Origin of the sequence: Brevibacterium sp. 2SA, assembly GCF_005502845.1 — a bacterium.
In the GTDB taxonomy this organism is placed as follows: domain Bacteria; phylum Actinomycetota; class Actinomycetes; order Actinomycetales; family Brevibacteriaceae; genus Brevibacterium.
In genome coordinates this window covers 1-115,343 of record NZ_SCMW01000001.1, presented here as the reverse complement: position 1 = coordinate 115,343, position 115,343 = coordinate 1, and the positions used below count along the sequence as shown (strand labels likewise).

102 protein-coding genes and 4 tRNA genes (1 of these 106 running past the window's edge) are annotated in these 115,343 nt (G+C 68.9%); 15 read left to right on the top strand and 91 right to left on the bottom strand.

Going from position 1 to position 115,343, the window contains the following annotated elements:
• The 42 genes from trpB to aspS all read right to left on the bottom strand — a co-directional run.
• Positions 1–417 carry the 5' portion of a tryptophan synthase subunit beta gene (trpB, locus tag FFS20_RS00530; protein WP_137823986.1) on the bottom strand. Its footprint begins 798 nt before the window's first position, so the window shows 417 of its 1,215 coding nt (coding positions 1–417); it begins with the start codon at positions 415–417; its stop codon lies beyond the left edge, outside the window.
• A 69-nt stretch (positions 418–486) separates the two neighbouring features.
• The gene (gene trpC / locus FFS20_RS00525; protein ID WP_137823985.1) at positions 487–1,296 is read right to left on the bottom strand and encodes an indole-3-glycerol phosphate synthase TrpC; all 810 of its coding nucleotides are present in this window, start codon (positions 1,294–1,296) and stop codon (positions 487–489) included.
• Positions 1,293–1,562 carry an HGxxPAAW family protein gene (locus tag FFS20_RS00520; RefSeq protein WP_137823984.1) on the bottom strand — a complete coding sequence of 90 codons (270 nt, stop codon included), beginning with the start codon at positions 1,560–1,562 and terminating at the stop codon, positions 1,293–1,295. The genes trpC and FFS20_RS00520 overlap by 4 nt, the downstream gene beginning before the upstream one ends.
• A 231-nt stretch (positions 1,563–1,793) precedes the next feature.
• The gene (locus FFS20_RS00515; protein ID WP_181365627.1) at positions 1,794–2,459 is read right to left on the bottom strand and encodes a Trp biosynthesis-associated membrane protein; all 666 of its coding nucleotides are present in this window, start codon (positions 2,457–2,459) and stop codon (positions 1,794–1,796) included.
• Positions 2,456–3,994: an anthranilate synthase component I gene (gene trpE / locus FFS20_RS00510; protein WP_137823983.1), complete on the bottom strand. Its 1,539-nt coding sequence runs from the start codon at positions 3,992–3,994 to the stop codon at positions 2,456–2,458. Before trpE ends, FFS20_RS00515 begins: the two co-directional genes overlap by 4 nt.
• The gene (hisI, locus tag FFS20_RS00505; RefSeq protein ID WP_137823982.1) at positions 3,975–4,343 is read right to left on the bottom strand and encodes a phosphoribosyl-AMP cyclohydrolase; all 369 of its coding nucleotides are present in this window, start codon (positions 4,341–4,343) and stop codon (positions 3,975–3,977) included. The genes trpE and hisI overlap by 20 nt, the downstream gene beginning before the upstream one ends.
• Positions 4,340–5,104 carry an imidazole glycerol phosphate synthase subunit HisF gene (gene hisF, locus FFS20_RS00500; protein ID WP_137823981.1) on the bottom strand — a complete coding sequence of 255 codons (765 nt, stop codon included), beginning with the start codon at positions 5,102–5,104 and terminating at the stop codon, positions 4,340–4,342. Before hisF ends, hisI begins: the two co-directional genes overlap by 4 nt.
• Positions 5,105–5,122: 18 nt before the next feature.
• A complete protein-coding gene (locus FFS20_RS00495; protein ID WP_137823980.1) occupies positions 5,123–6,625 on the bottom strand; it encodes a carboxyl transferase domain-containing protein in 1,503 nt (500 codons plus the stop codon).
• A 4-nt stretch (positions 6,626–6,629) separates the two neighbouring features.
• On the bottom strand, positions 6,630–7,865 hold the full coding sequence (locus FFS20_RS00490) for a CoA transferase (RefSeq protein WP_137823979.1): 1,236 nt from the start codon (positions 7,863–7,865) through the stop codon (positions 6,630–6,632).
• Between the two features lie 2 nt (positions 7,866–7,867).
• Positions 7,868–8,329 (bottom strand): PH domain-containing protein, encoded by a 462-nt coding sequence (locus FFS20_RS00485; protein WP_137823978.1) that lies wholly within the window; start codon positions 8,327–8,329, stop codon positions 7,868–7,870.
• Positions 8,310–9,149 carry an ATP phosphoribosyltransferase gene (hisG, locus tag FFS20_RS00480; protein WP_137823977.1) on the bottom strand — a complete coding sequence of 280 codons (840 nt, stop codon included), beginning with the start codon at positions 9,147–9,149 and terminating at the stop codon, positions 8,310–8,312. Before hisG ends, FFS20_RS00485 begins: the two co-directional genes overlap by 20 nt.
• Before the next feature lie 28 nt (positions 9,150–9,177).
• Positions 9,178–9,441 (bottom strand): phosphoribosyl-ATP diphosphatase, encoded by a 264-nt coding sequence (locus tag FFS20_RS00475; protein WP_137823976.1) that lies wholly within the window; start codon positions 9,439–9,441, stop codon positions 9,178–9,180.
• A gap of 45 nt (positions 9,442–9,486) precedes the next feature.
• Positions 9,487–10,164, bottom strand: a complete 678-nt coding sequence (locus tag FFS20_RS00470; RefSeq protein ID WP_137823975.1) for a nicotinamide mononucleotide transporter family protein — start codon at positions 10,162–10,164, stop codon at positions 9,487–9,489.
• Positions 10,165–10,188: 24 nt separating this feature from the next.
• Entirely contained in the window at positions 10,189–10,851 is a 663-nt protein-coding gene (gene rpe / locus FFS20_RS00465) for a ribulose-phosphate 3-epimerase (protein ID WP_137823974.1), read from the bottom strand.
• A gap of 1 nt (position 10,852) precedes the next feature.
• Complete coding sequence (locus tag FFS20_RS00460; RefSeq protein ID WP_137823973.1) at positions 10,853–12,226, bottom strand: transcription antitermination factor NusB; 1,374 nt, start codon at positions 12,224–12,226, stop codon at positions 10,853–10,855.
• 1 nt (position 12,227) lies between these two features.
• Positions 12,228–13,319 carry a methionyl-tRNA formyltransferase gene (locus tag FFS20_RS00455; protein WP_212743265.1) on the bottom strand — a complete coding sequence of 364 codons (1,092 nt, stop codon included), beginning with the start codon at positions 13,317–13,319 and terminating at the stop codon, positions 12,228–12,230.
• Positions 13,320–13,350: 31 nt separating this feature from the next.
• A complete protein-coding gene (locus tag FFS20_RS00450; protein WP_137823972.1) occupies positions 13,351–15,450 on the bottom strand; it encodes a primosomal protein N' in 2,100 nt (699 codons plus the stop codon).
• A gap of 2 nt (positions 15,451–15,452) precedes the next feature.
• On the bottom strand, positions 15,453–16,655 hold the full coding sequence (gene metK, locus FFS20_RS00445) for a methionine adenosyltransferase (RefSeq protein WP_137823971.1): 1,203 nt from the start codon (positions 16,653–16,655) through the stop codon (positions 15,453–15,455).
• Complete coding sequence (gene coaBC / locus FFS20_RS00440) at positions 16,652–17,938, bottom strand: bifunctional phosphopantothenoylcysteine decarboxylase/phosphopantothenate--cysteine ligase CoaBC (protein ID WP_137823970.1); 1,287 nt, start codon at positions 17,936–17,938, stop codon at positions 16,652–16,654. Before coaBC ends, metK begins: the two co-directional genes overlap by 4 nt.
• Positions 17,935–18,282: a DNA-directed RNA polymerase subunit omega gene (rpoZ, locus tag FFS20_RS00435; RefSeq protein ID WP_137823969.1), complete on the bottom strand. Its 348-nt coding sequence runs from the start codon at positions 18,280–18,282 to the stop codon at positions 17,935–17,937. The genes coaBC and rpoZ overlap by 4 nt, the downstream gene beginning before the upstream one ends.
• Positions 18,283–18,846, bottom strand: coding sequence for a guanylate kinase (gmk, locus tag FFS20_RS00430; RefSeq protein WP_137823968.1), 564 nt, complete (start codon positions 18,844–18,846; stop codon positions 18,283–18,285).
• A gap of 18 nt (positions 18,847–18,864) precedes the next feature.
• Positions 18,865–19,176 (bottom strand): integration host factor, actinobacterial type, encoded by a 312-nt coding sequence (gene mihF / locus FFS20_RS00425; protein ID WP_137823967.1) that lies wholly within the window; start codon positions 19,174–19,176, stop codon positions 18,865–18,867.
• A 175-nt stretch (positions 19,177–19,351) separates the two neighbouring features.
• The gene (gene pyrF, locus FFS20_RS00420) at positions 19,352–20,215 is read right to left on the bottom strand and encodes an orotidine-5'-phosphate decarboxylase (protein WP_137823966.1); all 864 of its coding nucleotides are present in this window, start codon (positions 20,213–20,215) and stop codon (positions 19,352–19,354) included.
• A complete protein-coding gene (gene carB / locus FFS20_RS00415) occupies positions 20,215–23,490 on the bottom strand; it encodes a carbamoyl-phosphate synthase large subunit (protein ID WP_137823965.1) in 3,276 nt (1,091 codons plus the stop codon). Before carB ends, pyrF begins: the two co-directional genes overlap by 1 nt.
• Positions 23,491–23,499: 9 nt before the next feature.
• Entirely contained in the window at positions 23,500–24,639 is a 1,140-nt protein-coding gene (carA, locus tag FFS20_RS00410; RefSeq protein WP_137823964.1) for a glutamine-hydrolyzing carbamoyl-phosphate synthase small subunit, read from the bottom strand.
• Positions 24,636–25,130 carry a hypothetical protein gene (locus tag FFS20_RS00405; protein WP_137823963.1) on the bottom strand — a complete coding sequence of 165 codons (495 nt, stop codon included), beginning with the start codon at positions 25,128–25,130 and terminating at the stop codon, positions 24,636–24,638. The genes carA and FFS20_RS00405 overlap by 4 nt, the downstream gene beginning before the upstream one ends.
• Positions 25,115–26,425, bottom strand: a complete 1,311-nt coding sequence (locus tag FFS20_RS00400) for a dihydroorotase (protein ID WP_137823962.1) — start codon at positions 26,423–26,425, stop codon at positions 25,115–25,117. The genes FFS20_RS00405 and FFS20_RS00400 overlap by 16 nt, the downstream gene beginning before the upstream one ends.
• On the bottom strand, positions 26,418–27,398 hold the full coding sequence (locus tag FFS20_RS00395; protein WP_137823961.1) for an aspartate carbamoyltransferase catalytic subunit: 981 nt from the start codon (positions 27,396–27,398) through the stop codon (positions 26,418–26,420). The genes FFS20_RS00400 and FFS20_RS00395 overlap by 8 nt, the downstream gene beginning before the upstream one ends.
• A complete protein-coding gene (gene pyrR, locus FFS20_RS00390; RefSeq protein ID WP_137823960.1) occupies positions 27,395–27,946 on the bottom strand; it encodes a bifunctional pyr operon transcriptional regulator/uracil phosphoribosyltransferase PyrR in 552 nt (183 codons plus the stop codon). Before pyrR ends, FFS20_RS00395 begins: the two co-directional genes overlap by 4 nt.
• 121 nt (positions 27,947–28,067) lie before the next feature.
• Positions 28,068–28,475: a transcription antitermination factor NusB gene (gene nusB / locus FFS20_RS00385; RefSeq protein WP_137823959.1), complete on the bottom strand. Its 408-nt coding sequence runs from the start codon at positions 28,473–28,475 to the stop codon at positions 28,068–28,070.
• Entirely contained in the window at positions 28,476–29,036 is a 561-nt protein-coding gene (efp, locus tag FFS20_RS00380) for an elongation factor P (RefSeq protein ID WP_137823958.1), read from the bottom strand.
• Positions 29,037–29,165: 129 nt separating this feature from the next.
• Positions 29,166–30,278 (bottom strand): 3-dehydroquinate synthase, encoded by a 1,113-nt coding sequence (gene aroB / locus FFS20_RS00375; RefSeq protein ID WP_137823957.1) that lies wholly within the window; start codon positions 30,276–30,278, stop codon positions 29,166–29,168.
• Positions 30,275–30,898 (bottom strand): shikimate kinase, encoded by a 624-nt coding sequence (locus tag FFS20_RS00370; RefSeq protein ID WP_137823956.1) that lies wholly within the window; start codon positions 30,896–30,898, stop codon positions 30,275–30,277. Before FFS20_RS00370 ends, aroB begins: the two co-directional genes overlap by 4 nt.
• The gene (gene aroC, locus FFS20_RS00365) at positions 30,895–32,094 is read right to left on the bottom strand and encodes a chorismate synthase (RefSeq protein ID WP_137823955.1); all 1,200 of its coding nucleotides are present in this window, start codon (positions 32,092–32,094) and stop codon (positions 30,895–30,897) included. The genes FFS20_RS00370 and aroC overlap by 4 nt, the downstream gene beginning before the upstream one ends.
• A 10-nt stretch (positions 32,095–32,104) precedes the next feature.
• Positions 32,105–32,875: an A24 family peptidase gene (locus FFS20_RS00360; RefSeq protein WP_137823954.1), complete on the bottom strand. Its 771-nt coding sequence runs from the start codon at positions 32,873–32,875 to the stop codon at positions 32,105–32,107.
• 12 nt (positions 32,876–32,887) lie between these two features.
• Positions 32,888–33,778, bottom strand: a complete 891-nt coding sequence (locus tag FFS20_RS18450; protein WP_137823953.1) for a shikimate dehydrogenase — start codon at positions 33,776–33,778, stop codon at positions 32,888–32,890.
• Positions 33,754–34,881, bottom strand: coding sequence for an endolytic transglycosylase MltG (gene mltG, locus FFS20_RS00350; RefSeq protein WP_137823952.1), 1,128 nt, complete (start codon positions 34,879–34,881; stop codon positions 33,754–33,756). The genes FFS20_RS18450 and mltG overlap by 25 nt, the downstream gene beginning before the upstream one ends.
• 3 nt (positions 34,882–34,884) lie before the next feature.
• The gene (gene ruvX, locus FFS20_RS00345) at positions 34,885–35,349 is read right to left on the bottom strand and encodes a Holliday junction resolvase RuvX (RefSeq protein ID WP_137823951.1); all 465 of its coding nucleotides are present in this window, start codon (positions 35,347–35,349) and stop codon (positions 34,885–34,887) included.
• Entirely contained in the window at positions 35,346–38,000 is a 2,655-nt protein-coding gene (gene alaS, locus FFS20_RS00340; RefSeq protein WP_137823950.1) for an alanine--tRNA ligase, read from the bottom strand. The genes ruvX and alaS overlap by 4 nt, the downstream gene beginning before the upstream one ends.
• Before the next feature lie 167 nt (positions 38,001–38,167).
• Positions 38,168–38,767, bottom strand: coding sequence for a 30S ribosomal protein S4 (gene rpsD, locus FFS20_RS00335; protein ID WP_137824111.1), 600 nt, complete (start codon positions 38,765–38,767; stop codon positions 38,168–38,170).
• 246 nt (positions 38,768–39,013) lie between these two features.
• The gene (locus FFS20_RS00330; RefSeq protein WP_137824110.1) at positions 39,014–40,483 is read right to left on the bottom strand and encodes a replication-associated recombination protein A; all 1,470 of its coding nucleotides are present in this window, start codon (positions 40,481–40,483) and stop codon (positions 39,014–39,016) included.
• 165 nt (positions 40,484–40,648) lie between these two features.
• Positions 40,649–42,430, bottom strand: coding sequence for an aspartate--tRNA ligase (gene aspS, locus FFS20_RS00325; RefSeq protein ID WP_137823949.1), 1,782 nt, complete (start codon positions 42,428–42,430; stop codon positions 40,649–40,651).
• Positions 42,431–42,531: 101 nt separating this feature from the next.
• Between aspS and FFS20_RS00320 the strand changes: the two genes are divergently transcribed.
• Positions 42,532–42,867, top strand: coding sequence for a metalloregulator ArsR/SmtB family transcription factor (locus FFS20_RS00320; RefSeq protein ID WP_137823948.1), 336 nt, complete (start codon positions 42,532–42,534; stop codon positions 42,865–42,867).
• 51 nt (positions 42,868–42,918) lie between these two features.
• Here FFS20_RS00320 and hisS read toward each other — a convergent pair whose 3' ends face one another.
• Complete coding sequence (hisS, locus tag FFS20_RS00315) at positions 42,919–44,253, bottom strand: histidine--tRNA ligase (protein WP_137823947.1); 1,335 nt, start codon at positions 44,251–44,253, stop codon at positions 42,919–42,921.
• A 99-nt stretch (positions 44,254–44,352) separates the two neighbouring features.
• Positions 44,353–45,000: an MBL fold metallo-hydrolase gene (locus FFS20_RS00310; RefSeq protein ID WP_137823946.1), complete on the bottom strand. Its 648-nt coding sequence runs from the start codon at positions 44,998–45,000 to the stop codon at positions 44,353–44,355.
• 107 nt (positions 45,001–45,107) lie between these two features.
• On the opposite strand from FFS20_RS00310, the gene FFS20_RS00305 reads away from it, so the two are divergent.
• Together FFS20_RS00305 and FFS20_RS00300 are read left to right on the top strand one after the other, a co-directional pair.
• On the top strand, positions 45,108–46,460 hold the full coding sequence (locus FFS20_RS00305) for a DUF349 domain-containing protein (protein WP_137823945.1): 1,353 nt from the start codon (positions 45,108–45,110) through the stop codon (positions 46,458–46,460).
• A 120-nt stretch (positions 46,461–46,580) separates the two neighbouring features.
• Positions 46,581–47,183, top strand: coding sequence for a hypothetical protein (locus FFS20_RS00300; RefSeq protein ID WP_181365626.1), 603 nt, complete (start codon positions 46,581–46,583; stop codon positions 47,181–47,183).
• Here FFS20_RS00300 and FFS20_RS00295 read toward each other — a convergent pair.
• The 15 genes from FFS20_RS00295 to FFS20_RS00225 all read right to left on the bottom strand — a co-directional run bounded on the left by FFS20_RS00295 (position 47,162) and on the right by FFS20_RS00225 (position 66,393).
• Positions 47,162–49,459 (bottom strand): bifunctional (p)ppGpp synthetase/guanosine-3',5'-bis(diphosphate) 3'-pyrophosphohydrolase, encoded by a 2,298-nt coding sequence (locus tag FFS20_RS00295; RefSeq protein ID WP_137823944.1) that lies wholly within the window; start codon positions 49,457–49,459, stop codon positions 47,162–47,164. The genes FFS20_RS00300 and FFS20_RS00295 overlap by 22 nt on opposite strands.
• A 41-nt stretch (positions 49,460–49,500) precedes the next feature.
• On the bottom strand, positions 49,501–50,517 hold the full coding sequence (gene secF, locus FFS20_RS00290; RefSeq protein WP_137823943.1) for a protein translocase subunit SecF: 1,017 nt from the start codon (positions 50,515–50,517) through the stop codon (positions 49,501–49,503).
• A complete protein-coding gene (gene secD / locus FFS20_RS00285) occupies positions 50,514–52,787 on the bottom strand; it encodes a protein translocase subunit SecD (protein ID WP_137823942.1) in 2,274 nt (757 codons plus the stop codon). Before secD ends, secF begins: the two co-directional genes overlap by 4 nt.
• A gap of 80 nt (positions 52,788–52,867) precedes the next feature.
• Positions 52,868–53,548 (bottom strand): preprotein translocase subunit YajC, encoded by a 681-nt coding sequence (gene yajC, locus FFS20_RS18180; protein WP_249356333.1) that lies wholly within the window; start codon positions 53,546–53,548, stop codon positions 52,868–52,870.
• A gap of 81 nt (positions 53,549–53,629) precedes the next feature.
• Positions 53,630–54,703, bottom strand: coding sequence for a Holliday junction branch migration DNA helicase RuvB (gene ruvB, locus FFS20_RS00275; protein ID WP_249356330.1), 1,074 nt, complete (start codon positions 54,701–54,703; stop codon positions 53,630–53,632).
• Positions 54,700–55,296: a Holliday junction branch migration protein RuvA gene (gene ruvA, locus FFS20_RS00270; protein ID WP_137823941.1), complete on the bottom strand. Its 597-nt coding sequence runs from the start codon at positions 55,294–55,296 to the stop codon at positions 54,700–54,702. Before ruvA ends, ruvB begins: the two co-directional genes overlap by 4 nt.
• 113 nt (positions 55,297–55,409) lie before the next feature.
• Positions 55,410–57,482: an HNH endonuclease signature motif containing protein gene (locus FFS20_RS00265; RefSeq protein ID WP_171006927.1), complete on the bottom strand. Its 2,073-nt coding sequence runs from the start codon at positions 57,480–57,482 to the stop codon at positions 55,410–55,412.
• A 651-nt stretch (positions 57,483–58,133) separates the two neighbouring features.
• Positions 58,134–58,730 carry a crossover junction endodeoxyribonuclease RuvC gene (gene ruvC, locus FFS20_RS00260; RefSeq protein WP_137823939.1) on the bottom strand — a complete coding sequence of 199 codons (597 nt, stop codon included), beginning with the start codon at positions 58,728–58,730 and terminating at the stop codon, positions 58,134–58,136.
• Complete coding sequence (locus FFS20_RS00255) at positions 58,730–59,482, bottom strand: YebC/PmpR family DNA-binding transcriptional regulator (protein ID WP_137823938.1); 753 nt, start codon at positions 59,480–59,482, stop codon at positions 58,730–58,732. Before FFS20_RS00255 ends, ruvC begins: the two co-directional genes overlap by 1 nt.
• A gap of 307 nt (positions 59,483–59,789) precedes the next feature.
• Positions 59,790–60,269: an NUDIX domain-containing protein gene (locus FFS20_RS00250; protein ID WP_137823937.1), complete on the bottom strand. Its 480-nt coding sequence runs from the start codon at positions 60,267–60,269 to the stop codon at positions 59,790–59,792.
• The gene (gene pgsA, locus FFS20_RS00245) at positions 60,256–60,876 is read right to left on the bottom strand and encodes a phosphatidylinositol phosphate synthase (RefSeq protein WP_137823936.1); all 621 of its coding nucleotides are present in this window, start codon (positions 60,874–60,876) and stop codon (positions 60,256–60,258) included. Before pgsA ends, FFS20_RS00250 begins: the two co-directional genes overlap by 14 nt.
• Before the next feature lie 4 nt (positions 60,877–60,880).
• Entirely contained in the window at positions 60,881–62,947 is a 2,067-nt protein-coding gene (locus tag FFS20_RS00240; RefSeq protein ID WP_137823935.1) for a prolyl oligopeptidase family serine peptidase, read from the bottom strand.
• Complete coding sequence (locus FFS20_RS00235; RefSeq protein ID WP_249356370.1) at positions 62,944–63,492, bottom strand: HIT domain-containing protein; 549 nt, start codon at positions 63,490–63,492, stop codon at positions 62,944–62,946. The genes FFS20_RS00240 and FFS20_RS00235 overlap by 4 nt, the downstream gene beginning before the upstream one ends.
• Before the next feature lie 74 nt (positions 63,493–63,566).
• On the bottom strand, positions 63,567–65,573 hold the full coding sequence (gene thrS / locus FFS20_RS00230; protein ID WP_137823933.1) for a threonine--tRNA ligase: 2,007 nt from the start codon (positions 65,571–65,573) through the stop codon (positions 63,567–63,569).
• Positions 65,574–65,817: 244 nt separating this feature from the next.
• Positions 65,818–66,393 (bottom strand): DUF4352 domain-containing protein, encoded by a 576-nt coding sequence (locus FFS20_RS00225; RefSeq protein WP_137823932.1) that lies wholly within the window; start codon positions 66,391–66,393, stop codon positions 65,818–65,820.
• Between FFS20_RS00225 and FFS20_RS00220 the strand changes: the two genes are divergently transcribed.
• Positions 66,380–66,619, top strand: a complete 240-nt coding sequence (locus tag FFS20_RS00220) for a hypothetical protein (protein WP_137823931.1) — start codon at positions 66,380–66,382, stop codon at positions 66,617–66,619. The genes FFS20_RS00225 and FFS20_RS00220 overlap by 14 nt on opposite strands.
• Positions 66,620–67,447: 828 nt before the next feature.
• Here FFS20_RS00220 and FFS20_RS00215 read toward each other — a convergent pair.
• The 4 genes from FFS20_RS00215 to FFS20_RS00200 all read right to left on the bottom strand — a co-directional run bounded on the left by FFS20_RS00215 (position 67,448) and on the right by FFS20_RS00200 (position 67,833).
• A tRNA-Val gene (locus tag FFS20_RS00215) sits at positions 67,448–67,519 on the bottom strand.
• 38 nt (positions 67,520–67,557) lie between these two features.
• Positions 67,558–67,629 (bottom strand) — tRNA-Val (locus tag FFS20_RS00210).
• 34 nt (positions 67,630–67,663) lie between these two features.
• Positions 67,664–67,734: transfer RNA gene (locus FFS20_RS00205), tRNA-Cys, on the bottom strand.
• A gap of 26 nt (positions 67,735–67,760) precedes the next feature.
• Positions 67,761–67,833 (bottom strand) — tRNA-Gly (locus tag FFS20_RS00200).
• A gap of 134 nt (positions 67,834–67,967) precedes the next feature.
• Between FFS20_RS00200 and FFS20_RS00195 the strand changes: the two genes are divergently transcribed.
• Positions 67,968–68,447, top strand: a complete 480-nt coding sequence (locus FFS20_RS00195) for a TIGR02611 family protein (protein WP_249356327.1) — start codon at positions 67,968–67,970, stop codon at positions 68,445–68,447.
• A 27-nt stretch (positions 68,448–68,474) separates the two neighbouring features.
• Here the strand turns inward: FFS20_RS00195 and zapE are convergent, their stop codons facing one another.
• From zapE to hrcA, 8 genes are all read right to left on the bottom strand, one after another.
• A complete protein-coding gene (gene zapE / locus FFS20_RS00190; protein WP_137823929.1) occupies positions 68,475–69,500 on the bottom strand; it encodes a cell division protein ZapE in 1,026 nt (341 codons plus the stop codon).
• 48 nt (positions 69,501–69,548) lie between these two features.
• Positions 69,549–70,484 (bottom strand): GTPase Era, encoded by a 936-nt coding sequence (era, locus tag FFS20_RS00185; protein WP_137823928.1) that lies wholly within the window; start codon positions 70,482–70,484, stop codon positions 69,549–69,551.
• Position 70,485: 1 nt separating this feature from the next.
• On the bottom strand, positions 70,486–71,739 hold the full coding sequence (locus FFS20_RS00180; RefSeq protein ID WP_137823927.1) for a hemolysin family protein: 1,254 nt from the start codon (positions 71,737–71,739) through the stop codon (positions 70,486–70,488).
• Positions 71,740–71,743: 4 nt separating this feature from the next.
• Complete coding sequence (gene ybeY / locus FFS20_RS00175) at positions 71,744–72,232, bottom strand: rRNA maturation RNase YbeY (protein ID WP_137823926.1); 489 nt, start codon at positions 72,230–72,232, stop codon at positions 71,744–71,746.
• Positions 72,229–73,170 (bottom strand): PhoH family protein, encoded by a 942-nt coding sequence (locus FFS20_RS00170; protein ID WP_232623612.1) that lies wholly within the window; start codon positions 73,168–73,170, stop codon positions 72,229–72,231. Before FFS20_RS00170 ends, ybeY begins: the two co-directional genes overlap by 4 nt.
• 117 nt (positions 73,171–73,287) lie before the next feature.
• Entirely contained in the window at positions 73,288–74,064 is a 777-nt protein-coding gene (locus FFS20_RS00165; protein ID WP_137823924.1) for a 16S rRNA (uracil(1498)-N(3))-methyltransferase, read from the bottom strand.
• Positions 74,061–75,173, bottom strand: a complete 1,113-nt coding sequence (gene dnaJ / locus FFS20_RS00160; RefSeq protein ID WP_137823923.1) for a molecular chaperone DnaJ — start codon at positions 75,171–75,173, stop codon at positions 74,061–74,063. Before dnaJ ends, FFS20_RS00165 begins: the two co-directional genes overlap by 4 nt.
• Positions 75,174–75,245: 72 nt before the next feature.
• On the bottom strand, positions 75,246–76,298 hold the full coding sequence (gene hrcA / locus FFS20_RS00155) for a heat-inducible transcriptional repressor HrcA (protein ID WP_137823922.1): 1,053 nt from the start codon (positions 76,296–76,298) through the stop codon (positions 75,246–75,248).
• 180 nt (positions 76,299–76,478) lie between these two features.
• On the opposite strand from hrcA, the gene FFS20_RS00150 reads away from it, so the two are divergent.
• Together FFS20_RS00150 and FFS20_RS00145 are read left to right on the top strand one after the other, a co-directional pair.
• On the top strand, positions 76,479–77,336 hold the full coding sequence (locus tag FFS20_RS00150) for a DUF3097 domain-containing protein (RefSeq protein ID WP_181365625.1): 858 nt from the start codon (positions 76,479–76,481) through the stop codon (positions 77,334–77,336).
• A gap of 217 nt (positions 77,337–77,553) precedes the next feature.
• Entirely contained in the window at positions 77,554–78,351 is a 798-nt protein-coding gene (locus tag FFS20_RS00145) for a DUF4870 domain-containing protein (protein ID WP_137823921.1), read from the top strand.
• A gap of 102 nt (positions 78,352–78,453) precedes the next feature.
• Here FFS20_RS00145 and FFS20_RS00140 read toward each other — a convergent pair whose 3' ends face one another.
• The 3 genes from FFS20_RS00140 to lepA all read right to left on the bottom strand — a co-directional run bounded on the left by FFS20_RS00140 (position 78,454) and on the right by lepA (position 82,604).
• The gene (locus FFS20_RS00140; RefSeq protein WP_140954950.1) at positions 78,454–79,137 is read right to left on the bottom strand and encodes a hypothetical protein; all 684 of its coding nucleotides are present in this window, start codon (positions 79,135–79,137) and stop codon (positions 78,454–78,456) included.
• Between the two features lie 368 nt (positions 79,138–79,505).
• Positions 79,506–80,735, bottom strand: coding sequence for a radical SAM family heme chaperone HemW (hemW, locus tag FFS20_RS00135; RefSeq protein ID WP_137823919.1), 1,230 nt, complete (start codon positions 80,733–80,735; stop codon positions 79,506–79,508).
• Entirely contained in the window at positions 80,736–82,604 is a 1,869-nt protein-coding gene (gene lepA / locus FFS20_RS00130) for a translation elongation factor 4 (RefSeq protein ID WP_232623613.1), read from the bottom strand.
• A gap of 209 nt (positions 82,605–82,813) precedes the next feature.
• Here lepA and FFS20_RS00125 point away from each other — a divergent pair, with 209 nt between their 5' ends.
• The 3 genes from FFS20_RS00125 (at position 82,814) to rpsT (ending at position 84,824) form a co-directional block, all read left to right on the top strand.
• Complete coding sequence (locus tag FFS20_RS00125; protein ID WP_137823917.1) at positions 82,814–83,593, top strand: endonuclease/exonuclease/phosphatase family protein; 780 nt, start codon at positions 82,814–82,816, stop codon at positions 83,591–83,593.
• Between the two features lie 186 nt (positions 83,594–83,779).
• Positions 83,780–84,388, top strand: a complete 609-nt coding sequence (locus FFS20_RS00120; RefSeq protein WP_137823916.1) for a type II toxin-antitoxin system PemK/MazF family toxin — start codon at positions 83,780–83,782, stop codon at positions 84,386–84,388.
• A gap of 175 nt (positions 84,389–84,563) precedes the next feature.
• A complete protein-coding gene (rpsT, locus tag FFS20_RS00115; RefSeq protein WP_137823915.1) occupies positions 84,564–84,824 on the top strand; it encodes a 30S ribosomal protein S20 in 261 nt (86 codons plus the stop codon).
• A 145-nt stretch (positions 84,825–84,969) separates the two neighbouring features.
• On the opposite strand, the gene holA is transcribed toward rpsT, so the two are convergent.
• From holA to FFS20_RS00090, 5 genes are all read right to left on the bottom strand, one after another.
• Entirely contained in the window at positions 84,970–85,953 is a 984-nt protein-coding gene (gene holA, locus FFS20_RS00110) for a DNA polymerase III subunit delta (RefSeq protein WP_137823914.1), read from the bottom strand.
• Between the two features lie 9 nt (positions 85,954–85,962).
• Positions 85,963–88,236: a ComEC/Rec2 family competence protein gene (locus FFS20_RS00105; protein ID WP_249356325.1), complete on the bottom strand. Its 2,274-nt coding sequence runs from the start codon at positions 88,234–88,236 to the stop codon at positions 85,963–85,965.
• Positions 88,237–88,534: 298 nt separating this feature from the next.
• Positions 88,535–89,416 carry a ComEA family DNA-binding protein gene (locus FFS20_RS00100; RefSeq protein ID WP_137823913.1) on the bottom strand — a complete coding sequence of 294 codons (882 nt, stop codon included), beginning with the start codon at positions 89,414–89,416 and terminating at the stop codon, positions 88,535–88,537.
• Between the two features lie 897 nt (positions 89,417–90,313).
• Positions 90,314–91,189 carry a DegV family protein gene (locus tag FFS20_RS00095; RefSeq protein WP_137823912.1) on the bottom strand — a complete coding sequence of 292 codons (876 nt, stop codon included), beginning with the start codon at positions 91,187–91,189 and terminating at the stop codon, positions 90,314–90,316.
• On the bottom strand, positions 91,186–92,493 hold the full coding sequence (locus FFS20_RS00090; protein WP_137823911.1) for a UDP-glucose/GDP-mannose dehydrogenase family protein: 1,308 nt from the start codon (positions 92,491–92,493) through the stop codon (positions 91,186–91,188). The genes FFS20_RS00095 and FFS20_RS00090 overlap by 4 nt, the downstream gene beginning before the upstream one ends.
• Before the next feature lie 106 nt (positions 92,494–92,599).
• On the opposite strand from FFS20_RS00090, the gene FFS20_RS00085 reads away from it, so the two are divergent.
• Entirely contained in the window at positions 92,600–93,295 is a 696-nt protein-coding gene (locus tag FFS20_RS00085) for a hypothetical protein (RefSeq protein WP_137823910.1), read from the top strand.
• A gap of 25 nt (positions 93,296–93,320) precedes the next feature.
• Here FFS20_RS00085 and nadE read toward each other — a convergent pair whose 3' ends face one another.
• Both nadE and leuS read right to left on the bottom strand, forming a co-directional pair.
• Positions 93,321–94,157 (bottom strand): ammonia-dependent NAD(+) synthetase, encoded by an 837-nt coding sequence (nadE, locus tag FFS20_RS00080; RefSeq protein WP_171006926.1) that lies wholly within the window; start codon positions 94,155–94,157, stop codon positions 93,321–93,323.
• A 48-nt stretch (positions 94,158–94,205) separates the two neighbouring features.
• Positions 94,206–97,154, bottom strand: coding sequence for a leucine--tRNA ligase (gene leuS / locus FFS20_RS00075; RefSeq protein ID WP_137823909.1), 2,949 nt, complete (start codon positions 97,152–97,154; stop codon positions 94,206–94,208).
• A 195-nt stretch (positions 97,155–97,349) separates the two neighbouring features.
• Here leuS and FFS20_RS00070 point away from each other — a divergent pair, with 195 nt between their 5' ends.
• A complete protein-coding gene (locus FFS20_RS00070) occupies positions 97,350–99,158 on the top strand; it encodes a long-chain fatty acid--CoA ligase (RefSeq protein ID WP_249356320.1) in 1,809 nt (602 codons plus the stop codon).
• A 131-nt stretch (positions 99,159–99,289) separates the two neighbouring features.
• Positions 99,290–100,351 carry a glutathione S-transferase C-terminal domain-containing protein gene (locus FFS20_RS00065; RefSeq protein WP_137823908.1) on the top strand — a complete coding sequence of 354 codons (1,062 nt, stop codon included), beginning with the start codon at positions 99,290–99,292 and terminating at the stop codon, positions 100,349–100,351.
• A gap of 76 nt (positions 100,352–100,427) precedes the next feature.
• On the opposite strand, the gene FFS20_RS00060 is transcribed toward FFS20_RS00065, so the two are convergent.
• Positions 100,428–101,165: a DedA family protein gene (locus FFS20_RS00060; RefSeq protein ID WP_137823907.1), complete on the bottom strand. Its 738-nt coding sequence runs from the start codon at positions 101,163–101,165 to the stop codon at positions 100,428–100,430.
• Between the two features lie 69 nt (positions 101,166–101,234).
• On the opposite strand from FFS20_RS00060, the gene FFS20_RS00055 reads away from it, so the two are divergent.
• Together FFS20_RS00055 and FFS20_RS00050 are read left to right on the top strand one after the other, a co-directional pair.
• Positions 101,235–102,308 (top strand): YhjD/YihY/BrkB family envelope integrity protein, encoded by a 1,074-nt coding sequence (locus FFS20_RS00055; protein WP_249356318.1) that lies wholly within the window; start codon positions 101,235–101,237, stop codon positions 102,306–102,308.
• Positions 102,309–102,353: 45 nt separating this feature from the next.
• Positions 102,354–103,793 (top strand): glyceraldehyde-3-phosphate dehydrogenase, encoded by a 1,440-nt coding sequence (locus FFS20_RS00050; protein ID WP_137823906.1) that lies wholly within the window; start codon positions 102,354–102,356, stop codon positions 103,791–103,793.
• A 111-nt stretch (positions 103,794–103,904) separates the two neighbouring features.
• Here FFS20_RS00050 and FFS20_RS00045 read toward each other — a convergent pair whose 3' ends face one another.
• From FFS20_RS00045 to FFS20_RS00005, 9 genes are all read right to left on the bottom strand, one after another.
• A complete protein-coding gene (locus FFS20_RS00045; RefSeq protein WP_137823905.1) occupies positions 103,905–104,501 on the bottom strand; it encodes a hypothetical protein in 597 nt (198 codons plus the stop codon).
• Positions 104,498–105,463, bottom strand: coding sequence for a D-2-hydroxyacid dehydrogenase (locus tag FFS20_RS00040; RefSeq protein WP_137823904.1), 966 nt, complete (start codon positions 105,461–105,463; stop codon positions 104,498–104,500). The genes FFS20_RS00045 and FFS20_RS00040 overlap by 4 nt, the downstream gene beginning before the upstream one ends.
• Entirely contained in the window at positions 105,405–107,246 is a 1,842-nt protein-coding gene (locus tag FFS20_RS00035) for an MDR family MFS transporter (protein ID WP_283202115.1), read from the bottom strand. Before FFS20_RS00035 ends, FFS20_RS00040 begins: the two co-directional genes overlap by 59 nt.
• A 4-nt stretch (positions 107,247–107,250) precedes the next feature.
• Positions 107,251–107,889, bottom strand: a complete 639-nt coding sequence (locus tag FFS20_RS00030) for a TetR/AcrR family transcriptional regulator (protein ID WP_137823902.1) — start codon at positions 107,887–107,889, stop codon at positions 107,251–107,253.
• Positions 107,890–107,993: 104 nt separating this feature from the next.
• Positions 107,994–110,048, bottom strand: a complete 2,055-nt coding sequence (gene dnaG / locus FFS20_RS00025) for a DNA primase (protein WP_137823901.1) — start codon at positions 110,046–110,048, stop codon at positions 107,994–107,996.
• Positions 110,049–110,051: 3 nt separating this feature from the next.
• On the bottom strand, positions 110,052–111,359 hold the full coding sequence (locus FFS20_RS00020) for a deoxyguanosinetriphosphate triphosphohydrolase (protein ID WP_171006925.1): 1,308 nt from the start codon (positions 111,357–111,359) through the stop codon (positions 110,052–110,054).
• Positions 111,360–111,361: 2 nt separating this feature from the next.
• Positions 111,362–112,546 carry a tRNA dihydrouridine synthase DusB gene (gene dusB, locus FFS20_RS00015; RefSeq protein WP_137823900.1) on the bottom strand — a complete coding sequence of 395 codons (1,185 nt, stop codon included), beginning with the start codon at positions 112,544–112,546 and terminating at the stop codon, positions 111,362–111,364.
• A 175-nt stretch (positions 112,547–112,721) separates the two neighbouring features.
• Positions 112,722–114,383, bottom strand: a complete 1,662-nt coding sequence (locus tag FFS20_RS00010; protein ID WP_137823899.1) for an ATP-binding cassette domain-containing protein — start codon at positions 114,381–114,383, stop codon at positions 112,722–112,724.
• Positions 114,384–114,598: 215 nt separating this feature from the next.
• Positions 114,599–115,147, bottom strand: coding sequence for an XRE family transcriptional regulator (locus tag FFS20_RS00005; RefSeq protein WP_137823898.1), 549 nt, complete (start codon positions 115,145–115,147; stop codon positions 114,599–114,601).
• Positions 115,148–115,343: the final 196 nt, after the last annotated feature.

Sequence of the window (115,343 nt, the reverse complement as noted above, 5' to 3'; positions counted from 1 at the left end):
GCCCATGTAGACCTCGCACTCCATGTCGAGGAGGGCGGCGGCGGTCGCCGTGGCGACCCCGTGCTGGCCGGCCCCGGTCTCGGCGATGAGCCGGGTCTTGCCCATCCGCTTGGCGAGCAGGGCCTGACCGAGGGCGTTGTTGATCTTGTGGCTGCCCGTGTGGTTGAGGTCCTCCCGCTTGAGGAAGATGCGGGCACCGCCGCAGTGGGCGGAGAACCGCTTGGCCTCGGTGAGCAGGCTCGGGCGCCCGATGTAGGACACCTGCAGCTCGTGCAGCTCGGCCCCGAACTCCGGATCGACCTGGGACTTCCGCCAGGTCTCCTCGATCTCATCGAGGGCCGGGATGAGGGCTTCGGGAATGAACCTGCCGCCGAAGGCACCGAAGTACGGTCCGGTCTCCTGGCTGGTCTCGGTCATGGTGCGTCCTTTGCGGTTCGTGGTGCGTCCGGCACCGAGGCGGCCGGGCCGTCTCGGGCGCCGTGCGGGTCAGCGGCTGGGGTGGGTCGTCCGGGGTGTCCGGGCGGCCCGACCGGCGGCGGTGAAGGCGGCGACGGCCGCGGCGGGATCGCCGTCGCGGACGAGGGCTTCGCCGACGAGGGCGACGTCGGCTCCGTCCCGTGCGTAGTCCTCGATGTCGGTCACCGAGGCGACTCCGGACTCGGCGACGAGCGTGGCCTCGGCCGGGGCGAGGGCCGATAGCGGCGCGAATCGTCCCGTGTCGACGCTGAGGTCCTTGAGGTTGCGGGTGTTGACGCCGATGAGGCGGGCGCCGATGTCGATCGCGGTGGCGAGTTCGGCTTCGCTGTGGGTCTCGACGAGCGCGGTCATCCCGAGGGAGGCGGCGAGGTCGTGGAACTCCCGCAGCTGGGCGGGGCTGAGGGCGGCGACGATGAGGAGGACGAGGTCGGCGCCGTGGGCGCGGGCCTCGTGGAACTGGTACTCGTCGACCATGAAGTCCTTGCGGAGGACGGGCAGGTCGACGGCCGCACGGACCGCGTCGAGGTCGGCGAGGCTGCCGGAGAACCGACGGCCCTCGGTGAGCACGCTGATCGCCCGAGCGCCGCCGGCGGCGTAGAGGCCGGCGAGCGTGCCCGGATCGGGGATCGTCGCGAGGTCCCCGCGGGAGGGCGAACGGCGCTTGACCTCGGCGATGACCCCGAAGTCGGCGCTGAGGTCGAAGGGGCGGACCGCCGGTGCGGCCGCCGCCGCATCGCGCAGGGCCGCCAGCGGGACCTCGCGCCGCCGAGCGGCGAGGTCCTCGGTCACCCCGGTGACGATGTCGTCGAGGACGGTCATGTGCGCTTCGGCTTGTTTCCCAGTCCGACGGCGCGCAGGATGATGCCGACGATGAGGCCGAGAACGGTGACGCCGCCGCCGATGTAGGTGATCATCGGGGCATGGATCGTGAAGCCCACGCAGCCGATCGAGAGTCCGATGAGCATGATGATGACGCCGGTCCACCCGGCGACGGAGTTGCCGTGACCGGGATCGGCGATCGCAGCGTAGTCGATCGTGGACTTATCGAGATCGGTGGCACCCGAGCGGGCGACTGATTGCGACATGGTGCTCCTTATGCTGACGTGCACGTGATGGGTCTATTGTGTCATGTCCGAGGGGGTGAGTTCGCATCGACGCGACCGGCGGGCCAGGGTCGGGGCAGGATCGTCATGTCCGAGGTGGTGAGTTCGCATCGACGCGACCGGCGGGCCAGGGTCGGGGCAGGATCGTCATGTCCGAGGTGGTGAGTTCGCCTCGGCGCGAGCGGCGAGACGTGGCAGACGCCACACGCAACCTCAGCGGCGGCTCGTCGGGCCCTCGTCGCTGCGCGGGGACTCATCCTCCGCCGTCTCCGCGGCCTGCGCATCCGCCGCCTCCGCCTCCGCGGTCTGCGCGTCCACTGACTCCGCGTCCTGCTCGTCCGCGGATTCCGCGTCCGCCGCCTCGGCGCCGGTCCCCTCGCGTCCGGTCTCCACCTCGTCCCCACGGGAGAGCGCATCCCACGTCGCGGCCGAGTCGAACTCGCCGCCGGCGCCCTCGGCGCTGCGGGCGTACCGGTTCGACCCCGTCCAGGCCCGGGAGGCGTAGGCGACCCAGCCGATGACGACGACGCCGACGACGGCGGCGAGCAGCGCGACGATCGGCCATGAGGTCGCCCCGGGGGCACCGATCGCGGTGATCGCGCTCACCCCGTAGCCGAGTGCCGCGAGCTCCGCGAGACCGAAGATGACGAACCGGCCGATGCGCCCGAACATCGCCGAGAGCAGCCCGCACACGGCGATGATCGCCACGCATGCGGTGGCCACGGGCGAGGCCTGCGTCGTCTCGGCCTGACCGGGCATCGCGACCCCCGCGGGACCGAGAGTCTCGCTGCTCGCGCCCGCCTGCCATGTGGCCAGGGTGATCGCCCACATGCCGGCGGCGACGACGAGGACGAGGAGGACTCCGCGGGATTTCGTCATCGTGCTCCTTCCGTCAGGCGCTGGACCCGACCGGCGGCTGCGGCGGCCGCGAGCACCGCGGCCGCCTTGGTCTCCGACTCACGATACTCCGTCTCCGGTTCGGAGTCGGCGACGATCCCGCCGCCGGCGAAGACGCTCATCACTCCCCGCGCGAGCACCCCGGTGCGGATGGCGATCGCGAGATCGAGGTCACCGGTGAACGAGAGGTAGCCGACGACTCCCCCGTAGAGTCCGCGCCCGACGACTTCGAGCTCGTCGATGATCTTCAGGGCCCGCGGCTTCGGCGCCCCGGAGAGGGTGCCGGCGGGAAACGTCGCCCGCAGCACGTCGATGCCGTCGTGGCCCTCGGCGACCTCGCCACGCACGGTCGAGGAGATGTGCATGATGTGGCTGAAGCGCTCGATGTCCATGAAGGTGCTGACGTCGACCGTGCCCGCGGTGCAGACCTTCGCGAGGTCGTTGCGGGCGAGGTCGACGAGCATGAGGTGTTCGGCGCGCTCCTTCTCATCGCGGAGCAGCTCCCGGGCGAGCCGGTCGTCGTCCTCCGGGGTCGCGCCGCGGGGACGCGACCCGGCGATGGGGTGGGTGACGACGGTGCCGGAGCGGACCGTGACGAGAGCCTCGGGCGAGGAGCCGATGATGCTCACCGGCTGCCCGTCGGCGTCGTGGAGGCCCAGCAGGTACATGAACGGCGAGGGATTGGAGTGCCGGAGCATGCGGTAGACCATGAGCGGGTCGGCGTCGCAGTCGGTGTCGAAGCGCTGGCCGAGGACGACCTGGAAGATCTCCCCGTCGACGATGTCCTGCTTCGCGCGCGCGACACCGGCGAGGTATTCCTCCCGGGGTGTGCGGGTGCGCACCTGCGGTGTCGCGGGGCCGGGGACGACCGCCTCGGCGAGGGCGGGACGGGACAGCCGGGCGAGCATCGCCTCGATCCGCGCCACCCCGGAGGCGTAGGCCTCGTCGATGCCGGTGTCGGCCCCGTTGACGTTGACGACGTTGGCGACGAGGGTGAGCGTGCCCGAGTAGTGGTCGTAGACGGCGATGTCGCCGGGGATCATCAGCTGCACGGTCGGCAGGCGGTGCTCGTCGGGATTGGCGGGCCCGAGCTTCTCGAACTCCCGGATGATGTCCCACCCGAAGTACCCGACGAGGCTCGAGACCATCGGCGGGAGATCGCTCGTGTCGATCTTCAGCAGCTCGAGGGTCGCCGAGACCGCGTCGAGGACGCTGCCGGTCTCGGGCACCCCGACCGGCGGAGTGCCGGTCCAGGTGAAGCCCTCGGGAGTGGTGATCAGCGTCGCCACGGGGGCGGAGCCGATGAACGAATAGCGCGCCCAGGCCCCGGCCTCGGCGGATTCGAAGAGGAACGACCCGGGACCGCCGTCGGTGAGCTTCCGGTAGAGGCTCAGAGGCGTGTCGGTGTCGGCGAGGACCTCGGTGTGGACGGGCACGAGCCGGTGGTCGGCGCCGGCGGCGCGGAACTCGGTGAGGCTCGGGCGGATGGTCAGCGGCTCAGTCGTGCGCGTCGTCACTGATCGTCCTTCCGGTGAAGCAGGTTGCGGTCAGCGTGTGGCAGGCCGGACCGGTCTGGTCGACGGTCATGAGGAGGGCGTCGGCGTCGCAGTCGAGGGCGAGCGAGCGCAGCGCCTGGGTGTTGCCCGACGTCTCCCCCTTGACCCAGTGCTCCTGCCGGGACCGCGACCAGTAGACGGCACGGCGTTCGGTCAGCGTCCGCTCGACGGCGGTGCGGTCCATCCACGCGAGCATGAGGACATCGCGCGTCGTCGCCTCCTGGACGACGACGGGGATGAGGCCGCCGGGCCCGAAGCTGATGATCTCGCGCCAGTTCTCCGGCGTCGCGTCGATCTGCTGCTGACTCATCGGACATCGAACCCTTCTGCGCGCAGTGCGTCCTTGACCTCGGCGATGGTGAGCGTCCCGAAGTGGAACACGCTCGCGGCGAGCAGGGCATCGGCCCCGGCCCGCACGGCGGGGGCGAAGTGCTCGACCTTCCCGGCGCCGCCGGAGGCGATGAGCGGGACGCCCACGGCCTCGCGGGCGGCGGCGATGAGTTCGAGGTCGAAGCCCTCACGGGTGCCGTCGGCGTCGATCGAGTTGAGCAGGATCTCCCCCACCCCCCGGTCGGCGGCCTCGCGGATCCAGTCGATCGCGCAGCGGCCCGTGCCCTCGCGCCCGCCGCGGACGGTGACCTCGAAGCCCGACGGGGTCGTCGTGTCCCGGGTGCGCCGGGCGTCGAGGGAGAGGACGAGCACCTGGTTGCCGAAGTGCCGGGAGATGTCGCTGATGAGCTGCGGGTCGACCACCGCTGAGGTGTTGACGGAGATCTTGTCGGCGCCGTCGCGCAGGAGGCGGTCGACGTCGTCGACGCTGCGCACTCCCCCGCCGACGGTGAGCGGGATGAACACCTGTTCGGCACTGGCCCGGACGACGTCGTGGACGGTCTCCCGGTTGCCGCTGCTCGCGGTGACGTCGAGGAACGTCAGCTCGTCGGCCCCGGACTCGCCGTAGACGCGTGCGAGTTCGACCGGGTCTCCGGCGTCCCGGAGGTCGGCGAAGCGCACGCCTTTGACGACGCGTCCCTCATCGACGTCGAGGCACGGGATGACTCTCACGGCAACCATGGTTCTCTTCTCTCTTCGCTAGATCCCGAGCGCGCGGTAGCGCTCCATGCGGCGGGCCAGACGGCGCTGCGACTGGGCCCGCATGAGCTCGATGAGCTCGAATTCGAGGGTCTGTCCGACCCGGGCGACGAAGTCGAGGGGTTCGTCGCTGGCATCGGGATGTTCGGCGATGATCCGGTCGACGACTCCTGTGGCGAGCAGCTGGGGAGCGTGGACGCCCTGGCTCTGCGCCATCTGCGGGGCGAAGTCGGTCGTCCGGTGGACGATCGCCGAAGCGCCCTCGGGCGGCAGCGGGGAGAGCCACCCGTTCTCGGCGCTGAGCACCCGGTCGGCGGGGATGAGCGCAAGCGCCCCGCCGCCCGAGCCCTCCCCGAGGATGAGGGAGACGGTGGGCGCGTCGAGGTTGGCGAGTTCGGCGAGCGAGCGCGCGATCTCTCCGGCCATCCCGCCCTCCTCGGCGGATTGGGACAGGGCGGCGCCGGGGGTGTCGATGACGGTGACGAGCGGCAGGTCGAGCTCCCTGGCCAGCCGCATGCCGCGGCGGGCCTCCCGCAGCGCTGCCGGACCGAGCGGTGCCCGCGAGTCCTGCCGGAAGCGGTCCTGGCCGAGGACGATGCACGGGGCGGAGCCGAACTTCGCGAGCGCGAGCAGCAACCCGGGATCCTTCTCGCCCTCACCGGTGCCGTTGAGCGGGAGCACCGTGTTCGCCGCGGTGCGCAGGAGATCGCGCACCCCGGGACGTTCGGGACGGCGGGACCGGGTGATCGCCGCCCACGCATCGGATTCGGGGTCGGTCGTCTCCGGGCGGGTGTCCGGGTCGGGCACGCGCGGGGGCACCTCCTTGGCGCCCATGAGGACGTCGAGGACCCGGGAGACCGTCGTCTGGATCCGCTCGGGACCGATGACGGCGTCGATGATCCCGTGCTTGTGGAGGTTCTCCCCGGTCTGCACACCCTCGGGGAACGCCTCGCCGTAGAGGGCTTCGAAGACGCGGGGGCCGAGGAAGCCGATGAGGGATCCGGGTTCGGCGACGGTGACATGGCCCATCGAGCCCCACGAGGCGAACACGCCGCCGGTCGTGGGGTGGCGGAGGTAGACGAGGTAGGGCAGACCGGCCCGGCGGTGGGCGACGACGGCGTTCGTGATCTTGACCATCGAGAGGAACGCGACGGTGCCTTCCTGCATCCGGGTGCCCCCGGAGGCGGGACCGGCGAGCAGCGGCAGGCCCTCGAGCGTGGCCCTCTCGATCGCGTCGACGAGCCGCTGGGCGGCGGCGACGCCGATCGATCCGGCGAGGAACCGGAACTCTCCGGCGACGACGGCGACCCGCCGGCCGCCGATCGTGCCTTCCCCGGTGATGATCGCCTCGTCGACCCCGGACTTCTCGCGGGCCGCGGCGAGTTCGGCCGCGTAGGCCTCGGAGATGCCGCCGGCAGGGGTGATGGGGGCCTCGTCCCAGGAGACGAACGACCCCTCATCGACGACGATGTCGACGAGTTCGTGCGCATTCAGCCTCGCCATCGTCTCACTCCTCGTCCGCAGTCGCCGAGGCGGTCGCCGGCTCACCGGTCAGCCAGGCCGCGATCGCCTCGGCGTCCTCATCGAGCAGCGGCGGGGCGTCGTGGGACGTCTTCGTCGTCTCGACCTCGCCGTCGGCTCCCGTGTCGAAGAATCGCAGCGGGGGTCCGGGCAGGTCGATGTCGCCGAGCACCGGGTGGTCGACGGAGACCTTGAGTCCCTGGCTCAGCGCCTGCTCCCAGTCGTAGACCTCGGCGAGGGTGCGCACCGTGCCGGCGGGGATGCCCGCGGCGCTGAGCTTCTCGAGCAGCTGCGCGGACGTGAAGTCGGCGAAGCGGGATTCGATGAGGGCGATGACGGCCGGACGGTTGGCCACGCGCTCGGCGTTGTCGGCCATTCCCGGGGTGGCCGGGTCGATGTCGAAGGCCGCGGCGAACTTCTGCCAGAGGCTCTCGTTGCCCACGGAGATCTGCACGGCCCCGTCCTGGGAGGCGAAGAGGCCGTACGGGGACAGCGACGGGTGGTGGTTGCCGCCGGGCTGCGGGTTCTCCCCGGCCACGGTGGCCCGGGTTCCCTGGAACGCGTGGACGCCGACCATGCCGGCGATGAGCGAGGTGCGCACGATCTTCCCGCGTCCGGTGCGCTCGCGCTCCAGCAGGGCGGCGAGAACCCCGTAGGAGCCGTAGATGCCGGCGAGGAGGTCGGCGATCGGCACGCCCACCCGCTGCATGTCCTCCGGCCCGGACCCGGTCAGGGACATCAGCCCGGCTTCGCCCTGGGCGATCTGGTCGTAGCCGGCCCGGGCGGCCTCCGGCCCGTCGTGGCCGAAGCCGGTGATCGAGAGGATGACGAGGCGCGGGTTGATCTCCAGGCACGTGGCCGGGGAGAACCCGAGGCGGTCGAGGACCCCGGTGCGGAAGTTCTCGATGAGGACGTCAGCACGGGCGATGAGCGCCCGCAGCGTGTCCTTGCCGGTCTCGGATTTGAGGTCGAGGGCGATCGACTCCTTGTTCCGGTTCGCCGAGAGGAAGTACGTCGCCTGCGGGTCGTCGGCGGGACCGACGAAGGGCGGCCCCCACGAGCGGGAGTCATCGCCGCGGCCGGGGTTCTCGACCTTGATGACCCGGGCGCCGAGGTCGCCGAACATCATTCCCGCGTGCGGTCCCGCGAGCGCGCGGGAGAGGTCGATGACGGTGTAGCCGCTCAGCGGCCCCTCACCTGTGGCCGGTGCGTCGTCGAACATGCCTAGTCCTCCTCATATGTGGTCCATGTGGTCACGAGCTTACGCAGTCGGGCGACCTCGTCGTACGCGCGGGGGCCGTCGGCGTGCTGGATGGCCATGACCGCGCACGTCGAGCCGTCGGCGAGGTCGAGGATCGCCCACGGGTCGTCGCCGTACGTCGAGAACGTCACCCCGAGGATCTGGCCCCAGCCGAAGCGGCGTGTGCGCACGATGTTGCGCACCGTCAGCCCCGCCTCGTCGGGACGGGCCTCGATGCTGCCGACCCGCAGGAGCGCTGCGGAGAAGAGGACGCCGAGGAGGTTCATCCACACGACGTCGAACCACGTCCACGGCCGCCAGTCGACGACGAGGAGGGCGACGGAGAGCACCGCGAAGCCGACGAAGACGACGCCCGCGCCGACGAAGCCGAGCGCGCGGACCCGCCGGGGCCGGAAGACGGCGAACTCAGATGCGGCAGGCGCCAATGGTCGTCACCAGGATCGCACGCGCACCGACCGCGTAGAGGCGGTCCATGACGTTGTTCACGGACTTCGCCTCGACCATGACCCGCACGGCCACCCAGCCGGTCTCCTGCAGCGGGGAGACCGTCGGCGATTCGAGCCCCGGGGTCAGACTGATCGCCTCGGGCACGAGGCGCTCTTCGATGTTGTAGTCGACGAGCACGTACTGGCGGGCGACCATGACGGATTCGAGGCGGCGCTTGAGCACCTCGATCGAGGCGTCGGCGCCGTCGCGCTGGACGAGGACTGCCTCGGACTCGAGCATCGGCTCCCCGAAGGTCTCGAGGCCCGCCGCCCGCAGGGTGCTGCCGGTCTCGACGACGTCGGCGACGGCATCGGCGACGCCGAGCTGGATCGAGACCTCGATGGCGCCGTCGAGCTGGACCGTCTCAGCCGTGATGCCCCTGGCGTCGAGGTCGGTCTGAACGAGGTGCGGGAAGCTCGTGGCGATCCGCTTGCCGGCGAGCTCGGCGACGCTGGAGTAGCGGCCGCGCTCCCCGGCGTAGAAGAAGCGGGAGTTCCCGAAGCCGAGGCCGATGACCTCTTGGGCCGTCGCCTGGGATTCGAGGAGGAGGTCGCGGCCGGTGATCCCGGCATCGAGGATTCCGGAGCCGACGTAGACGGCGATGTCGCGGGGGCGCAGGTAGAAGAACTCGACCCCGTTCGTCTCGTCGCGGTGGACGAGGGTCTTCGATCCGCGCCGGGTCGAGTACCCGGCTTCGCTGAGCATGTCGGTGGCGGCTTCGGACAGGATGCCCTTGTTGGGCACGGCTACACGCAGCATGGCGTCCTTTGCGAGGAGGAGAGGAAGGTCACAGGTGGGCGTTGACGTCGTCGAGGCTTAAGTCCTTGGCGATCATGAGCACCTGGAGATGGTAGAGCAGCTGGGAGATCTCCGCGGCGAGGTCGTCCTGCGTCTCGTACTCCGCGGCCATCCACACCTCGGCGGCCTCCTCGACGATCTTCTTCCCGATCGCATGGACTCCCGCGTCGAGTTCGGCGACGGTCTTCGATCCGGCGGGCCGGTCGAGGGACTTGGCGAGGAGTTCAGCGTAGAGAGAGTCGAAGGTCTTCACGTGATCCAGGGTAGACCATCGCCGCTGCGTGCCCTGACCGGGGTCTCAGGTCCCGGACGCGGCATCGGGGCCGCGGGTGATGTCGGTCGCACCGGTGTGCGGGGCGGAGATCGTCTGCTTCGAGCGCTTCGACCAGTCGAGGAAGCCGATGACGACCATGACGAGGAAGATGAGGTAGACGGCGCCGGAGAAGACGAGTCCCCCGGCCACGGCCAGCGGGATGCCGACGAGGTCGACGGCGAGCCAGACGAACCAGAACTCGACGATCGCCCGTCCCTGGGCGTACATCGCCACGAGGGAGCCGATGAAGATGTAGGCGTCCGGGTAGGGGTTCCACGACCAGCCGCCGACGGAGAGGATGTACCCGAAGACGGCGGTGCCGATGACGAGGGCGGCGATGAGCCCGATCCGCTCCTTCCACGTCGCCCACCGGACGACGACCTCCCCCTTCGCTTCCCGCGACTTCCGCCACTGCGTCCATCCCCACACGGCGGCGACGATGATGACGACCTGGCGGGAGGCGTTGCCGCCGAGGCCGGCCGAGAGCGACGCGGAGAAGAGGAGGATCGATCCGAGGATCTGCACCGGCCAGGAGAGGATGTTGCGCCTAAGGGCGAGGACGACGGTGGCCAGCGCGCAGATGTTGCCGAAGAGATCCGAGTACGGCACGGGTTTGCCGAGAAGCTCGAAGGCCGGGGTGTTGAGCCAGGTGAGGAATTCCATGATGTGCCTCGGATCGCAGGTCGGTCAGTGGGTGTGGGCGGCGGCGAGGCTGCGGAGCTCGGCGATCGCGGCGCCCGCATCCTCGGCGCTGTAGACGGCGGATCCGGCGACGAGGACGTCGGCGCCGGCGTCGACGACGCGCTCGACCGTCGCGGCGGAGACTCCGCCGTCGACCTGCAGCCTGATCTCGAGTCCGGAGGCGGAGATCGCCTCCCGGGTGCGGGCGATCTTCGGCAGGCACACGTCGAGGAACTTCTGCCCGCCGAAGCCGGGTTCGACGGTCATGATGAGGATCTGGTCGAATTCGGGCAGGAGGTCGATGTAGGGCTCGATCGGGGTCGCGGGCTTGAGCGCGAGGCTCGCCTTCGCCCCCAGCCGGCGCAGCTCCCTGGCCAGCCGCACGGGAGCCGCGGCCGCCTCGGCGTGGAAGGTCACCGAGGCGCACCCGAGCTCGGCATACACGGGCGCGTTGCGGTCGGCATCGGCGATCATGAGGTGCGCGTCGAGCGGGATCGGGCTGATCGCCTGGATCCGCTCGACGACGGGAGGCCCGAAGGTGAGATTGGGCACGAAGTGGTTGTCCATGACGTCGATGTGGGCCATGTCCGCCGTCGCGATCTTCGCAAGCTCCCCGCGGAGGTCGGAGAAGTCGGAGGAGAGGATGCTCGGGTTGATCTCGATCGCCATATCAGTTCGCCTTCTTCAGCAGGGCCAGGAACATTCCGTCGGTGTCGTGGACGTGGGGCCACAGCTGCGCGAAGCGGCCGTCGCCGCGGCTGACCGAGGCGAAGGAGTCGGCCTCGGCGCCGGTGACGGCGGCGAGCACGGCCGGGGTGTCGAGGATCTCGACGTCGTCGCCGGTCTCCTTCCGCCGCCGGCGGAGGACGTCGTCGACGACGAGGACGGTCTCCGCATAGTGGGGTGAGCACGTCGAGTACGCGACGACGCCGCCGGGTGCCGCCGCGTCGAGGGCGGCGGTGAGGATCTCCCGTTGGAGCGCGGCCAGGGCGTTGACGTCGTCGGGGCTGCGCCGGTAGCGGGCCTCCGGCCGGCGCCGCAGCGCTCCGAGGCCGGTGCAGGGGACATCGACGAGGATCTTCGCGTACGGGCCCTCGGCGTCCCGGGCGTCGGCGACGCCGACGGTGACGTTCTCAAGGGCCTGGGTCGAGGTCTCGACGAGGGACGCCCGGTGCGGGCTCGAGTCGAAGGCGTCGAGGGTCTCCCCCGCGGTGCGGGCACGGGCGGCGAGGACGGCGGCCTTCCCGCCGGGGCCCGCGCAGAGGTCGGCCCACGTCCCGTCCGGGGCGGCCGCCTCGGCGAGTGCCAGGGCAACGAGGGCCGAGCCTTCGTCCTGGACCCGGGCGAGACCGTCGGCGACGGCGGGGATGTCCTTGGGTACGGCCGTCTCGAGGTGGACGCCGAGCGGGGAGAGCGGAGTCGGGGTGCCGGGCAGGTCGCTGCGGTCGAGCAGTCCCGGCAGGGCGGTGACAGCGACCTGGGCCGGGGTGTTGTCGGCGGTGAGCAGCGCGTCGAGTTCGCCGGCGTCGCGGCCGTGGCCCTTGAGCGCCTGGGTGAGCGCGCGGACGATCCATTCGGGGTGGGAGCTGGCGATCGCCTGCCGGGCGGTCTCCGAGCGCCCCTGCCCGATCCGGTCGAGCCAGGTCTGCCGGTCGGCTTCGGAGACACGCCGCAGCACTGCGTTGACGAAGCCCGCGGTCTTCGGGGCCGCGTATTTGACGACACCGACGGTCTCGGACAGCGCGGCGTGGTCGGGCACGCGCATCGCGAGGATCTGGTGGGCGCCCATCCGCATCGCCGCGAGCGGCTCGGGGTCGATCTGCGTCACCGGCCGCCCGGCGGCGTGCGCGATGACGGCGTCGTAGAACTCCTGTCCGCGCAGGGTGCCGTACGTGAGTTCGGTGGCGAACGCGGCGTCCGGGGGGCTCAAGTGCGTGCGCGCGATCTTCGCCGGCAGCAGGAGGTTCGCGTACGCGTCCTTCGTGTCGACGTCGGTGAGCACCTCCCACGCGAGCCGGCGGGGCAGGTTGGGCTTCGCGGCCATCTCAGGCCTCCTTGCTCGTCGTGGCGCGGCCGGCATCGGTCGATGCGTCGGCGTCGGTCGGTACGGCGGCGTCGGCCGGTGCGTCGGCGGCGACGGCGTCGATGCGGACGTCACCGTGTCCGCGCAGGTAGTCGGCGGCGACGGCGTCGATGCGGACGTCACCGTGTCCGCGCAGGTAGTCGGCGGCGCTCATGCGGGGTTTGCCGAAGGGCTGGATCTCACTCACCTGCAGCCAGCCGTCCCCGACCCCGAGCACGGCGGCTCCGTCGCGGGCGGTGAGCAGGCCGATATCCGCCGAGGCGGTCGGGGCCTGGGTCCCGGCGGCATCGCCCCCCACCGGGGCGAGGCCGAAGAGCTTCGTCCGCTTCCCGTCGACCGTCACCCACGGTCCCGGGGCGGGGCTGACCCCGCGGGAGCGGGCGATGACCTCGGCAGCGGGACGGGTGAGGTCGAGGTGGGCGTCGGCGGCGGTGATCTTCTCGGCATGGCTCGGCTGGGAGCCTGTGGCGATGAGCGCGTCCTGCGAGGTGAAGACCGCGGTGCCGGCGGCGAGATCGTCGAACGCGGCGACGAGTTCGCCGGCCCCGACCTCGGCGTAGGCGGCCAGTGCTGCGGCGGCGTCGGGCTGATCGAGCGGCAGGGTGCGGGTGCGCACGACATCACCGGTGTCCATGCCGGTGTCGATGCGGAAGACGCTCACCCCGCTCGTCGTCTCCCCCGCGATGAGCGCGCGCTGGACGGGGGCGGCCCCGCGGTGGGCGGGCAGGAGCGAGAAGTGGAGGTTGAACCAGCCGAGTCGCGCCGTCGACAGCGCCGCCGGTCCGGCGATGGCGCCGTAGGCGACGACGGCGACGGCATCGGCCCCGATCTCCCGCAGCTGCCCGATGACGTCCCCGCGCAGACGGTCGGCTTCGATGACGGGCAGTCCGAGTTCGAGCGCCCGGGCCTTGACGGGTGAGGGGGTGAGGACGCGCTTGCGGCCGACCGGGGCGTCGGGACGGGTGAGCACCGCGCGGACCGTGTGGGCGGAGGCGACGAGCGCCTCGAGCGCGGGAACGGCGACCTCCGGGGTGCCGGCGAAGACGATATCCACAGAAAGTGATTGTACGTCGTGGGGACCCGGCTCAGAGCGACCGGGGATCGTCGATGCGCACCCGCACCTGCGGCAGCTTCTTCGCCGACCGCGCCGCCGTCGTCTCGGCCAGGCGCGTGCCGATGTGGGGGCCGGCGGCGATCGGGAAGGCGGCGACGACGCGCTGGCCGTCCTCGTCGTCGTCGCGGATGAGTTCGGTGAGCTCCGGGACCGCGGCGAGCACGGCGTCGATCTCGGTGCCGGGACCGGTGAGTTCGACGATTCGGCGGTACGGCGGGAACCCGAGTTCGCGGCGGTCGGCCAGCGATCGCGTCATCGTCACGGCGGGGTCGAAGGTCGTCAGCGCCCCGCGGATCGTCTCATCGGCATCACCGAGGTAGACGACTCCCCCGTCGGTGCGCGACCGGACGAGGGAGGCCGCCCGCATCCGCCGCCGCACCCCTTCGTCGCTCGCTCGCATCCACGGGCCCGGCCACAGGGTGTCGAGGAGGATCCCTGCGGCGTAGCCGCCGATCGCGTAGGGTTCGGCCCCGGTCGTCGCGACGACGACGCGGGGGGCGAAGTCGAGGGCGACGGGGATGTCGTCGCCCCCGGATTCGACGATCTCGATGCCCGGCAGCGCCTTCGTCAGCTCCTCGACGGTGCGGGTGCGTCCGCGCACGATCGAGCGCACCTGGTGGGAGTGGCAGCGCGCGCACGTGAAGGTCTCCGAGTGGTAGCCGCACGTCCGGCAGGCGAAGGGGCCGACCTCGGACTGGGTCGACAGCGGAGATTCGCACACCGGGCAGCGGGCCGTCTCCTGGCACCGTGCGCACGCGAACACCGGGTAGTAGCCGCCGCGGGGGACCTGAACGAGGACAGGACCGGGTGTGCTCCCGTCCCGGGGCTTCAGCGCCGAGCGCATGATGTCCCACGCCCGGGTGGGGATCCGCTGCCACGCGAAGGGGTCGCGCTCCTCGTCGGGGACGATGACGAGCGGTGAGGAGCTGCGGCGGGCCGCGGCGGCGGGGCTGATGTCGCGCAGCCACCCGATCTCGACGAGTCGCTCGACCTCGGCGCTGCGGTCGGTCGAGGCGAAGAGCAGGCCGGTCTCCTCGAGGTTCGACCGGAGCAGGCTGACCTCCCGCGCGTGCGGGTAGGGGGCGTGCTGGTCGAGGTAGTTCTGGTTGGCGTCGTCGAGGCAGATGATGACGCCGAGGTCAGTAAGCGGGGCGAAGGCGGCGGCGCGGGTGCCGATGATCAGCCGGGTGTCGCCGAGGAGGCCGCGCAGCCACGCCGCCCACCGCTGCTCCGGTGACTGGTCGGCGTGGAGGGCGGTGTACTCGGTGATCTCTCCACCGCGGGCGATCTCGGCGTCGAGCGCTGCCGAGAGCACCGCGATCTCCCGGTGGTCGGGGACGAGCCAGAGCACAGCGGCCCCCCGGGCCAGAGCGGCCTGCGCGGCACGCAGTCCTGCGGTGATCCACCCGAGGCCGGGGGTGGTGCCGGGAGTGAAGGTGAGCGCGAGGCGCGCACGGTCGGACCCGGCGGCACCGGGATCGCCGTCGGTCACCTCGGTGCCGGCCTCGATGACCCACTCGCCGAGCGCGTCGACGACCGGGGTCTCCTCGGGGGCGTCCTCGTCCGCTCCGGGCTCGTCTCGGCTGCGCCCGTCCCGGCCGGGCCCGCCTCCCGCGGACTTCCCGGCGGTCTGCGCCGTCTGCCGCTCCTCGATCGCGTGGAGCACGGCCTTCTCCGCGCGGGCGTGGCGCGGTGGGATCGCAAGCCGGAGCACATCGGGCAGGGTGCCCGCGTAACGGGTGGCGACGGCCTCGCAGAGTTCGAGGAAGGATGGGGTGAGCACGGGCAGCGGGCTCGTGATCCGTTCGATGACGGCGAGCGGACCGATGTGGTCGCTCTCGTCCGCGCGTTCGAGGATGAACCCGTCACGGAGCCGGCCGGCGAACTTCACGCGCACCCGCACCCCCGGCTGCGCCGCCTCGGCGAGCTTCTCCGGGACGGCGTAGTCGAAGGCGCGCGCGAGATGCGGGACCGGATGGTCGACGAGGACGCGGGCGACGGGCGCGTCCGGGGCGAGCGGCACCTGCCCCACAGCGGTGGTGCCGGTCGCGATGGGAAGGGGCTCGTCCACTCTCAGTGCGCGGACACGGCGCGCAGCAGGTCGTCGGCGCGGTCGGTCCTCTCCCACGTGAAGTCGGGCAGCTCACGACCGAAGTGACCGTAGGTCGAGGTCTGCGAGTAGATCGGGCGGAGCAGGTCGAGTTCGCGGATGATCATCGCCGGGCGCAGGTCGAAGACCTCGCGGATGGCCTTGGTGATCGCTGCGGGATCGACCTTCTCGGTGCCGAAGGTCTCGACGTAGAGGCCCATCGGGTCGACCCTGCCGATCGCGTAGGAGACCTGGACCTCGGCGCGGTCGGCCAGTCCCGCGGCGACGATGTTCTTCGCCACCCAGCGCATCGCGTAGGCGGCCGAGCGGTCGACCTTCGAGGGGTCCTTGCCGGAGAACGCGCCGCCGCCGTGGCGGGAGAAGCCGCCGTAGGTGTCGACGATGATCTTGCGTCCCGTCAGTCCCGCATCGCCCATCGGGCCGCCGGTGACGAAGGGTCCGGCGGGGTTGATGTGGATCTTCTCATTGCCGCGGTCGAGTCCCGAGGCCTCGGCGATGGGGCCGACGACGAATTCCTTGATGTCGGCCTGGAGCTGGTCCTGGGAGACGTCGGCGGCATGCTGGGTGGAGACGACGATGTTCTCGAGCGAGACCGCGGTGTCCCCGTCGTAGCCGATCGTCAGCTGGGTCTTGCCGTCGGGGCGGAGGTAGGACAGCTCCCCGGACTTGCGGACGGCGCTGAGCTTCTCGGCCATCCGGGAGGCGAGGTGGATGGGCAGGGGCATGAGGACATCGGTCGCATTGTCGGCGTAGCCGAACATCAGCCCCTGGTCGCCGGCGCCCAGCGACGAGCCGTGGTCGGTCTCGAGCGCCTCGCGGAAGTCGAGCGGGTTCGTCACCCCGGAGTGGATGTCGAGGGACTGGCTGCCGATCGAGACCGACACACCGCACGAATGACCGTCGAAGCCGGTGTCTGAGGAGTCGTAGCCGATCCCGGTGATGAGGCTGCGGACGATGCCGGCGACATCGGCGTACGCGTCGGTGTTGACCTCACCGGCGACGTGGACGAGTCCGGTCGTCACCATCGTCTCGACGGCGACCTTCGCGTTCGGATCCTTGGAGAGGAGGTCGTCGAGCACGGCGTCGCTGATCTGATCGCAGATCTTGTCGGGGTGGCCTTCGGTGACGGATTCGGAGGAGAAGTAGCGCAGTTCGGATGTACTCACGGCGTCGATTCTACTGGGGTGATGCGGCGGGCGATTTCGGCAACGACCTTTTGCGCAACATCGTCCTTCGTGCCCGCCAGCGTCGCCGCGTCGACGACGTCGGAAGCGCCGTCCCCGGCGGCGAGGATGACGACCTCGGTGACATCGTGGCCGAAGGCGCGGTCGGCGGAGACGTCGTTGAAGACGAGGAGGTCGGCACCCTTGCGGCGGAACTTCGCCTCCGCGTACTCGTGTGCGGAGTGGGCGGCGTCGCCGGTCTCGGCGGCGAAGCCGACGATGAACTGGCCGGGCCGGCGGTCGGCGACGAGCCCGGCGAGGACGTCGGGGTTCTGGACGAGTTCGATGCTCATCCCCTCGTCCCCGGACTTCTTGAGCTTCGCATCGGCGAGCCGGGCCGGCCGGAAGTCGGCGACGGCGGCGGCCATGATGATGATGTCCGCGTGCTCGGCGGCTGTGGCCATCGCGGCCTGGAGGTCAAGCGTCGACTCGATCGGGGTCACGGTGATGCCGGCGGGCAGGTCGGCCAGCAGTCCGGAGTCGACGTGGGCGGCGACGAGTTCGACCCGGGCGCCGGCGGCGAACGCGGCGCGGGCCAGGGCGATGCCCTGCTTGCCCGAGGAGCGGTTGCCGAGGAATCGGACGGGGTCGAGCGCCTCCCGGGTGCCCCCGGCGCTGACGACGACGCGCTTGCCGCTCAGGGAGCCCGCGGAATCGGTGCGGTCCGTGCCGGACCCGGCAGTGCCGGTCTCAGTCGTGCCTCCTTCGGCGGCGGCGAGGGCGAAGGCGACGATCTCCTCGGGTTCGGGCAGGCGTCCGGGCCCGGAATCGGGTCCGGTGAGGCGGCCGACAGCGGGGTCGAGGACGTGCACCCCGCGCTCGCGCAGCGTCGCGATGTTCGCGACCGTCGCAGGGTTGTGCCACATCTCCGTGTGCATCGCAGGCGCGACGACGATCGGCGCCGTCGTCGTGAGCACCGAGGCGGTGAGCAGGTCGTCGGCGAGGCCGGCGGCGATCTTCGCGATCGTGTTCGCCGTGGCCGGGGCGACGATGAGGAGCTCTGCCTCATGGCCGATGCGCACATGGTTGACCTTGTCGACCTCGTCGAAGACGTCGGTGGTCACCGGCTGTCCCGACAGCGCTTCGAAGGTCGGGGCGCCGACGAACTTCAGGGCGTCAGCGGTGGGCACGACCGTGACGGTGTGCCCGAGCTCCCGGAGGCGCCGGATGACGTGCGCCGATTTGTAGGCGGCGATCCCACCGGCGACTCCGAGGACGATTCTCACTGGTCGCTGAAGTCGATCGCGCCGTCGGTGCTCACGGGCGCCTCGGTGGTCTCCTCGACGGTCGGCGTCGCGAAGTCGGCTTCGCTGATCTCACGGGAGACGATCTTGCCCTCGTTGATCTCGCGCAGGGCGATCGACAGGGGCTTCTCGTGGGGTTCCGGGGTGACGAGCGGTCCGACGTTCTCGAGCAGACCCTCCTGCAGCTGTGCGTAGTAGGAGTTGATCTGGCGCGCACGCTGAGCGGCGACGGACACGAGTTCGTACTTCGAGCCGGTGACGGTGAGGAGTTCGTCGATCGGCGGATTGGTGATGCCTTCGGGCTGAGCAGGCAAGGGGTGTCCCATCTAATCGAGTGTGGATATACCCATCAATTGTATGAGTTCTTCTGCCGCAGTGCGAACACTGTCGTTGACGATGGTGACGTCGAACTCGGATTCCGCGGCGAGTTCGGCCCGCGCGGTGGTCAGCCGCCTGGCCTGCTCCTCGGCGCTTTCGGTGCCGCGCCCGGTGAGCCGGCAGACGAGTTCGTCCCAGGTCGGCGGGGCGAGGAAGACGAAGAGGGCGTCGGGCATCTTCGCCTTGACCTGGCGCGCCCCCTGCAGGTCGATCTCGAGCAGGGAGGGGATGCCGTCGGCGAGGTGCTGCCGCACGGGACCCGACGGGGTGCCGTAGCGGTGTCGGCCGTGGACGACGGCGTACTCGAGCATCTCGTCGCGGGAGATGAGTCCGTCGAACTCGTCGTCGGAGACGAAGTGATAATGAACACCGTCGATCTCACCGGGGCGTCGCGGCCGCGTCGTCGCCGACACCGAGAACCAGATCTCGGGGTGGTGCTGTCTGATATAGGAGCTGATGGTGCCTTTTCCGACCGCGGTGGGTCCCGCGAGAACGGTGAGTCGAGTGTTCACAGATCTAAAGTGTCACACTCAGGAGTATTTCTCCAACAGGGCGTTCTTCTGGTGCACGCCGAGGCCCTTGATGCGCCGCGATGAGGCGATCCCGACCTCTTCCATCGCCGCTTCGGCCCGGCGATCGCCCACTCCGGGCAGCGACCGGAGGAGGTCGAGCACGCGCATCTTCGCGAGTGCTTCGTCCTTCCCTGCCTTCTTGAGCACTGCCGCAAGATCGGTCTCGCCGCTCTTGAGGGCCGACTTCACCTCGGCGCGCACCTGTCGAGCCTTGAACGCTTTGTCAAGAGCGGCCGAACGCTGTTGCGGGGTCAATGGTTCGAGTGCCACATTATCTCCTCTGTCACCATGAACGGGCAGGTAGGGAAGTTGCTTCAGTCTAAAACACAAACCATGACAACCGACACAGCGCAGGGAAGAAAATCCGCGCCCCGGCCCAGCCGTGCGGCAGGGCAGGGGCGCGTGCGGAGCCGATCAGCCTCCGGGCGGATTCCGGCGGGCGCCGTCAGGCGGGTGCCGTGAGCGACGCGTTGAGGCTGCGGGCCGCCTCGGCGAGACCGGTCGGTCCGGCGGCGAGCACGGCGCGGGAGACGGCGACGACGACCTGGTGGCGCGCGAGCGCCGCTGCCCCGAAGACGTCGAGGAGTTCGTCCCGGCCGGCCCCCTGCGCCCCGACGCCGGGGGTGAGGAGCGGTCCCCCGCAGGCGCTCGGATCGAAGCCGAGGTCCCGCGCGGCCGACCCGATCGTCGCCCCGACGACGAGGCCGAAGGGGCCGAGCTCACCCGCTCCCCCGGTGAGCTCCGCGTTGCGGGCGGCGACGGCGGCGGCCACGGACCCCGCGACGGAGTCGCCGAAGTCGGGGACGCCTGAACCGGTGCGGGCGTGCTGGATGTCCGCGCCCTCCGGGTTCGAGGTGAGCGCGAGGACGAAGAGGCCCCGATCGTGGGCGGCGGCGAGGTCGAACGCGGCGGCCAGGGCACCGACGCCGAGGTAGGGCGAGACCGTGATGGCGTCGGCGGACAGGGGTGAGTCGGGCAGCAGATGGGCCTCGGCGTAGCCGGCCATCGTCGAGCCGATGTCCCCGCGCTTGACGTCGAGGATCGTCAGCAGCCCCTGCTCCCGGCACGCCGCGACGGTGTCCTCGAGGGCGGCGACACCGGCGGAGCCGAAGCGCTCGAAGAACGCGGCCTGCGGTTTGACCGCGGCGACCGTCCCCGCGAGCGCCTCAACGGTGCGCAGCCCGAACTCCCGGACGCCGGCGGCGCTGCGCGGCAGCCCCCACGCCTCCAGGAGATGGTCGTGGGGGTCGATGCCCACGCACACGGGACCGTGCGCGGCCATCGCCGCGGTGAGCCGGGTGGAGAACATCACGCGCTCCAGTCCTGGAGGCTGCGCACGCCGAAGGTCTTGTCGCGGACGACGTGGAGCGAGGTCACGGCGGCGGCGAACTCGGCGATCGTCGTGATGAGCGGCACCGAGTTCGCGGTCGCCGCGGCACGGATCTCGTAGCCGTCGGCGCGCTCCTGGCGGCCCGAGGGCACGTTGATGACCATGTCGATCGTCCCAGCGGCGAGGTAGTCGAGGACCGTGCGGTCCTCGGCGTCGGCCTCGAAGTGCTTGTGGACCTGCGAGGTCGCGATGCCGTAGCGGGAGAGCACGGCGGCCGTGCCCGTCGTCGCGACGACGTCGAAGCCGAGGTCGACGAGCTCCTTGACCGGCAGCACCATGGCCCGCTTGTCGCGGTCGGCGACGGAGACGAAGACCGTGCCCGAGGTGGGCAGTTTGATCGAGGCGCCGAGCTGGCCCTTGGCGAACGCGGTCGGGAAATCGTGGTCGATGCCCATGACCTCGCCGGTCGAGCGCATCTCGGGGCCGAGGATCGAATCGACGACCTTGCCCTCGACGGTCCGGAACCGACGGAACGGCAGCACGGCCTCCTTGACGGCGATCGGGTGCTCGAGCGGCAGGGTCGAGCCGTCGCCGGTCTCCGGCAGGAGATCGCCGCGCAGGTCGGCGATGGTCCGGCCCACGGCGATGAGCGCGGCGGCCTTCGCCAGCTGCGTCGACGTCGCCTTCGAGACGAACGGCACGGTGCGCGAGGCGCGCGGGTTGGCTTCGATGACGTAGAGGACGTCGGCGGTGATGGCGAACTGGATGTTGAGCAGGCCGCGGACGCTCACGCCTTCGGCGATCGCCCGGGTGGCCTGCCGGACGCGGTCGAGGACATCCTCGCCGAGGGTGAGCGAGGGCAGCACGCACGCGGAGTCGCCGGAGTGGATGCCGGCCTCCTCGATGTGCTCCATGATGCCGCCGATGAAGATGTCCTCACCGTCGTAGAGGGCGTCGACGTCGATCTCAATGGCGTCCTCGAGGAACCGGTCGACGAGGACGGGCCGGTCGACGGAGACCTCCGTGGCGGTGGCCATGTAGTCGAGCAGCTGCGTGCGGTCGTAGACGATCTGCATGCCGCGGCCGCCGAGGACGTAGGAGGGGCGCACGAGCACGGGGTAGCCGATCTCCGCGGCGATCGCGGCGGCCTGGGCGGCGGTGACGGCGGTGCCGTGCTTGGGCGCGGTCAGCCCCGCCCGGTCGAGGACGGCGCCGAACTCGCCGCGGTCCTCGGCGAGGTCGATCGCCTCGGGCTGGGTGCCGAGCACCGGCACGCCCGCCGCCTTGAGCTGGTCGGCGAGTCCGAGCGGAGTCTGCCCGCCGAGGGTGCACACGACGCCGGCGACGGGGCCGGCGGCGAGTTCCGCGTGGTAGACCTCCATGACGTCTTCGAATGTCAGCGGTTCGAAGTAGAGGCGGTCGGCGGTGTCGTAGTCGGTCGAGACGGTCTCGGGGTTGCAGTTGACCATGACGGTCTCGAAGCCTGCCTCCCCGATCGCCATCGTCGCGTGGACGCACGAGTAGTCGAATTCGATGCCCTGACCGATCCGGTTCGGGCCCGACCCGAGGATGAGGACGGCGGGACGCTCCCGCGGGGCGACCTCGGTCTCGGCGTCGTAGCTCGAGTAGTGGTACGGGGTGTGGGCTTCGAACTCTCCCGCGCACGTGTCGACGGTCTTGAAGACGGGGCGGATGCGCAGGGCGTGGCGGATGCCGGTGACGACCTCGGTGGTGAGGCTGCGCAGGCCGGCGATCTGCTCGTCGGAGAACCCGTGGTTCTTCGCGACCCTGAGCACTTCGGCGTCGAGCTCGTCGGCGTCGGCGATGAACTGCGCGACCTCGTTGATGAGCTCGATCTGGTCGAGGAACCACGGGTCGATCCCGCAGGCCTCGTGGACCTCCGCATTGGTCAGGCCCGCGGCGAGCCCGCGCTGGACGGAGTGGATGCGATCGGCGGTGGGGTGGGCGATCCGCTCGAGGAGGGCCTCGCGCACCTCGTCGTCGCTGATGTCGGGCAGGTCCGACCAGTCGAACGAGGAGTCCTTCTGCTCCATCGAGCGCATCGCCTTCTGCAGGGCGGTCGTGAAGTTGCGGCCCAGCGCCATGACCTCGCCGACGGATTTCATCGTCGTCGTCAGGGTCGGGTCGGCGGCAGGGAACTTCTCGAAGGTGAAGCGCGGGATCTTGACGACGACGTAGTCGAGCGTCGGCTCGAAGCTCGCCGGGGTGACCTTCGTGATGTCGTTGGGGATCTCGTCGAGCGAGTAGCCGACGGCGAGTTTGGCCGCCATCTTCGCGATCGGGAAGCCTGTGGCCTTCGACGCCAGCGCCGAGGACCGGGAGACCCGCGGGTTCATCTCGATGACGACGATGCGCCCGGTGGCCGGGTCGACGGCGAACTGGATGTTGCAGCCGCCGGTGTCGACGCCGACGGCGCGGATGATGTCGATGCCGATGTCGCGCATCGTCTGGTATTCGCGGTCGGTCAGCGTCAGCGACGGGGCGACGGTGATCGAGTCACCGGTGTGGACGCCGACGGGGTCGACGTTCTCGATCGAGCACACGACGACGACGTTGTCCTTGTGGTCGCGCATGAGCTCGAGCTCGTACTCCTTCCAGCCGAGGATCGACTCCTCGAGGAGGACCTCGGTCGTCAGCGAGTCCGAGAGCCCGGCGCCGGCGATGCGGCGCAGGTCGGTCTCGTCGTAGGCCATGCCCGACCCGAGGCCGCCCATCGTGAAGGAGGGACGGACGACGAGCGGGTAGCCGAGCTCTTCGGCCCCGGCGAGTGCCTCGTCGAGGGTGTGGCAGATGACGGAGCGGGCCACCTCGGCGCCGCATTCCTCGACGATGTCCTTGAACTTCTGGCGGTCCTCGCCGCGCTGGATCGCGTCGACGTCGGCGCCGATGAGCTCGACGCCGTACTTCTCGAGCGTACCGGCGTCGTGGAGGGCGATCGCGGCGTTGAGCGCGGTCTGTCCGCCGAGGGTCGGCAGGAGGGCGTCGGGGCGCTCCTTGGCGATGATCGACTCAATGATGTCGGGGTCGATCGGTTCGACGTAGGTGGCGTCGGCGACGTCGGGGTCGGTCATGATCGTCGCGGGGTTCGAGTTGATGAGGATGACGCGCAGGCCCTCGGACCGGAGCACGCGGCACGCCTGGGTGCCGGAGTAGTCGAACTCGCAGGCCTGTCCGATGACGATGGGACCGGAGCCGATGACGAGGACGGATTCGATATCGCTTCTCAGTGGCATGGGGTCTCCTTAGGCGCGGGCGGACATGAGGTCGACGAACCGATCGAACAGGTAGCTCGAATCGTGGGGCCCGGCCGCTGCCTCGGGGTGGAATTGGACGGAGAACGCGGGGATGTCGAGGCACTGGAGTCCCTCGACGACGTCGTCGTTGAGGCACACGTGGGACACGGCGACGCGGCCGAAGGCCGGGTCGGCCGGAGCCGTGGTCTCCCCCTCGAGCGGGGCGTCGACGGCGAAGCCGTGGTTCTGGGCGGTGATCTCGACCTTCTCGGTCGTCCGGTCGATGACGGGGACGTTGATGCCGCGGTGGCCGAAGGGCAGCTTGAACGTGCCGAAGCCCAGGGCCCGGCCGAGCAGCTGGTTGCCGAAGCAGATGCCGAAGAACGGGATCCGCGCGGTCAGCACCTGCCGCAGCAGCGTGACCTGGTCGTCGGCGGTCGCGGGATCGCCGGGGCCGTTGGAGAAGAACACGCCGTCGACGCCGAGGGCCTCGATCTCGGCGAACGTCACCGAGGCGGGCAGGACGTGGACGTCGATGCCGCGTTCGGCCAGGCGCTGCGGGGTCATCGCCTTGATGCCGAGGTCGACGGCGGCGACGCTGAACTTCGCCTGACCGACAGCGGGCACGAACTCCGGTGCGGAGACGCTGACCTCCTCGGCGAGCCGGGCTCCGGCCATCCGCGGGGTCTCGAGCACGGTCTGAAGCATGACGGTCGGGTCGAGCTCCGCGGCGGGACCGGAGAAGATCCCCATCCGCATCGCGCCCTTGTCCCGCAGGTGGAGGGTGAGCGCCCGGGTGTCGACGTCGCTGATGCCGACGATGCCATCGGACTTCAACCGCTGTTCGAGGTCGCCCTCGCTGCGCCAGTTCGACGAGACGCGGGAGGCGTCTCGGACGACGTAGCCGGCGGCCCAGAAGCGGCGGGACTCGTCGTCGGCGGCGTTGACACCGGTGTTGCCGATGTGGGGTGCGGTCTGGATGATGATCTGCCGGTGGTAGGACGGATCGGTCAGGGTCTCCTGGTAGCCGGACATCGCGGTGACGAACACCGCTTCGCCGACGGTCTGGCCGATCGCGCCGTAGGCGGATCCGGTGAATGTGCGGCCGTCTTCGAGCATGAGGACGGCGGGAGTGGTGGACAGTCTCATGGTGCCTCTACGATCATCTCTCTGATGCGGTTGACGGTGGGCGCGGTGTCGGCGGAGTACCGGGCGCGGAAGCCCGTGTCGACGAGGGTCTCCCCGAGCCTCCAGGTGATGCGGACGATGCCGCCGCGTTCGACGAACTTCCCGATCATCCCCGAGGTGGTGTCGACGGAGACGATGTCGGAGCGTGGGATGATGAAGTCCTCCCGCCCGGCGAGGTCCATGATCACCCCGGCGTCGGTGACGACGAGCTCTCCGCTGGTGCGGATGCCGAGCCCGTGGACGGCGACGCGGTCGAGCGGGTTGCCGGCCGTCGTCGTCGAGACGTACGAACCGGCCACGGGGTCGGCGATCGGGGTGATGCCGAGGCCGGGCTTGACGGGGGCGGCGACGTCGGTCTGTCGGCTCTTGCGCCGCGACCAGCCCCAGGTCAGTGCCAGGAGGATGAGGAGGAGGATGCCTGCGATGATGAGGACGCTCACTGTTCGGTCCATGACGCTCCTGCCGGATGGGGGGTGGTGAGTTCGCCGTCTGCGAGCACGCGGTGCCCGTAGAAGAACGTGTCGGTGATCGCGGTGGCGACCTCGAGACCGGCGAAGGGATTGTTCCTGCCCTTCGTCGCGTGGTCGGCCGGGACGATCGTGTGCGGGGCGTTCGGGTCGATGAGCACGAGGTTCGCGCTCGCGCCCGTCTCGAGGCTGCCGTGGCCGGTGGCGCCGGTGATCCGGGCCGGTGCCTGGGACATCACCCGGGCGATGTCGCCGAAGTCGAAGTCGTAGTCGCGCATCGCCTCGACGACGATGGGCAGGGCGGTCTCCATGCCGACCATGCCCATGGCCGCGGCCGACCATTCGCTGCACTTGTGTTCGGCGGTGTGCGGGGCGTGGTCGGTGCCGATGACGTCGATCGTGCCGTCGGCCAGCGCCTCCCGCAGGGCTGTGACGTCGCGCTGCGTGCGCAGCGGCGGGTTGACCTTGTAGACGGGGTCGAAGGTGCGCACGAGTTCGTCGGTGAGCATGAGGTGATGCGGCGTGACCTCGGCGGTGACCTGGACTCCGCGGGACTTCGCCCAGCGGACGGTGTCGACGCTGCCGGCGGTGGAGACGTGGCAGATGTGGAGGCGGGAGCCGACGTGTTCGGCGAGCAGCACGTCGCGGGCGATGATCGACTCCTCGGCGACCGCCGGCCAGCCGGGCAGGCCGAGTTCGGCCGAGACCACGCCCTCGTTCATCTGCGCGCCCTCGGTGAGCCGGGGCTCCTGCGCGTGCTGGGCGATGACGCCGTCGAAGGTCTTGACGTATTCGAGGGCCCGGCGCATGAGCAGCGGATCGGAGACGCAGATCCCGTCGTCGGAGAAGATCCGCACACGAGCCTCCGAGCGGGCCATCGCGCCGAGTTCGGCGAGCTGCCTGCCCTCGAGTCCGATGGTCACGGCGCCGATGGGCACGACCTCGGTGAAGCCGGCGCTGCGGCCCAGCCGGTGGACCTGTTCGACGACGCCGGCGGTGTCGGCCACGGGGGCGGTGTTCGCCATCGCGTGGACGCACGTGTACCCGCCGGCGGCGGCGGACCGGGAGCCGGTGAGCACCGTCTCCGCGTCCTCCTTGCCGGGTTCGCGCAGGTGGGTGTGCATGTCGACGAGGCCGGGCAGGGCGATGAGCCCGGTGGCGTCGATGACCTCGGGATCGGGCCCGAGGAGCTCGGGGTCGACGAACGCGCCCTCGGAGATCGCGATGTCGGCTGGGCCGCGGCCGAGCACGTCGGCGCCTGTGATGAGGTAGTCAGTCAATGGTCTCCTCCTGACCGGTCAGCAGGCGGTAGAGCACCGCCATGCGCACGCTCACACCGTTCTCGACCTGGTCGAGGACGAGGGCGCGGGGTGAGTCCGCGGCGGCCGCGGAGATCTCGAAGCCCCGGTTCATCGGTCCGGGGTGCATGATGAAGGCGGATTCCGGCAGAGCCCGCAGGCGGGCCTCGCTCAGTCCCCACAGGCGCGCGTACTCGCGGGCGTTGGGGAAGAACGACTCGTGCATCCGCTCGTGCTGGACGCGCAGCATCATCACCGCGTCGAAGTCCTGGCCGGCGATCGCCTCGTCGAGGTCGTAGTGGATCGTCACCGGCCACGTCTCCGCGCCCCACGGCAGGAGCGTGGGCGGGGCGATGAGGTGGACATCGGCACCGAGGCGGTCGAGCAGGTGGACGTTCGACCGGGCCACCCGGGAGTGGAGGATGTCGCCGACGATCGCCACGGTGGCGCCGTCGAGGCCCTTCCCGCGGGGTCCGTCCTTGACCGCCCCCGAGGCGGGGAAGCCGCCGAGCGCCCGGCGCAGGGTGAAGGCGTCGAGCAGGGCCTGCGTGGGATGTTCGTGGGTGCCGTCCCCGGCGTTGACGACGGGGACGTCGATCCAGCCGGTGTCGGCGAGGCGCTGCGCGGTGCCGGCGGCGGAGTGGCGCACGACGATCGCGTCGGCGCCCATCGCGGAGATCGTCTGGACGGTGTCCTGGAGGCTCTCGCCCTTCGACACCGAGGATCCCTTCGCAGAGAAGTTGAGGACGTCGGCGGACAGGCGCTTCGCGGCGGCTTCGAAGGAGAGCCGGGTGCGGGTCGAGTCCTCGAAGAAGAGGTTGACGACGGTGCGGCCGCGCAGCACGGGCAGCTTCTTCACCTCGCGCTGCCCGACCTGGGCCATCTCCTCGGCGATGTCGAGGATCGCGACGGCGTCCTCGCGGGTCAGCGACGCGGTGTCGAGGAGATGCTTCATTCGCGGCCTCCGGAGATCGTCACGGCGTCGGTTCCGTCGATCTCGGCGAGCGAGACGTTGACGCGTTCGCTGCTCGAGGTGGGGAGGTTCTTGCCGACGTGGTCGGCGCGGATCGGCAGGTCCCGGTGGCCGCGGTCGACGAGGACGGCCAGGCGCACCTTGGCGGGGCGACCGAGGTCGGAGAGCGCGTCGAGGGCGGCCCGGATCGTCCGGCCCGAGAAGAGGACGTCGTCGACGAGGACGACGGTGGTCCCGTCGATGCCCTCTCCGGGGATGTCGGTGGGGGCCGGTGCCCGGTAGGCGTTCGAGCGCAGGTCATCGCGGTACATCGTGACGTCGAGGCTGCCGACGAGTCCCGGAGCACCCTGCGGACGGTCGGAGATGTCGGCGATGAGCTCACCGAGGCGCGTGGCCAGGGGGACTCCGCGGCGGGGAATGCCGAGGAGGACGAGATCGTCGGTGCCTTTGTTGCCTTCGATGATCTCGTGGGCGATGCGGGTCATCGCCCGCCGCATGTCTGCGGCATCGAGCACTGTTCGCTCAGTCATATCTGCCCTTCTCCGCCTCTCGGGACGGTGGTTAAAGGAGCGTGGTGTGCTCAGTCTAGCGCGCGCCGGCGCCGGCCTGAGCGGTGGGTCCGCTGCGCCCGGCGGATGCGGGCGCAGCGACTCACGTCAGCGTCGGTTTGACGTCGAGGATGCGCGAGAGCAGACCCGAGACGAAGCCCGGGGAGTCGTCGGTCGAGAACTGCTTCGCGAGCATCTTCGCCTCGTCGATCGCTGCGGTGTCGGGAACCTCGTCGTTGAAGAGGATCTCCCACGTGCCGATCTCGAGCAGCGCCCGGTCGACGGCCGGCATCCGGTCGATCGTCCAGCCCTCCGAGTAGGTGGAGATGATCTCGTCGATCTCCTCGCGGTGGGACTTCACGCCGTCGACGATCTCGACGGCGTAGGCCTTCATCGGGTAGTCGGGGTCGTTCGACCGCATGGCCACGACCTCGTCGATGTCGAGTCCCCGCTGTCCTGCTTCGAAGAGGAGCTCGAGGGCCCGGCGTCGGGCCCGGGTGCGTGCTCCCACTTACTTGACGCGGCCGAGGTAGTCACCCGTGCGGGTGTCGACCTTGATCTTCGTGCCCTCTTCGAGGAAGAGCGGAACCTGGATCTCGTAGCCGGTCTCCAGGGTCGCAGGCTTCGATCCGCCGGTCGAGCGGTCGCCCTGGAGGCCCGGCTCGGTGTGGGAGATCGTCAGCTCGACGGAGGCCGGGAGTTCGACCGACAGCGGGGTGCCGTCGTGGAAGGAGACCTGGAGCTCCTGGTTCTCGAGCATGTAGTTCGCGGCATCGGCGACAAGGCTCGCGGGGATGGTCACCTGGTCGTAGTCCTTGGCGTCCATGAAGACGTAGTCGGAGCCGTCGTGGTAGAGGTACTGCATGTCGCGGCGGTCGACGTTGGCAGTCTCGACCTTCGTGCCGGCGTTGAACGTCTTGTCGATGATCTTGCCGGAGATCACGTGCTTGAGCTTGGTGCGGACGAACGCCGGACCCTTGCCGGGCTTGACGTGCTGGAACTCCAGCACCTGCCACAGCTGGTTGTCGAGGTTGAGCACGAGTCCGTTCTTCAGGTCGTTCGTTGTCGCCACTAATCCGTCCTTCTTCACATCATGCCCCGTACGATGCGGTCGCGTCAGGGGGCGGCGGTTTCGCCAATGAGCGATTCTATCAAGCCCGCACTGTCACTGTCATACGCGCGCAGGGAGCGCGCCCGCCGCTTATGCGCCGGGCCCGAGCAGCCTGCGCGGGGAGTCCTCGCCGATCTCCTGGTACGCGGTGTGGAGGAGGGAGACGTCGGGGATCTCGACGGTCGCGGGCTGGCCGATATCGGTCAGCAGCACCATGCGCAGCATCGACCCGCGGGCCTTCTTGTCCCGCTTCATCGTGTCGAGCAGCTGCGGCCACACGTCGGCACGGTACCCGGTGGGCAGGCCGAGCTTGGTGAGCAGCTCGCGGTGGAGGTCGACGACCTCGGCGGGGAGGTTCTTCACCATCGCCGCGACCTCGGCGGCGAAGACCATGCCGACGGACACGGCCGCGCCGTGGCGCCACTGGTAGCGCTCCTTGTGCTCGATCGCGTGCCCCAGCGTGTGGCCGTAGTTGAGGATCTCGCGGCGCCCGGCCTCCGTGAAGTCGTCGGCGACGACCTCGGCCTTCACGGCGATCGCCCGTTCGATGAGTTCGCGGAGCACGGGCCCGTCGACGTCGGCGATCTCCTCCTTCGTGTGGTCGCGGAGGAGGTCGAGGATGACGGGGTCGGCGATGAAGCCGGCCTTGACGACCTCGGCGAGCCCGGTGAAGAGCTCGTTCTCCGGCAGGGTGGACAGCGTGTCGAGGTCGACGAGGACGCCGGCGGGGGCGTGGAAGGAGCCGACGAGGTTCTTGCCCTCGGCCGTGTTGATCCCGGTCTTCCCGCCGATCGCGGCGTCGACCATGCCGAGGACGGTCGTGGGGATGTGGATGACGCGGATGCCGCGCAGCCACGTCGCGGCGACGAACCCGCCGAGGTCGCTCACCGCTCCCCCGCCGACGGTGACGATCGCGTCGGTGCGGGTGAAGTCGGACTGCCCGAGCACCTGCCAGCAGAAGGCGGCGACCTGAATGTGCTTGGCCTCCTCGGCGTCGGGGATCTCCGCGACGATCGCGTCGAGTCCCGTCGCGCCGAGGTCGTCGCGCACCGCCTCACCCGTCGTGCGCAGGGCGCGGGGGTGGATGACGAGGACCTTCTCGACCTGGGGGCCCAGGAGGTCGGGCAGCTGCCCGAGCAGTCCCTGACCGACGAGCACCGGGTAGCGGCCTCCGGCGTCGACATCGATGGTGGTCACGGTCATGGGGTCTCCTTGGTCTGCTGGTACTTCGCGTAGTCCTCGGCCCGCTGGAGGCCGGTGAGGACGTCGACGATGCGGTTGACGACGGTCGAGGGCGGTGAGTTCGAGGCGTGGACGCGGAACGTCGCCACCTGCTGGTAGAGGGGTTCGCGTTCGGCGACGAGGGCGAGCCAGTTCTCCACCGGGGAGCCCGCCCCGCGCAGCAGCGGCCGGTGCGGGGCGTTGAGCCGCGGGGCCACGGTCTCGGTGTCGATGTCGATGTGGACGACCTTGATCGCGGGGTGGAGCAGCTGCGCGCGGGTCCCGGAGTTGAGGATCGCTCCCCCGCCGAGGGAGACGATCCCGGGGCGGTCGAGGAGCCGGCGCAGCGCCCGGCGCACGACTTCGCGTTCGAGACGGCGGAAGTGGTCCTCACCGCGTTCGACGAAGATGTCGGCGATGACGCCGTGGCGGTCGACGATGTTCGCGTCGGTGTCCGTCAGGGGCAGGCCCAGCCGGTCGGCGAGGAGGCGGCCGATCGTCGACTTCCCCGCCGCCGGCGGCCCGGTGAGCACGATGCGCGAGTGCGCGGCGGGCACCGGTTCGAGCGGTGGAACGGGTTTCGGAAGCGGGTGCTCGGTCATCGTCCGATGCGCAGGTTCTCCGGGATGGCGGCGAGGTAGCCCTCCAGGTTCCGCTTCGTCTCGGCCACGGAGTCGCCGCCGAACTTCTCGACGACCGCCTCGGCGAGGACGAGGGCGACCATCGCCTCGGCGACGACGCCGGCGGCGGGCACGGCGCAGACATCCGAGCGCTGGTGGTTGGCCTTCGCCGGCTCCCCGGTGACGACGTCGACGGTCGACAGGGCGCGGGGCACAGTGGCGATCGGCTTCATCGCCGCGCGCACCCGCAGCGGCTCACCCGTCGACATGCCGCCCTCGGTGCCGCCGGCGCGGTTGCTCGCCCGGTGGTAGCCGGAGGCGCCGACGAGGATCTCGTCGTGGGCGGCCGACCCGGGTCGGGCGGCGGTGAGGAAGCCGTCGCCGACTTCGACGCCCTTGATCGCCTGGACGCCCATGAGGGCGCCGGCGAGGCGGGAGTCGAGGCGGCGGTCCCAGTGGACGTGGGATCCGAGGCCCGGCGGGAGGTCGTAGGCGAGGACCTCGACGACTCCGCCGAGGGTGTCCCCGGCCTTCTTCGCCGCGTCGATCTCCGCGACCATCCGGGTCGAGAGTGCCGGATCGAAGCTGCGGACGGGATCGCCGTCGAGGGTGTCGACGTCACTGGCGCGCGGCAGCGGGGCGTCGGCACCGGGGGCGTTCTCGACACCGCCGATCGCCACCGTGTGGGAGACGAGGGTGATGCCGAGTTCGCCGAGGAACTTCGCGGCCACGGTGCCGAGGGCCACGCGCATCGCCGTCTCCCGGGCCGAGGCGCGTTCGAGGACGGGGCGGGCTTCGTCGAAGCCGTACTTCTGCATGCCGACGATGTCGGCGTGGCCGGGCCGCGGACGGGTGAGCGGGGCGTTGCGGGCCTGGCCGTCGAGGTCGGACTCGTCGATGGCGTCGGCGCTCATCACCGTCTCCCATTTGGGCCATTCGGTGTTGCCGACCTCGATCGCCACCGGCGAACCGAGGGTCTTGGCATGGCGGACGCCGCCGAGGATCCGGACCTCGTCGGCCTCGAACTTCATGCGCGCGCCCCGACCGTAGCCGAGCCTGCGCCTGGCGAGATTGACGCGGATGTCGTCCCTGGTGATGGGGATGTGGGCGGGCAGCCCCTCAATGATCCCGATCAGCGCTTCGCCGTGGGATTCGCCTGCAGTCAGCCATCTCAACATTCCACCGATTCTACAAAACGAACGGTGCGCCCACCGACCCCAGCCACAGACCGGACAGCATCGCGGGACCGAACGGGATCGTCGTCGCCCTCAGGTCGTGGGCGCGCAGGCCCGCGATGAGCGCCCAGGCGCCGGCGATGAGCACGCTGAGCAGGAGGACGACGAGCGGGGCCCACGGGGAGAAGAGCCCGGACACCCCGGCGACGACGAATGCGAGCTTGACGTCGCCGAGTCCCATCGTCGGCTTCCGCACGAGACGTCCGACGAGGTGGATGGCGCCGAAGAGGAGGATGCCGACGACCGCACCGAGGAGGGCGAACCACCACAGCGTCGAGTTCCCGATGAGGATGCCGGTGATGAAGGCGGCGCCGAGGCCGACGATGAGCGGGTAGACGATCCGGTCGGGCAGGCGGCGGATCTGCAGGTCGGTGACGAACAGGACGGGTGTGACGGCCGCCCCGGCGCCGAGGCTGAGGCTCGTCAGCGCGAAGTCGATCCACGTGGGGTGGGGTGGGGTGAGCGTCGTGCCGCTGCCCGGTGCGTGGGCGGTCCATTCCGGTGGGTGGGGAATCGCCTGGTCGATGGGAAAGAGCGCAGCGGCGACCGCGGCGAGGAGAACGGCCGCGGTGATGAGGAGGCTCGGCCGGAAGGCGCGGGAGCCGGTGAGCGCGGCGAAATCGGCGTCGTCGGCGAGCCAGCGGGCGGGAGTGGCGACGAGGAGGGCGGCGAGGCCGCCGGCGATGACCGCGGTGAGGGCGATGAAGAGCAGGTGCGTCCCCATGTGCGATCCCGGTCAGGCCCTCGCGGCCGCGCCGTGCATCGCCTGGGCCACCGTCATCAGCTGCGCCGCGGTGAGCGGAGTGCCGGCGGCCGCGGCGAAGAAGAGGGCGAACTGGGCGACGGCCTGCTCGACGAGCATCGCGATGCCCGGGACCGGTGTGAAGCCGTGGGCGGCGGCGTCGCGCAGCAGCGTCGAGTCAGCGGCGTAGGCGACGTCGAGGGCGACCCCCGGACCGGCGGGCCAGGTCAGCGCGGGGGCCGCCTCGGCGGGAAGGGTCGAGACGACGATCGCCGAGGGCGCGATCGTCGTCAGCGGTCCGGTGCCCGCGCGCATCCCCAGCCGGTCGGCCAGCTCGAGGACGGCGGCGGCCCGGGCGGGGCTGCGGACGAGGATGTCGACCTCGGTGACGCCGAGGCGGTGGCACGCGAGCAGGGCCGACCGGGCGGTGGCCCCGGCCCCGAGGATCGTCGCCCGCCCGGATCCGGCCGCCCGCCCGCTCCCGACCGCCTCGGTGTCGGCGAGGACGGGGGTGAGCGCGCGGACGATGCCGTCGACGTCGGTGTTCGCCACCGTCGTCGCGGCCTCGGCACGGACGAGGGTGTTCGCGACCCCGGTCTCCTCCGCGGTGTCGTCGAGGACCCAGTCGCGCTCCCGAGCGAGTTCGACGAGGCGCTCCTTGAGCGGCATCGTCAGGGAGAACCCGGTGTGGTCGGGGTGGGCGTCGAGGAAGGCGGTGAGGTCGTCGGCGCCGATCTCGGCGCGCTCGTAGCTGCTGTCGGTGAGACCGAGCGCGGCGAACGCCGCGGCGTGGAGTGCCGGTGACTGCGAGTGCGCGATCGGGCGTCCGAGGACGGCGGCGCGGATGGGCGCGCCCGCCGCTATCCCCCGTTCTCCCGCAGCCATGCGCGGTACTCCTCGACGTTCTTCTGGTGGTCGGCATACGTGTCGGCGAACTTCGTCTCGCCGGTGTCGGGGTTGACGGCGACGAAGAACTGCCAGGAACCGTCGGCCGGGTTGAGGGCCGCGTCGACGGCTCCGGCGCTCGGGGAGTTGATCGGTCCCGGGGGCAGGCCCTTGGCCTTGTACGTGTTGTAGGGACTGTCGGAGCTGCGCTCCTCGGCCGTCGTCGTGAGGTCGGCGCGGGCACCGAAGATGTAGGCGACGGTCGCATCGGACTGGAGGAGCTGACCGGTCTGCGACTGATCGGAGATCCGATTGAGGAAGACGCGGGCGACCTTCTTCCGCGTCTCCTCGTCACCCGGCGATTCGATCTCGACGAGGCTGGCGAGAGTGAGGACGCGGTTGGCGTCGGCGTTGTCGATGCCGGCGGTGTCGAGTTCGAGCTTGGTCTTGTCGACCATCTCCTGGACGATCATCTCCGCGGTCTTGCCCGCCCCCACCTCGTAGGTGGCCGGGTAGAGGTAGCCTTCGAGGCTCGGGGCCTCGACGTCGAGGTCGTAGTCTGCGGGCTTCTTGTCGTCGATGGCCTTGTCGACCTCTTCGGCCTTCATGCCCGATTCGATCATCGTCGCCTTGATCTGCTCGATCTTCCGGCCCTCGGCGATCGTCATCGTCGGCGGTTTGATCGGATTGATGAACGCGTCGACGGCGGCCGCCGAACTCATCTGCTCGCGCATGACGACGGGGCCGGCCTGGATCGTGAGGTTGCGGCGTTCGACCTCTTTGAGGAAGGGCTTGGAGTCCTTGATGACGCCCTCTTCGACGAGCTGGTTGGCCACCGACCGCGCCGAGGCGCCCGGTGGGATCTCGAGGGAGACCTCGGTCGTGCCGTTGCCCTCGTAGTCGGAGCCGCCGCCGAAGAGGTCGTCGACGACGCCCCCGGCTGCGCGCAACCCGAAGAAGCCGCCGAGGCCGAAGACGAGGACGCAGACGACGACGATGACCGTCGTGCGCCGCTTGCGCATCATCCGCCGCCGCTTCTTCGCTTTGATCTCGGACCGGGACAGTCCTTCGTCGTCCGAGAACTCACCGGGGAACGGAATCATTGCTCACTCTCCTGTGTGGGGCAGCTCGCGGCCTGCGGGCATGCCCGTGTTGCGTTCGGATTCGAGCGCATTCTGCAGAATGATGACCGCCGCCTGGGCGTCGACGATCTCCCGGCGCTGGCGGGAGTTCTTTCCCGCTGCGGCCAGGGCGCTGTGGGCTTCGACGGTGCTGAAGCGTTCGTCGACGAGGCGGATGGGCACCCCGGCGTCGATCTTCACCGCGAAGTCGAGGGCGGCGTCGGCGGCCGCCCGCGCGGTGCCGTCGAGGGACTTGGGATCCCCGACGAGGAGTTCGATGGGCTCGTATTCGGCGATGATCTCCCGCAGCTGGCGCAGCGCCGCCGGTTCGTCGGTGCGGCGGACCACGGTCAGCGGAGTCGCGAGGATGCCCTCGGGGTCGCAGGCGGCGACCCCGATGCGCACCGAGCCGATGTCGAGACCCAGTCGGCGCCCCCTCCGGAGTGTCACGTGAGCTCCGCCTTGACCGCGCTGATCGCCGCGGGGATCTGTGCGGGGTCGCTGCCGCCGCCCTGCGCGAGGTCGGGCTTGCCGCCGCCTCCGCCGCCGAGCGTCGAGCTCGCCAGCGACACGAGCTTGCCGGCCTGGTTGCCGGCCTGGCGTGCCGCCTCGGTGGTGGCGATGACGACGACGGGCTTGCCGCCGGAGACGCCGATGCCGAGGACGACGGCGGAGCGGTCGGAGACGCGGGCGCGCAGGTCGGTGACGATCGTGCGGACGTCCCCGCCGTTGGCGACCTCACCGAGGTCGGCGACGACGAAGAGGGTCTGCCCGACCGTTTCGGCGCCCTCGAGGAAGCGGCCGGCCTGGGCGAGCAGCTGCTGCGAGTGGAGGCGGGCGATCTCCTTCTCCGCGTCCCGGAGCCTGACCATGAGCTCGGAGACCCGGTCCTTGACGTCGGTGCCGGGGACCTTGAGCATCTCGGACAGGGAGGACACGATCGTGCGCTCGGCGGCCAGGGAGCGGAAGGCGTCCATGCCGACGGCGGCTTCGATGCGGCGCACCCCGGAGCCGACGGAGGCCTCGGAGAGCACGGAGATCGGTCCGACCTCCGCCGAGGCGGCCACGTGCGTGCCGCCGCACAGCTCACGGGAGAACGGTCCGCCGATGTCGACGACGCGGACGATGTTCGGGTACTTCTCGCCGAAGAGGGCCATCGCCCCGGAGCGCTTGGCCTCCTCGAACGGGAGGTACTCGGTGCCGACGTCGTAGTTCGAGCGCACGGCGAGGTTCGCGACGTCTTCGATCTCGTCGCGCATCTGCGCGCTCGGGGCCTCCGGGAAGGAGTAGTCGAAGCGCATGTAACCGGGCTGGTTCATCGACCCGGCCTGGACGGCGTGGGTGCCGAGGATCTCCCGCAGCGCGGCGTGGACGAGGTGGGTGGCCGTATGGGCCTGGGAGCCCTGGAAGCGGTGCTCGTGGTCCACCTCGGCGAGGACGTCGGCGCCGACGGGGATCTCCCCGTCGATGACCTCGATGCGGTGGGCGGCGAGTCCCTTGAGCGGGTTCTGGACGTCGAGGACGCGGGCGGTGAAGCCGTCGCCCTTGATGAGGCCGACGTCGGCGCGCTGGCCGCCGGATTCGGCATAGAACGGAGTGAGGTCGAGGACGAGGTCGCCGGTCTGTCCGGTGGTGAGCACGTCCTGGGCCTGACCGTCGACGACGATGCCGCGGATCCGGGAGTCGGCTTCGAGCGCGTCGTAGCCGACGAATTCGCTCTGCCCCTCGTCGAGCAGCGCGGAGTAGGCGGTGAGGTCGGTGTGGCCGCCGCCCTTCTTCGCCTTCGCGTCGGCCTTCGCACGGGTGCGCTGTTCGGCCATGAGGGAGCGGAAGCCCTCCTCGTCGACGCTGACACCGTGTTCGGCGGCCATTTCGAGGGTGAGGTCGATCGGGAAGCCGTGGGTGTCGTGGAGGGTGAAGGCGACGTCTCCGCTGATCGTCTTGTCGGAGCCGTCGAGCTTCTCGTACGCGGTCTCGAAGAGCTGGGTGCCCGATTCGAGGGTGCGCAGGAACGCCTTCTCCTCGGCGTAGGCGATGCGCGAGATCCGGTCGAAGTCGGTCTCGAGCTCCGGATAGGAGTGCTTCATCGCGTTCATCGACACGGGCAGGAGGGAGGGCATGACCTCGGTGGTGACGCCGAGCAGTCGCATGGCCCGCACGGCCCGGCGGATGAGGCGGCGGAGGATGTAGCCGCGGCCCTCGTTGCCGGGGCGCACGCCGTCGCCGATGATCATCAGGGCGGAGCGGACGTGGTCGGCGACGACGCGCATCTGCACGTCGGAGTGGTGGTCGGCGCCGTACTCGTGGCCGGACAGCCGGCTCGCCTCGGCGATGACGGGGAAGACCTCGTCGATCTCGTACATGTTCTCGACGTCCTGGAGGAGGAACGCGACGCGTTCGAGCCCCATGCCGGTGTCGATGTTCTTCGCGGGCAGTTCGCCGGCGATGTCGAAGTCGACCTTCGAGCGGACCTCGGAGAGCTCGAACTCCATGAACACGAGGTTCCAGATCTCGATGTAGCGGTCCTCGTCGGCTTCGGGTCCGCCTTCGGCACCGTAGGCGGCACCGCGGTCGAAGTAGATCTCCGAGCAGTAGCCGCCGGGTCCGGGCTGTCCGGTGTGCCAGAAGTTGTCCTCGTTGCCGCGCAGCTGGATGCGCTCGCGCGGGATCGAGGTCTCCTCGAGCCAGAGGTCGATCGTCTCGAGGTCGTCCTCGTGGACGGTGGCCCAGAGCAGGTCGGGGTCGAAGCCGAGTCCGCCGTCCTCGGTGGGCTCGGTGAGCAGGCCCCAGGCGTAGCGGATGGCTTCGCGCTTGAAGTAGTCGCCGAAGGAGAAGTTGCCGTTCATCTGGAAGAACGTGCCGTGGCGGGTCGTCTTTCCGACCTCTTCGATGTCGGCGGTGCGCACGCACTTCTGCACGCTCGTGGCGCGGAGGAAGGGCGCGGGCTCACGGCCGGTGAGGTACGGGATGAACTGCACCATGCCGGCGATGTTGAAGAGGATCGAGGGATCGGAGCTGATGACCGACGCCGAGGGCACGACCACATGTCCGTTCGCCTCGAAGTAGTCGAGCCAGCGCTTCTTGATCTCTGCCGTCTTCATCCATGGCCTTTCAGGTGTTGCGTCTGCAAGGGGTGCGGTGCGCACCCGTTCCACACTAGTTTAATTGCTCACCAGTCGAGATGGTGATGGCCTGCGAGTCGTCGAACCCGCAGATGAATGCACGACTGCCCGGAACGCGGGCGTTCCGGGCAGTCGGGCGAGGTGGCTCAGCGCGAGTAGAACTCGACGACGAGCTGCACGTCAGCGGTGATGGGGACCTCTTCGCGCTTGGGGCGGCGCAGGAGGGTGGCCTGCAGGCCCTCAAGGTTGACGTCGAGGTAGCCCGGGACTGCCGGAAGAACGTCCTTGTGTCCGCCTGCCGCGGCGACCTGGAACGGATCCATGTCGGCGCTCTTCGGGTGGACCTGGATGGTCTGGCCTTCCTTGACGCGGAACGACGGGCGATCCACGCGCTGGCCGTCGACCGTGATGTGACGGTGGACGACGAACTGGCGAGCCTGAGCGATCGTGCGGGCGAAGCCGGCACGGAGGACGAGGGCGTCGAGACGCATCTCGAGGAGCTCGACGAGGTTCTCACCGGTCAGACCTTCGAGGCGCTTGGCCTCCTTGTAGGTCTTGAGCATCTGGGCCTCGCGGATGCCGTACTGGGCGCGCAGACGCTGCTTCTCCTTGAGGCGGACCGAGTAGTCGCTGTCGTTGCGGCGACGGGCGCGGCCGTGCTCGCCCGGAGGGTAGGGGCGGCGCTCGAAGTACTTCTCAGCCTTCGGGGTCAGCGGCAGGCCGAGGGCGCGCGAGAGGCGGGCCATCCGGCGGTTACGTGCTGGTGCTGGCACTGGGTTACCTTTCGTGGGTGCGGGTCGTCCCGGCAGGCATCGAAGTCCTCGCCCTGATCGGAACCGTTGTTTCCCCGGGTGGGAAAGAGGGATTGAGCGTCGAGAACCGCTCGCACCGACCGCCTTTACATATGAGGCACAACAGCTGACCATCTTAGCCGAGTTCGCACCCCTCCCGCAACGCGGACGGAGGCGCTGCGACGCGGATCACGCGGAGGGTCAGTTCCCGCGGAGGATCGTGCGGATCGTGGCCAGCCGCTCCTCGATGGTGCGCTCGAGGCCGTTGCCCGAGGGCGTGTAGTACTCCGTGCCCTTGAGCGTCTCAGGCAGGTGCTCCTGCGGCGCGACGCCGTGGGGGTAGTTGTGGGCGTACATGTAGTCCTTGCCGTGACCGAGTGCCTTCGCTCCCGGATAGTGCGCGTCGCGCAGATGGTTGGGGACCTCACCGGACTTCCCGGCTCGGACATCGGCGATCGCCGCGTCAAGCGCCTTGTAGCTCGCATTCGACTTCGGGGCCATCGCCAGGTAGGTGACCGCCTCGGCGAGAGGGATCCGACCTTCGGGCATCCCGATGTTCTGCACCGCCGTCGAGGCGGCCACGGCGATCGGCAGCGCCTGCGGATCGGCCATCCCGATGTCCTCGGCCGCGGAGATGACGACGCGGCGGGCGATGAATCGCGGATCCTCACCAGCGACGATCATCCGCGCGAGGTAGTGGAGGGCGGCGTCGACGTCGGAGCCGCGGATCGACTTGATGAACGCGGAGATGACGTCGTAGTGCTGGTCGCCGTCCCGGTCGTAGCGGAGCACGGTCTCGCTGCTCGCTTCGGCCACGGCCTCCTCGGTGATGAGGATCGGACTCGCATCGTCGGCCGCGCTCTCCGCAGATGCGGCGGCCTCGGACGCGCCCTCCCCGGACGCAGCTTCCCCGGACTCGTCGCCCGCGTCGCCAGCGCGTGCCGCGTTACTCTCGTCGGCCGTGTCACTCTCGCCGGGCTCGCTTTCGCCCGCCTTCTCATCGCCCGCCTGCTCCACGTCAGCACCGCCCTGCTCGGCGGCCTGGGCCGCGGCGATCCCGGCCGCGGCCTCGAGAAGGGTGAGCGAGCGCCTGGCATCAGCCCCGGAGATGCGGACGATGAAGTCCTTCGCCTCGGGGTCGAGGGCGAACTGTCCGGCCAGTCCCCGCTCGCTGGCGATCGCGCGCTCGAGGAGCTGCGCGATCGCCGCGTCGTCGAGCGGGCGCAGCGTGAGCATGAGCGACCGGGAGAGCAGCGGCGAGATGATCGAGAACGACGGGTTCTCCGTCGTCGCCGCGACGAGGACGACGAGCCGGTTCTCCACCGCCGGCAGCAGCGCGTCCTGCTGCGCCTTGGAGAACCGGTGGATCTCGTCGAGGAAGAGCACGGTCGTGCGTCCGTACATCTCGCGTTCGCGGCGGGCGTTCTCGATGACCTGCCGGACGTCCTTGACTCCGGCCGTGATCGCCGAGAGCTCGACGAACCGACGGCCAGGGGCATGCGAGATGACATGCGCGAGCGTCGTCTTGCCGACTCCGGGAGGACCCCAGAGGATCACCGAGGAGGCCCCGGCCCGGTCTCCCCCGCTCGCTTCGACGAGCTGGTTGAGCGGGGACCCGGGGAACGTCAGATGGTCCTGGCCAACGACCTCGGCGATGGTGCGCGGACGCATCCGCACCGCGAGCGGATCGAGCGCCCGCCCCTGACCGGGCTCGAACGCACCGGTGCCCGGACCGGGATCGTCCCGGTCCGGGTCGGAGAAGAGGTCGGGCCCGTCGGTCACCGCGAACCCTCGATCATCGGGCTGCCTGGGTCACTGCATCACGCGATCACTGCATCACGCGTCGGCGTCAGCGTCCGGGTCGAAGTCGACGCCCGCCTCGGCGCGCTGCGCCTCGGTGATGGGGGCCGGAGCCTGCGTGAGCGGATCGTAGCCGCCGCCGGACTTCGGGAACGCAATGACCTCGCGGATCGACTCGACCCCGGCGAGCAGGGACACGATGCGGTCCCAGCCGAAGGCGATGCCGCCGTGCGGGGGCGCCCCGAACTTGAAGGCCTCGAGGAGGAAGCCGAACTTCTCCTGCGCCTCCTTCTCGGAGATGCCCATGATCTCGAAGACGCGCTCCTGGACGGCGCGCTGGTGGATGCGGATCGAACCGCCGCCGATCTCGTTGCCGTTGCAGACGATGTCGTAGGCGTAGGCCAGCGCCGCCCCCGGATCGGATTCGAGGGAGTCGAGGAACTCCGGCTTCGGGGCGGTGAAGGCGTGGTGGACGGCCGTCCACTGGCCTTCGCCGACGGCGACGTCACCGGCGGCCTGGGCGTCGGCGGCGGATTCGAAGAGCGGTGCGTCGACGACCCAGACGAACGCCCAGTCGCCGTCCTTGATCAGACCGGTGCGCTCGGCGATCTCGCGGCGCGCGGCGCCGAGGAGGGCCCGCGAGCTGCCGGCATCGCCGGCGGCGAAGAAGATCGCATCGCCGGGGTTCGCTCCGGCGGCCTCGACGAGTCCGGCCTTCTCCTCATCGGAGATGTTCTTCGCGACGGGACCGGTCAGCGTGCCGTCCTCGGCGACGAGGACGTAGGCGAGGCCCTTCGCGCCGCGCTGTTTGGCCCAGTCCTGCCACGCGTCGAGCTGACGTCGCGGCAGCGAGCCGCCGCCGGGGTAGACGACGGAGCCGACGTAGGCGGACTGGAAGACGCGGAACGGGGTCTCGGAGAAGAACTCGGTGAGGTTCGTCAGTTCGAGGCCGAAGCGCAGGTCGGGCTTGTCCGACCCGAAGCGCTCCATCGCCTCGTGGTACGTGATGTGCGGGATCGGCGTCTCGATGTCATAGCCGATGAGCTTCCACAGGGCGACGAGGATCTCCTCGGCCAGGGCGATGACATCGGCCTGCTCGACGAACGAGGCCTCGATGTCGAGCTGCGTGAACTCCGGCTGCCGGTCGGCGCGGAAGTCCTCGTCACGGTAGCAGCGGGCGATCTGGTAGTAGCGCTCCATGCCGGCGACCTGGAGGAGCTGCTTGAACAGCTGCGGCGACTGCGGCAGGGCGTACCACGAACCGGGCTGAAGGCGGGCCGGGACGAGGAAGTCACGGGCGCCCTCGGGCGTCGACTTCGTCAGCGTCGGAGTCTCGATCTCGACGAAGCCGTGCTCGTCGAGGACTCCGCGGGCGGCCTTGTTGACCGCCGAGCGCAGCCGCATCGCATGCGCCGGACCCGACCGGCGCAGGTCGAGGTAGCGGTACTTCAGGCGGGTCTCCTCACCGACGGTGCCGGCATCCTCGGCGTGGTCGGAGACCTGGAACGGCAGCGGGGCCGCCTCGGCGAGGATCTCGACACTCGTGTCGACGATCTCGATCTCACCGGTGGGCAGGTTGGGGTTCTGGTTGCCCTCGGGGCGCAGGGCCACGGTGCCGGTGACCTTGACGACGGTCTCGTTGCGCAGCGCGTGCGCGTCGTCCTCGCGGACGACGACCTGGACGATTCCCGAAGCATCCCGCAGATCGATGAAGGCGACACCTCCATGATCGCGACGGCGATCGACCCACCCGGCGAGGGTGACGGTCTCTCCTGCGTTGGCGGCACGCAGGCTTCCGGTTTCGTGGCTTCGCAGCACTGATGGGCTCCTTTACGATGGTGATGCGGGGAGTGCGTGACCAATGATAGTCGCTCGAACACCCTACCCCCGCACGCGTACAGCGCGGACAGAGAGGACCCATGGACGCCACGGAGACCGACCCGACGCCCACCTCGGCGCAGGTCGAGGTCGCTGCCGAGACGTTCCGCATGCTCTCGCAGGCGACCCGGCTGCGGGTCGTGTGGACGCTCGTGCACCAGGAGCTCGACGTCTCCTCCCTCGCCGAGGCGATCGGGGCGACCGTGCCCGCCGTCAGCCAGCATCTCGCCAAGCTCCGGTTGGCCGGGCTCATCTCCTCCCGCCGTGAGGGTCGGCGGATCTTCTACACCGTCGACGACCCGCACGTCGTGTCGATGGTCCGGGAGATGTTCGAGCACATCGCCCCCGACGGGTCGCTCGCCCCGGATCCCGCCTAGGCGCGCTCACTGTCCGGCGCGCGCCTCCGCGAACGGTCCGGTGCGCACGCCCTACGCCCCGGTCACGCGGGGTCGGAGATCCTCGGCCGGCGGCTCCCACGTCTGCGGGTCGGCCGGGGTCTGCTCACCGGAGCGGATGTCCTTGACCTCGTGGCCGGCCTCGCCGTCGGTGAACCACACGAAGGGGATGTCCCGGCGTTCGGCATAGCGGATCTGACGGCCGAACTTCGCCGCACTCGGGGAGACCTCGCAGGCGATGTCGCGGGCGCGCAGAGCCGCCGCGACGGCGTCGGCCTCACCGCGGCGCGCCTCGTCGGTGACGGCGATGACGACGGCCGAAGGGGTGCCCCGAGTCGCGGAGATGCCGCTGTCCTCACCGAGGACGAAGGCCATGAGCCGGGAGATGCCGATCGACATGCCCACCCCCGGGTAGGTCTTCTTTCCCACCGTCGCGAGTGAGTCGTAGCGTCCGCCCGAGGCGACGGAGCCGAGCTCCTCGTGGCCGACGAGCTGCGTCTCGTAGACGGCACCCGTGTAGTAGTCGAGTCCGCGCGCGATCTTCAGCTGCGCGACGAGGACGCCGGGGGCGCGCTCGGCCGCCGCGGCGAGCATCGTCGTCAGTGCTTCGAGCCCTTCGTCGAGGAGCGGGTGGCTCACGCCGAGGGCGCGGATCTCGTCGGCGAAGTCGGGCGAATCGGATTCGATCGCGGCCAGCGCCAGGCACAGCTGCTGCTGGCGCTCATCGGCACCGGCGTCGGCGGCGAGCAGCTTCGCGACCTCCTCGGGCCCGATCTTGTCGTACTTGTCGAGGCTGCGCAGCACGGCGGGGATGTCGGTCAGCCCGATCCCCCGGGCGAAGCCCTCGAGGAGGCGACGGTCGTTGACGACGATGCGGATCGGCGGGACGCCGAGCGGGGCGAGACGGGCGAAGGCATCGGCGATGGCGAGCGGGATCTCGACCTCGAAGTGTCCGGGCAGCTCGCCGTCGGCGATGATGTCGATGTCGGCCTGGATGAACTCGCGGTAGCGGCCCTGCTGCGGACGCTCCCCGCGCCACACGGGCTGGATGCGGGTGGCGCGGAACGGGAAGCTCAGCGCGTTCGCGTTCTCCGTGACGAAGCGGGCCAGGGGCACCGTGAGGTCGAAGTGGAGGCCGAGCGGGTTGCGCTCGGTGCCCTCGGAGTGGAGACGGGAGACCGCGAAGATCTCCTTGTCGATCTCCCCGTCCTTCGCGAGCTGGCTCAGGGGTTCGACGGCGCGGTGGTGGAGGGCGGAGAAGCCGTGGAGGGCGAAGGTGTGGTCGAGGATGTCGATGATGCGCTTCTCGATCACGCGCTCGGCCGGGAGCCGTTCCGGGAATCCGGACAGACGGGCTGACTTCGCCATGGTTCTCCTTGCTGTGGGTGGTGCGGGGTGTGCTGTGAGTGGTGCGCTGAGGCCGCTGAGGTGCGGGGTCGACGCCGCGGTGTGCGATTGCCGCGCGGGTCAGAGGAACGGGTTCGTCCGCAGCTCGTGACTGACCCGGGAGGCCGGACCGTGTCCAGGATAGATGGGAACGTCGGGCAGGGTCGCAAACGCCCGCAGCGTGTCCGCCATCGCCGCGGCGTCCCCGCCGGGCAGGTCGATGCGGCCGATCGCGCCCGCGAAGACGACGTCACCGGTGAAGATGACCTCCTCCCCGTCGGCGCTGACGGACAGCAGCGTCGAGCCCTCGGTGTGGCCAGGGGCGGGAATCGCGGTAACGGTGAGGCCGGCGACGGTGACGACGGTGCCCGCATTGAGGGGGACCACCTCGGCGGGGGCCTGCCATCCTTCGAGCAGCGGAGCGATCATCTGCGCGAACTGCGGGCCCAGCGTCTCCCCCGGTGCGCTGACCCGGTAATGGTCGGGTTCGCCGAGGTGGACGGGCACGTCCCAGCGGCCGAGCAGCGAGGGCAGCCCGAGGATGTGGTCGGGATGTCCGTGGGTGAGGAAGATCGCGACGGGGTTGAGTCCCTCGGCAGCGGCGAGCTCGGCGAGCTCGGGCCCGGCGTCGTAGCCGGCATCGATGAGGATGCAGTCGCTCTCCCCCTCCGCCCGGACGGCGTAGCAGTTGACATCGAGGAATTCGGCGCGCGTCGTGAAGACATCCATGGCCAAAGTCTAACGAGAGGTGACGTGGTGGTTATGCTGGGATAACCCCAGCAGATCGAGTGATCGGCGCCAGTGCCGGTTCGACCGATGAAGAATAGGTGAGAAACATGTCGACCCCGACTCCGAAGCCGACTCCCCGTCCCTCAGCCGTGCCGCGTCCGCAGGCAGCGCAGCCGGTGGCCGGCAGCACGGTTGACCATGACGCCGAGGTGGCGCGCGCGGTCACGCACGGTCGCGCCGACGAGCAGGGCACCGTCTTCGTCATCACCGCCGATGGCGAACGCGAGGTCGGCCAGTACCCGGATGCGACCGGCGAGGAGGCCATCGAGTACTTCGCGAAGAAGTACGTCGAACTCCTCGAACACGCCGCTCACCTGCGCAGCCGCCTCTCCGCCGGAGCACCGGGCCGCGAGGTGACGCACGCGGCGACGACGCTACGGGAGTCGCTTTCCGAGGCCAACGTCGTCGGCGACCTCAAGGGACTCGGCGCCACTCTCGACACCCTCATCTCCGATGCGAAGGCGACGGAGTCGAAGCAGGCGGCCCGCACCGAGGCGGCCAAGCTCGAAGCCGCGCAGAAGCGCGAGGAGCTCGTCGTCGAGGCCGAGAGCCTCGCCGGCAAGGACCCGGACAAGATCCAGTGGAAGGTCTCCGGCGCCCGCCTGCGGGAGCTCTTCGCGCAGTGGAAGGACATGCAGCGCAGCGGGCCGCGCCTGCCGCGCTCGGTCGACCAGGAGCTGTGGGGCCGGTTCTCGCAGGCGCGGAACACGTTCGAGCGCAAGCGCAAGGACTTCTTCGCCGAACTCGACAAGCACAACTCCGAGGGCAAGCGGATCAAGGAGAAGATCGTCGCCGAGGCGGAGGCCCTGTCCGGCTCGACCGATTTCCGCACCGTGTCCCAGAAGTACAAGGACCTCATGAGCCAGTGGAAGCGCGCGCCGCGGGCCTCCCGCAAGGACGACGACGCGCTCTGGGCGCGCTTCCGGGCCGCGCAGGACGTCTTCTTCGCCGCCCGCGATGCCGAGAACGCCGCCCTCGACGAGGAGTTCAAGGGCAACCTCGTCGTCAAGGAGGAGCTGCTGAAGAAGGCGCAGGCGCTGCTGCCGATCACCGATCCGACGGCCGCGAAGCGTGAGCTGCGGGTCATCCAGGACGAGTGGGAGGAGGCCGGGAAGGTTCCCCGCGCCGATGTCTCCCGCATGGAGAACGGTCTGCGCGAGGTCGAGCGGGCTCTGGCCGAGGCCGAGGACGCCGCGTGGAAGCGCAGCAACCCGGAGACGAAGGCGCGGACTTCGGGGGCGCTGAGCCAGCTCGACGAGTCGATCGCCGAACTCGAGGCAGCGCTGGAGAAGGCGAAGGCCGGCGGCGATGAGAAGGCCGTGGCCGATGCGCAGGCGGCCCTCGATGCCCGCCGGGCGTGGCGCGATCAGCTCGCGCAGACGGCCGCCGAACTCGACTGACGCCGAACTCGACTGACAGAGCTTCGGCGGTTATCCACAGGCGATGCCGCCGCCGGCCGGTTATCCACAGGCGCCGTCTCCGCTCTTGATCTCAGCGTGTGAGGCGACGAGAGTTGCGCCATGGAGGACATCTACCGTCTCAGCGACTTCGGCTATGAGCATCTCACAGAGCTCACTCTCGACGGTCTGCTCACCAGACTGTCGGAGACGACGTGGGTGCGCGCGGGGGCGGTGCTCGGTCCCGAGGAGCGGATGAGTGCGCTCGCCGCGCAGATCCCTGCCCGCCTCGTCGTCTCCCACGCGACCGCGTGGTGGGTCCACGTCGGGCTCGGTCGTGCCCCGAGTCCGCTGACGCTGACGACGCATCCGCGCCGGCGCGTGCTCGAGACGACGGGGCTCGTCGTCCACGAGCTCAGTCTTAACCGCGGTGATTGGGAGACGATCGCGGGTCACCCGGTGACAACGCCGATGCGCACCCTCTACGACCTGCTTCTCCCCCTCGTCCGCGACCCCAGGCGGGCCTCAGGCCCGCAGATCGCGGCACTCATCGACGATGTCCCCGGTGACATGGTCAGGCGCCTGCGGCTCTACCTCGACGAGGTGGGACGGCGCCCGTACGCCGCGCAGATGCGGCAGGTCGTCGACCATTTCACACGCCCCGGCATCCGGGCCGCAACAAGCGTGCAGCGGGACGAGGGAACTCAGCCGCCGGAGATGCGGTAGACGTCGAAGACGCCTTCGACTTTGCGGACCGCGGAGAGCACGGTGTCGAGGTGGCTGGCATCGGACATCTCGAAGACGAACTTCGACTGGGCGACCCGGGCCTTCGATGTCGCCACCGACGCGGAGAGGATGTTGACGTGGGTCTCCGTGAGCACCTTCGTGATGTCGGAGAGCAGACCCGAACGGTCGAGGGCCTCGACCTGGATCTGGACGAGGTAGACCCCGCTCGTCTTCTCGCCCCACGAGACCTCGACCATGCGCTCGGGTTCGCGTTCGAGGGAGACGACGTTGGGGCAGTCGACCCGGTGGACGGAGACCCCGGAGCCGCGGGTGACGAAGCCGACGATCTCATCCCCGGGCACCGGAGTGCAGCAGCGGGCGAGTTTGACGAGGACGTCGTCGACGCCCTTGACGACGACGCCGCCGGCCGAGGAGTGGTGGCCCGATGACTGACCGGTGCGGTTGCGCGGCTCCGGCGGGAGGACCGCGACCTCCTCCTCTTCGCCGACCTCCTTCGCGAGCAGGTCGACGACGTGGGCGGCCGAGGTCACACCGTTGCCGATCGCCGCGTAGAGCGCGGTGACGTCGGGCAGGCGCAGCTCGGTGGCGACGACCTGGAGGGCTTCCTGGCTCATCAGGGCGTTCGCTGACAGCGAGTGTCGGCGCATCGCGCGGGCGAGCTGTTCGCGACCGTTCTCGATCGCCTCTTCGCGCCGCTCCTTCGAGAACCACTGGCGGATCTTCGACCGCGCGCGGGGGCTCTTGACGAAGCCGAGCCAGTCGCGGCTCGGGCCGGCGTTCTCGTCCTTCGAGGTGAACACCTCGACGGAGTCGCCGTTCTTCAGCTCCGTGTCGAGGGCGACGAGGCGGCCGTTGACGCGGGCGCCCATCGTCTTGTGGCCGACCTCGGTGTGGACGGCGTAGGCGAAGTCGACGGGGGTCGCACCCGCGGGCAGGCTCATGACGTCGCCCTTGGGGGTGAAGACGTAGACCTCCTTCGAGTTGACCTCGTAGCGGAGGCTGTCGAGGAACTCGTCGGGGTCGCTGACCTCGCGCTGCCAGTCGAGCAGCTGGCGCAGCCACGCGGCGTCGTCGACTCCGCCGTCGTCGGAGACCTTGACCGAACGGGCGGTGTTCGAGGTGATCGCCTTCGACGGGTTGCCGCGATCCTTGTACTTCCAGTGGGCGGCGACGCCGAACTCCGCACGGCGGTCCATCTCATGGGTGCGGATCTGGATCTCGACGGGTTTGCCGCCTGGGCCGATGACCGTGGTGTGGAGGCTCTGGTACATGTTGTACTTCGGCATCGCGATGTAGTCCTTGAACCGGCCGGGGACCGGGTTCCAGCGGGCGTGGACGATGCCGAGGGTCGCGTAGCATTCGCGGACGGTCTCGACGAGGACGCGGACGCCGACGAGGTCGTAGATGTCGGCGAACTCGTGACCGCGCACGACCATCTTCTGGTAGATCGAGTAGTAGTGCTTCGGCCGGCCGGTGATGGCCGCCTCGATGCCGGAGTCGGCGAGTTCGGACTGGAGCTCGTGCGAGACGGTCGAAAGGTACTTCTCCCGCTCCGGTGCCCGGTCGGCGACGAGGCGGACCACCTCGTCGTAGACCTTGGGGTGGAGGACCTGGAACGAGAGGTCCTCGAGTTCCCACTTGATCGTGTTCATGCCGAGCCGGTGCGCGAGCGGGGCGTAGATCTCGAGGGTCTCGCGTGCCTTCTTCGTGCTCGAGGAGGCGGGCACGAACTTCCATGTGCGCGCGTTGTGGAGACGGTCGGCGAGCTTGATGACGAGGACGCGGATGTCCTTGGCCATCGCGACGATCATCTTCCGCACGGTCTCCGACTGGGCGGCCTGACCGTAGGTGAGCTTGTCGAGCTTCGTCACCCCGTCGACCATTGCCGCGACTTCGGGTCCGAAGGACTCGGTGAGCTGCTCGAGCGAGTAGTCGGTGTCCTCGACAGTGTCGTGGAGGAGCGCCGCGGCCAGGGTGACCGGGAGCATGCCGATCTCGGCGAGGATCGTCGCGACCGCCACCGGATGGGTGATGTAGGGGTCCCCGGACTTCCGGGTCTGCCCGCGGTGGGCCTCCTCGGCGACCGTGTAGGCACGCACGACGAGGTCGATGTCAGCCTTCGGGTGGCTCGACTGCAGGGCCCGGATCATCGGTCCGAGCACCCGCGGGTAGCCGGGGTCGTTCTGCGCCCTGGCCGCCCACCAGGCCAGACGGGAGATGCCGCGCGGACGGCGCGATTCAGCCGATGATGCCACCACGTCCCCCTCTCTGACGTGATCCAGCTCGTGGTCTCGTCTCAGACCTCGGCGTGGATCACGGGTGCCACATCGTCTTTGCCGTCCTTCAAGCGTAATTCACGCACGGCCTCTTCCTGTTCCTTCACGGCGGGTTCGTTCGACCGCAGGAGCGCGTATAGGGGGCTGGCGACGAAGAGCGTCGAGGCGGCGGCGACGATCGTGCCGACGAAGAGCGAGAGCGAGATGTCGACGAGCGTGCCCGCGCCGAGGAGGAAGACGCCGATGAAGAGGATCGAGGCGATCGGCAGCACCGAGACGACGGAGGTGTTGATCGAGCGCACCGTCGTCTGGTTGATGCCGAGGTTGACGAGCTCGGAGAACTTCAGGCGCTTGTTGTCCTTGAATCTCGCGGTGTTCTCGCGGATCTTGTCGAAGACGACGACCGTGTCGTAGAGCGAGAAGCTCAGGACGGTGAGGAAGCCGATGACGGCTTCCGGGGTGACTTCGAAGCCGGTGGCCGAGTAGATGCCCATCGTGACGATCATGACGACGAAGAGTCCGACGATCGCGGCCAGCGACATCTTCCAGGTCCGGAAGTAGAGCGCCATGACGATCATCGCGATCGCGACGAAGATGACGAGCGCCCTGACCATCTTCTGGGTCACGTCAGCGCCCCACTGGGGGCCGACGAAGGTCGAGGTGACGTCCTCGGCGGGGACGTCGTAGCCGGCCGACAGGGCGTCGCGGACTTCCTGCATCTGCTCGTCGGAGAGCTGGTTCGTCTCGATGCGCACCGCGGTGTCCCCGGTCGGGGTCAGACGCGGTTCGGAGTCGGGGACGACGTCGTTGACGATGGTCTCGCCCTTGCTCGCCGAGGTGTCGGTGACGTTGTCGACCTGGAACTGCGAACCGCCGCGGAAGGCGATGCCGAAGTTGAATCCGGCGATGAGCGGAACGAGGAGGGAGAGGATGACGAGGACGCCGGCGATCGAGAGCCAGAGCTTGGCCTTCCCGACGAAGGGGATGGAGGACTCACCGTTGTGGAGGCGGTTGCCCCAGGCGAAGAACTTCTTCACTTCTCTGCCCCCTTCTCTTCGTCTGCGGCTGCCGCGCGCTTGGCGGCCGCCTTGCGTTCGGCGATCGTGCCGCCGGTCGACGGAGTGTCCGATCCGCGTTTGCGTCGCGAGCTCTTCGTCTTCTTCGTCACGGCCGAATCTGCGGACTCGGTCGACGCTGCCGTGCCGGACTCGGAGTCTTCTGAGTCCGCGGCGGTGTCCTTCGTCGTCGTGTCGTCGGCCTCGGTCACCTCGGCGGTCTCCGACGAACCGTCGGCGAGTGCGGTCGTCGTCGCGGTGGCCGTGCGGGAGCTGCCGGTGGACTCCTCAGACGACGTGGAGTTCTTCGCCTCGGCCCGGCGCTTGGCGCGGCGGCCGGCGATGGTCTCCGTGTCGTCGTCGAGGCCGAGTTTGCGGGCCCGCGCCTTGTCGCGGCGTTGGGCTTCGGGCGACTTGTCCTTGTTGTCGAGGTCGATGCCGAGCGCACCGCGGTAGGCGGCCGGTTTGACTCCGAGCAGACGCGGATCCATACCCGACATCGGGTGCCCCTGGCCGAAGAACTTCGTTCGGGCGAGGAGCTGGAGCATCGGGTGGGTGAAGAGGAAGACGACGAGGATGTCGACGATGACCGCGAGGCCGAGGGTGAACGCGAAGCCGCGCACCGAACCGACGGCGAGGATGTAGAGGATGACGGCGGCGAGCATGTTGACCGACTTCGACGCCCAGATCGTGCGCTTGGCGCGGTCCCAGCCGACTTCGACGGCCGAGAGGAGGTTCCGTCCGCTGCGCAGCTCGTCTCGGACGCGTTCGAAGTAGACGATGAACGAGTCCGCCGCCATGCCGATGCCGATGATGATACCGGCGACACCGGCCAGGGAGAGCCGGTAGCCGTATCTCCACGATGCGATGAGGAGGAGCAGATACGTGAGGACGCCGACGACGACGAGGCTCGAGACGGTGACGAGTCCGAGGACCCGGTACTGCAGGAGCGAGTAGACGACGACGAGGAGGAGACCGACGAGTCCGGTGAGGATGCCGATGTTGAGGTAGTTCGCACCGAGGGTCGGTGAGATCTGCTCTTCGCTCTGGACCTGGAAGCTGATCGGCAGGGAGCCGTTCTTGAGCTGGTTGGCCAGTGTCTGGGCCTCGTCGAGGGTGAAGTTGCCCGAGATCTCGGCCCGGCCGTCGGTGATGACGGCGTTCGAGGTCGGAGCGGAGAGGACGAGGCCGTCGAGCGAGATCGCGAACTGGTTGTACGGCTGCTGGAGGCCGGTGATCGCCGAGGTGATCTGCTTGAAGATCTCGCGACCCGTGTCGTCGAACTCGAGGTTGACGGCGGGCTGGTTGGTCTGGACGCCGTTGGCGCCGGCCGCGTAGCCGAAGGTCGCGTCGGTGAGGTGGTCACCGGAGAGTTCGACGGGGCCGAGCACGTACTTCGCCGACCCGTCCTGGGCGCACGAGACGACCGGCTCGTCGGCCGGCTGCTGGACGCCGCCGGTCCGGTTCTCCGGGTTCGTGCAGTCGAGCTCCGTGTACTGGTTGATGATCTCCTGCGTCTGCCATTCGGCAGTGTCCTGCTCGGGATCGAACAGGGGGCGCGGCGTCGAGTCGGTCACCTGGGTGTCCTCGCCCTGGCCTTCGCCTGCCTGGGTCGGGGCCGGCGACTCACCGGCCGGTGTCTCACCGGCTGGCGACTCGGACGGGGCGGGCGCGTTGCCGCCGGCGTTCGCGGGTTCGTCTGCGCTTCCGTTGCCTGCGCCGGGTTCGTCTGCGCCGGTTTCGTCTGAGCTGCTCGAGTTGACGACGGCGCCGCCGCCGGTCGGGGCGTCCTGGCTGCCGCCGGTCAAATCTTCGAGGCGCTGACGCTCCTCGTCGGTGAGTCCCTCAGAGGGGTCTCCCCCGTTCTGTCCCTGCTGCTCTTCGTCGATCTGCGCCTGGGAGCGCGGGTCGCCGACGAGGGCGACGCGGCGGAAGACGAGCTGAGCCGAGGAGCGGACGAGGTTGCGGGTCTCCTCATCCGGGTTGCCCGGCAGGTTGACGACGATGTTCCTGTCGCCCTGCGTCGTGATCTCGGCTTCGGAGACACCCGTCGAGTCGACCCTCTGGCGGATGATGGCGACAGCCTGATCGAGCTGTTCCTTGCTGATCGTCGTGTCCTCTGACACCTGGGGTTCCAGGATGATCGAGGTGCCGCCCTCGAGGTCGAGGGCGAGCTTCGGTGTGGGAGTGGCGTCGGACCAGATGATCCCTGCGCCGAGGACGCCGAGGAGGATCAGGGTGACGATCGTCAACCACAGGAAGCGCAAACCAGGGCGTGGCTTTTCTTCGATGTCGGACACGTCTCAGCTTTCGATCGGGTGCAGTGAGGGGATCAGTTCTTCTTGTCGTCGGTGTCCGGCTTGTCGGTGCCGGTCCCCTTCGACGGATCCTCAGTCGAGCTGCCGTCCACGTCGTCGGCGCTGGTCTTCGCAGCCGCATCCGCCTCGGCGGCAGTGCGGTCGGCATTGTCGGCCTTGAGATCAGCATTATCGGCCTTGAGATCGGCGTCGAGCGCCTTCTCATCAGCGCGGTCAGCCTTGAGGTCGGCATCGGTGGCCTTCGCATCGGCGCGGTCAGCCTTCGCATCAGCGCGATCGGCCTTGAGGTCGGCATCGGCGGCGTCGACGTCAGCGTCGGCGGCCTTGATATCGTCGTCGCCGGCCTCGGCGCGCTTGCGCTCGTTCATCGCGTCGAGTTCGGCGTCGGTGATCGCCGGGGAGTCGGTCGCCTCGGTGGCGGGGGCCGCATCGACCGCGGTGTCCGGGGTGTCGATCTGGCCGATGGCCTGGCGGTGCACGCGCAGGATCGTGCCGGGCCCGGATTCGATGGTGACCTGGTTGTCCTCGTCGTCGATCGAGAGCACGGTGCCGAAGACGCCGAAGGTCGTCATGACCTTGGCTCCGGGGACGAGGTTCGTCTTGATCTGCTCCGCACGCGCCTTCTGCTTACGCCGAGAGTTGAACAGGAAAAAAATCAGCAGCGCAGCGAGCGCGAGAGGGATCAGCAAATCCACAGGTATCAACCTTCCATAAGAACGGACCAGTGCACTAGCTTAGTTCGAAGTCCGTACTCAAGGCGAACCGATACGCAGGGTTCAGTACTCATAGTTTGCTGGGATGTGGAGTCCCAGATGCCTCCATGCCGCCGAGGTGGCGACGCGTCCGCGTGGGGTGCGGCTGATGAGGCCCTCCCGCACGAGGTACGGCTCGGACACGGTCTCGACCGTATCGGCTTCCTCCCCGACCGAGACCGACAGCGTGCCGAGTCCCACGGGCCCGCCGGAGAAGCGCTTGCAGAGGACTTCGAGGACGGAGCGGTCGAGGCGGTCGAGGCCGAGTTCGTCGACTTCGTAGACGGTGAGCGCGTTGAGTGCGGCGGCCTCGTCGATGGTGCCGTTGCCGCGCACCTGCGCCCAGTCCCGGACGCGGCGGAGCAGACGGTTGGCGATGCGGGGTGTGCCCCGGGAGCGGGTGGAGATCTCCGTGAGCCCACGGTTCTCTGCGTCGATGCCGAGCATCCGGGCAGAGCGGGTGAGCACGGTGAGCAGGTCGGCGCTCGAGTAGAAGTCGAGGTGCCCGGTGAACCCAAAGCGGTCGCGCAGCGGTGCCGGAAGGAGTCCCGAACGGGTCGTCGCGCCGACGAGGGTGAAGGGCGGGAGGTCGAGCGGAATCGCCGTGGCGCCGGGGCCCTTGCCGACGATGACGTCGACGCGGAAGTCCTCCATCGCCACGTAGAGCATCTCCTCGGCGGCGCGGGCCATCCGGTGGATCTCGTCGATGAAGAGGACTTCGCCCTCTTCGAGGGAGGAGAGGATCGCGGCGAGGTCGCCGGCGTGCTGGACGGCGGGTCCGGAGGTCACACGCAGGCTTGCCTGCATCTCGTGGGCGATGATCATCGCCAGCGTCGTCTTGCCGAGCCCGGGTGGGCCGGAGAGCAGGACGTGGTCGGGGGCCTTGTGCCGGGCCTTCGCGGCGTCGAGGACGAGGGAGAGCTGTTCGCGAACCTGGGGCTGGCCGATGAAGTCGTGGAGCCCTTTGGGCCGCAGCGCCGCCTCGGCATCGCGTTCGGCGGCTTCGGCGCTGCCGGAGACGAGCCGGTCGTGCTCGGCACCGGTGAGGCGCTGGTCGCCGAAGTCCATCTCGTAGGACGTGGTTTCGCGGTCGGTCATTTCCGGGCACCGAGGACTTTGAGCGAGGCCTTGAGCAGCGCCGAGGTGCCGGCGTCGGCCCCGAGGTCAGCGACGACTTCCTGGACCACCTCGGCGGCTTGGGGTTCCTTCCAGCCGAGGCCGACGAGGGCGTCGACGACCTGCTGGTTGGTCCCGCCGAAGGAGAGCGTGGGGCCGGGCGCTGCGGCGGCGAACTTCGGGAGCTTGTTCTCGAGTTCGAGGATGATGCGTGAGGCGCCCTTCTTGCCGATGCCCGGCACACGCGTGAGGGCGGTGGCGTCCTGGCCGGCGATCGCGGCGGCGAGTTCGTCGGGGCCCATGACGGAGAGGATAGCCATCGCCAGGCGGGGTCCGATGCCCGAGATCGTCAGGAGGACCTCGAAGGTGTGGTTCTCGTCTTCGGTGCCGAAGCCGAAGAGGGTCATCGAGTCCTCGCGGACGACGAGGGTCGTGACGAGGTCAATGTCGGCGCCGTGGCGGGTGCCGGCCAGGGTGTCGGGTGTCACGTGCACTTTCCTGCCGACACCGTAGGTGAGGACGACGAGGTGGTCAGCTGCGATGCGATGAACCGTACCGCTGAGGAAACTGATCACGGACTGCCTTTCAGGTGGGAACACGTGTACGAATCCAGACTAACAGTTCGAGGTCGCTCGCCTCATCCGACATGCCCGGGCGTGCGGCACACTCGTCCCCTCGAGCGGGCCGCTCACCACAGACCTCGATCCCCGGGACCAGGATCATCGTCACCGGTGGCATCATCACCGGTGGCTTCGCCTCCCGGCGACATCTCTCCGTCGACTGCGCCGCCGACGGCAACGCCGCCCGTGGCGCCGCCATCGGTGGCGCCACCATCGCTGCAGTCGTCGATGCCCCAGCCCGGTCCACGCGCGACTCCCGATTCGGGCACACTGCCCCATTGCTCCGAATCCGCGTCGCTCCCCCGCATCAGCTCCGGCCCACAATGCTCCGCGTCGACGCCGACGTCGGCGGCGGTGAGCGGCGAATACGGAAGGTCGGCGAAGAGTGAGTCGACGGCATCGTCGGTGACGAATCGTGCATGGAGGATCGGTCGCCGTTCGATGTCGATCGAAGCCGGTGGTATCCATGCGGCACGGCCGTCCTTGAGCATGATCGTCTCCCACTCGGATCTGTCGATGAGGTGGTGGTGCATGCTGCAGACGAGGGTGAGGTTATTGAGGTCGGTTCTGCCGCCGAGCGCCCACGGGAAGACATGGTGCGCGTCGCACCAGCCCGGTGGAGTCTCGCATCCGGGGAAAGTGCAGCCTTTGTCTCGCGCGCCGAGGATCGCCAGCTGACGGGGAGTCGCATGCCGCTGTTCGGTCGCCAGCGCCATCGACTTCGCCTTCTCGGTCATGAGATGGAAGAACACCGTGCCGTTGAGGCCCTCATCGGCGGCGAGGTCGATCGGGAAGTCGGCTTCGGCTCCCGTCGTCGCCCGGCCTTTCCCCTCGGCGAGGTTCTCGGCCGTGGCGGTGACGACGAGGGCGAACGGCGCTCCCCTGCCGACCCGACCCATTTCGGTGTGGGAGATCAGTGTCGAGAAGCGTTCGTACATGAGATTCTGCACTGTGCCCTGTTCGCTCGAGGTGTCGGCGAACGTGCCGTCGGCGCGGACACCCCAGCCGCGGGGGTTCTCAGAGCCGGGTCCCGACAGCTGCGGATTCGCATCGGCCGGCAGTGGCCTGTCGGTGATGTCTCCGGCGAGCACGCTGTCGAAGAGCTCGAGCATCTGTTCGCCCTCGACGCGGAGGTCATCAGCGGGTCCACCGCCAGGACCTGTCGGATCGTGTGCACTGCCGTCACCGGATCCACCGTCGAGACCCGTCGTGGCGTCTGCGCGACTGTCACCGGTCGTGGCGCCCGCTCCGGTCGGACTGTCCGCTCCGGACGAGTCGCTTTCGCCGGTCGGACTGTCCGCTCCGGTCGAGTCTCCCGCTCCGGTCGGACTGTCCGCTCCGGTCGGGTCATCGGCTTTGATCCGCGAGGTCAGCCATCCCTGAATGATGCCACCGGTGATCGGGTCGAGAAGGCCGCTGAGGTCCCAGTCGCCGTCGTGGCGCTGCCGGACGTTGACCTTGTACTTCGAGCGGTCGTGGAAGTCGGTCGGCTCGGTGCCGTCGGGATCGACCCGGTCGAGCATGGCGGTGAAGATCCGCCGGAGGTCGGAGACGCGGACGCTCGGAGCGCGTTCGACGAGTTTGCCCTCGATCCGTTCGCGCACCTCAACGCCGAGCCAGAAGGGGACCTCGTCGAGGCATTTTCCGATCATCGCCGCCTGGCTCGACGAGAGCGCTCCGGACTGCAGACCGGCCGCGACGATCGGATACTTCGGCGGCCGCGACTGCCCAGTCAGGTCGACCCGGTTGCCGAGGTTCTTCGCCAGCTCGGTGCGGCGGTGTGCCTCGGTGCTGCTGAGTTGGAGTTTGTCCTGCACCAGCGCCTTCGTCGATTTCGCCCCGTAGTCCTTGGGTGTTCCGACGCGTTCGAACACCGACAGCGTCACAGCGTGGAGCGAATCGACAAGACGGCTGAGCGCTTCGACTCCCCTCATCACGGTGATGGCCTCGTCGGGTCCCATCGGGCGTCGGAAATCGCGGAGTTCGGCTTCGAGTCGGGTGATCGCCGCGATGCTGTCGGTCACTTCGGGAACCGAGTCTCCGAGGTCAGCCCACTGCTCCTTCGAGAGCATCGGATGAGGAGAGTCCGCCAGGGAGGTGTCACGGTGCTCGTCGACGGCCGCTTGGAAGGGGTTGTCCATATCGGACACACACGGTCGCGGTGCACCGGCGGCGTCCATGTCGTTGCGCGCGGATTGAGGTGAGCCGACTCCCTCGACGCCGGTGGTGCCCCCTGACTCGCCCGCAGCGGTCGATGAGCCATTCCCTCCGCCGTCGCCTCGGCGAACCTCTCGGGCAGAGAGTCCAGCGTCTGCAGGGACAGTAAGCGAGTGATCGCAGGCCGAAGGATCAACCGCAGAGAAGTCAGGCGCCGCGACCGCGTCCATGCTGCCGAGCGTCTCAGCCAGCCCATGACCGCTGAGATCCATTCCGGCCGCTTCGAGCTGATCGCGAAGTGATCGTGGGGCCGTCGAGCCCTTCTTGCCGCGCGACCCGGGCCGCGTCTTCGATGCGTCTGCACGCGCGCCCGACTCTTTGCCACGGGAGCCATCATCCCGGTGGTTCTGCGGTCGTTCCGGCGTGAGCGTCATGATCTCGGCAATCTGTCCGTCAACGGTGATGTTGTGCGGTTGCCTCTATTCTAGATGTCACGGACATCACATGTCTATAGTTTCGTTCGATTTTCTCAACTGATTTTCGAAGACATTCGGGGCAGTTCTATTCAGTCGAAAAGCGCGCTGCTCACCAGTGACGATGGCGTGAAGAGCGCGGAGTGGAACTTGTTCCGAAGCTCACTTCGCATTGCGCAGTGCACGGGCCCACTGTTCTTGGGCTCTGGTCAGCCCACTCCCCTGCCGGCCGCCGCCCTTGCGCTCGGTGAGGTCCTTGTTCATGCCTGGCGTCGACTGGGCACTGAGCGCTCCTCGCCAGGAGTGGCAGATCGCGATGGCCAGCGCGTCGGCGGCGTCGGCGGGCTTGGGCGGCGCGTCGAGTCCGAGGATGCGGGTGACCATGTTCGTCACCTGCTTCTTGTCCGCCCGTCCGGAGCCCGTGATCGCGGCTTTGACCTCAGACGGCGTGTGCATGGCGACAGGGATCCCGCGGCGCGCGGCCAACCCCATCGTCAGGCCCGAGGCCTGCGCGGTGCCCATGATCGTCGAAACGTCGTTGCGGGCGAAGACCCGCTCGATCGCGACGACATCGGGACGGTGCGTGTCCAGCCAGGTGTCGAACGCCTCGGCGAGGGACCCCAGCCTCAGGTCCACGGAATCCGCGGACGGGGTGCGGAAGACGTCGACGGCGACCATGGCGGCCTTCCTGGCCGGCAGGGTGTCGATGACGCCGAATCCGCACCGGGTGAGGCCGGGGTCCACGCCGAGGATGCGCATCAGGCGTCGAGTTCTGCGAGAACCTCGTCGCTGACGTCGGCGTTCGAATAGACGTTCTGCACTTCGTCGCTGTCTTCGAGGGCGTCGATGAGCTTGAACACCTTGGTGGCGGTGGCCGCGTCGAGGCTGACCTTGAGTCCGGGGACGAACGAGGCCTCGGCGGAGTCGTAGTCGATGCCGGCGTCGACGAGCGCCGTGCGCACCGCGACGAGGTCGGTCGCCTCGGAGATGACCTCGAAGGTCTCCCCTTCGTCGTTGACCTCTTCGGCGCCGGCTTCGAGGGTCGCCTCGACGATGGCGTCCTCATCGGTGCCATCGGCCGGGACGACGATGACGCCCTTGCGGTTGAAGTTGTACGACACCGAACCGGGATCGGCCATCGAACCGCCGTTGCGGGTCACGGCGACGCGCACTTCGGAGGCCGCACGGTTCCGGTTGTCGGTGAGGCACTCGATGAGGAGTGCGACGCCGCCGGCCGCGTAGCCTTCGTACATGATCGTCTCGTAGTTGACCGCTTCGCCGTCGAGGCCGCCGCCGCGCTTGACCGCGCGGTTGATGTTGTCTGCGGGCACCGAGTTCTTCTTCGCCTTCTGGATCGCGTCGAAGAGAGTCGGGTTGCCGTCGGGATCAGGTCCACCGTTGCGTGCGGCAACCTCGATGTTCTTGATCAGCTTGGCAAACAGCTTGCCGCGCTTGGCATCGATGGCAGCTTTCTTGTGCTTAGTCGTTGCCCATTTGGAATGACCTGACACTGGTGTTCCTTCCTATAGATGAAGCCCTTAGATTCTATACGCCCCAGCGCCCGCGCGCCGAAACCCGTCGCGGTGCAGTCGTTTCCCGCCGAGGCGGTGGAGGCGATTCCCGCGGACGTGCGGTTGTCTCCCGCGAAAGTGCGATCGATTCCCGCCGAGGCGGTCCGGCTGACTCCTGCCCCGGTGCAGTCGCGCCTCGGCTCAGTCGCTTCCCACCGAGGCGGTGCCGACGGCATCGCCATGAACCGGCACCGTCATCGCCACAGATCGACCCCGCAACCGCTCCGGACCGGCGACGCGGCCCCGCTCAGTCGATGACGAGGGGGACGTCGGGCACGGTGCCGACGGCGGCGAGCTCCATGAGGCTGAGCAGGTTCTTCGGGTAGATCGTCTCGGTCGTCGCCATGAGCTCGTCGCGGGACCACCAGCGGAACTCGAGCAGGCTGCGCTTCTCGATGTCGGTCCACACGGCGTCCTCGAGTTCGATGTCCTCACTCGTCCGGTAGGCGAAGTACGTCTCGAGCTGCCGCAGCTCCTTCTCGGTGAAGTGGAAGACCTCGTCGCGGATAGCGAGCGGACCGATGAGGTCGCCGGGTTCGCATTCGAGGCCGGTCTCCTCGGCGAGTTCGCGGGCCGCGGTCTGCGCCGGCGATTCGCCCATCTCCGAGCCGCCGCCCACGGTCATCCACCACTGATGGGTGGGCGTGAGCAGGTCCTGGGCCCTGATGAGGAGAACCTCGTCGCGCTCATTGAGCAGAACGACCCGTGAAGCTTTACGCGGTTTCATGTTTCTCCAGGAGTTGACGGCGGACAGACGAAATTCTTTGCAGGATAGTGATGCAGCAGGCGATCATCAAGACGCCCAAGGCGACCGTCAGAACGATATCGGGAAGTCCCATTCCCACCAAGCCGGTGACGATGAGTGTGACCAACAACCGGTCGGCGCGCTCGGCGATTCCGCCGGACGCGTGGACGCCGAGGCCCTCGGCCCGCGCCCGCACATATGAGACAAGCGACCCTGTCACCAGGCAGCCGAGGGCGAGGAGTGCGGTGAGCGGATCATCCGCACCGAGGAAGAACCACAGTGCGAGACCGACGAACACGGCGGAGTCCGCGATGCGGTCGAGCGTCGAGTCGAGGAATGCGCCCCACAGGCTCTTGCGCCCCATCTCCCGGGCCATGATCCCGTCGAGCATGTCGCAGAAGACGAAGACGGTGATGACGACCGTGCCCCAGAACAGGTGCCCGAGCGGGTAGAAGATCAGCGCGCCGGCGCTCACCCCGAGCGTGCCGATGAACGTCACGGCATCGGGGGTGAGCCCGAGGCGCAGGAGCAGCCTGGCCAGGGGACGGAAGAGTCGGGTGAATGCCTCGCGGGCGATGGTGTTGAGCATCGGGTCAGCGAACCGCCGAGGTGGTGAGCGGGCGATCGACGGTCGTGCAGTCGGCCTTGGGGGCCCGCAGGCGCTGATCCCACCAGTCGAGGATCGCATCGAAGCGCTGCCGGCGATGTCGCGGCTGCCCCGAGCGCGAGAGCTCATGGTTCTCACCGGGGAAGATGAGCAGCTCGGTGACGACTCCGGCCCGCTGGAGCGCGGCGTAGTACTGCTGTGCCTGTTCGAGCGGGCACCGGAAGTCGAGTTCGGAGTGCATGACGAGCGTCGGGGTGCGCACTTCAGCCGCGTGGGCGAGCGGGGACTGCCGGGCGATCGCCGCGGCATCACGCGAGGTGTACTCCTCGGTGAAGAAGCGTCCGATGTCGGAGGTGCCGAGGAAGCTGTGCGGGTCGAGGTATCCGCGTTCGACGATCGCCGCGGCGAAGCGGTGGTCGGCGGCGATCGTCATCGCCGTGAGATACCCGCCGTACGATCCGCCCTGCACGCCGAGGCGGCTGGCATCGAGGTCGGCATCCGCGGCCAGTGCGTGGTCGAGGACAGCGAGGACGTCGGCCATCGCCGGGGCGGCCATATCGCCCTGCACCGCGGTGCCCCACGTGCGCGTCCGTCCTCCCGAACCGCGCGGGTTCGCGTAGACGACGGCATAGCCCGCCGAGGTGAGCACCTGAGTCTCGTCGAACCAGCCGTGCGTGTACTGCGCGAACGGTCCGCCGTGGATGTTGAGGATCACCGGGAACGGGCCCTGCCCGGCGGGTTTGGCGAGCCATCCGGTGACCGTGCCGCCGGGACCCTCGACCCGGAGGACCTCGGGACGCACCGAGGCGGCCGGAGCGGGATGCTCGAGCACGACGGTGGGAACCGGTGCCCCGGACGACTCTCGAGCGGCGTCGACGTCGACGCGCAGCAGTGCGGCCGGTGTCGTCGGCGTCACCGCGGTGACGACCGCGGTGCCGTCGGCGACGTCGAAGCCCGTGACGACGGTGACGTCGTCGGTGAGGAACACGAGATCGTCGAGAGCCGCCTCGGTGCCGGTGACGGCCGACTCATCGATCACAGCCGAGCCATCGGCCCCGGCCGACCCTTCGAGCACATCATCGAGGCGGAGGCCGGCCAGACGTGTCGCACCGTCGGAGTCGACGGCGAAGACGACGGTCCCGGCGACGATCTGCGGTGGGATCTGGGCGACGGCGACCGTCTCGGGATCGGTCAGCCGCTGCGTCGTCCCGGTGCGCATGTCGTGGACGAAGAGACCGGGCATCTGCCCGACGAAGTCGAGTTCGTCACGGGTGAGGTCGCTGCCGACGAGGAGGATCCGGTCGGCGTCGATCCACCGGTGGAGGCTCACACTCATCCGCGGCAGCTCGAGCGGGGTGGGTCCCTTCGCCCCGAGCAGCCACACGGTCGAGCGCAGGTCGGGTGCGCCGTGGTCCGGATGAGTCGCGGCGACGACGCTCATGTGCGCGCCGTCGGGCGAGAACTGCGGGTCGTGGACATCGGAGTCCGGGGTCGTGAGCATCGTCGAGAGCGGCACCTCGTCGGAGCCGGCGATCCCCGACTTGCCGAGCCCGGGTTCGATGAGGTCGACGAGGAACGCCCGCGCGGGACGATCCTTGACGTATCCGAGACCGTTGGCCTGATACGCCGCCGAGGTGATCCGCCGCGGCGCCTCCTCGTCGGCGGGAATGTCGTCGTCGGTGCCGTAGCGGCCGGGTTCGGGCACCCGGGAGATGTAGAGGACGCGGCCCGTGGCATCGTCGAGGGCGAATTCGGAGACGCCGAGGTGGCGATCGGTGATCCGGTGCGCCGTCGTCAGGGTGGGGCCGGCGAAGAGCTGGGACCGCTCGCCCTTCTCGGCACTGAGGTAGGCCGCCCATGCCTCACCGATCTGCGGTGAGGTGTCGCGCCACGCGTGGGTGAGGCGGCGCGGGGAATCGGCGCCGACGGCGAAGAGCTGGGAGAGGTACGAGTTCGATTCGAGGTCGGGACGAGAGATCGCGATGATCGTCTCATCACCGGCGGCGACGGGTGTGGCGTACTCGGCGAGCGAATCGAGATCTTCCGGGTTCATCGGTTCCATTCCTTCGACAGTGCCGCTCGCACATCGGCGTGCACCTGCGGCAGGGCCTTCGTCTGCGCCACGATGGGCAGGAAGTTCGCGTCTCCACTCCACCGCGGGACGACGTGCTGGTGCAGGTGCGCGGCGATCCCCGCTCCGGCCACCTCGCCTTGGTTCATCCCGAGGTTGAAGCCGTCGGGGCCAGAGACGGCCCGGATGACCTCCATCGCCTTCTGCGTGAACTCCGCGAGCTCGACCGTCTCCGCCGGTGTCAGCTCCGTGTAGTCGGCGACATGACGGTACGGGCAGATGAGCAGGTGACCCGGGTTGTACGGGTAGAGGTTGAGCACCGCGTAGACGGTCTCACCGCGGGCGACGATGAGCGCCTCCTCATCGGACTTCTTCGGCGCAGCGCAGAACGGGCACTCGGCGGGACCGGAGTCCTTCGGCTTGTCCTGTCCCCCGATGTAGACCATCCGGTGCGGTGTCCACAGCCGCTGGAAGGCGTCGGGCACGCGCGGGAAGCCCTCGGCGGCTTCGATGTCGGACAGGTCCATGCCCAGCGCGGGATCCGGACGGTCCCCCGCGCCGAGGTGGTGGTCCGGGTCCGCGGCCTGCTCGCCCTCGCTCGTCATACCTGGGCCTTGGTCTCGATCGCCTCGGTGATCCGGGCGATCGCCTCGGCGACGGGCACGCCGTTGTCCTGGGTGCCGTCGCGGAAGCGGAACGACACGGCCCCGGCGTCGCGGTCCTCACCGCCGGCGATGAGGACGAAGGGGACCTTCGACTTCGAGGCGTTCCGGATCTTCTTCGGGAAGCGGTCGTCGCTGTCGTCGACCTCGACCCGCACGCCGGCCGCGCGCAACTGGTCGGCCACCTCGGTCAGGTAGTCGTTGAACTCCTCGGCCACGGGGATCGCGGTGACCTGGACCGGCGAGAGCCACACCGGGAAGGCCCCGGCGTAGTGTTCGGTGAGGACGCCGAGGAAGCGCTCGATCGAGCCGAACTTCGCCGAATGGATCATCACCGGCCGCTTGCGGGTGCCGTCGGCGGCGACGTATTCGAGGCCGAAGCGCTCGGGCTGGTTGAAGTCGAGCTGGACCGTCGACATCTGCCACGTGCGGCCGATCGCGTCGCGGGCCTGGACGGAGATCTTCGGGCCGTAGAAGGCGGCGCCGCCGGGATCGGGGACGAGTTCGAGACCGGATTCGGCGGCGACCTGCTCGAGCGTCGCCGTCGCCTCGGCCCACTGCTCGTCGGAGCCGATGAACTTGTCCTTCTTCTTCCCGTCCTCGTCGCGGGTCGAGAGTTCGAGGTAGAAGTCGTTGAGGCCGAAGTCCCGGAGCAGGCTGAGGACGAAGCCGAGGAGGTGGCGGATCTCGGCCGCGGCGTCCTCGACGGCGACGTAGGAGTGGGAGTCGTCCTGAGTGAGGGCGCGGACGCGGGTGAGGCCGTGGACGACGCCGGAGGGCTCGTCGCGGTAGACGGTGCCGAACTCGAAGAGGCGCAGCGGCAGGTCGCGGTAGGAACGGCCCCGCGAGCGGTAGATGAGGTTGTGCATCGGGCAGTTCATCGCCTTGAGCCGGTACGGGGTGCCCTCCTTGACGATCTCGCCCTCCTCATCGCGGACCTCGTCGACGAGCATCGCCGGGAACATGTTCTCCCCGTAGTAGGGCAGGTGCCCCGAGGTGTAGTAGAGGGTCTCCTTCGAGATGTGCGGGGTGCCGACGTAGTCGAAGCCCTCGGCGATGTGGCGGGCGCGGACGTAGTCCTCCATCTCCCGCTTGATGATGCCGCCCTTGGGGTGGAAGACCGGCAGACCGGAGCCGAGCTCCTCGGGGAACGAGAAGAGATCGAGTTCGGCACCGAGCTTGCGGTGGTCACGGCGCTCCGCCTCGGCGAGGCGGTCCTGGTAGGCCTTGAGATCGTCCTTCGACGCCCACGCGGTGCCGTAGACGCGCTGCAGGCTCGCGTTGGCCTGGTCGCCGCGCCAGTACGCCGCCGAGGAGCGGGTGACGGCGAATCCGTTGCCGATGAGCTTCGTGTTCGGCAGGTGGGGGCCGCGGCAGAGGTCCTGCCACACGACCTCGCCCTTGCGGTCGACGTTCTCGTAGACGGTGAGTTCGCCGGCGCCGACCTCGACGGCCGCCGACTCGTCGTCACCGGCGCCCTTGTCGGAGATGAGTTCGAGCTTGTACGGCTCGTTCGCCATGCGCTCACGCGCTTCGTCCTCGGTGACGACGACCCGGTTGAAGGTCTGGCCGGACTTGACGATCTGCGCGGCCTTCTTCTGGATGGCCTTGAGGTCCTCGGGCGTGAATGGCTCGGCGACGTCGAAGTCGAAGTAGTAGCCGTCGGTGATGTAGGGCCCGATGCCGAGCTTCGCATCGGGGAAGAGATCCTGGACGGCCTGCGCAGTGACGTGCGCGGTCGAATGGCGGAGGATGTCGAGCCCCTCAGGGGAATCGATGGTGATCGGGGCGATCGCATCGCCCGCGGAGAGTTCGCGACTGAGGTCGGCCGGCTCTCCATTCAGCCACATCGCCACCACCGCGCGGTCCGTGGAGAAGATCTCCGTCCCGGTCATGCCCTGAGTCCAGGGGATGCTCTGGCCCGCGCAGTCGATGCTGTCTGCCACTGAATTTCTCCGTTTCGTTGTGCTTGTCTCGCGGTGCGGGCCTGGGGCGCGGCCAGTCTCTCAGGACGGGCCTGCGCGCACGCCGCTCTTAGAGTCTAGTCCCTCAACGGGACTGCAGAATCAGTTGGGCGGCAGTCGTCCGACTGCCGCCCAACTGATGGGGTGAACAGGGTCGCACCGAACGGTGCGGGATCCCCGACAGCGCGGCTGTCCGGGACACCCGAACCGTGCGGCGCTGCTGGGCTCAGGCCTTCTTGAAGGTGAACTCCGTACCGGCCCCGAGGTCCTCGATGAGGGAGAGGGTGAGCTCGACGCCATCGACCTCAGCGGCCGGAACCGCATAGGCGAACTCGTAGGTCTGCTCGCCGCCGGCCGGCACCGGCTCGTCGAAGCCGAGGATGCCCTGGTACTGGGATCCGTCGAACACTTCCTGGTAGGTCGCGCCGGAGCCGTTGGTCGCGCTCAGCAGGGTGAGGCCCATGTCGACGTCGGAGCTCGAGTTGTTCTTCACCGTCATCGTGACGACGGCGATCTCACCGTTTGTCGATTCGGCGCCGATCGCGGTGTCGCTCGCAGTGTCGGAGGTGACGGAGATCGCGGCCGTGACATCGGTGCCGATCTCGACCTCGCCGCCCTCGACGGGGGCTGCCTCAGCAGAGGAGTCGTCGGTGCTGCCGGAGTCGGGCGATTCGAGGCCCGGATCAGACGGGTCCATCGGTGCCGGAGCGGTCGGCGAGTAGCTCTGGATGCCCTCGTTGACCGCGCTGCCGATCATTCCGAGGCCGATGATCGTCGCGATGATGACGATGATCGAGATCACGACTCCGACGAAGCCGAGGATGAGGCCGGTGAGGGTGAGGCCTTTGTTGTTCGCCTGCCCCTTCTTGATCGCCGAGAGGCCGATGAAGCCGAAGATGATCGCGGCGACGGCGAAGAGGAAGCCGATGCCGAATACGAAGCCGAGGACGACGCCGACGATGCCGCCGATGAGCGCGAGGATGCCCCAGATGTTCTTCGAGGTGTTGTTGCCCGACCCCGATGAGTAGGTGCCGTAGGAGGCGTTGGGGTTCGCCGGGGTGAACTGGTCTCCCCCGCCACCGCCGGCTGCCGCGTAGGAGGGCTGCTGGCTGTACTGGTTGGCGTCGTAGCCCTGACTCTGGCCGTACTGGTTGGCGTCGTAGCCCTGGTTTTGTCCGTAGCTCTGGCCGTAGCCGCCCTGAGAGCCCTGCGCGTTCTGGTCGTAGCCCTGACCGTAGTTCTGGTTCTGGTCGTAGCCCTGGTTCTGGCTATAGCCGCCCTGCGCGTTCTGGTCGTAGCCCTGGTTCTGGTCCTGGCCGTACTGCTGCTGGGAGCCGTACTGCGGGGCCTGGTCACCGCTGCCGTAGGAGGGGTGTCATTCGAATCGTAGGCGCGCGTGGCATCGTTCGCGCTGTCGTAGGAGCGGGTGTCGCCCGAGCCGTACTGCGGGGCCTGATCCCCCGAGCTGTACTGAGGCGCCTGGCTGCCATTGTCCTCAGCCGATCGGCTCTGATCGGCAGACGAGTTCTGGTCAGAGTTGTCGTTGCCCGAACCGCGGTTCGGGTCGTACGGATTCTGCGGGGTAGACATAGTTGCTCCGAAGTCCTTGTCGATGTTTGCTGTGATTAGCGTACAAGCACAAGAGTAGCGGTCGCCCGCCTCATTCGTGGCAGAACTGACACACATTCTCACCGGTGAGGACGACAGGTCACGCGGACACGACGACGTGCCGCGGCAACGGCGCTCGACAGCACGACGGCGGGGACCGCGGGAGGCCCCTGCGAGCACGGACCTCGAGGAGTCGAGCACTGGAGTGAATGCACGAAACCCCAGACCTAAGTCCGGGGTTCCTGTTGTGCGCGATACTGGGATCGAACCAGTGACCTCTTCCGTGTCAGGGAAGCGCGCTACCGCTGCGCCAATCGCGCTCTATTCATTTGTTGCACCGGAACCGTAATGGTCCCTGTGCGCGATACTGGGATCGAACCAGTGACCTCTTCCGTGTGAAGGAAGCGCGCTACCGCTGCGCCAATCGCGCCGACTCACCGACAGTCAGACTGTCGAGGAATCCGAGGTGGCGACGGGATTCGAACCCGTGTATACGGCTTTGCAGGCCGCTGCCTCGCCTCTCGGCCACGCCACCGCCAAGGCAGTGCCATGACGCCTCCGAGCGGATGACGGGACTCGAACCCGCGACCCTCACCTTGGCAAGGTGATGCTCTACCAACTGAGCCACATCCGCGTTTCGCTGCCTGGTTTCCCTGGCAACGAGATATAACTCTATACGCAGCCGGCCCCGCACGCAAAATCGATCCGCGGTGATCGTCGTCACAGCTCCCGATCAAGCTTTCAGGCTGGTGAGGTTGAATGTGCTGTGTGAGCGAACGATCCCCCGTCAAGCGCCCGAAGGGCTGGCTGTCGCGTCATCACAAGCACGGGAGGCGCCCGTGGAGACAGTGCCGACTGGGTTACCTCCGATGGCGGCAGAGCGTCGCCGCCAACCCCCACGTCGATCGCCTCTTCAGACTCATCGTCGGCGGCGTCGGCACGCTCATCGTCATCTTCGGCCTCATCCTCGTGCCCCTGCCGGGGCCGGGCTGGCTCATCGTCATCATCGGTCTCTTCGTCATCTCGACCGAGTTCCACTGGGCCAGGCATCTCCTCCACTTCGTGCGGGTGCGCGTCGAGGCGTGGACGCGCTGGATCATGCGGCAGCCGCTCTGGGTGCGCTGGACGGTCGGTGCGCTGACGGCGGCCTTCGTCGCAGTCATCGTGTGGCTCGTCCTCAGACTCATCGGCATCCCGGACTGGGTGCCCGACCTCGGCGGACTGCTCGAGTTCCTCCACCTGCGCTAGGCAGACGATCCCGTGGCGGGAGGCCCCTCAGGCCTCCTCGGTCTCCGGGGCCGAGAGCGCGGTGAGGCGCGAGAGGCAGCGCATGTACTTCTTGCGGTAGCCGCCGGCCAGGGACTCCTCGGTGAAGACCTTGTCGAGGCGCTCACCGGAGTTGATGATCCGCACGTCGCGGTCGTAGAGGCGGTCGACGAGGGCGACGAAGCGCAGCGCCACGCTCTCGTTGTCGATCGTGCGCACGTCGTCCCACACGGCGGCGTCGATCCCGTCGACCATACGGCCGTACTTCGAGGGATGGACGGTCGCGAGGTGGTCGAGCAGAGTGGAGAAGTCGTCGCGGGCGACGTTGCCGGACAGCTGCGCCGCCGCCGCGTCGAGCTGCTCGGGGGTGAGCGGTTCGGCCGGGGCCGTGAGACCGCGGTGCCGGTAGTCCTGGCCGTCGATCCGGTAGACCTCGAACTGGTCGGCCAGCGCCTGGATCTCGCGGAGGAAGTCCTGGGCGGCGAAGCGCCCCTCGCCGAGCGACCCCGGCAGGGTGTTCGACGTCGCGATGATCTTCACCCCGGCATCGGTGAGCTCGCGCATCAGCCGGGACATGAGCACGGTGTCGCCCGGGTCGTCGAGTTCGAACTCGTCGACGCAGACGAGCTTCATCTCCTTGAGGTCGTCGCGCGCTTTGACGAAGCCGAGCGCTCCCACGAGGTTCGTGTACTCGACGAAGGTGCCGAAGGTCGCCGGCTTCTCATTGGCATGCCACGCCGAGGCGAGCAGGTGGGTCTTGCCGACGCCGTAGCCGCCGTCGAGGTAGACGCCCTTCGGACCGTCCTTGCCCTTGCCGAAGAGCTTGCCGAAGAACCCGGTCGACCGGTCGGCGGCGACGAACTCCTCGAGTTTGTTCCGCGCCTCGGCCTGCGAGGGCTGGGCGGGGTCGGTGCGATAGCTCGCGAAGGAGACGTTCTCGAACTGCGGGGGCGGGACGAGTCCGGCGATGAGTTCTTCGGGGGCGACCTTCGGGTTGCGCTCACTCAGAGAGGTCAGAGTCTGCTCGGCATTCACTCGCCCAATTCTATGGCAGGCGTCGATGCGGGCCGACCGGGCCCCGGCTCAGCTGAAGTCGAAGCCGAGGCGCCCGAGCTGCTTGGGGTCGCGCTGCCAGTCCTTGGCGACCTTGACGTGGAGGTCGAGGTAGACCTTCGTGCCCAGCAGCGCTTCGATGCCGCGGCGGGAGACCGAGCCGATCTCCTTGAGCCGCTTGCCGCCCTTGCCGATGATGATCGCCTTCTGGCTCGGGCGCTCGACGTAGAGGTTGACGTGGACGTTCCACAGCGGGTTGTCCTCGCTGCGGCCCTCCCGCGGGTACATCTCCTCGACCTGCACGGCGAGCGAATGCGGGAGTTCGTCGCGCACACCCTCGAGGGCGGCCTCGCGGACGAGTTCGGCGATCATCACCTCCTCGGGCTCGTCGGTGAGCTCACCCTCGGGGTAGAGCGGCGGCGAGACCGGCAGGTGGCTGGCCAGCACCTGTCCGACGGTGTCGACCTGGAAGCCGTCGACCGCGGAGACGGGGACGACGTCGGCGAAGTCGGCGAGCTCACCGACGGCCAGGAGCGCCTCGGCGACCTTCTCCTGGCTCACCGTGTCGACCTTCGTCACGAGCGCGACGATCGGGGTCCGGCCGTCGAGCAGCGCGAGCTGGGAGGCGATGTAGCGGTCACCGGGCCCGATCGGCTCGTCCGCGGGCAGGCAGAAGCCGATGACGTCGACCTCGGAGAGCGTGGCGACGACGAGGTCGTTGAGGCGCGAGCCGAGCAGGGTGCGCGGCTTGTGGAGACCGGGGGTGTCGACGAGGACGAGCTGGTAGTCGTCCTCATGGACGATGCCGCGGATCGTGTGCCTCGTCGTCTGGGGCTTCGCCGAGGTGATCGCCACCTTCTCCCCCACGAGCGCGTTCGTCAGCGTCGACTTGCCCGTGTTGGGGCGGCCGACGAAGCACGCGAAGCCCGCGCGGTAGTCCTCCGGGTAGTCCGTGCGAAAGTCCATCTCAGCTCTCTTCCCTGGTGACCTTGACGTGGGTGATGCGGTGCCGGCGCCCCTGGCCTTCGAGGGCGGTGAGCCGGAGCCCGGCGATGTGCGCGGTCGAACCGGCGATGGGGACGCGGCCGACGAGCTTCGTCAGCAGACCGCCGACGCTCGTCACGTCGTCCTCGTCGATGCGCACGTCGAAGTACTCGGCGAAGTCGGTGATCGACATGCGCGTGCTGATGACGAACGAGCCGTCGTCGTCGCTGACGAGGTCCTCGTCGCCGGAGTCGTATTCGTCCTCGATCTCGCCGACGATCTCCTCGACGATGTCCTCGATGGTGACCAGCCCCGCGGTGCCCCCGTACTCGTCGACGAGGACCGCCAGATGCGTCGAATCGATCTGCATCTGCCTGAGGAGGTCGTCGGCCGGCTTCGTCTCGGGCACGAAGAGGACGTCGCGGGCGAGCGTGTTGACGGGCCGGTCGGCGTCCTCCGGGTGCTGGTGGAGGCGGCGGGCGACGTCCTTGAGGTAGGCGACGCCTTCGATGTCGTCGAGGTCGTCGCCGCTGATCGGGATCCGGGAGAACCCGGAGCGGAGGAAGAGGTTCATCACCTTGTGCAGCGGTGTGCCGGAGGTGACGGTGACGAGGTCGGTGCGCGGAACCATGACCTGCTTCGCCGAGGTCTCGCGAAGGCTGAAGACCGACTGGATCATCTCCCGCTCCCCGTCTTCGATGACATCGGATTCGCTGGCCCGCTCGACGAGGTCGCGCAGCTGCTCCGAGGTGACGAAGGGACCGTCGCGGTAGACGCGGTCGGGGGTGAGCAGGTTGCCGAGCCACACGAGCACCCGCGTCAGGGGTCTGAGGATGACGAGGAGGACGGTGACGACCCCGCTGAGCGCCAGGCTCACCCCGAGCGAGCGGCGGCGGCCGATCGTGCGCGGGGAGATGCCGGCGACGACGAAGACGGCGATCGACGAGGTGATGACGGTGAGCACGATCATCAGCGGGCCCACGGAGTAGATCGAGTCGTAGGCGAGTGCGATGAAGACGGTGGCCAGCGCCTCGAGGAAGAGGCGGACGAAGATGATGACGTTGATGTTCGTCGGCAGGTCGGCCAGGATCCGCTCGACCCGGGCCGCGGACTTCTTCCCCTCGGCCTTCGCGTCCTGGATCGCATGGTGGGAGACGCTGAGCAGGGCGGCGTCGACGGCGGCCAGAGCGGCTGCGACGACAAGGCAGAGGAGCGCGCCGAGGAAGAGCCAGATCACGGCGTCAGACCTCGGTGGGTGCGGGGATGTCCGTCCGCCCGTCGTAGCGAGCGGCGAAGAACGTCAGCAGCAGGTGGCGCTGGAGGGCGAACATCTCCTCGCGCTCTTCCGCCTCCCCGTGGTCGTAGCCGAGGAGGTGGAGGAAGCCGTGGACGGTGAGGAGGAGGATCTCGTCCATCGTCGAGTGCCCAGCGGTCGCCGCCTGCTTCGCGGCGACGGCCGGGCAGATGATGATGTCGCCCATCTGGCCTTCTGTCGGCGCGTCGGCGCGGCCCCGGCTGAGCTGGTCCATGGGGAACGACATGACATCGGTCGGTCCCTCGAGATCCATCCACGTGACGTGGAGCTCGGCCATCGCCGCCTCGTCGACCATCGTCACCGACAGTTCCGCACCGGGGTGCATGTGGAGGGCCTCGCCGAGGTATTCGGTGAGCGCCACGACCTCGTCGAGGTCGACCTCGGCGTCGGTCTCGTTCGCGATCTCCGTGTTCACTTCGAGTTCCCCCACAGGTCGTAGGCGTCGACGATCTTCGTCACGAGCGAATGCCGCACGACGTCCTTGCTGCCGAGCTGGCAGAACGCGAGGTCGTCGATGCCGGCGAGGATCTTCTGCACGACCTTGAGCCCGCTCTTCGTGTTCCCGGGCAGGTCGATCTGCGAGACGTCGCCGGTGACGACCATCCGCGAGCCGAAGCCGAGGCGGGTGAGGAACATCTTCATCTGCTCCCCCGTCGTGTTCTGCGCCTCGTCGAGGACGATGAAGGCGTCGTTGAGGGTGCGCCCGCGCATGTAGGCCAGGGGCGCGACCTCGATCGTGCCGGACTCGATGAGCAGCGGGATCGATTCGGGGTCGACCATGTCGTGGAGGGCGTCGTAGAGGGGACGGACGTAGGGGTCGATCTTCTCCCCCAGCGTGCCCGGCAGGAAGCCGAGGCGCTCACCGGCCTCGACGGCGGGGCGGGTGAGGATGATCCGGGAGACGTCCTTGTTCTGCAGGGCGTTGACGGCCATCGCCATCGCGAGATACGTCTTGCCCGTGCCGGCGGGACCGATGCCGAAGGTGATCGTGTTGTTCCGGATCGCCTTGACGTAGTCGTGCTGGCCCATCGTCTTCGGTCGGATCGACTTGCCCCGGGTCGAGAGGATGTTCGTCCCCATCACCGCCGAGGCGGCCTTGCCCTCGGAGGAGAACGAGGCGACGCGCTCGATCGTCTCCTCATCGATGCGGTGGCCCGACTGGTGGAGCTTCTTGAGTTCGCCGATGACGGAGACGAACGCGCTCACCTGGTCGGGGTCGCCGGCGGCCTGGAGCTGGTTGGCGCGCAGGTGGAGGTCGAGCTCGGGGTAGACCTTCTCGAGCGCCCGGAGGTTGGCCTCCCCGGGTCCGAAGAATTCGACGAGGTCGATCGATTCGGGGATGACGAGGCGCACGGTCTCCGAGGCGGTGGTGGTCGTGGCGTCAGTGGAGGTGTCCAGAACTGTCCTTCGTTGATCGGGCGCTCCGTATCCGGAGCGCAGCAGGGTGCATTCCCATCGTAGTCCGGTATCTCACCAGCGGCCCAGGGAATTCTGTGCGAGCACGAGTCCCGCCGGTCCCGCCGAGGAGGACCGCAGGACGGTGTCGCCGAGGAGGACGGGGGTGGCCCCGACCCCGGCCAGGGAGTCGAGCTCCCGGTCGCTGATCCCGCCTTCGGGTCCGACGACGAGGACGATCCGCGCCGTCGTCTCGGCATCGAGACCCGCCAGTGCCGCCGAGAGCCGGAGCTCCGCGGTCTCGTGGAGGACGAAGATCGCATCGGCAGACGGTTCCCCGTCCGGTGCGGTCCCTTCGCCGAGGCGGGCCAGGAGTTCGGCACCGCGGGCCAGCTCGGCCAGAACGGGGAAGCGGGAGCGCCGCGACTGCAGGGAGGCGGCCGTGAGGAGGTTCTCCCATTTCGCCGCCATCTTCGTCTGCTTCTTCGCCGGCCAATCGGCGATCGAGCGGTCGGCGGCCCACGGGATGATCTCGTCGACCCCGATCTCCGTGGCCGCTTCGATGGCCTGGAGGTCACGGTCGCCCTTCGCGAGGGCCTGGACGAGGACGAGACGGGGCGTTGGCGCCGGGGTGGCGGTCACCTCGGTGACGTCGAGGGTGAGCTCGGTCGCCGAAGCGGTCGCCACGGTGCCCCGGGCCCGGGTCCCGTTCCCGTCGACGACGTCGATCTCCTCGCCGGGTCCGATGCGGCGGACCCGCACGGCGTGCCCGGCCACGTCCAAACCGAGGGTGAGCAGGCGACCGGCGACCGCCTCGGCGGCCTGGGGCGAATGGAAGACCGGGAGACTCACCGACCGGCGAACTTCTCACGCATGCGGGAGAACATGCCGCGGGACTCCGTCGTGATCTGCGCCCGCGGGGTCTCCTCGCCGCGCAGCTTCGCGAGCTGGGCGAGCAGCTCCTTCTGCTCATCGTCGATCTTGTCGGGGGTGACGACGTCGACGGTGATGAGGAGGTCGCCGCGGGTCTCGGTGCGCAGGCGGGTCGCGCCGAGGCCCGGGAGCTTGACGACGGTGCCCGACTGCGTGCCGGGTTCGATGTCGAGATCCTGGACGCCGTCGAAGGTCTCGAACGGGATCCGGGCGCCGAGTGCGGCGGCGGTCATCGGCACGGACACGGCGGCGCGGAGGTTGTCGCCGTCGCGGCGGAACACCTCGTGGCGGGCGACCATGACCTCGACGAAGAGGTCACCGGCGGGACCGCCGCCGGGGCCGACCTCGCCCTGGGCCGACAGCTGGATGCGGGTGCCGTCGGAGACGCCGGCGGGGATGCGGATCTTCATCGTCCGCTGCTTGCGCACGCGGCCGTCGCCCTGGCAGTTGAGGCAGGGGTGCGGGATGACGGTGCCGTAGCCGTGGCACTGGTTGCACGTCTGGTTCGTCACCATCTGCCCCAGCAGGGTCCGGGTCATCCGCTGGATGCTGCCGGAGCCGTGGCACAGCGAACACGTCTCGACGGAGGTGCCGTCCTGGGTGCCGGCGCCGTGGCAGGTCTCGCAGACGACGGCGGTGGTGACGTCGAGGTCGACGGTGCCGCCGAAGGCCGCGGTCTGCAGGTCGATGTTGACGCCGACGAGGGCGTCCTTGCCGCGCTGCATGCGCGGAATCGGACCTCCGGCCGAGCCTCCCCCGCCGCCGAAGAACGTCTCGAAGATGTCGCCGAAACCACCGAAGCCGCCGGCCGGGAAGCCCTGCCCGTTGTCGCCGCCGCCCATGTCGTAGTTGCGGCGCTTGTCCGGATCGGAGAGGACCTCGTAGGCGAGGGAGATCGACTTGAACTCCTCGTCGTATCCGGGGTTGACGTCGGGGTGGTATTTGCGGGCCAGCTTGAGATAGGACTTCTTGATCTCAGCCGCCGAAGCGTCCTTCGACACTCCGAGTGCTTCGTAGTGGTCGGCCACAGAAACTTCTCTTTCCCTGGTGGTGGTGTGTGCGTGTGAGGTGGATGGGGCGCGCCCGGACTGTCGGCGGGCCTACCCCTGGTCTAGGGCCGAGGAGACGTATTTGGCGACGGCTCGCACGGCCGAGATCGTCGTCGGATAGTCCATGCGGGTAGGACCGAGGACGGCCAGACGGGCCGAGGATCCCGCCAGATGACCATATTCGGCGGCGACGACGGATGTCGAGCTGAAGGACTCGTGAGTGTTCTCACGGCCGATGCGCACGCTGATCTCCGCATGGTCCTCGGCCATCGAGGTGAGCAGCCGGAGCAGGACGACCTGCTCCTCGAAGGCCTCGAGGATCGGGGCCATCTGCTCGCCGAATTCGGAGCCGGAGCGCGCGAGGTTCGCGGTGCCGGCCATGATGATGCGCTCCTCCCGGGTCGCCGCGACGAGGTCGATGACGGCCTCGCGGATGCGGTCGAGGACGGGACTGCCAGCCTCGTCGTCGGGTCCGGTCGCGGCAGCCGTCGCGCCCACCTCGGCGCCGCGGTCGGGGCCGCGGACGTCGACGCGGGAGAGCTTGGCCCCGGCGAATTCGGAGTTGATCCGCTCGCGGAACCGCTGCAGATCGGCGTCGTCGACCGCCTCGGCGCTCGTGACGATCTTCTGCTCGACCTGCCCGGCGTCGGTGATGAGGACGACGAGGATGCGGCCGGGGGCGAGCCCGACGACCTCGATGTGCTTGATGCGCGCCTGCGAGACCATCGGGTACTGGATGAGCGCGACCTGATGGGTGAGTCCGGCGAGGACACGGACCGTGCGGTCGAGCATGCCGTCGAGGTCGACGTCGCCGTCGACGACCTGGAGGATCGCGCGGCGCTCGGCGTGGCTGAGGGGCTTGAACTCGTCGATGCGGTCGACGAACATGCGGTAGCCGAGGTCCGTGGGAATGCGACCGGCCGAGGTGTGGGGCTGGGCGATGTAGCCCTCGGCCTCGAGCTGGGCCATGTCGTTGCGGATCGTCGCCGGTGAGACGCCGAGGGTGTGGCGCTGGACGATCGCCTTCGATCCGACGGGTTCGTTCGTGGCCACGAAGTCTTCGACGATTGCCCGCAGCACCTGCGCGCGCCTGCTGTCGTTCATTCGTCTCCTCCCCGGATTTGGCACTCGAATACTCAGAGTGCCAATTCTACGCCTCTTGATCCGTGATTTCACGTCCACCCCCTCGTCCCGCCGAGGCACGCGGATTCCGCGGCGTCGGTCGGCACCCGACCTGCGTGTCAGCCCCGCCGCACCGGTGGCGATTCACTAGGCTGGGGCACCGTGAATGCCTTTGATCGCTACGGCTCCGATGTGCTCTCGGGATCCTCGCCGTCCTCGCACCGCCCGAAGAAGTCCCGCCCCGTCGAGGTCGGCCTCGGCATGGTCCTCGAAGACGCGATGAGCGGGTTCGTCGGCGCGGTCATCGGGGCGGAGAAGACGGCTGGCGGAGTCGCCGTCACCCTCGAGGACCGTCGCGGCGGGCGCCGGGCGTTCCCTCTAGGCCCGGGCTTCCTCTTCGAAGGCGAGCCCGTCGACCTGCGGCTGCCCAAGCGGAAGCCGCAGGCGCCGGGTCGCACCGCCTCGGGGTCACGGGCCGTCGTCGATGCGAAGGCGCGGGTGGCCAGGGGGTCGCGGATCTGGGTCGAGGGCAAGCATGACGCTGAACTCGTCGAGAAGATCTGGGGCGATGACCTGCGCATCGAGGGCGTCGTCGTCGAACCGCTCGGTGGACTCGACGACGTCGCCGACAAGCTCGAAGCCTTCGGTCCCGACCGGCAGCACCGGGTCGGGATCCTCGCTGACCACCTCGTCACGGGCACGAAGGAGTCGAAGATCGCCGAGGCGGTCCGCGCCGATCCCCGCTACGCCGAGGTCGTCCACATCATCGGTCACCCCTACGTCGATATCTGGCAGGCGGTCAAGCCGCGGGTCGTCGGCATCGACGCGTGGCCGACCGTGCCGCGCGGCGAGGATTGGAAGACCGGCATCCTGCGCCGCATCGGCTGGCCGCACGCCGACCACAGGGACGTCGCCGCCGGCTGGGTGCGGATACTGAAGTCGGTGACGACGATCGCCGACGTCGAACCGACGCTTTCGGGCCGCGTCGAGGAGCTCATCGACTTCGTCACCGTGGACTGAGGGCTCGTGGACTGAGTTGGCGGTGGATCGCGTCGCCCGTGGTCCGAGCTGCCCGTGGGTTGAGGAGTCTCGCGACAGCCGTTCCGCCTCGGTGCGCGGTCAGACTACGGCCAGGGCTCGCGCGGGCAGTTGTGATGGATTTGGAACGCCGTTCCCACGCCTGGGCAAGCCGGGTCGACTAGGGTGAGGGGGCAGAAGCCCGTCGAAAGGACCCGAAATGTCAAATTCCCCGCAGCCGCCCAACGGCGAGCAGAACCAGTCCCGCCCGATGCCGCCCGACTACTCCCAGGCCTCGGGACCCCAGCAGCCCTACAGCCAGCAGAACCAGTACGGTTCGCAGCAGAACAACGGCGGGCAGCAGTACGGCTCGCAGCAGAACTACGGGTCCCAGCAGAACTACGGGTCCCAGCAGAATCAGTACGGCAGTCAGCCGCAGAGCTACGGCGGCCAGCAGTACGGCAGCCAGCAGCAGTACGGTTCACAGCAGTACGGCTCTCAGCAGGGCTACGGCAACCAGGGATACGGCGGGCAGGGCTACGGTGCCCAGCAGCAGTACGGCCAGCCCGGCTACGGGATCCAGCAGGCGAATCCTGCGCTGTTCAATTCTGCCAACCTCCCCGAGGCCGCCTACGGACCCGGCTCCGAGCGCTTCTGGAATGCCAACGAGTCCGAGCGGACGACAGCACTGTGGACGAACATCGGCGCCCTCTTCATCGGGTTCCTTCCGCTCATCATGTTCCTCGTGAAGAAGGATGAGTCGCCCTTCGTCCGTGAGTACGCTCGGCAGGGCACGAACGCCTGGATCACGAACATGATCGCGACCTTTGCCGCATCGTTCGTCCTCGGCATCCTCGGCTTCCTCCTTGCTCTCGTCACGCTGGGATTCGGGTTCTTCATCGTCTACCTCTCGTTCCTCATTCCGCTGTTCTACGCGGTCCTCTACATCATCGCCGCCGTGGCGGCGAACAAGGGCGAGGGCTACAAGTTCCCGCTGACGATCAACTTCATCAAGTGAGCGTGATCGGCTCCCAAGCCGGCCGACTCCGATACTGACAGTCAGACGCTGACAGTCAACCGAGACGGGCCGCCGTGCTGAGGCACGGCGGCCCGTCGTCGTTCATCGCGCAGCCCAGCGCGTGCCGCGTCGGCGGTGGGCAAACCATGCCGAGGATCGCGGCAGGAAGGCGAAGACGAGACTGGCAGCACCGAACAGCTGAAAACCCGTGACGAGGATCGGGCTGAGCGGTGTGAGGACGAACAGAGACACGATGAGTGCGGCTAGGGCGATCCACCGAGCGCGGCCGCGCCCCACGAGAAGTCGCCAGGCATAGACGACGAAGGCGACGATGACGATGAGCCCGACGATGATGCCCACCACGACAAGGGCATTGGCCAGGGCGGTCGACACGTCACCGACGGAGGTGACCGCCTCTGCTCCGGTGCTGCCGCCCAGCTGCCGCAGCGCGAAACCCGCCGCCCTCAGCGTCCTCCCACCGGTGACGGCCATGACGATGACTGCCAGCGCAATGAACAGCGGCGCGATCAACCCGAGGATCGCTGCAGCGACCACTTCCCACGGTCGGCGCTTGCGACCGGTGCGATCTGCATGAAGGGAGGACGCTGTCGTGTAGGCGTCCCGTCCCTGCCGGACAGCTGCGGTCGATGCCTCCCATGCGACGCGGCTTCCGGACAGAGCCGTTGCCGACGCACGTCCCGCAGCTCTGCGTCCCTTCGTCCACAGCGCGGACCGGCCCATGGTGCTCGTGGCACGCACCGCGACGTTCTTGACGTCGCCGCTCACCCGACCGATCTCCTGTGCCACAGACTGGCGCTGCGACCGAGCGGGATGGGGGTGCGGGAGTGACGGAGGACGATGCCGGTCGTCGCGATGCTCATTCTCCCCCTTGCCGGACCGTGAGATCTCCACTCGCGGCGCCGGTGACCGTGTGGGCTGCACTTCGGATCGGGAATCCGAGGCGCGCTCGGCACTCTGTGGGAACGGGGGCAGGCCAGACGGCTCTTCGTACGGATCGGAACTGGGCATCGGCCACCTCCCCGGCGAGATTCCCCGAGTGCGGACCCACGGCAAGGAGAGCGTCCGCGAGGCCAACCACCATATCTGTAGTCAGAGTAGCAGGAAGTCAGCGTCGTGTGCCGGCCCTCCCGACCTCAGTCCACGTACTCCGTGAGGACGCGGACCATGTAGTCGGCCATGAGCCGGCCCTGCAGGGTCGGTGAGAAGCGACCGCTCTCGACCGCCTCGGCGTCGAGGAGTCCCTGTTTGACGAAGGTCCTGATCGCGGCGTCGCTGCCGGGGGCGAGCGTGTCGAGCGGCAGCTCGGAGTCGATGCGGGCGGCGAGCATGATTCGCTCGATCTCCCGCGTCGATGCCGTGAGCACTTCACGGCCGATCGCCGGCGAGTCACCGGCGCGCAGCCGGTCGGACCAGGCACGCGGGTGCTTCGCATTCCAGAACCGCACTCCCCCGATGTGCGAATGCGCCCCGGGCCCGAAACCCCACCAGTCGGCATTGCGCCAATACGCCATGTTGTGTTCGCAGCGGGTCGCCTCCGATGTCGACCAGTTGCTCACCTCGTACCAGCGCAGCCCGGCAGCGGCGATGGCGGCATCGGCGATCTCGTACTTGTCGGCGAGATCGTCCTCGTCGGGCATCGGCAGCTGCCCGCGACGGACCATCGCCCCCATCTTCGTGCCGGGTTCGACGATGAGCGAGTACGCGGAGATGTGGTCGACGTCGCCCTCGAGCGCGGCATCGAGGGAGGCTCTCCAGTCGTCGATCGACTCGCCGGGAGTGCCGTAGATGAGGTCGAGGCTGAGTTCGAGGTCCGCGTCCTTGATCCACCGGGTGACCTCGGGGATCTTCTTCGGATCATGCGTTCGGTCGAGTGTGGCGAGCACGTGCGGCACCGCCGACTGCATGCCCACCGACATCCGGGTGAAGCCGGCGGCCGCGAGCGTGTCGATGTAGCCCGGGTCGAGCGTGTCGGGGTTCGCCTCGGTCGTCACCTCGACGTCGGGAGCCAACCGGTAGCGGTCGCGGATGTCGTCCATCACCCCGGCGAGCACCTCGGCGGGCAGGAGCGTCGGGGTGCCCCCGCCGAAGAAGATCGTCCCGACCTCACGATCACCGGCCCCCGCCTCGGCGAGGACCCGGGTCGAGAGATCGAGCTCACGGGCGATCATCGCGCGGTAGTCCTCGCGGTTCGCGCCCGGTCCGAGCTCATCGGCGGTGTAGGTGTTGAAGTCGCAGTACCCGCACCGGACCCGGCAGTACGGGACGTGGACGTAGAGACTCAGCCGCGTGTCGGTCCCGGTCCCCGCCGAAGCGGGAAGGGACCCGTCGAGCGGCGGGATCTCACCGAGCGGTTGTGCCGGCACTTACTTCTTGGCGTCCTTCTTGTCGGGCTCGTCCGAGGACAGGGCGGCAATGAAGGCCTCCTGCGGGACCTCGACGCTGCCGACCATCTTCATCCGCTTCTTGCCCTCCTTCTGCTTCTCGAGCAGCTTGCGCTTGCGGCTGATGTCGCCGCCGTAGCACTTCGAGAGCACGTCCTTGCGGATCGCGCGGATGGTCTCACGAGCGATGATGCGCGAGCCGATGGCGGCCTGGATCGGCACCTCGAACTGCTGGCGGGGAATGAGTCCGCGCAGCTTGCCGGCCATGAGCACCCCGTACCCGTAGGCCTTGTCGCGGTGGACGATCGCGGAGAACGCGTCGACCTGGTCGCCGTGGAGGAGGATGTCGACCTTGACGAGATCCGCTGCGTCCTCACCGTCGTCGGCGTAGTCGAGGGAGGCGTACCCCTTCGTCCGGGACTTGAGCTGGTCGAAGAAGTCGAAGACGATCTCCGCCAGCGGCAGCCGGTAGCGGATCTCCACCCGGTCCGAGGACAGGTAGTCCATGCCCTGGAGCTTGCCGCGACGATCCTGGCACAGCTCCATGACCGCGCCGATGTAGTCACTCGGCGTGAGGATGGTCGCGCGCACCATGGGTTCGCGGACTTCGCGGATCTTGCCGGTCGGGAACTCGCTCGGGTTCGTCACGACGACCTCCGAACGGTCCTCGAGGGTGACGTTGTAGATCACGCTCGGGGCCGTCGAGATGAGGTCGAGGTCGAATTCGCGCTCGAGGCGCTCCCGGACGATCTCGAGGTGGAGGAGACCGAGGAACCCGCAGCGGAAGCCGAAGCCGAGTGCGGTCGAGGTCTCGGGCTCGTAGACGAGTGCGGCGTCGTTGAGCTTGAGCTTGTCGAGGGCATCGCGCAGCGCCGGGTAGTCGGAGCCGTCGATCGGGAAGAGACCGGAGAACACCATCGGCTTGGGTTCGGAGTAGCCGGCCAGGGGCGCCTCGGCGGGGGCCTTCGTCGCGGTCACGGTGTCGCCGACCTTGGACTGGCGGACGTCCTTGACGCCGGTGATGAGGTAGCCGACCTCACCGACGCCGAGTCCCTTCGTCGCGATCGGCTCCGGGGAGGACACGCCGATCTCGAGGAGTTCGTGCGTCGTGCCCGTCGACATCATCGTCACCTTCTCCCGCGGGGAGAGCGAGCCGTCGACGACGCGGACATAGGTGACGACACCGCGGTAGGTGTCGTAGACGGAGTCGAAGATCATCGCCCGGGCCGGAGCATCGGCATCGCCGACGGGGGCGGGAATGTCGGTGATGATCCGGTCGAGGACGCCCTCGACGCCCTCACCGGTCTTGCCGGAGACGCGGAGGACGTCGGCCGGGTCGCTGCCGATGAGGTTCGCCAGCTCCTCGGCGTACTTGTCCGGCTGCGCGGCAGGCAGGTCGATCTTGTTGAGCACGGGGATGATCGTGAGGTCGTTCTCCATCGCGAGGTAGAGGTTCGCGAGCGTCTGGGCTTCGATGCCCTGCGCTGAGTCGACGAGGAGGAGCGCACCCTCACAGGCGGCGAGTGACCGGGAGACCTCGTAGGTGAAGTCGACGTGGCCGGGGGTGTCGATCATGTTGAGCGCGTACGGGGTGCCCTCGGTCTCCCAGGGCATGCGCACGGCCTGCGATTTGATCGTGATGCCGCGCTCGCGTTCGATGTCCATCCGGTCGAGGTACTGCGCGCGCATGTCGCGGGGCTGGACGACGCCGGTGATCTGGAGCATCCGGTCGGCCAGGGTCGACTTGCCGTGGTCGATGTGGGCGATGATGCAGAAATTGCGGATCAACTCGGGTGAGGTCGCGGACGGTGTGATCCGCTGGAGTGCTTGTGGCGACACCTGAGGTGACATGAACGCCCTTTCTTCAATTCGTGCGAACCTCCATTGTTCCACGAGTTGGTCCCCCGGCCGGAATCCGCGCGGGCGGGGCCTCGTGCCCCGAACTCCGGACTCGGTTAGCCCGGATCATTGGACTCGGTGGGGCCGGTTCACCGGACTCGGTGCGGGAAAACACGGCGGAGATCTCTCCGCTCGCGAGGGATGTCCGCGATGATGGTCTCATGAGCGACTTCACCGTTATGAGCTTCAATCTCCGCTACCCGGCGATGGACGGACACCCCGTCGCCGAACGTCTGCCGGTCGCCGCCGAGCTCATCCGCGCCGCCCATCCGCATCTCATCGGCACCCAGGAGGGCGAGCTCGACCAGCTCGAGACCCTCATCGAGCTCCTCCCCGATGAGTACATCTGGCTCGGCGAGGGGCATTCGGGCGGCAATGCCGGAGAGTTCACGGCGATCATCTGCGACTCCTCCCGCTTCGAGGTCGAGACCGTCGACATCAGCTGGCTGTCGGAGACCCCGGACACCGTCGCCTCGGAGTCGTGGGGCGTCTCGCACGCCCGCACCCTGACGACGGTCGACTTCAAGGACCTCGAGACCGGCCGGGCGCTGCGGCTGCTCAACACCCACCTCGACCACAAGTCCGAACGCGCACGGCTCGAGTCCGCGAAGATCATGGCGGAGACCATCGCCGAGGTGGCCGTCCCCTGCGTCATCACCGGTGACTTCAACGTCGCCACCGGAGCCCCAGTCTACGACTACTTCGTCACGGATCTCGGCCTCACCGACACCGCCGCCGCGGTGCCCGGGGAGGACATCGGCACGTTTCACCGCTACAAAGGACCCAAGGCCGGGGAGCCGCGCATCGACTGGATCCTCACGACGCCGGGGCTCGAGACCGTGGCGACCCGCATCGACACCTTCAATGTCGACGGCACGTACCCGTCCGATCACTTCCCCGTCGAGGCGACCCTGCGCTGGACCGACGACGTCCGGGCGTGAGGCGCGGACAGCTGACGCCCGTCGCCCCCAGATGACTTTCGATGCCGGGCCGGGCACAGCATGCTCGGAAGCCGGGCACAGGGGATGTCACGAGCCGGGCCGGCGCTCGGCGACACGGTGCTCCCGGCAGCCGGGCCGGCGCTCGGCGACAGAGTACTGTCAGAGCCGTCCACTAGGCTGGACGGCATGAGCTGGAGATCAATCGTCAATCGTGCCGTGAAGATCGGTGTCCGCGAGGGCATGAAGTACCTCAAGGAGTCGCAGAGCAAGCGGTCACAGGGCGGACAGTCCGGTAGTCGGCCCGCTCCCCGACCGTCCTCGCAGGGTCAGTCGCGTCCGGGTGGGGGAACCGCCTCGGCGCCGGGAGGGGCCCGGACCACGAGCGCCCGCACCGGAGGCTACCCCGGTGACTACCGGGGACCGGTCACGGTCTCCTACTCCCCCGATCTCGACGGTGACGCGGATCCCGGCGAGGTCGTGTGGGGCTGGGTGCCGTTCGAGGAGGACCATTCGCAGGGCAAGGATCGGCCCTCGCTCGTCATCGGCAAGGACGGGCAGTGGGTGCTCGTCCTCATGCTCACGAGCCAAGATCACATCCCCGGTGGGATCGGCGAGGTGCGCTCGGACGGAGGTGCCCGGTGGATGAACATCGGCAGCGGTGACTGGGACGCGCAGGGCCGGCCCTCGGAGGTGCGCCTCGACCGCATCATCCGCCTCGATCCGAACGGCATCCGCCGGGAGGGTGCGGTGATGTCGCGTGAGGTCTTCGGCCTCGTCGCCGCCGAGTTCGACTGAGGGCGGTCGCCTGGTAGGATATGTGCTTGTGTCTTCATCAAGGCGTGTGTCTCGCCGAGGTCGGGTGAAGACGCCGTCCGACACGATGTCATCGAGGTGTTTCCCCGCGGAGATGACGTGCTCGTGCGGATGTGCCCTCACGACCATGTAGTACGAACACGAAAGAGTGTTGAAATTGGCTAATATCAAGTCCCAGATGAAGCGGATCAAGACCAACGAGAAGGCTCGTCTGCGCAACAAGTCGGTGCGCACCGAGGTCCGCGGTCTCATTCGCGACGTCCGTGAGAGCATTGCTGCCGGCAACAAGGACGAGGCACAGCAGGCTTATGCTGTGGCCGCCCGCAAGCTCGACAAGGCTGTGTCGAAGGGTGTTCTGCACAAGAACAACGCTGCGAACCGCAAGTCGAGGCTCGCCAAGCAGATCAACGCTCTCTGAGTTGATGGCTTCTGAAAGGGCCCGATCCGCACTGCGGATCGGGCCCTTTCGCTAACCCGGGAACAGGTGCTCGTGCCCAGGATCAGTTGCTGGTGCCCGGGAACGGTCGCCGGGACGGGTCCGCTCCGGCCACCGGTGTGGGGACTCAGCGGGCGCGGGCGAGCCGGCACACCTCGGAGACGAACGTCTCGACGGCGTAGACGGGGTCGCGGCCGCCGCCTTTGACGGCTTCGTCCGCCTCGGCTGCGGCGATGAGGGACTGTCCGAGGGCGACCTCGTTCCAGCGCCGCACTTCCCTCCGCGCCCGGTCGACCTGCCAGGGCGCCATCTTCAGTTCGGCGGCGAGTTCGCCGCTCGATCCGGAGAAGCCCTGGACCTTCGCCATGCCGCGCAGCTTCATCGCCACGGCCGCCACGAGGGGCACGGGATCCGATCCCGTCGACAGCGCGTGGCGGAGCAGGCTGAGCGCGCTCTTCGCATCGCCGGAGACCGCGGCATCGGCGACCTTGAAGCCGGTCGCCTCGACCCTGCCGCCGTAGTAGCGGTCGACGACGGCGCCGGTGATCGTGCCCTCCGTGTCCTCGATGAGCTGGTCGACGCCGGCGTTGAGCTCTGAGAGGTCGGCGCCGAGGGCGGACATGAGCGCTTCCATCCCGGATTCGTCGATCTGCCGCTTCGCTGACTTGAAGCGCGCCTGGGCGAATTTCGCCCGGTCGCTCTCGTTCTTGAGCACGGCGGCATCGATGCGCGGGAAACCGGCCGCGTCGATCTTCTTCACGAGCTTCGCACCGCGGTTGCCTCCGCCGTGGAGCAGGAGGACGACGGCGTCGTCGTTCGGTTCGTCGAGGTAGGACAGCGCGTCCTCGAGGAACGGTTCGGAGCACTTCTCGACGGCGTCGACGACGATGAGCTTGGCGCTCGAGAACAGCGACGGTGAGGCCGCCATCTCGAGTTCCCCACCCTGGTAGGCGGCGGCGTCGAACTCGACCTCTTCGGGGTCCTTCTTCCGGGCTGCGGAGACGATCCGGTCCTTGGCCATCCGCACGAGCACCGATTCGCTGCCGGAGATCATGACGACGGGCGCGGGCTTCGCCGAACTCCAGGGGATCAGTGTCTTCTTCGCTGCCATGCCCCCAGCCTATCGTCCGCGCGGGACACGACCCTCGCCGTCCTCGCCGCCGGCGCTGGCGCAGCTGCGGGCCGTGCTGAATCGGGGCCCTGCGTAGAGGGCGATCGTCCCGCACTCGTCGGTGCGCAGCACCCTGACCGGCCCGAACGCCTGGAGTGACCGCTCGGTCGGGTGACCGTAGCGGTTCTCCCCCACCGAGACGATGCCGAGCTGCGCACGAGCCGCACGGTAGAAGTCATCCGAGAGGTCCGAGGACCCGTGGTGCGGGGCGAGCAGCACGTCGGTGGGCGTCAGGCTCTGCGCGAGGACGAACTGCTCCTCCTCCCCGACATCGCCGGGGATGAGGACGGTGAGTCCGCGAACGACGACGCGGAAGACGAGGGAGTCCTCGTTGCGCGCGGCCGTCCCGTCCCCGGACCGGCCGTTGGCCTGCCCGATTCCGCCCGCGGCGTCTCCCCCGATCCCGCCTCTGCCCTCAGCGGGCGGCACGCCCGTGCTGGGCGGCCAGAGGACCTCGATGGCCACTCCGCCGATGTCGAGGCGACGTCCGCGGTGGAGGGGAGCCACCTCGGCGCCGGTGTCCCGGACGAGCTGCGCGACGTCGGGACTGCCGATGGCATTGGCCGACACCCACACCTGGCCCACCGTCCGCGACCATGTGGTGCCGGCGGCACCACCGCTGTGGTCGGCATCGAAATGGGAGATCGCGAGGTCGACCTCGGCGATCCCGCTGTCATCGAGGCACTCATCGATCGGCCCCGGCTGCTTCCCCGCATCGATGACAAGGCCCCGCCCGCCGCCGAGGTTGACGACCGTCGCCGACCCCTGCCCGACATCGCAGGCGAGCACGAGCCAGTCCCGGGCAGGCGGACGCGGACTGCCCACGACGACGACCGCCGCCCCGAGGGCGACCGCGAGGACGACGACCGGCGCGCCCCAGAGCCGCTTGCGAATGAGCAGGACGACGCCGACGGTGAGCAGCGCGAGCACCGCGAGCGCGACCAGCGATCCCACCGGCGGATCCGGCCATGCGAGCGATGCCCCGGGCAGGCGGGCGCAGACCCGGGCGACGGCGACGATCCACCAGGCGCACAGCGACCCGAGCCATGCGGTGAACTCGGCGATCCACGACAGTCCGGGCAGGCCGATCCCGCCGGCCACGAGGGAGACGAACCCGGCGACCGTCGCCGGGAGGACGGCCGGGGAGGCCAGCGCATTCGCGACCACCGACCAGCCGCCCAGGCGCGGATCGATGGCGACGAGGACCGGGGTGCACGCGAGCTGCGCGACGAGCGGGACGACGAGCGCGCTGACGAGCACGGACGGGGCGAGCGGAAAGCGGACGAGGAGTCTGCGCAGCAGGAGCGGGACGACGAACATGATGACCGTCGTCGCGATGACCGAGAGGACGAATCCCACCGAGGTGGCGAGCACCGGCACTCCGGTGAGGAGGAGCGCGACCGTGGCCGCGATGACGGCGACCGGGGCGATCCCGCCGCCGCGGAGGAAGACGAGAGCGACGGCGACGGCCATCCCGGCGGCGCGGATCGCGCTCGGCTCGAAGCCGACGACGAAGACGTAGCCGAGGCAGGTGAGCACGCCGACGGCGACGCGGGTGCGCGGGCCCGCCCGGCACGCTCCGGCGAGAAGACCGGCGCCGAGGCTGACGATTGTCACGTTCGTGCCGGACACCGCGGACAGATGGGTGAGGGAGACGACGCGCATGTCGTCGGTCATCTGCGCATCCTGCGGCGCGGTGTCCCCGACGACGAGGCCGGGCAGCAGCGCACCGCCGCTGGTGCCTGCGGCGAGCGAGTTCTCGCGCAGGGTCGCGCGCATCTCCGCCCGCCACCTCCACACGGCGTTCGGTGCGCGCATCACGCGGGGATCGTCACGGGTGATGCGAATGTCGTCGAGCCGCTCGGTGCGCATCTCGACCCGCGCGCCGACAGGCGGGACAGCGGGAGCAAGCACCTCGGCGAAGCCACCGCCGGTGAGCAGAGTGAGTCGTGACCAGCCCGACGGACCCGGCGTCGAAGCCCCGACGACGATCCCGTTCGTCTCCGTGTTCTCCACAGGACCGCGCGCGGAAGTGAGCACGCAGATCTGGACCGCGGCGAGGCACGCGAAGACGATGAGCCCGACGCCGAGGTGGTGGAACCGGCGGCGACGGACGACGACGAAGCCGATTCCGATGACGACCGGGGCGCCCACGAGCGCCCAGGGGCCGGGCGCGAGGAGGGCGAGTGCCCAGAGTCCGGCGGCGCAGAGGACGAGCCGCACCGACGACGGCCACAGCGTCGCAGTCGTCCGCGCCCACTGGCCTCCTGCCCGGGCCTGCCTGCGCGCCCAGTCCGCCGCTTTGTGGGGTCCAGCGCTCGGCGGTCCAGCTACGCGTCGCTGCCGCTCCGTGGTGCGTCTCCTCGGCCGGGACTGTGGGAGCGACTGTGGCCGCGAGAGCTGCTTGGACTGCGGCCGGACCTGGGGTCGAGACTGTGGTCGATTCTCCGCCCTGATCTGAGGCTCGGTACGCGGACCAGTTTCCGGTCGGCTCTGCTGCCGCGCCGCTCGGGTGGCTTCCTCATCCGACGGTGACAAGGTCCTTGAGACTCTCAAAGGTCTTCGGGCCGATGCCCTTGACGAGGAGGAGATCCTCGACGCTCGTGAACGGGGTCTGTTCCCGGTGGGTGATGATCGCCTGGGCGGTGACGGGGCCGACCCCGGGCAGGGTCTCCAACGTCGCCGAGTCCGCCGTATTGAGGTCGATCCTGCCGCCGGGCACCGCACCCGGCCCTCCGCCGGGAGGTGCCGGGGCGGAGGGCACACCAGGGGCCTGACCGCCTGGAGGCTGACCGCCTGGAGCTTGGCCGTCCGGCGCTGGACTCGGCGGCTGTCCGCCCGGGGCCTGACCCGCGGGTGTCTCGCCGACGGCCGGGATGCGGATCTGTTCGCCGTCGGCGACGAGCCGGGCGAGGTTGACCGCTTCCGCGTCGGCGTCGGCGGTCAGTCCCCCGGCCGCCTCGACGGCGTCGCTGACCCGTGAGCCGCCGGGCAGTGTGACGACGGACGGGTTCGCGACCTCACCCGTGACATGGGCGACGATCTGCTGGTTCGCCGGCTGGTCACCGGATCCTGCGCTGTCCTGAGCCGGCCCGGGGTCTCCGCTGCCGCCGTCTTGACTGCCGGCCGCCTCGGCGGATGGGCCTTCCGACACCGCACCTCCTGCGGTCGGGTCGGACGGGCTCTGCGTTTGTGTTGGGCGGAACACGTAGAACGCGAGGACGAGCACAGCGGTCGTCGCCACGGCGAGGGCGATGAGGATGGGCAGACGGACGCGTCGCGGCGGGACCGGCTCCTCGTCGCCTTCGGTGTCGGCGGTGTAGATGTCGCCGGGAACCCATCCGCCGCGTTCGGCGCTCGCATTGACGAGGCCGGCGAACCTGTCATCGGGAGACACAGCCATGCGCGCACGCTACGACGGGCACGAGCACGGACTCCACGCGATCGTCCGGTCGTGTGGACAGTGCGCGAGCGTCCACAGGCTCTCAGCACACGAGTCGCAGTGTCATCCACACCCTGCCGCACGCGAGTCCGTGGCGTACTGGAGACCGTCCGGCGGCGATTGGTCCCGCGCGGGAGGCCGCGGTCCGAAATCGCGCGCGGATGCACGACACGACTGTGCGCCAGTTCGCTCGGAGATGGCCAAGGCCACCCTGGCCATCTCAGACTCAACTGGCGCACACTCTCGTTCGGGCTCACTTGGGTTTCCAGGGCTCACGTCATTACCTGAGCCCTCCGGCCCCAACAGTGCCGCAACCGCCAGGCCGCGAAGGGCACAAGGACGTTTCGGCGGCGCGGGAAGCGGCGCGCTGACGACGGCTGGTCCCGAGCGGGAAGTCGCGGCCCGACAGCTCGCGCGGATGCTCGACACCACTGTGCGCCGGTTCCGGCACACCTGGGTTTCCAGGGCTCACGTCTTTACCTGAGCCCTCCGGCCCTAACAGTGCCGCAGCCGCCGGCCGCGAAAGGCGCAAAGACCTTGCGGCGACGCGGGAAGCGGCGCGCTGACGACGGTTGGTCCTGTGCGGAAGGTTGCGGTCGAACTGCTCGCGCGGATGCACGACACGACTGTGCGCCGGTTCGCTCGGAGATGGCCAAGGCCACCGTGGCCAACTCAGCCTCAACGGGCGCACACTCCCCTTCCGGCTCACCTCGGTTTCCAGGGCTCACGTCTTTACCTGAGCCCTCCGGTCCCAACAGTGCCGGAGCCGACCGTGCGAGCAGTTCAGGTCAGCCGCACCCCGGCCAGCTGCACCCCGATCAGCCGGCTGCCCGAGTCCCGGCCCCCAGACCACCCGCACTACGGGGTGGTCTGGACCGTGATGCCGAGGGCGCCGGGGCCGACGTGGGCGGTGATGATCGGCGAGAGCGTGCGGAACGTCGGCGTCAGGCCCCGGTCGACGAGCTTCTCGGTGAGGGTGACGACGTCGGGGGCGTCGGGGCTGCCGTCGGCGTGCTGGATCTCGACCTGCAGGGGCCGGTCTCCCCCGCCGAGGCTCGCCGCCGTCTCCCCGGCGATGACGCTCATCCGCTCGAGCGCCTTCGCGCGGGTGCGGACTCGGGCGACCGGGGTGACGACGCCGGCACCGAGGCCGAGCACCGGCACGATCTGCAGGGCACGCCCGAGCAGCGAGGATGCGGCCCCGATGCGACCGCCTCGGCGGAGGTGTTCGAGGTTCTGCGGAGCGAAGACGGTCATCGTCTCCCCCGCACACCAGTCGGCGACGGTGCCGGCGATCGATGCGACGTCCTCGCCGCGCCCGATCCCGGCGGCGGCGACTGCGACGGCCCCGGCGAGTCCCGCCGAGGTGGTGCGCGAGTCGACGACGTCGATGAGCACCGGCTGGTCGGTCGCCGCGGTGACCGCCGAATCGCGGGTGCCCGAGAGCTCCCCGGACATCGTGACGACGATGATCGCCTCGGCGCCGTGGTCGATGAGATCGGCGTACGCGGCGGCGAACCGGGCGGGTGTGGCCATCGAGGTGCTCACCTCGGAGCCGGCGTCCATCGCCGCACACAGCCGGTCAGGATCGAGTTCACCGTCGATGTAGGCGACCCCGTCGATGAGCACGGTGAGCGGGACGACCGCGAAGAGGCCGCCGGTGGTCTCGCGCAGCCGGGCCGCCTCGGCATCATGGAGCTGGGCGGTCGAATCGGTGACGAGACCGATCCTCATGGCCGGCCCAGCGCCCGGTACGTCCACCCTGCCGACCGCCACGTGTGCGGGTCGAGCACATTGCGCCCGTCGACGAGCACCCGCCCGGCCACGAGACCGCCGACGACCTCCGGGTCGAGATCCCGGTACTCCTGCCACTCGGTCAGCAGCAGCACCGCATCCGCCCCGGTCAGCGCCTCGGTGGTGTCGGTGACGAAGCTGAGCTCGGGAAACGCCCGGGACGCGTTCGCCACAGCTTCCGGGTCGGTGACCGTGACGACCCCGCCCTGCGTGCCGATGAGCCGGGCCACCGCGAGCGCCGGGGAGTCGCGGACATCATCGCTGTCGGGTTTGAACGCCGCCCCGAGGATCGTCACCCGCTTGCCGATGAACGACCCGCCGAGCGCGTCCCGGGCGATGTCGACCATCCGCACCCGCCTGCGCATGTTGATCGAGTCGATCTCCTTGAGGAACGCCACCGCCTGATCGGCCCCGAGCTCCCCGGCGCGGGCCATGAACGCACGGATGTCCTTGGGCAGACAGCCCCCGCCGAAGCCGAGGCCGGCGTTGAGGAACTTCCGCCCGATCCGATCGTCCATCCCGATCGCATCCGCCAGCAGCGTGACATCGGCCCCGGAGGCCTCACAGAGTTCGGCCATCGCGTTGATGAAGGAGATCTTCGTCGCGAGGAACGAGTTCGCCGCGGTCTTCACCAGCTCCGCGGTCGCGAAGTCCGCGACGAGCCGCGGCGTGTCGGCCTCAAGCATCGGCGCGTAGACCTCATCAAGCGCCGCCGTCGCCGCGACTCCGGCCTCGCCTTCGGCGACACCGTAGACGAGACGGTTGGGGTGGAGGGTGTCCTCGACGGCGTGGCCCTCACGGAGGAACTCGGGATTCCACATGAGCATCCCCCCGGCCGGTTCGACGAGCGCAGCCAACCGGGCCGCCGTGCCCACCGGCACCGTCGACTTGCCGACGACCACCGCACCGGGCGCCAGATGCGGCAGGAGCGAGTCGACGGCGGCATCGACGTACGTGACGTCAGCGGCGAACTCCCCGCGCCGCTGCGGGGTGCCCACGCACACGAAGTGGACGCTCGCCTCGGCGGCCCGGGAGACATCCGTCGTGAAGTCGAGACTGCCCTTCTCCTGACCCTCGACGAGGAGATCGGCGAGTCCCGGTTCGAAGAACGGCGGGCGTCCGTCACGCAGAGCCGCGATCTTCGCCTCGTCGACGTCGACGCCGACGACCTCGTGACCCAGCGACGCCATGGCCGCCGCATGCACGGCTCCCAGATACCCACAACCGATGACCGAAATCAACACCTGGCACTACCTCGTTTCGTCCGAGCATTTTCACGCACACTATATGCCACCTGCATGCACGATCGCCTACACGATTTACGGAGGTCGAAACAGTAGTCTTGTCAGTGTGAAGCGTTTCCTGGATTTCCTCACCAACTCGACCGCCGCGGTGGTTCTCGCCGTCCTCATCGTCGCGGGCATCGTGCTCTTCGCCATCCCCGCCCTCCACCCGTTCGCGTGGCTCATCGGGATCGTGCTCTGCCTCGGTGCCGCTGCCGCCCTGCTGATCTTCCACGGCGAATGGCGGCGCGCCCAGACCCAGATCGATGCCCTGCGCGGCAGCCTCGCGACCGAACGCGGACGGATGGATGCGGTGGGCCTGACCCCTGTCGCCGAGGAGGTCGCGCAGATCCCCGACGAGACGCGGGCTCAGCGGATCCTCACCCTCATCCCCGACTCCGACGGCCTCATCCAGTCCCTGCGTCTCGATGCGACGTTCGGCACCCTCGCCGTCGACGAGCTCGCCCCGCTCCACACGTTCCGTGAGGAGTTCGCGAAGTCGAGCTTCGACAACCCCCGCTCGCACACGGCGTTCATGAACCTCTACCGGGCCGCCGAAGCGCTGTCGATCTGGGTGAACGAGGAGACCCGCGTCGTCGCCGACGACGAGGCGAAGCGGGAGATCACCCCCGGCGACTCGCGCAAGGGCGGGTGGCGTGAGTACACGGAGGCGCGCAGCCGCGGGGAGAGCCTCGGCGACACGTTCGTCACCGCCCGCTGGGAGTTCAAGCAGACCGCGCTCGAGCTCGGGCTGACCGCCTGAGGAGCCGGCGACACCTGAGACCCCGTCAGTGCCGGATCCACCAGTTGTCGGTCGGGGTCACCGGGGTGCGGCGCTTGTGCTCGGTCGCCCGGTAGCGGTCGATGAGCCGCTGGGCCGCCTCGGCGTCGATCTCGTTGCCTTCGAGGAAGTCGTCGATCTGCTCGTAGGTCAGCCCCAGGGACGATTCGTCGGTCTGACCGGGATCCTCGTCGAGGAGGTCCGCCGTCGGGGTCTTCGTCGTCAGGTGCTCCGGCGCGCCGAGGTGGCGCAGCAGCTCCCGTCCCTGCCGCTTGCTCAGGCCCGACAGCGGGATGACGTCGGCAGCCCCGTCACCGAACTTCGTGAAGAACCCGGTGACCGCCTCGGCGGCATGATCGGTGCCGACGACGAGGAGGCGTTTCTCCCCGGCGATCTCGAACTGCGCGGTCATCCGCAGGCGCGCCTTGACGTTGCCCTTGCCGAAGTCGGAGATCGGCTCGCCCATCGCCTCGCGGTACTCCTCAGCGGCGGCGTCCGTGGCCGCGCCGATGTTGAAGACGATCTCGTGGTCGGCGGCGATGAACTTCAGCGCGTCCTGCGCATCGGATTCGTCGGCCTGGACGTGGTAGGGCAGACGCACCGCGTAGAACTCGGCCTTCTCTCCGCGCCGCCGCAGGGTTTCGACCGCCAACTGGCAGAGTCGGCCGGCCAGCGTCGAGTCCTGTCCCCCGCTGATGCCGAGGACGAGCCCGCGCACCCCGGTGGTGAGCACGTAGTCGACGAGGAATTCGACACGGCGGATCACCTCGGTGGCGGGATCGATCTGCGGACGCACACCGAGCGCAGTGCGGATCTCGTCCTGAACGGCGGCGATGGAGCTCATGGGAGTCAGGGGTCCTTCTCTCTTCGGTGACCGGAGCCGGTCAGCGGTTCACGCGTCGGGAACGATGTTGACGAGCTTGGGTGCCTTGACGATGACCTTGCGCACCCCGGCGCCGTCGAGCGTGCGCTGGACGTTCGGCGAGGCCAGCGCCAGGGCTTCGAGGTCCTCGGCGGTGATGTCGGGGGCGACGTCGAGCCGCGCGCGCACCTTGCCCTTGATCTGGACGACCGCGGTGACGGTGTCGGCGACGAGGTAGGCGGGGTCGGCCTCGGGGAAGTCGACGTAGGTGATCGACGACTCGTGCCCCAGCCGCTTCCACAGCTCCTCGGCGAGGTGCGGGGCGAAGGGCGAGAGCATGATCGCCAACGGCTCGAGGACGTCGACGGTCGCACTACCCTGCTTCGTCAGGTGGTTGGTGAGCACGATGAGCTTCGAGATCGCCGTGTTGAAGCGCAGGTGGTCCATGTCGTCGCGGACTCCGGCGATGACCTGGTGCGCGACCTTGAGCGTCTCGGGATCGGCGGTGCCCGCGGCGACGACGGACTCACCGGTCGCCTCGTCGACGAAGAGGCGCCACACGCGCTGGAGGAAGCGCTGCGCGCCGACGACGGCTCGGGTCTCCCACGGCCGATCCTGCTCGATCGGCCCCATCGACATCTCGTAGACGCGGAACGTGTCCGCGCCGTAGGCGTCGTAGATCTCATCGGGCATGACGGAGTTCTTCAGCGACTTGCCGATCTTGCCGTACTCGCGGTTGACCTGCTCGCCTGAGTACCAGAACGTCGTCTCGCCCGCCTCGTCGGTGCGCTCCTCGACGTCGGCGGCCGGGACGTAGACGCCGCGGGCATCGGTGTAGGCGTAGGCCTGGATGTAGCCCTGGTTGACGAGCCGGTGGAACGGCTCGGACGAGGAGATGTACCCGAGGTCGAAGAGCACCTTGTGCCAGAAGCGGGCGTAGAGGAGGTGGAGCACCGCGTGCTCCTGTCCGCCGACGTAGAGGTCGGCCCCTCCTCGCGGCTTCGACGCCCGCGGCCCCAGCCAGTAGGCCTCGTTGGCCGGGTCGACGACGGCATCGGAGTTGTTGGGGTCGGCGTAGCGCAGCTGGTACCACGAGGACCCGGCCCAGTTGGGCATCGTGTTCGTCTCGCGGTAGTAGGTGCGCGGTCCGTCGCCGAGGTCGAGTTCGACCTCGACCCACTCCCGGTTGCGCGACAGGGCCGGCTCCGGCTGGGAGTCGGCGTCGTCGGGGGCATAGGTCCGCGGGGCGAAGTCGTCGACCTCGGGCAGCTGGACGGGCAGCTGGTCGTCGGGCAGCGCGATCGGGGTGCCGTGCTCGTCGTAGACGATCGGGAACGGCTCACCCCAGTAGCGCTGGCGGGAGAAGAGCCAGTCGCGCAGCCGGTACTGCGTCGTCTCCTCGGCCAGCCCCAGACCGGCCAGCCATGCGGTGACCGCGGCCTTCGCCTCGGCGATCGACAGGCCGTTGACGTCGATCGACTCGTTCGCGGAGTTGATCATCACCCCCTCGCCCGTGTACGGCGAGTCCTCGTCGTGGCCCTCCGGGGGCTGTACCGTGCGGACGTAGGGCAGACCGAACTCCTTCGCGAACTCCCAGTCGCGGGCGTCCTCGGCGGGCACCGCCATGATCGCCCCGGTGCCGTAGCCCATGAGGACGTAGTCGGCGACGAAGATCGGGATCTGCTCACCGGTTGCAGGGTTGAGCGCCGAGGAGCCGGTGAAGATGCCGGTCTTCTCCCGGCTCTGCTGCCGGTCGGCGTCGGTCTTGGCCGCGGCCGCACGCTGGTAGGCGGCGATCGCCTCGGCGGGGGTGCCTGCTCCTCCGCGCCAGCGCTCGGGCGTACCCTCGGGCCACTGCGCCGCAGTGAGGTCGGCGACGGCCGGGTGCTCGGGTGAGAGCACGAGGTAGGTGGCGCCGAAGAGTGTGTCCGGGCGCGTCGTGAAGACCTCGATGGACTCCTCGGTCGTCGAATCGGCGTCGGCGGCCGTGGCAGCGGCGGGCATGAGAGGCAGGCGCAGCAGAGCGCCCTTCGACCGTCCGATCCAGTTGACCTGCATCGCGCGGATCGCACTCGGCCAGTCGAGGGCGTCGAGGTCGTCGATGAGGCGGTCGGCATACGCCGTGATGCGCATGTTCCACTGGCGCAGGGTGCGCGTGTAGACGGGGAAGTTGCCGCGCTCGGACAGACCCTCGGCGGTGACCTCCTCGTTCGCGAGCACGGTGCCCAGTCCCGGCGCCCAGTTGACCGGGGACTCCGAGACGTAGGCCAGCCGGTAGCCCTGGAGGACGTCCTCCTGCTCCGCGGCGCTCAGCTGCGCCCAGTCCCGCCCGTCGGGGGTCGGCCGCTGCCCGCTCGCGAACTGCTCGATGAGGGTGGAGATCGGACGCGCAGCACCGGCAGAGTCCTCCCCCGGTGCCTGCGCCTCGGGGTCGTACCACGAGTTGAAGATCTGCAGGAAGATCCACTGCGTCCACTTGACGAAGTCGTCGTCGGTCGTCGCGAAGCTGCGACGCGCGTCGTGGGCGAGCCCGAGGCGACGCAGCTGACCGGTCATGTTCGTGATGTTCGCGTCGGTCGTGATCCGCGGATGCTGGCCCGTCTGCACCGCGTAGAGATCGGCGGGCAGTCCGAAGGCGTCGTAGGACAGCGCGTGCATGACGTTGCGTCCGCGCATCCGCTGATAGCGGCCGAAGACGTCGGTGCCGAGATACCCGAGCGGATGGCCGACGTGGAGGCCCGCACCCGAGGGGTACGGGAACATGTCCATGATGTAGAGGGACTCCCGCTCGCCGAGGTTGTCCGGCGGCCCGTACGAGGACTGCGGGGCGGAGGCGGCGAGGTCCTGGCTGAGATCACCGGTCGGGTTGGGGGCGTGGTACGTTCCCGCCTGCTCCCAGGTGCGCTGCCATGACGTCTCGATCTTCTCCGCCAGTTCCGCGTCGTAGCGGAAACCGGTGTCCTCAGGGTTCGTCGACATTACCTTCCTTCGCCAGTGATCGGGTTTGATCCATCGTAGCCTGAACGCTCACGCGCTGAACTGGCTAGACTGCAGACGAGACATGATCACCCGGCAAACGTGATCGATTTCACGGCTGAACGTTCGCACAGTAAAGTACTTAACGATCGCACAGTAAAGTAACTGGGCAGTAACTTATGTCCCGAAGGAGTACGCATGAGCCCACAGACAATGCCCCAGTCAGCCACTCCGGTCGTCGGGTACGAGGTGGACACGACGTCGTCGACGACCGACATCCTTCTCAACCGCCTCGCCACCGCCCCCACCCATCCGGCACTGGCCAAGGCCGTCGGCGACGAGTGGGTCGAGGTGACGACGGCGGAGTTCGTCGATGAGGTCCGCGCCGTCGCCAAGGGACTCATGGCCTCCGGGGTCGGGCTCGAGGACAAGGTCGGCATCTTCGGTCCGACCTCCTTCGACTGGACGCTGTCGGACTACGCCGTGTGGTTCGCCGGCGCGATCTCCGTGCCCTTCTATGACACCTCCTCGCAGGATCAGCTCGCGTGGATGCTCGAGAACGCCGAGGTCACCGCCGGCCTCGTCGCCACGCAGGAGCACGCCCAGCGCGTCCGCGACGCCGCGGCCGCCGCGGGGCTTCCGGCCCCCACGCTGTGGATCTGGGACGAGGGCGCCTTCCGCGAGCTCGCCGCCGCGGGCGAATCCGTCAGCGACGCCGACCTCGAGGCCCGCCGCAGCGAGGTCGGCAGCGAGTCGATCGCGACGATCATCTTCACCTCCGGGACGACGGGCAGGCCCAAGGGCTGCGTGCTCACGCATGCGAACTTCGTCCAGACCGCACAGGCCGCCGAAGAGCAGATCAGCGAGGTCACCGGCGGTGACGCCCGCTGCCTCCTCTTCCTCCCCCAGGCCCACGTCTTCGCCCGCTTCATCGAGGTCCTCTGCGTGAGCACGGGAGGGCTGCTCGCCCACCAGGCCGACCTGACGAAGCTCACCGACGCCCTCGGCAGCTTCAAGCCGACGTTCATCCTCGGCGTGCCCCGGGTCTTCGAGAAGGTCTTCAACTCCGCGCTCGCGAAGGCGCAGGCCGGCGGCAAGGAGAAGATCTTCCGCCGGGCCGAGCAGGTCGCCGTCGCCTATTCGAAGGCCCTCGACGCCGGCAAGGTCCCGCTCACGCTCAAGGCCCAGCACGCGCTCTTCGACACCCTCGTCTACCGCAAGCTGCGGGAGATCATGGGCAACAACGTCAAGTGGGCGGTCTCCGGCGGCGGGCCGCTGGGCACCCACCTCGGCCACTTCTACCGCGGCATCGGCCTCGTCGTCCTCGAGGGCTACGGCCTCACGGAGACGACGGCCCCGATCACGGTCAACGTCCCCGAGAACTCGAAGATCGGCACCGTCGGCGTGCCCCTGCCCGGAGCGACCGTGGCGATCGCCCCCGACGGCGAGATCCTCGCCAAGGGCGTGCCCGTCTTCCGCGAGTACTGGAAGAACCCCGAGGCCACGGCCAAGGAGTTCCACGACGGCTGGTTCGCCACCGGTGACCTCGGGTCGCTCGACGAGGACGGCTACCTCAGCATCGTCGGGCGCAAGAAGGAGCTCATCGTCACCTCGAGCGGCAAGAACATCGCCCCCGCCCCGCTCGAGGACGCGCTGCGCCGCCACCCGATCATCGGCCAGCCGGTGCTCGTCGGCGACAACCGCAAGTACATCACCGCACTGATCTTCCTCGACCCGGAGATGTTGCCGACGTGGCTTAAAAATCATGATCTGCCGGAGATGACCCTCGCCGAGGCGGCCGAGGACGAGACCGTGCGCCAGACGATCGAGAAGGCGATCGAGCGCGTCAATCGGACCGTCTCCCGGGCCGAGGGCATCAAGAAGTTCCGCATCGTGCCCGTCGAGCTCAGCGAAGCCAACGGCTATCTCTCGGCGAAGCAGTCGGTCAAGCGCCACCTGCTCGGCAAGGACTTCGCCGACGAGATCGAAGCGCTCTACGCCGACTGAGGCGGGTGGGGAGACGCGGCGATGGTCAGCTGAGTAAGATGAAGTTTCAACCATCGTGACGTCGGGTCGGTCGCCCGCTCACCCCGGGCGGCCGACCCGACGCACTCAGTCGCGTGAGAGAGGACATCCCCATGTCGAACGACACCGAGACGAACACCGCCGACACAGACACGTCCGGCTCGTACGTCGAGAAGGGCGCGGAGTTCAACCGCGACACGAACTACATCGAGGACCGCATCCTCGACGATCCCGACGCGCAGTGGCCCGTCGAACCCGGCCGCTACCGCCTCATCGCCGCCCGCGCCTGCCCGTGGGCCAATCGGACGGTCATCGTCCGACGTCTCCTCGGTCTCGAGGACGTCATCTCGCTCGGGATGCCCGGGCCCACCCACGACAAGCGCTCGTGGACCTTCGACCTCGATCCAGGCGGCGTCGATCCGGTGCTCGGGATCGAGAGGCTCCAGGAGGCGTTCTTCAAGCGCTATCCCGACTACCCGCGTGGCATCACGGTGCCCGCGATCGTCGACATCCCCTCCGGTGCGGTCGTGACGAACGACTTCGCGCAGATCACCGAGGACTTCTCGACCCAGTGGACGGCCTACCACCGCGAGGGTGCGCCGAACCTGTGGCCGGAGGAGTCACGGGACGAGATGGAGTCCCTCATGCGGATGATCTACACGGAGATCAACAACGGGGTCTACCGGTCGGGCTTCGCCGGCTCGCAGGAGGCCTATGAGAAGGCCTTCGACCGTCTGTTCACTGCCCTCGACACCGTCGAGGAGCGGCTGGCGACCCGGCGCTACCTCATGGGTGAGTCGATCACCGAGGCCGATGTCCGGCTCTTCACGACGCTCGCGCGCTTCGATCCCGTCTACTACGGGCACTTCAAGGCCAACCGCACCGCGCTGCGGGACTTCCCGAACCTCTGGGGCTACGCCCGCGACCTCTATCAGACGCCGGGATTCGGCGACACGATCGACTTCCCGCAGATCAAGGACCACTACTACATCGTCCACAAGGACGTGAATCCCACCGGCATCGTTCCCGTCGGTCCGGACCTGTCGGGCTGGCTGACTCCGCACGGTCGTGAGGAGCTCGGCGGTTCGCCGTTCGGCGACGGCACTGCTCCCGGTCCGGTGGCAACGGGCGAGGAGGTTCCGTTCGAGAGCACCGCGGCGGCCTGGGTGAAGTGAGCCCGGTGGACGCTCCATTCCGCCGAGGTGAATGACTGAAGCCCGACCACTTGGTCGGGCTTCGCTCATTCATCGCTTAAGGGGTGCCGCCGGGCTCGGCGTCCTGCTCCCGCTCGAAGTCGGAGTCGTGGGTTCCCGTCGCGCGCTGGCGACGCCGCTTGCGGACCTTGAGCACGATCCACGCGACGACGGCGACCGCGACGACGACGATGACGAGCGTCTGGAAGTACCCGGCGTAGGTCTCGACGATCGACCAGTTCTCACCGAGGTAGAAGCCTGCGACGATGAGGATCGTATTCCAGATCGTGCTGCCGGCGGCCGTGAGGAGGAGGAACTTGAGCATCGGCATCGCCCGCATGCCTGCCGGGATGGAGATGAGGGAGCGGAAGATCGGGATCATCCGCCCGAAGAAGACGGCCTTGTCACCGTGGCGGTCGAACCACGCGATCGTCTTGTGGACGTCGGCGACGTCGACGAGCGGCATCTTCACCGCGATCCGCACGATCCGGTCGAGTCCGATCCACCGGCCCACCGCGTAGAGCACGAGAGCCCCGACGACCGATCCGATCGTGGCGAAGACGATGGCGAGGACGAGACTGAGCTGACCGCGACTCGCCGTGAAGCCGGCCAGCGGCAGCACAAGCTCGCTCGGGATCGGCGGGAAGATGTTGTCGAGGAACACGAGGAACCCGACGCCGAGGGGCCCGAGCGTCTCCATGATCGCCACCGTCCACGCGGAGAAGCCGCTGAGGTTCTCAGCGGCGCCGGAGGCGGAGGCCGTGACCAGGACGGAGGTCGAAGCGGTGAGCGGCATGTTCTGTAGTGTAGAGAACAGGTCGACCTTTCGCTCACAGAGCGCTCCCAGCGGATAGTCTGTAAGGCGATGCCCAAGAAGGAGGAGCACCCAGTGACACCAGCGAAGATCCTGGCCTCACGCAGTCCCATGGCCGAAGCCGGCCACCAGGCGATCAATCAGCCCGGCCCCGCCCATCTCGTTCGCGCCGTCCAGCGCTTCATCACGCGCCTGGGCAACCAGTTCGGGGCCGCGATCACGTACTTCCTCGTTCTCGCGGTCATTCCGATCGCGATGTTCACCTTCGCAGGACTCGGTTTCGTCCTCGACGTCGTCCGACCCGACCTCGTTCCCGTCATCACCCAGCAGATCGAGGACTTCTCCCCCGGCAATTCGACCCTGACCGACCAGCTCGAGGGATTCCTCAACGACTGGCAGGCGGTCGGGATCTTCGGCATCCTCGCCGGTCTCTACACCGGGCAGGGATTCATCGGCAACCTCGGCGCGGCCGTCCGCGCCCAGCTCCACGACGACTTCGACGACGACGTCAACCAGCCGCTGGTCAAGAAGTTCTTCTCGAACACCGTGACCCTGCTCGGACTCATCGTCGGTCTGCTGCTCACCGCCGGCCTCACGGTCATCGGCACGGGGCTGCGCAGCTTCATCACCGATCTCTTCGACCTCTCCGGCTGGATGTCGGGCCTCCTCGTCGTCGTCCCGATGATCATCACCTTCGGCGCCTCGTGGCTGATCTTCATGTTCCTCTTCACGATGCTGCCCGAGCATCCGGTCAATCAGCAGGCGAAGGTGCGCGGTTCACTCATCGGCGCCGTCGCCTTCACGATCCTGCTCAACCTCGCCACCGTCCTCGTCGACCTCTTCTCCGCGGGGAAGGCCGCGGGTGTGTTCGGGTCGATCATCGCCGTGATGCTGACGATGAACGTCTTCGCCCGCATCATCCTCTTCGTCGCCGCCTGGATCGGCACCGCGGTGCCGCCGCCGCTGCCGGAGGACTCGGCCCCGCACCGCAGGTTCGTCGCGCCCGAGCTTCAGGTCCAGAGCCTCGGCGCTCTCATCACCGGCGTCGGACTCGTCGCGCTCACGCTGCTCGGGTTCAAGCGCTACGACGAACGCCGGTCAAGGAGCGCGGGGTCGACACGGTAGACTTGGGGCGGGAATCGACCAATTGAATATAAGGGGACTCGACCTTTGACTCAAGCAACAGCCGCTCGTCTCGACGAGTGGGAGAAGAAGCAGACTGCCGCGGAAGAACTCATCCCGCTGGTCGGCCGCCTCCACCGCAACAACGACGTGCTGCTCACCCTGTTCGGGCGCTCGCTCCAGGGCAAGTCCGTGACCGGCATGATCAAGGCCCACCGCTACGCCCGCCACTTCCTCGGCGAAGAGCTCGACATCGAAACCACGCTCGAGGTCGTCCGGGCGCTCGCCGAGCTCGACCTCAGCTCCGCGCGCATCGACCTCGGTCGCCTCATCGTCAAGCGCGATGAGCAGTCCGCCTCGACGGCGGAGTTCCTCGCCGAGGAGCTCGAGTCGGTCATCGGCAGCGAGTCCTCCGACGGGGAGCCCCGCGACGTCGTCCTCTACGGGTTCGGACGCATCGGCCGTCTGCTCGCCCGCATCCTCATCGAACGCTCCGGCGGCACCGGGATGCGCCTGCGGGCCATCGTCGTGCGCAAGGGCGGGGAGAACGACATCGTCAAGCGCGCGTCCCTGCTGCGCCGCGACTCGGTGCACGGGAAGTTCGACGGCAGCATCGTCGTCGACGAGGAGAACAACACGATCCTCGCCAACGGCACCCTCATCCAGGTCATCTACTCCGATGACCCCTCGACGGTCGACTACACCGAGTACGGCATCAACGACGCGATCATCGTCGACAACACCGGCAAGTGGCGCGACGAAGAGGGCCTGTCGAAGCACCTGCAGTCCAAGGGTGCTGCAAAGGTCATCCTCACCGCTCCCGGCAAGGGCGACATCAAGAACATCGTCTTCGGCGTCAACTCGCATGACATCACCGACGCCGACACGATCCTCTCGGCGGCCTCGTGCACGACGAACGCGATCACCCCGGTGCTCAAGGCGCTCAACGACCGCTTCGGCGTCCGCAACGGCCACGTCGAGACGGTGCACTCGTTCACGAACGATCAGAACCTCATCGACAACTTCCACAAGGGCTCGCGTCGCGGACGTGCGGCGGGTCTGAACATGGTGCTCACGGAGACGGGTGCGGCGAAGGCCGTGGCCAAGGCGCTGCCGGAGCTCAAGGGCAAGCTGTCGGGCAACGCGATCCGCGTGCCCACCCCGAACGTGTCGATGGCGATCCTCAACCTCAACCTCGAGAACCCCACGACCGTCGACGAGCTCAACGGATTCCTCCGCGAGACCTCGATGAACTCGCCGCTGCGCAACCAGGTCGACTACGTCGCCTCCCCCGAGCTCGTCTCGACCGACCTCGTCGGCTCGCGACGCGCGGGTGTCGTCGACGGTCTGGCCACGATCGTCGACGAGGACCGCGTCGTCGTCTACGTGTGGTACGACAACGAGTTCGGCTACAGCCACCAGGTCATCCGCTGCGTGGCCGAGATGGCCGACGTCGACACCCCGTCGTTCCCCGCAGTCTCGAACTGATCGTCAGCGACCGGCAAGCGCCCCCGACCTCTCGGACGGGGGCGCTTCGTCGTCTTCGGCGCGCAGCGTGATCCGCAGTCGGATCGGGCCCGCACCGAGGCGGCCGGTCTCTCAGCGGTCCTCGCGGGCCGCGCGTTCGGTCTCCATCGCGTCGTGGAGCCAGATCGGGGTGAATGTCGCGAACCGGGCGGCAAGGTCGTCGTCGTCGGCGAGCATGAACGCGAGCCGGTCATCGCCGGTCGAGAGCTCATGGGCCCAGATCGGACCGAGGCACGCGAGCAGCAGGCAGGACAGGACGACGGCACCGGCGAGGATGGGCGTCTCGGGCACGAGCAGGAAGCCGAGGAGGATCCCGAGGACGACGAAGGCGATCGCCACCGCCATGCCCCCGCCCTTCGACCGTGGAGCCCGCGTGCTCGCCGGTCGTCTGGCCGCCACGGAGTCGAGGATGTCGCGGCGCAGCCGGGTCCATGCGACGAGCGCGCCGAGGGCGCAGACGATGCCGATCATGATGAGGCTGAACGCCGAGAAGAGCAGCACGGCGTCGACCCGCTCCCCCTGGGCCTGCAGCGCCGCGCCAAGACCCGCGACGAGCATCGCCATCGCCAGCACGAGCATGCTCAGCAGCCGGGCCCGGCGGATCGCGACGAGGTCGGAGAGGGTGCGGGCGAGGAAGGCCCGGTCGTCGGGGACCTCAGCGGTGCTCATCGGACGTACCCTGCTTCCTTGTCGACGGTGTGGGCGAAGGGGCGACCGGACAGATACGTCTCGACGAGGTCGAGGAACTGATCGAGGAGCCGCTCGCGCCACCCCTCGGTGTCACCGGACATGTGCGGGGTGATGATGACGTTCGGCGCCTCCCACAGCCGGTGGTCGGCCGGCAGCGGCTCGACGTCGACGACATCGATGCCGGCGCCGGCGATCGCCCCGGTCTCCAGCGCGGTGACGAGGGCATCGGTGTCGACGGTCGCCCCGCGGCCGACGTTGACCAAGACCGCGTGCGGCTCCATCGCCGCGAACACCTCGGCGTCGAAGAGACCCGCGGTGCGGTCGGTGAGCGGGGCGACGTCGATGACCCAGTCGACCCCGGTCAGGTGCGCGGCGAGGTCGGCGGAGTCGATGACGTCGCCGAAGTCGGCGTCCCCGCTGCGGGCACGGCTGCCCGCCCCGCTGACGTCGACGCCGAGGGCGCGCAGCACGCGGGCGATCTCCCGACCGATCGCCCCGGTGCCGACGATGAGGGCCCGTGTGCCGGCGAGGTCACGGGTCGAGCGTCGGTTCCAGCGGTGCTCCCGCTGGTCGGCGAGCGAGCCGAGCGCCGACTTCGCGTGCATGAGGACGAGGCTGAGGACGAACTCGGCGATCGGCCGGTCGAAGACTCCGCGGGCGTTCGTCACGACGACCTCGGAGGCGATGAGCTCGTCGAAGAGGAGCGCATCGACACCGGCGGCCGCGACGTGGATCCAGCGCAGCTCGTCGGCTGCGTCGAAGACCTCGGTCAGTGCTGTGGAGAAGTAGTCCCAGAGGAGGAGCACCTCGGTGCCGGGCAGGGCCTCGCCGAGGCGGTCTGCCGTGACGATGCGGATGTCGACGTCGTCACGGCGGCCGAGCTCAGTGAGCCGGTCGGGAACCGGGCTGCCTGGCGGGTTGAGAATCGTCAGTGTCGTCATCCGTGGAGTCCTTCGTGGTCAGCGGCACAGCCAGACTATCGGATGGCCCCTGCAGCGAGGAATCGGCGTCGACGGGCACCTCGGCGGCGTGTTCGTGGGTGACGACATGCTCACGGGCGGCGGCGTCCTGGCTCTTCAGCGTCGACGCGAGCGGCGTGTTCGGCAGGAAGAGGAGGATGACGAAGCCGAGGAACGCCAGCGGCGCGACCCAGAGGAAGAGCGGGACGAGCGCGTCGTTGTACGCGTTGATGATGAGCGCGTGGATCGGTTCGGGCAGGTCCCCGACGATCTGCGGGGTCAGCCCGGTCGACGAGATCTGCGGCAGCTCGAGGTTCGGGTTCGAGGCGGCGAGGCTGCGGATGCCGGACTCGATGTTCTCGAGCAGGCGCTGGGTGAACACCGAGCCGATGAACGCCATGCCGAGCGTCGCGCCCACCTGGCGGAAGTAATTGTTCGACGCGGTCGCCGTGCCGACCATCTCGACGGGGAAGGCGTTCTGGACGACGAGGACGAGGATCTGCATGCTCAGTCCCAGGCCGAGGCCGAGCAGGGCGAGTCCGACCATCGGCTCCCACACCGGGCTGTCGGCCTTGAGGGTCGAGAGCAGGATGAGCGAGACGCCGATGAGGAGGATGCCGGTGAGCGGGTAGCGCTTGTACTTGCCGGTGCGGGCGACGACGAAGCCGGTCAGGGTCGAGGAGATGAGCATCGTGCCCATCATCGGGACCATCATGAGTCCGGCGACGGTCGCGTCGATGCCGTGGACCATCTGCAGGTAGGTCGGCATGTAGGACAGGACGCCGAACATGCTCACGCCGATGAAGAGACCGGCGATCGTCGCGAGGAGGAAGTCGCGGTTCTTGAACAGCCACAGCGGGATGACCGGTTCGCTCACCTTCGCCTCGACGATGACGAACGCGATGATCGCGAGCGCCCCGAGGACGATGAGACCGTTGATCTGCCACGAGCCCCACGCGTAGTCGTGGCCGCCCCACGCGGAGACGAGGACGATGCACGAGGTGATGACGGAGATGAGCGCCATGCCGCCGACGTCGATCTTCGGCCGTGGGCCGTGGGTCTGCTTGGGGATCTTGAGGAAGACCGCGGCGGCGATGAGGGCGATGATCCCGAGCGGGAAGTTGATCGCGAACGCCCAGCGCCAACCGGGGCCCTCCGTCAGCCATCCGCCGATGAGGGGGCCGGCGACCGAGGACACGGCGAAGGCCGAGCCCATGATGCCCATGTACTTGCCGCGCTCGCGCGGTGGGACGACGGAGGCGATGATCGACTGCGAGAGGATCATCATGCCCCCACCGCCGATGCCCTGGAGGACCCGGCCGAAGATCAGCAGCGACATGTCCTGGGCGAGGAGGGCGAAGACGGAGCCGGCGAGGAAGCAGCTGATCGCGAACATGAACAGCGGCTTGCGGCCGAAGAGGTCGCCGACCTTGCCGTAGATCGGCATCATGATCGTCGAGGCGAGCATGAAGGCCGTCGACACCCAGAGCATCTGGTCGACGCCGTCGAGTTCGCCGACGATCGTCGGCAGGGCCGTGGCGAGCACGGTCTGGTTGAGGGAGAACATGAACATCGCGATCATCAACCCCACGAAGAGGAGAATGATCGCCGAGGTCGTCATCGGGGCGGCGTCATTGCTGTGGTTCTCAGGTGCTTCGGCTGTCTGTGTCATGTCCTGGCTCTCGGCCCTCATTCTTCCCTCATCTGTTCTCTCAGCGCAATGGTCTCTGTCCTCGCCGACTCCGTGACCGCGGGGCGGTGTCATGTCCTCATCGCAGTCTCTCGAGCACCTTGAGGAAGAGCCCGAGGGAATCGTCGTAGATCCGCTGGGTGCTCTCCTCGTCGACGACGAGTTCGGGTGCGTGCTTGACGACGCGGATCGCATGGTGGAGCGGCACCATGCACATCTGGGTGAGCATCCGGGCGCTGCGCCATGCCGAGTCCTCGGTCGAGAACTCCTGACCGAGGAACCGGAGCCGGGCGAGCACGTATTCGGAGACCCGCTCCTCGAGCGCCTCGACCTGGTCGAAGCGTCGGCCCACGAGCTGCGGATACGCGACGAAGAGCTCGCGCCGGCGACTCGAGAGTCCGGGTTCGGTGCCGATGAGGAGTGCCTCGCGCACGAAGTTCGCGGTGTCCTCGGCGAGCGTGTCGAAGCCTGAGTCGGATTCGACGTAGTCGGCGACGAGCTGGTCGTCGATGTTCGCGACGTCGAGACCGACGATCGCGTCTTCCTTCGTCGCGTAGTAGTTGAAGAACGTCCGCGGGGACACGCCGGCGTCGGCGGCGATGTTCGCCACCGTCGTCGCTTCGAGCCCTTCGTCGAGGACGCGCGTGAGCGCCGCCTCATGGATGGCGGTGCGGGTCTCACGGGCTTTCCGGGTCCGCAGCGATTCGTTCTCAGCCATGCGAATAATTCTGCACTAGATGCAACTTTTCATCAACTGCAAAATTGCATCTGTGCAGTATTTCACTCTTCCGACGCGTCTCGCCGCCTCCGCAGGGCGGGATCTCAGGTCATGAGTTCGCGCAGTCGCACCCGGTGCTGCTCGAGGACCTGGAGCTGGCGCAGGAGCGCGGTCTGCGCCTCGGCATCGCCGGAGCTCTGGCGCTGCAGGCGCGAGTGGAGCTCCTTGGCGATGCGCTCGAGGTCGTAGTCGAAGAGCTTCGCGACGATTCCCTGCGCGAACTTCTCCGCACTCACTCCTTCGGACACCGGCAGCGGGGTGACGAGGAGACGGGCGACGTCGGGTCCGAGCTCGTCGCCGGCGGCCTCCATGACGGTCTCGGTCCACCGTCCGGGGGCAGCGGCGGCCGCGCGCAGTCCCCCGGCCTGCTTGAGCGCCGCCTGGATCCGGCGGTGTCCGGGATGTTCGAAGGCCTTCTCCGACAGCGAGTCGAAGAGCTTCGCGTTGACGAACTCGGGGTGCTGGAGGGCGACCATGAGCGCGCCCTTCTCCGTCTTCAGCCGCGTCGGGGTGATCGGTGCGGAGAGATCGGAGACGTCGGGGCGCTCGTCGTAGACGTACTCGATGCCGACGTCGTCAGCGGCCGGGCTCGCCTGCTGCCGGCGGCCGCCGGTGGGACGGCCCTCGCCGTTGGGCGGGTGCGCCTGCTCGCGTCGCTGCCCGGGGTGGGCCGGGACAGCCTGGTCGCGCCCGGGGCCGGCACCCTGACCCTGGCGCGCTCCGGCGGTCTGTCCGGGCCCCTGTGCCGAGCGGCCGCGGTCGGACCCGGTCGGGCGCGGATGTCTCCGGGCGGTCTTGACGGCCGCCTCGACCTCGTCGATGTCGACGCCGATGCGCCCGGCGACGAACCGGTGGTAGTGGCTGAGACTGTTGCGGTCACGGATCCCCGCGAGCACCTCGGCGCTGGCCTTCACTGCCGCGATCCGGCCTTCGACGGTGTCGAGGTCGAACTGCGCGATCGCGGTGGTGATGACGAACTCGAAGAGCGGTTTGCGGCCCTCGATGAGCTCACGGATCGCCGCATCGCCCTTCTCCAGCCGCAGATCGTTGGGGTCGAGTCCCGAGGGTTCGACGGCGACGAAGGTCTGCGCGGTGAACTCGGACTCGAACTCGAAGGCCTTGAGCGCCGCCTTCTGCCCGGCCTCGTCGCCGTCGAAGGTGAAGATCACCTGCCCGCTGGGGTCATCGCCTAAGAGCCGGCGGACGATCTTGACGTGCTCGGCGCCGAAGGCGGTGCCGCACGTCGCCACCGCCTGGGTGACGCCGGAGAGCTGAGCGGCCATGACGTCGGTGTAGCCCTCGACGATGACGACGCGCTTGGTCTTCGCGATGTCGCGTTTGGCGAGATCGAGGCCGTAGAGCACCTGGTTCTTGTGGTAGAGCGCGGTCTCCGGGGTGTTGAGGTACTTCGGCCCCTGATCGTCGTCGAAGAGCCGGCGGGCCCCGAAGCCGATCGTCCGCCCCGTCATGTCCCGGATCGGCCACATCACGCGTCCGCGGAACCGGTCGTAGATGCCGCGGCTGCCCTCGCTGGCCAGACCGGCGGCGAGGATCTCCTCATCGCTGAAGCCGGCCCGGCGCAGATGACCGGTCAGGGCATCCCACGACTTCGGGGCGAAGCCGATGCCGAAGCGGGGGTGCTCACCGACCGGGAAGCCCTTCGCGGCGAGGAAGTCGCGCGCGATCTGCCCGGCCTCCTCGGACAGCGCTGCGGCGAAGAAGCGCTCGGCGACCTCGTGCATCTCGAGGAGGCGCTGCCGCCTGCTCGCCTGCTCTCGGTCGGGGCCTTTGCCGTCCTCGTAGCGCAGGTGCATGCCGATGCGGCCGGCGAGCATCTCGACGGCCTCGACGAAGCTGAGCTGTTCGACCTTCTGGAGGAAGGTGAAGACGTCACCGGATTCCCCGCAGCCGAAGCAGTGGTACATCCCGACCTGCGGGCGGACATGGAACGACGGGGTCTTCTCATCGTGAAACGGGCACAGTCCCTTGAGGGAGCCGATGCCCGCGGTCTTGAGCGTGACGAACTCTCCGACGACCTCGTCGATGCGCGTGCGCGAGCGCAGTTCGTCGATGTCCTCGCGCTTGATGAGTCCCGCCATGGTCTAGAGCCGGTCCCCCGCCCCCGCCTGGATCCGGTGGTAGAGCGTCCACGCCGAATGGTCGGTCAGCGAGGCGATCTGGTCGGCGATGACCCGCAGCCGGGCCGCGTCGTCGGCGGCCTCTGCGTGGTCGGCGGCGAACATCGGGTCGAGCCCGTCGGGGTGGGCGTCGTACCATTCGGCGAGGTTCGTGATCACGGTGTCCTGGATGTCGTGGAGGCGCAGGCGGTCCTCGGCGACCATGACGGTCAGTGTCGCCATGCCCTTGAGCACGGCGATCTCGACGGCCGTGGACTCGGGCACGACGAGGGAGGCGGCGTAGCGGTTGAGGGGCTCCCAGCCGTACTCCTCACGGGTGGCGGCCTCCGCGGCCCCGACGAAGCGGCCGATGAGCTGGCTCGTCATGTGCTTGAGCGCCGCCTGGGCCCGCCGTGACCCGTCGAAGTCCTCGGCCGGCCAGTACGCGGCGGCCTGCAGCCTGGTGAGCGCCTTGTCCATCTCCGCGTCATCGGTCTCGGGCAGGTACCACTGGCGGGTGATCTCGAAGAGCTCGAAGCGGCGGACCTCGTCGGCGAATTCGCCGAGGCGGAGGTGACCGGCGACGACGGCGTCCTCGACGTCGTGAACGGAGTACGAGATGTCGTCGGCCAAGTCCATGACCTGGGCTTCGAGGCAGCGGCGGCCGTTGTCGACGCCGTCCCGGTAGAAGTCGAAGACGGCGAGGTCGTCGTCGTAGACGCCGAACTTCCGCACCCCGGAGTCGCGTCGCCCGGCCGCGGCTTCGGCGCGCGGCCACGGGTACTTCGTCAGCGCGTCGAGGCTGGCCCGGGTGAGGTTGAGCCCGGCCGGACGGCCGTCGGGGGCGATGACCTTCGGTTCGATCCGGGTGACGAGGCGCAGGGTCTGCGCGTTGCCCTCGAATCCGCCGATGTCGGCGCAGAGCCGGTCGAGGATCGTCTCCCCGTGGTGGCCGAAGGGCGGATGCCCGAGGTCGTGGCTCAGGCACGCGGTGTCGACGATGTCGGGGTCGCAGCCGAGGTAGCGGGCGAGTTCGCGCCCGACCTGTGCGACTTCGAGGGAGTGCGTGAGCCGGGTGCGGACGAAGTCGTCGGTGCCGGGCGAGACGACCTGCGTCTTCGCTCCGAGGCGGCGCAGCCCCGAGGAATGGAGGACCCTCGCCCGATCGCGCTGGAAGGCCGAACGGCGCGGGTTCTTCGCCGGTTCGATGACCCAGCGCTCCTCGTCGCGCGGCGAGTAGTCCGCGACGCTGCCCGAGGCCCGGGCGATGCGCGCGGAGGTGTCGGTGGGCATCCTCATCCTCCCGAGACGTCGAGTTCGGCCTCAGCGAGATCGGCGGAGCCGCTCTCATCGAAGACGCGGGAGTCGAGCCAGCCCTCGGGCAGGTGGGGGCGCTTGGGACGGGTGGTCCGTCCGCGCGAGCCTTCGGCGGCCTCACCCGGGTAGGGGGCGTCGCCGAGTTCGGCGAGCAGTGCGTCGAGCTCGGCGAGCGAGGAGACCATCGCCAGCCGGCTGCGCAGGTCGCCGCCGACGGGGTAGCCCTTGAAGTACCACGCGATGTGCTTGCGCAGGTCGCGCACCCCGTAGAACTCCTCGCCGTAGTAGTCGACGAGGTATTCGCCGTGGAGACGCACCGCCCGGGCCACCTCGGCGAGTCCGGGACGATGACGATCGGCGCTGCCGTTCAGCGCATTCGCGAGATCACCGAACAGCCACGGCCGACCCTGGCATCCGCGACCGATGACGACCCCGTCGCAGCCGGTCGTGCGCATCATCTCGAGCGCATCCTCGGCGGAGAAGATATCACCGTTGCCGAGCACGGGAACGGTGTCGCCGAGGTGGTCCTTGAGCCGGGCGATCGCGTCCCAGTCCGCGGTTCCGGAGTAGAGGTCGGCGGTCGTGCGCCCGTGGAGGGCGATCGCTGCGACCCCGGCGTTGCGCGCGGTCTCCCCGGCGTCGAGGTAGGTGTGGTGGTCGGCGTCGATGCCCTTGCGCATCTTCACCGTCAGCGGGATGCCGCCGCGGTCGGCCTCCTCGACGGCGGTCGTGACGATCGCTTGGAAGAGGTCCTTCTTCCACGGCAGGGCCGAGCCGCCGCCCTTGCGGGTGACCTTGGGGACCGGGCAGCCGAAGTTGAGGTCGATGTGGTCGGCGCGGTCCTCGTCGACGAGCATCCGCACGGCCTGTCCGATCGTCACCGGGTCGACGCCGTAGAGCTGGACGGAGCGCGGGGTCTCGTACGGCTCGTGGTGGATGATGCGCATGCTCTTGGGGCTGCGTTCGACGAGCGCGCGGGAGGTCACCATCTCGGTGACGTAGAGGCCCGCCCCGTACTCGCGGCACAGGCGCCGGAACGCGGTGTTCGTGATCCCCGCCATCGGTGCGAGCACGACCGGGGAGGACAGCTCGATGGGACCGATGCGCAGCGGCTCGACGGTCTGGGCGGTGGATTCTGGGCTGGGGCTGATGACACTCACCATGCCATTATCCCAAAGCCTGCCAAATCGGGCATCGTCCCCTTGCTCACAGTCCCGCAACACCGAGGCGGTGCGGCATATTCCCTGGTCACACCGCGCCCGTGGGTCGGCACGGGAGGAGTGCCAGGCGACGTGTGCGCGGGAGGAGTGCCGGGCGGCGTGTGCGCGGGACGGCCGTTCACCGGTCGTCCTCCCCGCGCAGGTCGTGCACCTCCCAGACGGCGTCGAGGCAGAGGTCGGCGGCGAGGCGGTCGTCGTGGGTGACGACGAGCATCGCTCCCCCGTATCCCTCGAGCGCCGAGGTGAGCGCCCGCTGCGAGGCGACGTCGAGGTTGTTGCCGGGTTCGTCGAGGATGAGTAGCTGCGGGGCGGGGTCGGAGAGCAGGGTCGCGGCCAGCGCGACGCGGAAGCGCTCCCCGCCCGAGAGCGTGCCGCACAGCTGGGCGGTCCGCTCGGCGCGCAGGCCCATGGCGGCGAGCACCTCGTGGATGCGGTGCTTCTCAAGACCGGGGTTCGGCCGGCGCACCGCCTCCATGACGCTGAGCGCGGCGGGCAGGCGGTACTGCTGGTCGAGGTGGCCGATCGGCACGGACACCTGCAGCTCGAGGCCGGGGAAGAGCTCGTCGACAAGGCTGCCGCTGCCCGGCCCGCCGCTGTCGCCGTGATCGCCGCCCAACCCACCGCTGTCGCCGTCCGCGGTCGGTGCGGCGCCGCGGACGGCGGCGAGGAGTGTCGACTTCCCCGCGCCGTTGGGCCCGGTGAGCCGGATCCGCTCCGGTCCGACGAGCGTCCGCGGGCGCTCGAGGGTGCTCGTGCGCACCTCGAGGACGCGCTTGCTCGGATGGACCTCGGTCTCGGGCAGGTGGAGGGTGATCGAGGAGTCCCGGCGCAGCGCGTCCTTCGCGGTCTGCACGGCAGCGGCGGCCGCGGCCTCGTCGGCGGCCTTGTCCCCGCGCCGTTTGGCCGCTGACTTCTGCGCGAAGTCGGTGAGTCCGTTCATGACGATCTTCGGTCGGCGTTTGCTCGCCTTGTCCTTCGCGGCCTTCCGGTCCGAACGCGCCAGCGTCGTCTCGAGGTCGATGCGCTGGCGCTTCTCGATCGCGTGGGCCTTCTTCGCATCGGTCAGCCGCGCCAGTTTCGCCTCCTCCTCGGCGGCGACCATCTCCTCGTACGCGGTGTAGTTCCCGCCGTAGACGCGCAGCTGATCGGTCATCTCGACGATCGTCGTCATCGCATCGAGGAGCTCGCGGTCGTGGGAGATGACGAGGGTGGGCCCGGGCCGGCGTGCGAGCAGCTCAGTGAGCAGGGCCCGGCCCGCCGCGTCGAGGTTGTTGCTCGGTTCGTCGAGGATGAGCCACGCGGACCCGACCATCGCCGCGCGGGCGAGACCGATCCGCATCGCCTCCCCGCCGGAGAACGTCGAGGCCCGACGGTCGAGGTCGTCCGCGGTGAGGGCGAGCCCCACCTCGGCGAGGGCGGACAGGGCCCGCTCCTCGATGTCCCAGTCCTCCCCGATGATGTCGAAGTCGGCTGGTGCGGCCTCGCCGTGCAGCGCTCGATGCAGGCTCGTGCGGATGCCGTCGATGCCGAGGATCGCGTCGACGCGGTCGTCGGTGTGCGGCAGCAGCTGGTCGATGTGGACGGCGCCGGCGGCACCGGTGACGGTCCCCGTCGTGGGGGCGAGCGCGCCGGTGAGGAGCCGGGCGAGAGTGGATTTGCCGATCCCGTTGTCACCGACGAGGCCGGTGAGTCCCAGCGGGATCGTGGCGGTGAGGCGGGTGAGGATCTCGGTGTCGCTGAGGCGGTATCCGAGTCCGGACAGGGTGATGGCAGAGGGCATCAGTGATCTCATTTCGTGCACGCGGTGCGGTGCGGGTCCGAATCACCCGCGGGTGCGGAAATGAGGTGTCACTTCATTCTCAGGCGCTGCCTTCGCTCGACTGTGGGACCTCACAAGGATGCCCGAGTCGCGTCAGGTGCGTCAAGGTCGCCGAGGCGGTCGCCCGGTCCCGGCCGGCGGCTCCGCTGCTGACGCCGGTCCGGTGAGGATCCGGCTCAGGTGATGATGAGCATGAGCTCTGCCGAGCGGTCGCTGGGGTTGGCGAGCTGGTGGGGCACGTCGCCGGGGGCCTGTGCGCAGTCGCCGGCGCGCAGGATCGTGCGGCGGTCGATTGTGACTATCTCGATGGTGCCGGCGAGGACGAAGAAGGTCTCCCGGGATCCCGAGCGGTGGGCGGCGAAGGGCGAGGTCTCGCTGCGGGGTTCGAGCGAGTAGTGGATGACCTCGATGTTCTCACTCGGCGAGGGCAGGTCGCGGCGCCAGGTCCCGGGACCGTAGGTGGCGTGCGGGACGATGGCGTCGGCCGGGGTGACGAGCACCTCGGGTTCGGCGAGGAGCTCGCCGACGTCGACGCCGAGCGCGCGGGAGAGCCCCATCGCGTTGGACACAGACGTGTCCTGCTCACCGCGTTCGATCTTCGACAGCGCGGCCCGGGAGATGCCGGCCCGGATCGCGAGCTCGTTGAGGGTGAGATTGCTGTATTTGCGGCGAGCCCGGATGCGCGCCCCGAACACCCGCGCCCCGGGATCCTCTGACTTCGCCATGGTGCCATCCTAATGTAATCTCTGATAGTAGATCTCAATCCATTAAAAGTGATTATGTCCGGACTGCTGGCGCTCATCCCCATCGTCCTCGCCGTCGCGCTCCTCGCCCTCCGCGCGCCGACGTGGGCCTCGGCGCTGGCCGGGTTCGCCGGTGCCGGGATCTGCGCGGTCCTCGCCTTCCCCACTCCCCTCCCCC

Excerpts from the sequence above, each read along its gene's own strand:
- trpC (WP_137823985.1), bottom strand. The coding sequence starts at position 1,296 with ATGACCGTCCTCGACGACATCGTCACCGGGGTGACCGAGGACCTCGCC.
- FFS20_RS00520 (WP_137823984.1), bottom strand. The coding sequence starts at position 1,562 with ATGTCGCAATCAGTCGCCCGCTCGGGTGCCACCGATCTCGATAAGTCC.
- FFS20_RS00515 (WP_181365627.1), bottom strand. The coding sequence starts at position 2,459 with ATGACGAAATCCCGCGGAGTCCTCCTCGTCCTCGTCGTCGCCGCCGGC.
- hisI (WP_137823982.1), bottom strand. The coding sequence starts at position 4,343 with ATGAGTCAGCAGCAGATCGACGCGACGCCGGAGAACTGGCGCGAGATC.
- hisF (WP_137823981.1), bottom strand. The coding sequence starts at position 5,104 with ATGGTTGCCGTGAGAGTCATCCCGTGCCTCGACGTCGATGAGGGACGC.
- FFS20_RS00495 (WP_137823980.1), bottom strand. The coding sequence starts at position 6,625 with ATGGCGAGGCTGAATGCGCACGAACTCGTCGACATCGTCGTCGATGAG.
- FFS20_RS00490 (WP_137823979.1), bottom strand. The coding sequence starts at position 7,865 with ATGTTCGACGACGCACCGGCCACAGGTGAGGGGCCGCTGAGCGGCTAC.
- hisG (WP_137823977.1), bottom strand. The coding sequence starts at position 9,149 with ATGCTGCGTGTAGCCGTGCCCAACAAGGGCATCCTGTCCGAAGCCGCC.
- FFS20_RS00470 (WP_137823975.1), bottom strand. The coding sequence starts at position 10,164 with ATGGAATTCCTCACCTGGCTCAACACCCCGGCCTTCGAGCTTCTCGGC.
- rpe (WP_137823974.1), bottom strand. The coding sequence starts at position 10,851 with ATGGCGATCGAGATCAACCCGAGCATCCTCTCCTCCGACTTCTCCGAC.
- FFS20_RS00460 (WP_137823973.1), bottom strand. The coding sequence starts at position 12,226 with ATGGCCGCGAAGCCCAACCTGCCCCGCCGGCTCGCGTGGGAGGTGCTC.
- rpoZ (WP_137823969.1), bottom strand. The coding sequence starts at position 18,282 with ATGGGACACCCCTTGCCTGCTCAGCCCGAAGGCATCACCAATCCGCCG.
- pyrF (WP_137823966.1), bottom strand. The coding sequence starts at position 20,215 with ATGTTCTCCACCCGGCTCACCGCGGCGATGGCCGCGCACGGTCCCGTG.
- carB (WP_137823965.1), bottom strand. The coding sequence starts at position 23,490 with ATGCCACTGAGAAGCGATATCGAATCCGTCCTCGTCATCGGCTCCGGT.
- carA (WP_137823964.1), bottom strand. The coding sequence starts at position 24,639 with ATGAGACTGTCCACCACTCCCGCCGTCCTCATGCTCGAAGACGGCCGC.
- FFS20_RS00405 (WP_137823963.1), bottom strand. The coding sequence starts at position 25,130 with ATGGACCGAACAGTGAGCGTCCTCATCATCGCAGGCATCCTCCTCCTC.
- FFS20_RS00395 (WP_137823961.1), bottom strand. The coding sequence starts at position 27,398 with ATGAAGCATCTCCTCGACACCGCGTCGCTGACCCGCGAGGACGCCGTC.
- pyrR (WP_137823960.1), bottom strand. The coding sequence starts at position 27,946 with ATGACTGAGCGAACAGTGCTCGATGCCGCAGACATGCGGCGGGCGATG.
- aroB (WP_137823957.1), bottom strand. The coding sequence starts at position 30,278 with ATGACCGTGACCACCATCGATGTCGACGCCGGAGGCCGCTACCCGGTG.
- FFS20_RS00370 (WP_137823956.1), bottom strand. The coding sequence starts at position 30,898 with ATGACCGAGCACCCGCTTCCGAAACCCGTTCCACCGCTCGAACCGGTG.
- aroC (WP_137823955.1), bottom strand. The coding sequence starts at position 32,094 with ATGTTGAGATGGCTGACTGCAGGCGAATCCCACGGCGAAGCGCTGATC.
- FFS20_RS00360 (WP_137823954.1), bottom strand. The coding sequence starts at position 32,875 with ATGGGGACGCACCTGCTCTTCATCGCCCTCACCGCGGTCATCGCCGGC.
- FFS20_RS18450 (WP_137823953.1), bottom strand. The coding sequence starts at position 33,778 with ATGGCTGCGGGAGAACGGGGGATAGCGGCGGGCGCGCCCATCCGCGCC.
- mltG (WP_137823952.1), bottom strand. The coding sequence starts at position 34,881 with ATGATTCCGTTCCCCGGTGAGTTCTCGGACGACGAAGGACTGTCCCGG.
- alaS (WP_137823950.1), bottom strand. The coding sequence starts at position 38,000 with ATGAAGACGGCAGAGATCAAGAAGCGCTGGCTCGACTACTTCGAGGCG.
- rpsD (WP_137824111.1), bottom strand. The coding sequence starts at position 38,767 with ATGGCCCGCCTCTCGCGCGCCCTCGGCCTGCCGCTGACCCCGAAGGCT.
- FFS20_RS00330 (WP_137824110.1), bottom strand. The coding sequence starts at position 40,483 with ATGCGTCCGCGCACCATCGCCGAGGTCGTTGGCCAGGACCATCTGACG.
- FFS20_RS00320 (WP_137823948.1), top strand. The coding sequence starts at position 42,532 with ATGGACGCCACGGAGACCGACCCGACGCCCACCTCGGCGCAGGTCGAG.
- hisS (WP_137823947.1), bottom strand. The coding sequence starts at position 44,253 with ATGGCGAAGTCAGCCCGTCTGTCCGGATTCCCGGAACGGCTCCCGGCC.
- FFS20_RS00310 (WP_137823946.1), bottom strand. The coding sequence starts at position 45,000 with ATGGATGTCTTCACGACGCGCGCCGAATTCCTCGATGTCAACTGCTAC.
- FFS20_RS00305 (WP_137823945.1), top strand. The coding sequence starts at position 45,108 with ATGTCGACCCCGACTCCGAAGCCGACTCCCCGTCCCTCAGCCGTGCCG.
- FFS20_RS00300 (WP_181365626.1), top strand. The coding sequence starts at position 46,581 with ATGGAGGACATCTACCGTCTCAGCGACTTCGGCTATGAGCATCTCACA.
- ruvB (WP_249356330.1), bottom strand. The coding sequence starts at position 54,703 with ATGACCGACCGCGAAACCACGTCCTACGAGATGGACTTCGGCGACCAG.
- FFS20_RS00265 (WP_171006927.1), bottom strand. The coding sequence starts at position 57,482 with ATGGACAACCCCTTCCAAGCGGCCGTCGACGAGCACCGTGACACCTCC.
- ruvC (WP_137823939.1), bottom strand. The coding sequence starts at position 58,730 with ATGCGCATCCTCGGCGTGGACCCCGGCCTCACCCGGTGCGGATTCGGC.
- FFS20_RS00250 (WP_137823937.1), bottom strand. The coding sequence starts at position 60,269 with ATGAAACCGCGTAAAGCTTCACGGGTCGTTCTGCTCAATGAGCGCGAC.
- pgsA (WP_137823936.1), bottom strand. The coding sequence starts at position 60,876 with ATGCTCAACACCATCGCCCGCGAGGCATTCACCCGACTCTTCCGTCCC.
- FFS20_RS00240 (WP_137823935.1), bottom strand. The coding sequence starts at position 62,947 with ATGAACCCGGAAGATCTCGATTCGCTCGCCGAGTACGCCACACCCGTC.
- FFS20_RS00235 (WP_249356370.1), bottom strand. The coding sequence starts at position 63,492 with ATGGACCTGTCCGACATCGAAGCCGCCGAGGGCTTCCCGCGCGTGCCC.
- FFS20_RS00220 (WP_137823931.1), top strand. The coding sequence starts at position 66,380 with ATGATCGAGATCACGACTCCGACGAAGCCGAGGATGAGGCCGGTGAGG.
- era (WP_137823928.1), bottom strand. The coding sequence starts at position 70,484 with ATGGACTTTCGCACGGACTACCCGGAGGACTACCGCGCGGGCTTCGCG.
- hrcA (WP_137823922.1), bottom strand. The coding sequence starts at position 76,298 with ATGAACGACAGCAGGCGCGCGCAGGTGCTGCGGGCAATCGTCGAAGAC.
- FFS20_RS00145 (WP_137823921.1), top strand. The coding sequence starts at position 77,554 with ATGTCAAATTCCCCGCAGCCGCCCAACGGCGAGCAGAACCAGTCCCGC.
- lepA (WP_232623613.1), bottom strand. The coding sequence starts at position 82,604 with ATGTCACCTCAGGTGTCGCCACAAGCACTCCAGCGGATCACACCGTCC.
- FFS20_RS00125 (WP_137823917.1), top strand. The coding sequence starts at position 82,814 with ATGAGCGACTTCACCGTTATGAGCTTCAATCTCCGCTACCCGGCGATG.
- FFS20_RS00120 (WP_137823916.1), top strand. The coding sequence starts at position 83,780 with ATGAGCTGGAGATCAATCGTCAATCGTGCCGTGAAGATCGGTGTCCGC.
- holA (WP_137823914.1), bottom strand. The coding sequence starts at position 85,953 with ATGGCAGCGAAGAAGACACTGATCCCCTGGAGTTCGGCGAAGCCCGCG.
- FFS20_RS00100 (WP_137823913.1), bottom strand. The coding sequence starts at position 89,416 with ATGGCTGTGTCTCCCGATGACAGGTTCGCCGGCCTCGTCAATGCGAGC.
- FFS20_RS00095 (WP_137823912.1), bottom strand. The coding sequence starts at position 91,189 with ATGAGGATCGGTCTCGTCACCGATTCGACCGCCCAGCTCCATGATGCC.
- nadE (WP_171006926.1), bottom strand. The coding sequence starts at position 94,157 with ATGAGCTCCATCGCCGCCGTTCAGGACGAGATCCGCACTGCGCTCGGT.
- leuS (WP_137823909.1), bottom strand. The coding sequence starts at position 97,154 with ATGTCGACGAACCCTGAGGACACCGGTTTCCGCTACGACGCGGAACTG.
- FFS20_RS00070 (WP_249356320.1), top strand. The coding sequence starts at position 97,350 with ATGAGCCCACAGACAATGCCCCAGTCAGCCACTCCGGTCGTCGGGTAC.
- FFS20_RS00065 (WP_137823908.1), top strand. The coding sequence starts at position 99,290 with ATGTCGAACGACACCGAGACGAACACCGCCGACACAGACACGTCCGGC.
- FFS20_RS00060 (WP_137823907.1), bottom strand. The coding sequence starts at position 101,165 with ATGCCGCTCACCGCTTCGACCTCCGTCCTGGTCACGGCCTCCGCCTCC.
- FFS20_RS00055 (WP_249356318.1), top strand. The coding sequence starts at position 101,235 with ATGCCCAAGAAGGAGGAGCACCCAGTGACACCAGCGAAGATCCTGGCC.
- FFS20_RS00045 (WP_137823905.1), bottom strand. The coding sequence starts at position 104,501 with ATGAGCACCGCTGAGGTCCCCGACGACCGGGCCTTCCTCGCCCGCACC.
- FFS20_RS00040 (WP_137823904.1), bottom strand. The coding sequence starts at position 105,463 with ATGACGACACTGACGATTCTCAACCCGCCAGGCAGCCCGGTTCCCGAC.
- FFS20_RS00035 (WP_283202115.1), bottom strand. The coding sequence starts at position 107,246 with ATGACACCGCCCCGCGGTCACGGAGTCGGCGAGGACAGAGACCATTGC.
- FFS20_RS00030 (WP_137823902.1), bottom strand. The coding sequence starts at position 107,889 with ATGGCTGAGAACGAATCGCTGCGGACCCGGAAAGCCCGTGAGACCCGC.
- dnaG (WP_137823901.1), bottom strand. The coding sequence starts at position 110,048 with ATGGCGGGACTCATCAAGCGCGAGGACATCGACGAACTGCGCTCGCGC.
- FFS20_RS00020 (WP_171006925.1), bottom strand. The coding sequence starts at position 111,359 with ATGCCCACCGACACCTCCGCGCGCATCGCCCGGGCCTCGGGCAGCGTC.
- dusB (WP_137823900.1), bottom strand. The coding sequence starts at position 112,546 with ATGGTGAGTGTCATCAGCCCCAGCCCAGAATCCACCGCCCAGACCGTC.
- FFS20_RS00010 (WP_137823899.1), bottom strand. The coding sequence starts at position 114,383 with ATGCCCTCTGCCATCACCCTGTCCGGACTCGGATACCGCCTCAGCGAC.
- FFS20_RS00005 (WP_137823898.1), bottom strand. The coding sequence starts at position 115,147 with ATGGCGAAGTCAGAGGATCCCGGGGCGCGGGTGTTCGGGGCGCGCATC.